103 protein-coding genes and 1 pseudogene (2 of these 104 running past the window's edge) are annotated in these 113,466 nt (G+C 70.3%); 56 read left to right on the forward strand and 48 right to left on the reverse strand.

The window, feature by feature from the left end:
- A protein-coding gene (locus ACIBX3_RS04580) for a hypothetical protein (RefSeq protein ID WP_397113027.1) crosses the window boundary here: on the reverse strand, positions 1–256 show its 5' portion. Its footprint begins 197 nt before the window's first position; the window shows 256 of its 453 coding nt (coding positions 1–256); its start codon is at positions 254–256; its stop codon lies beyond the left edge, outside the window.
- A gap of 16 nt (positions 257–272) precedes the next feature.
- On the opposite strand from ACIBX3_RS04580, the gene ACIBX3_RS04585 reads away from it, so the two are divergent.
- The gene (locus ACIBX3_RS04585; RefSeq protein ID WP_397113029.1) at positions 273–443 is read left to right on the forward strand and encodes a hypothetical protein; all 171 of its coding nucleotides are present in this window, start codon (positions 273–275) and stop codon (positions 441–443) included.
- A gap of 41 nt (positions 444–484) precedes the next feature.
- Here the strand turns inward: ACIBX3_RS04585 and trpS are convergent, their stop codons facing one another.
- Positions 485–1,489: a tryptophan--tRNA ligase gene (gene trpS, locus ACIBX3_RS04590; protein WP_397113031.1), complete on the reverse strand. Its 1,005-nt coding sequence runs from the start codon at positions 1,487–1,489 to the stop codon at positions 485–487.
- A gap of 14 nt (positions 1,490–1,503) precedes the next feature.
- Positions 1,504–2,817 carry a hemolysin family protein gene (locus ACIBX3_RS04595; protein WP_397113033.1) on the reverse strand — a complete coding sequence of 438 codons (1,314 nt, stop codon included), beginning with the start codon at positions 2,815–2,817 and terminating at the stop codon, positions 1,504–1,506.
- 86 nt (positions 2,818–2,903) lie between these two features.
- Here ACIBX3_RS04595 and galE (ACIBX3_RS04600) point away from each other — a divergent pair, with 86 nt between their 5' ends.
- Positions 2,904–3,851: a UDP-glucose 4-epimerase GalE gene (galE, locus tag ACIBX3_RS04600; protein WP_397113035.1), complete on the forward strand. Its 948-nt coding sequence runs from the start codon at positions 2,904–2,906 to the stop codon at positions 3,849–3,851.
- 220 nt (positions 3,852–4,071) lie between these two features.
- On the opposite strand, the gene ACIBX3_RS04605 is transcribed toward galE (ACIBX3_RS04600), so the two are convergent.
- Together ACIBX3_RS04605 and ACIBX3_RS04610 are read right to left on the reverse strand one after the other, a co-directional pair.
- The gene (locus ACIBX3_RS04605) at positions 4,072–5,058 is read right to left on the reverse strand and encodes a malate dehydrogenase (RefSeq protein ID WP_397113037.1); all 987 of its coding nucleotides are present in this window, start codon (positions 5,056–5,058) and stop codon (positions 4,072–4,074) included.
- Positions 5,059–5,114: 56 nt separating this feature from the next.
- Positions 5,115–7,127, reverse strand: a complete 2,013-nt coding sequence (locus ACIBX3_RS04610) for a serine/threonine-protein kinase (protein WP_397113039.1) — start codon at positions 7,125–7,127, stop codon at positions 5,115–5,117.
- A 179-nt stretch (positions 7,128–7,306) separates the two neighbouring features.
- Here ACIBX3_RS04610 and ACIBX3_RS04615 point away from each other — a divergent pair, with 179 nt between their 5' ends.
- Positions 7,307–8,434, forward strand: coding sequence for a saccharopine dehydrogenase family protein (locus ACIBX3_RS04615; protein ID WP_397113041.1), 1,128 nt, complete (start codon positions 7,307–7,309; stop codon positions 8,432–8,434).
- Positions 8,435–8,633: 199 nt separating this feature from the next.
- Here the strand turns inward: ACIBX3_RS04615 and ACIBX3_RS04620 are convergent, their stop codons facing one another.
- The 6 genes from ACIBX3_RS04620 to ACIBX3_RS04645 form a co-directional block, all read right to left on the reverse strand.
- Positions 8,634–9,632: a polysaccharide deacetylase family protein gene (locus tag ACIBX3_RS04620; RefSeq protein ID WP_397113043.1), complete on the reverse strand. Its 999-nt coding sequence runs from the start codon at positions 9,630–9,632 to the stop codon at positions 8,634–8,636.
- Positions 9,633–9,914: 282 nt separating this feature from the next.
- Positions 9,915–10,400: a DUF6461 domain-containing protein gene (locus tag ACIBX3_RS04625; protein ID WP_397113396.1), complete on the reverse strand. Its 486-nt coding sequence runs from the start codon at positions 10,398–10,400 to the stop codon at positions 9,915–9,917.
- Positions 10,401–10,465: 65 nt separating this feature from the next.
- On the reverse strand, positions 10,466–10,786 hold the full coding sequence (locus tag ACIBX3_RS04630; protein ID WP_397113045.1) for a hypothetical protein: 321 nt from the start codon (positions 10,784–10,786) through the stop codon (positions 10,466–10,468).
- Positions 10,787–11,009: 223 nt separating this feature from the next.
- The gene (locus ACIBX3_RS04635) at positions 11,010–12,224 is read right to left on the reverse strand and encodes an NADP-dependent isocitrate dehydrogenase (protein WP_397113047.1); all 1,215 of its coding nucleotides are present in this window, start codon (positions 12,222–12,224) and stop codon (positions 11,010–11,012) included.
- A gap of 53 nt (positions 12,225–12,277) precedes the next feature.
- Complete coding sequence (locus ACIBX3_RS04640) at positions 12,278–12,583, reverse strand: DUF3017 domain-containing protein (protein ID WP_397113049.1); 306 nt, start codon at positions 12,581–12,583, stop codon at positions 12,278–12,280.
- Between the two features lie 10 nt (positions 12,584–12,593).
- The gene (locus ACIBX3_RS04645) at positions 12,594–13,715 is read right to left on the reverse strand and encodes a citrate/2-methylcitrate synthase (protein WP_397113051.1); all 1,122 of its coding nucleotides are present in this window, start codon (positions 13,713–13,715) and stop codon (positions 12,594–12,596) included.
- Positions 13,716–13,896: 181 nt separating this feature from the next.
- On the opposite strand from ACIBX3_RS04645, the gene ACIBX3_RS04650 reads away from it, so the two are divergent.
- The gene (locus ACIBX3_RS04650) at positions 13,897–14,544 is read left to right on the forward strand and encodes an FHA domain-containing protein (protein WP_397113053.1); all 648 of its coding nucleotides are present in this window, start codon (positions 13,897–13,899) and stop codon (positions 14,542–14,544) included.
- 212 nt (positions 14,545–14,756) lie between these two features.
- On the opposite strand, the gene ACIBX3_RS04655 is transcribed toward ACIBX3_RS04650, so the two are convergent.
- Complete coding sequence (locus ACIBX3_RS04655; RefSeq protein ID WP_397113055.1) at positions 14,757–16,295, reverse strand: glycoside hydrolase family 10 protein; 1,539 nt, start codon at positions 16,293–16,295, stop codon at positions 14,757–14,759.
- Between the two features lie 89 nt (positions 16,296–16,384).
- On the opposite strand from ACIBX3_RS04655, the gene ACIBX3_RS04660 reads away from it, so the two are divergent.
- A complete protein-coding gene (locus tag ACIBX3_RS04660; RefSeq protein WP_397113057.1) occupies positions 16,385–17,815 on the forward strand; it encodes a glycoside hydrolase family 3 protein in 1,431 nt (476 codons plus the stop codon).
- Positions 17,812–18,663 carry a MurR/RpiR family transcriptional regulator gene (locus tag ACIBX3_RS04665; RefSeq protein ID WP_397113059.1) on the forward strand — a complete coding sequence of 284 codons (852 nt, stop codon included), beginning with the start codon at positions 17,812–17,814 and terminating at the stop codon, positions 18,661–18,663. Before ACIBX3_RS04660 ends, ACIBX3_RS04665 begins: the two co-directional genes overlap by 4 nt.
- A 55-nt stretch (positions 18,664–18,718) precedes the next feature.
- Here the strand turns inward: ACIBX3_RS04665 and ACIBX3_RS04670 are convergent.
- Positions 18,719–18,913, reverse strand: a pseudogene (locus tag ACIBX3_RS04670) (helix-turn-helix domain-containing protein); the annotation flags it as partial.
- Positions 18,914–18,967: 54 nt separating this feature from the next.
- Between ACIBX3_RS04670 and ACIBX3_RS04675 the strand changes: the two are divergent.
- The gene (locus tag ACIBX3_RS04675; protein WP_397113061.1) at positions 18,968–19,159 is read left to right on the forward strand and encodes a hypothetical protein; all 192 of its coding nucleotides are present in this window, start codon (positions 18,968–18,970) and stop codon (positions 19,157–19,159) included.
- A 4-nt stretch (positions 19,160–19,163) separates the two neighbouring features.
- On the opposite strand, the gene ACIBX3_RS04680 is transcribed toward ACIBX3_RS04675, so the two are convergent.
- Complete coding sequence (locus ACIBX3_RS04680) at positions 19,164–20,021, reverse strand: bifunctional methylenetetrahydrofolate dehydrogenase/methenyltetrahydrofolate cyclohydrolase (protein ID WP_397113062.1); 858 nt, start codon at positions 20,019–20,021, stop codon at positions 19,164–19,166.
- 282 nt (positions 20,022–20,303) lie between these two features.
- Here ACIBX3_RS04680 and ACIBX3_RS04685 point away from each other — a divergent pair, with 282 nt between their 5' ends.
- The 3 genes from ACIBX3_RS04685 to ACIBX3_RS04695 are packed head-to-tail and all read left to right on the forward strand — an operon-like array spanning position 20,304 to position 26,436.
- Positions 20,304–24,467: an NEW3 domain-containing protein gene (locus tag ACIBX3_RS04685; protein WP_397113064.1), complete on the forward strand. Its 4,164-nt coding sequence runs from the start codon at positions 20,304–20,306 to the stop codon at positions 24,465–24,467.
- Entirely contained in the window at positions 24,464–25,426 is a 963-nt protein-coding gene (locus ACIBX3_RS04690; RefSeq protein WP_397113066.1) for a hypothetical protein, read from the forward strand. Before ACIBX3_RS04685 ends, ACIBX3_RS04690 begins: the two co-directional genes overlap by 4 nt.
- Entirely contained in the window at positions 25,426–26,436 is a 1,011-nt protein-coding gene (locus ACIBX3_RS04695) for an ROK family protein (protein WP_397113068.1), read from the forward strand. Before ACIBX3_RS04690 ends, ACIBX3_RS04695 begins: the two co-directional genes overlap by 1 nt.
- 200 nt (positions 26,437–26,636) lie before the next feature.
- On the opposite strand, the gene ACIBX3_RS04700 is transcribed toward ACIBX3_RS04695, so the two are convergent.
- From ACIBX3_RS04700 to purN, 3 genes are all read right to left on the reverse strand, one after another.
- Positions 26,637–26,813 carry a hypothetical protein gene (locus ACIBX3_RS04700; RefSeq protein WP_397113070.1) on the reverse strand — a complete coding sequence of 59 codons (177 nt, stop codon included), beginning with the start codon at positions 26,811–26,813 and terminating at the stop codon, positions 26,637–26,639.
- A 120-nt stretch (positions 26,814–26,933) separates the two neighbouring features.
- The gene (gene purH, locus ACIBX3_RS04705) at positions 26,934–28,472 is read right to left on the reverse strand and encodes a bifunctional phosphoribosylaminoimidazolecarboxamide formyltransferase/IMP cyclohydrolase (RefSeq protein ID WP_397113072.1); all 1,539 of its coding nucleotides are present in this window, start codon (positions 28,470–28,472) and stop codon (positions 26,934–26,936) included.
- A complete protein-coding gene (gene purN, locus ACIBX3_RS04710) occupies positions 28,469–29,098 on the reverse strand; it encodes a phosphoribosylglycinamide formyltransferase (protein WP_397113074.1) in 630 nt (209 codons plus the stop codon). Before purN ends, purH begins: the two co-directional genes overlap by 4 nt.
- 75 nt (positions 29,099–29,173) lie before the next feature.
- Between purN and ACIBX3_RS04715 the strand changes: the two genes are divergently transcribed.
- Complete coding sequence (locus ACIBX3_RS04715) at positions 29,174–29,593, forward strand: hypothetical protein (protein ID WP_397113076.1); 420 nt, start codon at positions 29,174–29,176, stop codon at positions 29,591–29,593.
- 92 nt (positions 29,594–29,685) lie between these two features.
- Here ACIBX3_RS04715 and ACIBX3_RS04720 read toward each other — a convergent pair whose 3' ends face one another.
- The 3 genes from ACIBX3_RS04720 to sucC all read right to left on the reverse strand — a co-directional run bounded on the left by ACIBX3_RS04720 (position 29,686) and on the right by sucC (position 33,598).
- Positions 29,686–31,302, reverse strand: a complete 1,617-nt coding sequence (locus ACIBX3_RS04720) for a DUF6350 family protein (protein ID WP_397113078.1) — start codon at positions 31,300–31,302, stop codon at positions 29,686–29,688.
- 235 nt (positions 31,303–31,537) lie between these two features.
- Entirely contained in the window at positions 31,538–32,413 is an 876-nt protein-coding gene (gene sucD / locus ACIBX3_RS04725; protein WP_397113080.1) for a succinate--CoA ligase subunit alpha, read from the reverse strand.
- Positions 32,414–32,416: 3 nt separating this feature from the next.
- Positions 32,417–33,598, reverse strand: coding sequence for an ADP-forming succinate--CoA ligase subunit beta (sucC, locus tag ACIBX3_RS04730; RefSeq protein WP_397113082.1), 1,182 nt, complete (start codon positions 33,596–33,598; stop codon positions 32,417–32,419).
- 555 nt (positions 33,599–34,153) lie between these two features.
- Between sucC and ACIBX3_RS04735 the strand changes: the two genes are divergently transcribed.
- On the forward strand, positions 34,154–35,020 hold the full coding sequence (locus ACIBX3_RS04735; RefSeq protein WP_397113084.1) for a hypothetical protein: 867 nt from the start codon (positions 34,154–34,156) through the stop codon (positions 35,018–35,020).
- 145 nt (positions 35,021–35,165) lie between these two features.
- Here ACIBX3_RS04735 and galE (ACIBX3_RS04740) read toward each other — a convergent pair whose 3' ends face one another.
- Positions 35,166–36,143, reverse strand: a complete 978-nt coding sequence (gene galE / locus ACIBX3_RS04740) for a UDP-glucose 4-epimerase GalE (protein WP_397113086.1) — start codon at positions 36,141–36,143, stop codon at positions 35,166–35,168.
- Positions 36,144–36,521: 378 nt separating this feature from the next.
- Between galE (ACIBX3_RS04740) and ACIBX3_RS04745 the strand changes: the two genes are divergently transcribed.
- The 6 genes from ACIBX3_RS04745 to ACIBX3_RS04770 all read left to right on the forward strand — a co-directional run bounded on the left by ACIBX3_RS04745 (position 36,522) and on the right by ACIBX3_RS04770 (position 40,840).
- Positions 36,522–37,985: a glutamate--cysteine ligase gene (locus tag ACIBX3_RS04745; RefSeq protein WP_397113088.1), complete on the forward strand. Its 1,464-nt coding sequence runs from the start codon at positions 36,522–36,524 to the stop codon at positions 37,983–37,985.
- Between the two features lie 5 nt (positions 37,986–37,990).
- Entirely contained in the window at positions 37,991–38,629 is a 639-nt protein-coding gene (locus ACIBX3_RS04750; RefSeq protein ID WP_397113090.1) for a neutral zinc metallopeptidase, read from the forward strand.
- An 84-nt stretch (positions 38,630–38,713) separates the two neighbouring features.
- Positions 38,714–38,974, forward strand: a complete 261-nt coding sequence (locus ACIBX3_RS04755; RefSeq protein WP_397113092.1) for a WhiB family transcriptional regulator — start codon at positions 38,714–38,716, stop codon at positions 38,972–38,974.
- A 341-nt stretch (positions 38,975–39,315) separates the two neighbouring features.
- On the forward strand, positions 39,316–39,999 hold the full coding sequence (locus ACIBX3_RS04760; protein ID WP_397113094.1) for a lysostaphin resistance A-like protein: 684 nt from the start codon (positions 39,316–39,318) through the stop codon (positions 39,997–39,999).
- Positions 40,000–40,214: 215 nt separating this feature from the next.
- On the forward strand, positions 40,215–40,415 hold the full coding sequence (locus ACIBX3_RS04765; RefSeq protein ID WP_397113096.1) for a type II toxin-antitoxin system VapB family antitoxin: 201 nt from the start codon (positions 40,215–40,217) through the stop codon (positions 40,413–40,415).
- Positions 40,409–40,840, forward strand: a complete 432-nt coding sequence (locus ACIBX3_RS04770; protein WP_397113098.1) for a PIN domain nuclease — start codon at positions 40,409–40,411, stop codon at positions 40,838–40,840. The genes ACIBX3_RS04765 and ACIBX3_RS04770 overlap by 7 nt, the downstream gene beginning before the upstream one ends.
- 19 nt (positions 40,841–40,859) lie before the next feature.
- Here ACIBX3_RS04770 and ACIBX3_RS04775 read toward each other — a convergent pair whose 3' ends face one another.
- On the reverse strand, positions 40,860–41,579 hold the full coding sequence (locus ACIBX3_RS04775) for a PIG-L deacetylase family protein (protein WP_397113100.1): 720 nt from the start codon (positions 41,577–41,579) through the stop codon (positions 40,860–40,862).
- A gap of 126 nt (positions 41,580–41,705) precedes the next feature.
- Here ACIBX3_RS04775 and pcrA point away from each other — a divergent pair, with 126 nt between their 5' ends.
- Positions 41,706–43,931 carry a DNA helicase PcrA gene (gene pcrA / locus ACIBX3_RS04780; protein ID WP_397113397.1) on the forward strand — a complete coding sequence of 742 codons (2,226 nt, stop codon included), beginning with the start codon at positions 41,706–41,708 and terminating at the stop codon, positions 43,929–43,931.
- A gap of 62 nt (positions 43,932–43,993) precedes the next feature.
- Here the strand turns inward: pcrA and ACIBX3_RS04785 are convergent, their stop codons facing one another.
- From ACIBX3_RS04785 to ACIBX3_RS04795, 3 genes are all read right to left on the reverse strand, one after another.
- On the reverse strand, positions 43,994–44,956 hold the full coding sequence (locus ACIBX3_RS04785) for a L,D-transpeptidase (protein ID WP_397113102.1): 963 nt from the start codon (positions 44,954–44,956) through the stop codon (positions 43,994–43,996).
- Positions 44,957–45,077: 121 nt separating this feature from the next.
- Positions 45,078–45,710 (reverse strand): response regulator, encoded by a 633-nt coding sequence (locus tag ACIBX3_RS04790; protein WP_397113104.1) that lies wholly within the window; start codon positions 45,708–45,710, stop codon positions 45,078–45,080.
- Positions 45,707–46,915, reverse strand: coding sequence for a PspC domain-containing protein (locus ACIBX3_RS04795; RefSeq protein WP_397113106.1), 1,209 nt, complete (start codon positions 46,913–46,915; stop codon positions 45,707–45,709). The genes ACIBX3_RS04790 and ACIBX3_RS04795 overlap by 4 nt, the downstream gene beginning before the upstream one ends.
- 113 nt (positions 46,916–47,028) lie before the next feature.
- Here ACIBX3_RS04795 and ACIBX3_RS04800 point away from each other — a divergent pair, with 113 nt between their 5' ends.
- From ACIBX3_RS04800 to ACIBX3_RS04835, 8 genes are all read left to right on the forward strand, one after another.
- Positions 47,029–48,558 carry a PspC domain-containing protein gene (locus ACIBX3_RS04800; RefSeq protein WP_397113108.1) on the forward strand — a complete coding sequence of 510 codons (1,530 nt, stop codon included), beginning with the start codon at positions 47,029–47,031 and terminating at the stop codon, positions 48,556–48,558.
- Between the two features lie 255 nt (positions 48,559–48,813).
- Complete coding sequence (locus tag ACIBX3_RS04805) at positions 48,814–48,969, forward strand: hypothetical protein (protein WP_397113110.1); 156 nt, start codon at positions 48,814–48,816, stop codon at positions 48,967–48,969.
- 71 nt (positions 48,970–49,040) lie between these two features.
- Positions 49,041–49,523 (forward strand): (2Fe-2S)-binding protein, encoded by a 483-nt coding sequence (locus ACIBX3_RS04810; protein WP_397113112.1) that lies wholly within the window; start codon positions 49,041–49,043, stop codon positions 49,521–49,523.
- Positions 49,520–51,877: a xanthine dehydrogenase family protein molybdopterin-binding subunit gene (locus ACIBX3_RS04815; protein ID WP_397113114.1), complete on the forward strand. Its 2,358-nt coding sequence runs from the start codon at positions 49,520–49,522 to the stop codon at positions 51,875–51,877. Before ACIBX3_RS04810 ends, ACIBX3_RS04815 begins: the two co-directional genes overlap by 4 nt.
- The gene (locus tag ACIBX3_RS04820) at positions 51,874–52,728 is read left to right on the forward strand and encodes an FAD binding domain-containing protein (protein ID WP_397113116.1); all 855 of its coding nucleotides are present in this window, start codon (positions 51,874–51,876) and stop codon (positions 52,726–52,728) included. The genes ACIBX3_RS04815 and ACIBX3_RS04820 overlap by 4 nt, the downstream gene beginning before the upstream one ends.
- Positions 52,729–52,839: 111 nt before the next feature.
- Positions 52,840–53,541, forward strand: coding sequence for an SRPBCC family protein (locus tag ACIBX3_RS04825; RefSeq protein WP_397113118.1), 702 nt, complete (start codon positions 52,840–52,842; stop codon positions 53,539–53,541).
- Between the two features lie 113 nt (positions 53,542–53,654).
- The gene (locus ACIBX3_RS04830) at positions 53,655–56,276 is read left to right on the forward strand and encodes a CDP-glycerol glycerophosphotransferase family protein (protein ID WP_397113120.1); all 2,622 of its coding nucleotides are present in this window, start codon (positions 53,655–53,657) and stop codon (positions 56,274–56,276) included.
- The gene (locus ACIBX3_RS04835; protein ID WP_397113122.1) at positions 56,273–57,328 is read left to right on the forward strand and encodes a glycosyltransferase; all 1,056 of its coding nucleotides are present in this window, start codon (positions 56,273–56,275) and stop codon (positions 57,326–57,328) included. Before ACIBX3_RS04830 ends, ACIBX3_RS04835 begins: the two co-directional genes overlap by 4 nt.
- Here the strand turns inward: ACIBX3_RS04835 and ACIBX3_RS04840 are convergent.
- Genes ACIBX3_RS04840 through ACIBX3_RS04850 form a run of 3 tightly spaced genes read right to left on the reverse strand, consistent with a single transcriptional unit; the run spans position 57,325 to position 60,702 of the window.
- A complete protein-coding gene (locus tag ACIBX3_RS04840) occupies positions 57,325–58,365 on the reverse strand; it encodes a sulfotransferase family protein (RefSeq protein ID WP_397113124.1) in 1,041 nt (346 codons plus the stop codon). The genes ACIBX3_RS04835 and ACIBX3_RS04840 overlap by 4 nt on opposite strands.
- 21 nt (positions 58,366–58,386) lie before the next feature.
- A complete protein-coding gene (locus tag ACIBX3_RS04845; protein WP_397113126.1) occupies positions 58,387–59,220 on the reverse strand; it encodes a CDP-alcohol phosphatidyltransferase family protein in 834 nt (277 codons plus the stop codon).
- 48 nt (positions 59,221–59,268) lie between these two features.
- Positions 59,269–60,702 carry a glycosyltransferase family 2 protein gene (locus ACIBX3_RS04850; RefSeq protein ID WP_397113128.1) on the reverse strand — a complete coding sequence of 478 codons (1,434 nt, stop codon included), beginning with the start codon at positions 60,700–60,702 and terminating at the stop codon, positions 59,269–59,271.
- A gap of 147 nt (positions 60,703–60,849) precedes the next feature.
- On the opposite strand from ACIBX3_RS04850, the gene ACIBX3_RS04855 reads away from it, so the two are divergent.
- Together ACIBX3_RS04855 and pseI are read left to right on the forward strand one after the other, a co-directional pair.
- A complete protein-coding gene (locus ACIBX3_RS04855) occupies positions 60,850–61,341 on the forward strand; it encodes a GNAT family N-acetyltransferase (protein WP_397113130.1) in 492 nt (163 codons plus the stop codon).
- Entirely contained in the window at positions 61,338–62,381 is a 1,044-nt protein-coding gene (gene pseI, locus ACIBX3_RS04860; RefSeq protein WP_397113132.1) for a pseudaminic acid synthase, read from the forward strand. The genes ACIBX3_RS04855 and pseI overlap by 4 nt, the downstream gene beginning before the upstream one ends.
- Here the strand turns inward: pseI and ACIBX3_RS04865 are convergent.
- A complete protein-coding gene (locus ACIBX3_RS04865) occupies positions 62,378–63,346 on the reverse strand; it encodes a PseG/SpsG family protein (RefSeq protein WP_397113134.1) in 969 nt (322 codons plus the stop codon). The two genes, pseI and ACIBX3_RS04865, sit on opposite strands and share 4 nt — an antisense overlap.
- Positions 63,343–64,071, reverse strand: coding sequence for a cytidylyltransferase domain-containing protein (locus ACIBX3_RS04870; protein WP_397113136.1), 729 nt, complete (start codon positions 64,069–64,071; stop codon positions 63,343–63,345). Before ACIBX3_RS04870 ends, ACIBX3_RS04865 begins: the two co-directional genes overlap by 4 nt.
- A gap of 84 nt (positions 64,072–64,155) precedes the next feature.
- On the opposite strand from ACIBX3_RS04870, the gene pseB reads away from it, so the two are divergent.
- Both pseB and ACIBX3_RS04880 read left to right on the forward strand, forming a co-directional pair.
- The gene (pseB, locus tag ACIBX3_RS04875) at positions 64,156–65,133 is read left to right on the forward strand and encodes a UDP-N-acetylglucosamine 4,6-dehydratase (inverting) (protein WP_397113138.1); all 978 of its coding nucleotides are present in this window, start codon (positions 64,156–64,158) and stop codon (positions 65,131–65,133) included.
- Positions 65,133–66,257, forward strand: a complete 1,125-nt coding sequence (locus ACIBX3_RS04880; RefSeq protein ID WP_397113140.1) for a DegT/DnrJ/EryC1/StrS family aminotransferase — start codon at positions 65,133–65,135, stop codon at positions 66,255–66,257. Before pseB ends, ACIBX3_RS04880 begins: the two co-directional genes overlap by 1 nt.
- Here ACIBX3_RS04880 and ACIBX3_RS04885 read toward each other — a convergent pair.
- From ACIBX3_RS04885 to ACIBX3_RS04895, 3 genes are read right to left on the reverse strand one after another with little or no spacing between them, the layout of a single operon-like run.
- Entirely contained in the window at positions 66,254–68,140 is a 1,887-nt protein-coding gene (locus ACIBX3_RS04885; RefSeq protein WP_397113142.1) for a glycosyltransferase family 2 protein, read from the reverse strand. The two genes, ACIBX3_RS04880 and ACIBX3_RS04885, sit on opposite strands and share 4 nt — an antisense overlap.
- 39 nt (positions 68,141–68,179) lie before the next feature.
- The gene (locus ACIBX3_RS04890; RefSeq protein WP_397113144.1) at positions 68,180–69,925 is read right to left on the reverse strand and encodes a hypothetical protein; all 1,746 of its coding nucleotides are present in this window, start codon (positions 69,923–69,925) and stop codon (positions 68,180–68,182) included.
- A 38-nt stretch (positions 69,926–69,963) separates the two neighbouring features.
- A complete protein-coding gene (locus ACIBX3_RS04895) occupies positions 69,964–70,797 on the reverse strand; it encodes a hypothetical protein (RefSeq protein WP_397113146.1) in 834 nt (277 codons plus the stop codon).
- A 168-nt stretch (positions 70,798–70,965) separates the two neighbouring features.
- Here ACIBX3_RS04895 and ACIBX3_RS04900 point away from each other — a divergent pair, with 168 nt between their 5' ends.
- The 14 genes from ACIBX3_RS04900 to ACIBX3_RS04965 all read left to right on the forward strand — a co-directional run bounded on the left by ACIBX3_RS04900 (position 70,966) and on the right by ACIBX3_RS04965 (position 86,642).
- A complete protein-coding gene (locus tag ACIBX3_RS04900; RefSeq protein WP_397113148.1) occupies positions 70,966–71,214 on the forward strand; it encodes an acyl carrier protein in 249 nt (82 codons plus the stop codon).
- Positions 71,189–71,947 carry an SDR family NAD(P)-dependent oxidoreductase gene (locus tag ACIBX3_RS04905; RefSeq protein WP_397113150.1) on the forward strand — a complete coding sequence of 253 codons (759 nt, stop codon included), beginning with the start codon at positions 71,189–71,191 and terminating at the stop codon, positions 71,945–71,947. Before ACIBX3_RS04900 ends, ACIBX3_RS04905 begins: the two co-directional genes overlap by 26 nt.
- Entirely contained in the window at positions 71,944–73,263 is a 1,320-nt protein-coding gene (locus ACIBX3_RS04910; protein ID WP_397113152.1) for an AMP-binding protein, read from the forward strand. Before ACIBX3_RS04905 ends, ACIBX3_RS04910 begins: the two co-directional genes overlap by 4 nt.
- Positions 73,260–74,285: an acyl-protein synthetase gene (locus ACIBX3_RS04915; protein ID WP_397113154.1), complete on the forward strand. Its 1,026-nt coding sequence runs from the start codon at positions 73,260–73,262 to the stop codon at positions 74,283–74,285. Before ACIBX3_RS04910 ends, ACIBX3_RS04915 begins: the two co-directional genes overlap by 4 nt.
- Positions 74,285–75,526 carry an acyl-CoA reductase gene (locus ACIBX3_RS04920; protein WP_397113156.1) on the forward strand — a complete coding sequence of 414 codons (1,242 nt, stop codon included), beginning with the start codon at positions 74,285–74,287 and terminating at the stop codon, positions 75,524–75,526. The genes ACIBX3_RS04915 and ACIBX3_RS04920 overlap by 1 nt, the downstream gene beginning before the upstream one ends.
- A gap of 25 nt (positions 75,527–75,551) precedes the next feature.
- Complete coding sequence (locus ACIBX3_RS04925; protein ID WP_397113158.1) at positions 75,552–77,696, forward strand: hypothetical protein; 2,145 nt, start codon at positions 75,552–75,554, stop codon at positions 77,694–77,696.
- 109 nt (positions 77,697–77,805) lie between these two features.
- Positions 77,806–79,011 carry a glycosyltransferase gene (locus ACIBX3_RS04930; RefSeq protein ID WP_397113160.1) on the forward strand — a complete coding sequence of 402 codons (1,206 nt, stop codon included), beginning with the start codon at positions 77,806–77,808 and terminating at the stop codon, positions 79,009–79,011.
- 8 nt (positions 79,012–79,019) lie between these two features.
- Positions 79,020–79,718 (forward strand): class I SAM-dependent methyltransferase, encoded by a 699-nt coding sequence (locus ACIBX3_RS04935; RefSeq protein WP_397113162.1) that lies wholly within the window; start codon positions 79,020–79,022, stop codon positions 79,716–79,718.
- Positions 79,719–79,767: 49 nt separating this feature from the next.
- Positions 79,768–80,445 (forward strand): polysaccharide deacetylase family protein, encoded by a 678-nt coding sequence (locus ACIBX3_RS04940; protein ID WP_397113164.1) that lies wholly within the window; start codon positions 79,768–79,770, stop codon positions 80,443–80,445.
- A gap of 17 nt (positions 80,446–80,462) precedes the next feature.
- Positions 80,463–82,079, forward strand: coding sequence for a hypothetical protein (locus ACIBX3_RS04945; protein ID WP_397113166.1), 1,617 nt, complete (start codon positions 80,463–80,465; stop codon positions 82,077–82,079).
- Positions 82,080–82,250: 171 nt separating this feature from the next.
- Positions 82,251–82,802, forward strand: coding sequence for an RNA polymerase sigma factor (locus ACIBX3_RS04950; protein WP_397113168.1), 552 nt, complete (start codon positions 82,251–82,253; stop codon positions 82,800–82,802).
- Positions 82,795–83,955, forward strand: coding sequence for a CU044_5270 family protein (locus ACIBX3_RS04955; RefSeq protein ID WP_397113170.1), 1,161 nt, complete (start codon positions 82,795–82,797; stop codon positions 83,953–83,955). The genes ACIBX3_RS04950 and ACIBX3_RS04955 overlap by 8 nt, the downstream gene beginning before the upstream one ends.
- Positions 83,956–84,716: 761 nt before the next feature.
- Positions 84,717–85,835 carry a DUF1996 domain-containing protein gene (locus ACIBX3_RS04960; protein ID WP_397113172.1) on the forward strand — a complete coding sequence of 373 codons (1,119 nt, stop codon included), beginning with the start codon at positions 84,717–84,719 and terminating at the stop codon, positions 85,833–85,835.
- Between the two features lie 285 nt (positions 85,836–86,120).
- The gene (locus tag ACIBX3_RS04965) at positions 86,121–86,642 is read left to right on the forward strand and encodes a hypothetical protein (RefSeq protein ID WP_397113174.1); all 522 of its coding nucleotides are present in this window, start codon (positions 86,121–86,123) and stop codon (positions 86,640–86,642) included.
- Between the two features lie 5 nt (positions 86,643–86,647).
- Here ACIBX3_RS04965 and guaA read toward each other — a convergent pair whose 3' ends face one another.
- Entirely contained in the window at positions 86,648–88,195 is a 1,548-nt protein-coding gene (gene guaA / locus ACIBX3_RS04970) for a glutamine-hydrolyzing GMP synthase (protein WP_397113176.1), read from the reverse strand.
- Positions 88,196–88,292: 97 nt separating this feature from the next.
- Here guaA and ACIBX3_RS04975 point away from each other — a divergent pair, with 97 nt between their 5' ends.
- Positions 88,293–89,315: a hypothetical protein gene (locus ACIBX3_RS04975; protein WP_397113178.1), complete on the forward strand. Its 1,023-nt coding sequence runs from the start codon at positions 88,293–88,295 to the stop codon at positions 89,313–89,315.
- On the opposite strand, the gene ACIBX3_RS04980 is transcribed toward ACIBX3_RS04975, so the two are convergent.
- Both ACIBX3_RS04980 and ACIBX3_RS04985 read right to left on the reverse strand, forming a co-directional pair.
- Positions 89,306–90,127, reverse strand: a complete 822-nt coding sequence (locus ACIBX3_RS04980; protein ID WP_397113180.1) for an SDR family NAD(P)-dependent oxidoreductase — start codon at positions 90,125–90,127, stop codon at positions 89,306–89,308. The genes ACIBX3_RS04975 and ACIBX3_RS04980 overlap by 10 nt on opposite strands.
- A gap of 41 nt (positions 90,128–90,168) precedes the next feature.
- Positions 90,169–91,677 (reverse strand): DUF885 family protein, encoded by a 1,509-nt coding sequence (locus ACIBX3_RS04985; RefSeq protein ID WP_397113182.1) that lies wholly within the window; start codon positions 91,675–91,677, stop codon positions 90,169–90,171.
- A gap of 77 nt (positions 91,678–91,754) precedes the next feature.
- Here ACIBX3_RS04985 and ACIBX3_RS04990 point away from each other — a divergent pair, with 77 nt between their 5' ends.
- Positions 91,755–92,510 (forward strand): N-acetyltransferase, encoded by a 756-nt coding sequence (locus tag ACIBX3_RS04990; protein ID WP_397113184.1) that lies wholly within the window; start codon positions 91,755–91,757, stop codon positions 92,508–92,510.
- A 9-nt stretch (positions 92,511–92,519) separates the two neighbouring features.
- Here the strand turns inward: ACIBX3_RS04990 and ACIBX3_RS04995 are convergent, their stop codons facing one another.
- Positions 92,520–93,578, reverse strand: coding sequence for a PLP-dependent cysteine synthase family protein (locus ACIBX3_RS04995; RefSeq protein WP_397113186.1), 1,059 nt, complete (start codon positions 93,576–93,578; stop codon positions 92,520–92,522).
- A gap of 63 nt (positions 93,579–93,641) precedes the next feature.
- Positions 93,642–95,147, reverse strand: a complete 1,506-nt coding sequence (locus ACIBX3_RS05000; protein ID WP_397113188.1) for a succinic semialdehyde dehydrogenase — start codon at positions 95,145–95,147, stop codon at positions 93,642–93,644.
- Between the two features lie 124 nt (positions 95,148–95,271).
- On the opposite strand from ACIBX3_RS05000, the gene ACIBX3_RS05005 reads away from it, so the two are divergent.
- The 3 genes from ACIBX3_RS05005 (at position 95,272) to ACIBX3_RS05015 (ending at position 100,699) form a co-directional block, all read left to right on the forward strand.
- Positions 95,272–97,368, forward strand: a complete 2,097-nt coding sequence (locus tag ACIBX3_RS05005) for a protein kinase (RefSeq protein ID WP_397113190.1) — start codon at positions 95,272–95,274, stop codon at positions 97,366–97,368.
- A 31-nt stretch (positions 97,369–97,399) separates the two neighbouring features.
- Complete coding sequence (locus tag ACIBX3_RS05010; RefSeq protein WP_397113192.1) at positions 97,400–99,334, forward strand: beta-propeller domain-containing protein; 1,935 nt, start codon at positions 97,400–97,402, stop codon at positions 99,332–99,334.
- A 117-nt stretch (positions 99,335–99,451) separates the two neighbouring features.
- Complete coding sequence (locus tag ACIBX3_RS05015) at positions 99,452–100,699, forward strand: S8 family serine peptidase (protein ID WP_397113194.1); 1,248 nt, start codon at positions 99,452–99,454, stop codon at positions 100,697–100,699.
- Between the two features lie 72 nt (positions 100,700–100,771).
- Here the strand turns inward: ACIBX3_RS05015 and ACIBX3_RS05020 are convergent, their stop codons facing one another.
- Positions 100,772–102,508, reverse strand: coding sequence for a glycerol-3-phosphate dehydrogenase/oxidase (locus tag ACIBX3_RS05020; protein WP_397113196.1), 1,737 nt, complete (start codon positions 102,506–102,508; stop codon positions 100,772–100,774).
- Between the two features lie 58 nt (positions 102,509–102,566).
- The gene (locus ACIBX3_RS05025) at positions 102,567–103,337 is read right to left on the reverse strand and encodes a DeoR/GlpR family DNA-binding transcription regulator (protein ID WP_397113198.1); all 771 of its coding nucleotides are present in this window, start codon (positions 103,335–103,337) and stop codon (positions 102,567–102,569) included.
- Between the two features lie 193 nt (positions 103,338–103,530).
- Between ACIBX3_RS05025 and ACIBX3_RS05030 the strand changes: the two genes are divergently transcribed.
- The 4 genes from ACIBX3_RS05030 to ACIBX3_RS05045 are packed head-to-tail and all read left to right on the forward strand — an operon-like array spanning position 103,531 to position 107,309.
- Positions 103,531–104,403, forward strand: coding sequence for an SIS domain-containing protein (locus ACIBX3_RS05030; protein ID WP_397113200.1), 873 nt, complete (start codon positions 103,531–103,533; stop codon positions 104,401–104,403).
- Complete coding sequence (nagA, locus tag ACIBX3_RS05035) at positions 104,400–105,536, forward strand: N-acetylglucosamine-6-phosphate deacetylase (protein WP_397113202.1); 1,137 nt, start codon at positions 104,400–104,402, stop codon at positions 105,534–105,536. Before ACIBX3_RS05030 ends, nagA begins: the two co-directional genes overlap by 4 nt.
- On the forward strand, positions 105,533–106,474 hold the full coding sequence (locus ACIBX3_RS05040; RefSeq protein WP_397113204.1) for a 1-phosphofructokinase family hexose kinase: 942 nt from the start codon (positions 105,533–105,535) through the stop codon (positions 106,472–106,474). Before nagA ends, ACIBX3_RS05040 begins: the two co-directional genes overlap by 4 nt.
- Before the next feature lie 10 nt (positions 106,475–106,484).
- On the forward strand, positions 106,485–107,309 hold the full coding sequence (locus tag ACIBX3_RS05045; RefSeq protein ID WP_397113206.1) for a ketose-bisphosphate aldolase: 825 nt from the start codon (positions 106,485–106,487) through the stop codon (positions 107,307–107,309).
- Here ACIBX3_RS05045 and ACIBX3_RS05050 read toward each other — a convergent pair.
- Genes ACIBX3_RS05050 through ACIBX3_RS05060 form a run of 3 tightly spaced genes read right to left on the reverse strand, consistent with a single transcriptional unit; the run spans position 107,299 to position 109,088 of the window.
- The gene (locus ACIBX3_RS05050; protein ID WP_397113208.1) at positions 107,299–107,733 is read right to left on the reverse strand and encodes a GNAT family N-acetyltransferase; all 435 of its coding nucleotides are present in this window, start codon (positions 107,731–107,733) and stop codon (positions 107,299–107,301) included. The two genes, ACIBX3_RS05045 and ACIBX3_RS05050, sit on opposite strands and share 11 nt — an antisense overlap.
- Entirely contained in the window at positions 107,730–108,506 is a 777-nt protein-coding gene (locus tag ACIBX3_RS05055; RefSeq protein ID WP_397113209.1) for a phosphotransferase family protein, read from the reverse strand. The genes ACIBX3_RS05050 and ACIBX3_RS05055 overlap by 4 nt, the downstream gene beginning before the upstream one ends.
- Positions 108,507–108,515: 9 nt before the next feature.
- On the reverse strand, positions 108,516–109,088 hold the full coding sequence (locus ACIBX3_RS05060; protein ID WP_397113210.1) for a TetR/AcrR family transcriptional regulator: 573 nt from the start codon (positions 109,086–109,088) through the stop codon (positions 108,516–108,518).
- A 74-nt stretch (positions 109,089–109,162) separates the two neighbouring features.
- Here ACIBX3_RS05060 and ACIBX3_RS05065 point away from each other — a divergent pair, with 74 nt between their 5' ends.
- Positions 109,163–109,729, forward strand: a complete 567-nt coding sequence (locus ACIBX3_RS05065) for a dihydrofolate reductase family protein (protein ID WP_397113211.1) — start codon at positions 109,163–109,165, stop codon at positions 109,727–109,729.
- 5 nt (positions 109,730–109,734) lie between these two features.
- Here ACIBX3_RS05065 and ACIBX3_RS05070 read toward each other — a convergent pair whose 3' ends face one another.
- The 5 genes from ACIBX3_RS05070 to ACIBX3_RS05090 are packed head-to-tail and all read right to left on the reverse strand — an operon-like array spanning position 109,735 to position 112,691.
- Positions 109,735–110,418, reverse strand: coding sequence for an SDR family NAD(P)-dependent oxidoreductase (locus ACIBX3_RS05070; protein WP_397113213.1), 684 nt, complete (start codon positions 110,416–110,418; stop codon positions 109,735–109,737).
- 26 nt (positions 110,419–110,444) lie between these two features.
- On the reverse strand, positions 110,445–111,668 hold the full coding sequence (locus ACIBX3_RS05075) for an RNA polymerase sigma factor (protein WP_397113215.1): 1,224 nt from the start codon (positions 111,666–111,668) through the stop codon (positions 110,445–110,447).
- A gap of 6 nt (positions 111,669–111,674) precedes the next feature.
- A complete protein-coding gene (locus ACIBX3_RS05080) occupies positions 111,675–111,914 on the reverse strand; it encodes a hypothetical protein (protein WP_397113217.1) in 240 nt (79 codons plus the stop codon).
- 10 nt (positions 111,915–111,924) lie between these two features.
- The gene (locus ACIBX3_RS05085) at positions 111,925–112,107 is read right to left on the reverse strand and encodes a hypothetical protein (RefSeq protein ID WP_397113219.1); all 183 of its coding nucleotides are present in this window, start codon (positions 112,105–112,107) and stop codon (positions 111,925–111,927) included.
- Entirely contained in the window at positions 112,104–112,691 is a 588-nt protein-coding gene (locus ACIBX3_RS05090) for a TetR/AcrR family transcriptional regulator (RefSeq protein ID WP_397113221.1), read from the reverse strand. The genes ACIBX3_RS05085 and ACIBX3_RS05090 overlap by 4 nt, the downstream gene beginning before the upstream one ends.
- 159 nt (positions 112,692–112,850) lie before the next feature.
- Here ACIBX3_RS05090 and ACIBX3_RS05095 point away from each other — a divergent pair, with 159 nt between their 5' ends.
- Positions 112,851–113,466, forward strand: the 5' portion of a protein-coding gene (locus ACIBX3_RS05095; RefSeq protein WP_397113223.1) for a Uma2 family endonuclease. It continues 50 nt past the right edge of the window; 616 of the gene's 666 nt are visible here — the first part of the coding sequence; it begins with the start codon at positions 112,851–112,853; its stop codon lies beyond the right edge, outside the window.

Raw genomic sequence — 113,466 nt, forward strand, 5'->3', positions numbered from 1 at the left:
GTTCGGCAAGATCCCGGTGTCCGGGATCCCGCGAATGACCCGGCCGCGGCGCATGCAGGGCGCCGCAGGCGGGTTCATGGTGGTCGACCCCGGAGGGAACTGGCTGCGGATCAGCCGGTACGAGGACGACGCCGACGAACCGGACCCGTCCGAGGGACGGCTGGCCCGGGTGGTGGCCGCGGCCGCCCGCCAGGCCGACTCCCATGGGGACGAGGCCGCCGGGATCCGAGTGCTGGAGAACGGGCTCACCCGGCACGCCGACGCACCGGCGGTTGCCCGCGCTGGTGTACCTGGCCGAGTTGCGGCTGCGTACGGGGGATCGGGACGGTGCGGCGGGGCTGCTGGCCGAGGTGAAGGGGATGGAGCTGACCCCGGCCGAGCGTGACGCGCCGGCCAAGGACCTGGCCACCGCCGCCGAGCTGACCGCCGACCTACGCCCCTGACCCCCCGCCCTGTCCCGGGCCGTGGAATGGCCGGGGACGGGTCAGAGCTTGGGGAGGAAGCCGACGCGGTCCCGGACCTGGGCCATGGTCTGCTTGGCGACCGCAGCCGCCCGCTCCGCCCCGATGGACAGCATCCGGTCCAGCTCCGCCTCGTTGGACAGCAGCTTCTCCGTACGCTCCCTGATCGGCGTGAACGTCTCCACGACGGCCTCCGCCACGTCCTTCTTGAACGTGCCGTACCCCTGCCCGGCATAGCGGGCGACCAGCTCGGGAATGGGCGTGCCGGTCAGCGCGGACTGGATGCGGAGCAGGTTGGAGATGCCGGGCTTGTTTTCCTCGTCGAAGAGGACCTCCGTGCCGGTGTCCGTGACCGCCCGCATGATCTTCTTGCGCAGCGGCCCCGGCTGCTCCAGGACGTCGAGGATCCCGGCCGGGCTGGACGACGACTTGGACATCTTCGCCGTCGGGTCCTGGAGGTCGGTGATCTTCTCGACCTCCTTGAGGATGTACGGCTCCGGCAGCGTGAACGTGTCGCCGAAGCGGTGGTTGAAGCGCTGGCCGAGGTCGCGGGTCAGCTCCAGGTGCTGCTTCTGGTCGGCGCCCACAGGGACCCGGTTGGCCTGGTAGATCAGGATGTCGGCGGCCTGCAGGATCGGGTAGGTGAACAGCCCGACGCTGGCCGCGCTCTCCCCGAACTTGGCGGACTTGTCCTTGAACTGGGTCATCCTGGCCGCCTCGCCCATGCCGGTGAGGCAGATCAGGATCCAGGCGAGCTCGGTGTGCTCGCGTACGTGCGACTGCACGAAGACGGTGGACCGCTCGGGGTCGAGGCCCGCGGCGAAGAGCTGCGCGGCGGCCACGCGGCTGCGGCGGCGCAGGGCGGCGGGCTCGGTCGGCACGGTGATCGCGTGGAGATCGACCACGCAGTAGAGGGCGTCGTGGGTCTCCTGCAGGGCAACCCACTGACGAACCGCACCCAGGTAATTGCCCAGGTGGAAGGAGTCCGCTGTGGGCTGGATGCCGGAGAGAACACGAGGTCTGGCCATAGCAGGCAATTGTGTCAGGAATCCTGCTCGGGCGGCGACTCGGCGACCGGTCGGCGTTTCACCCGCACCCGGGCGATCCTGCGTCCGTCGAGCTCGGTGACGGACAGCTCGAATCCCGGGATCTCCACGCGTTCGCCGATGACGGGCACGTGGCCCAGCATGGCCATGACGAACCCGCCCAGCGTCTCGTAGGGGCCGTCGGGGAGCTTGATGCCGGTCTCGGTGGCGAAGTCGTTGAGGTTCGTCAGGCCGTCGATCTCGATCTCACCGGCCGGCAGGACCACGATGTCCTCCTCGACGTCGTACTCGTCCCTGATGTCCCCGATCAGCTCCTCGACCAGGTCCTCCATGGTGACGATGCCGGCCGTGCCGCCGTACTCGTCCACCACGATGGCCAGGTGCTGGCCCTCGTCGCGCATCTCGTTCAGCGTGCTGAGCAGGCGTTTGGAGGCGGGCACGAACTTGGCGGGGCGGATCGGCACGACCGCGCTCATCGGCTCGGTACGGCCGGCGAGCTCGGGGTCGAGCAGGTCGCGTACGTGGACGAAGCCGACGACCTCGTCGTATGACTCGCGGTAGACGGGGAAGCGGGAGTGCGGGAGCGCGGCGGCCAGCCGGGCCGCCTCGGTGAGCGGCGTGTCGGCCTCCATGAACTCCACCTCGGTACGCGGCAGCATCACCTCCCTGAGCTGCCGCTTCCCGGCGGCGAACACCTCGGCGATCACCTTGCGCTCGTCGGCGGTCAGGTCGGTGTGCCCGACCACCATGTCACGCAGCTCCTCGGTGGTGACCTCCTCCCGGTCGGCCTTCGGGTTGCCGCCGAGCAGCCGGACGATGCCGTCGGTCGACTTCGACAACATCCAGATGATCGGACGCGACAGGGTGGCGATCCAGTCCAGGAACGGCGCCACGAACAGCGACAGCCCTTCGGCCCGCTGCAGGGCGAGGCGCTTGGGGGCGAGCTCGCCGAGCACGAGCGACACGTACGAGATGGCCAGCGTCACCAGCACCAGCGAGAGCACGGGAGCCACGGCCTCCGGCACTCCCCACCCTTTGAGCACGGGGTCGAGCTGCGCGGCCAGCCGGTCGGCGCCGAACGCGGCCGACAGCATGGTGGCCACGGTCACGCCGATCTGCACGGCGGACAGGAAGCGGTTGGGGTCGCGGGCGAGCTTGGCCACGCGCTCGCCCCGGCGGCCCAGGCCGGCGAGCTTGCGTACCTGGCTGTCCCTGAGGGAGACCAGCGCCATCTCGGCCGCGGCGAAGAAGCCCCCGGTCAGGACGAAGAGCAGGACCAGGGCGATGTTGGCCGCGACGGTGTCAAACATGGTGGTTGGCAGCGTACTCGGGGGCTTTCCCGCGTATGCTGAAGAGCAAGCCCTACAAAATCAAACATATTTGAACAGGAGTGCACATGAGGTTGCTGGTCACCGGAGGCGCCGGATACGTCGGCAGCGTCGTCGCGGCGCAGCTCATCGAGGCGGGACACGACGTGACCGTACTCGACGACCTGTCAACCGGACATCAGGACGCCGTGCCGGAGGGCGCCCGCTTTGTCCAATCCGACATCTCCGAAGCGGGCGACGCGCTCGGCGGCGTGGACGCCGTGCTGCACTTCGCGGCCAAGTCGCTGGTGGGCGAGTCGGTGGAGAAGCCGGGGCTCTACTGGGCGAACAACCTCGGCGGCACGCTGGCGCTGCTCGACGCCATGCGGGAGAAGGGCGTCGGCAAGATCGTGTTCTCCTCGACCGCGGCCACGTACGGAGAGCCGGAGCGCTCGCCGATCGAGGAGAGCGACCCGACGCGCCCGACCAACCCCTACGGCGCCTCCAAGCTGGCCGTGGACACCGCGTTGAGCGCATACGCGGGGATCCGCGGGCTGGGCGCGGTGAGCCTGCGCTACTTCAACGTGGCCGGCGCCTACGGCCGCTTCCGCGAGCGCCACACGGTCGAGACCCACCTCATCCCGAATGTGCTGAAGGTCGCGACCGGCGAGCGCGCGTCGGTGAGCGTGTTCGGGACCGACTACCCGACGCCTGACGGGACCTGCGTGCGTGACTACATCCACGTGACGGACCTGTCGCGAGCGCACCTGCTGGCGCTGGAGGCGATCACGCCGGGCGAGCACAAGATCTACAACCTGGGCAGCGGCACCGGGTTCAGCGTGCAGGAGGTCATCTCGGTGTGCCGCGAGGTCACCGGCCACGAGATCCCGGCCGTCGTCGGCGAGCGGCGTCCCGGCGACCCGGCCGTGCTGGTCGCCTCGTCCGCGAAGATCCAGCACGAGCTTGGCTGGAAGGCCGAGCGGCCGGCGCTGCGCGACATCGTCTCCGACGCTTGGGAGGCGCTTTCCGCCAAATGAGTCATACGCGGCAGAAATATATGCTGTGATACCCAAACGTGAGGAGCTTTTCACGAAGGGTCACGAAACCGGTCTTTGGCGTCCTCGTCGTGGTGGGCAGCATCCTCGCCGCCGCCGGCGTGATCTTCGCGACTCCGCACCCGGCCCCGGCCGGGCAGCCGACGCCGTGTGCCACACGCGGAGAACGCCCCCCGCGTGGCGCAGGGGGCGTCCGACCCGGTCAGATGAGGCCCAGCTCCCGCACCGCGGTGCGCTCCTCCTCCAGCTCGCGGACGCTGGCGTCGATCCGCTCGCGGGAGAAGGCGTCGATCTCGAGGCCCTGGATGATCTCGAACTTCCCGTTCGCCGCGCGTACGGGGAACGACGAGATGAGGCCCTCGGGCACGCCGTACGAGCCGTCGGAGACGACCGCGGCCGAGGTCCAGTCGGTGCCGTTGACCCAGTCGTAGACGTGGTCGATCGCGGCGTTGGCGGCCGAGGCGGCCGAGGAGGCGCCGCGGGCCTCGATGATGGCGGCGCCGCGCTTGGCCACCGTCGGGATGAAGGTCTCCTTCAGCCACTCCGAGTCCACCTGCTCGGCCGCGACCTTGCCGCCGACCTCGGCGTGGAACAGGTCAGGGTACTGCGTCGCGGAGTGGTTGCCCCAGATCGTCATCTTCTTGATCTCGGCGACCGGAATCTGCAGCTTGGCCGCGAGCTGCGACAGCGCGCGGTTGTGGTCGAGCCTGGTCATCGCGGTGAAGCGGTCGGCGGGCACGTCGGGCGCGTGCTGCTGGGCGATGAGCGCGTTGGTGTTGGCCGGGTTGCCCACGACCAGGACCTTGATGTCGTCGGCGGCGTGGTCGTTGATCGCCTTGCCCTGCGGGCCGAAGATGCCACCGTTGGCGCCGAGCAGGTCGCCGCGCTCCATGCCGGCCTTGCGCGGCATGGCGCCGACCAGCAGGGCGACGTTGGTGCCGGCGAAGGCGACGTTGGGGTCATCGGTGATCTCGATGCCGGACAACAACGGGAACGCACAGTCGTCCAGCTCCATCGCGGTGCCCTCGGCCGACTTCAGCGCCGGCGCGATCTCCAGCAGGCTGAGCTTGACCGGAACGTCGGCGCCGAGCAGCTGCCCCGACGCGATGCGGAACAGCAGTGCGTAGCCGATCTGGCCGGCGGCTCCGGTGACGGTCACCTTGACGGGCGCAGTGGCTGACGACGCCATGGCCTTCCCCTAACTCGCGGCAGGAATGATTGACAGTTGGGGATGTTACCCGCTCGTCATCCGCAGGTTCCCATCGCGGGTTGTTCTAGCTCAGGCTTGAAGTCGACCTTGTCGAAATATGCGGCCAGGAGTTGCTTGACGGCGCCGCTGCGGTAGAGGTCGGCGATGATGCCGTTGACCGCCTCGCAGGTCCTCTTGTCACCCTCCCTGATGCCGACCGCGTAGCGCTCGTTGCTCAGCTTGGCGCCGAGGACCTTGTAGCGGAGGTGCTCGCGGTTGGCGAACCCGGCCAGGATCAGGTCCTCACCGGCGATGGAGTCCACCTTGCCGGTCCTGAGCATGCTCATGCAGACGGCGAGGTCGCTGGCCGGCACCGGCTTGACCGCCACCCGGTCCTGCACCTCGCCGACGGCCGGGCTGTTGGGCGCACAGATCCTCTTGTCCTCGAGGTCCTTGATCGAGTCGATGCCGCTGCCCGCCCGCACCAGGACGTCGCGGTGCGCCAGGTAGTAGGGGCCGGCGAACTCGGTTTTGCTCCTGTCGACCGCGAAGGTCGCGACGACGAGGTCCAGCCAGCCCTCGGTCAGCCCGGCCACCCGGTCGTCCCGGCTGACCCTGACGAACTTCGTCTCCTTGGCCCCCAGCTCCTTGGCGATGCGTTTGGCGATCTCGATGTCGAAGCCCTGGAAGCCGCCGCCGTCTTCCAGCCCCACGCCGGGCAGGTCGCCCTTGACACCGATCACGATCTTCCCGGTCTGGGCGACCTTGTCCGCCACCGAGGTGAACGAGCGCGCCGGATCTTCCTCCTGAGTCTCCGTCCCCTGCCCCTGGAACGCCGGCGGCGGCCAGCCGTTCATCGCCAGCGCCATCGCCGCGGCGGCGACTAAAACGAGCACGGTGCCGAACGCGATCCACAGCTTCACCCGGCCGCGCCGCGCGGGCCGGGAGGGCTCGGTCCCCGGGTACGGCGCCCGCTCGCCCTCCGGCTGCGCCGTCTGGTCGGACATCACGCTCACGCCGCCCTGCCCGCTCGTCTGGTGTTTCTGCGACGCCGCGGTCCGGTGCTCATGGGAGCCCGTGATGGGGTGCTCATGGGCCCCGGTGGAAGCCTCCTGAGCCGACGATCCGTGCTGGGACGGCACCAGGGAGCCGCTGCCCTTGTCGGTGATCGACCCCGCCGACACCCTGGTGAACGGCGTGGTGTCGTCGCTGGCCACCTGCACGCCCCGGGTGAGCACGGCCGTGGACGCCCCCACCCCGGTGGACTGCCCGAGCAGCCGCAGCAGGATCTGGTCGGCGGAGGGCCGCTCGGCGGCCGCCTTGGCCAGCGCGGAGCCCACCACGCCGCGCAGCGGCTCCGGCATCATGCTGACGTCGACCTCGTGATTGAGTATGCGGTTGAGCACCATCGCGATGGACTTGCCCTCGAAGACGCTCTTCCCGGTGGCCGCGAACGCGATGGTCGCGCCCCAGGAGAACACGTCGGTGTAGGGCCCGATGTCGTCCCCGGCGATCTGCTCGGGCGCCATGTAGGCGGGCGTGCCGATGGCCCGGCTGGTGATCGTGCCGGTCGAGTCGATGATCCGGGCGATCCCGAAGTCCACCACGCGCGGGCCGTCGGCGGCGATCAGCACGTTGTCGGGCTTGAAGTCCCTGTGCACGATGTGCGCGTGGTGGATGGCGGTGAGCGCGGTGGCGGTGCCGATCGCCAGCCGGTCGAGCGCCGTGCCGCTGAGCGGCCCGTCGGACTCCACGATGTCCCTGAGCGACCGGCCGTCGATGTATTCGCTCGCGATGTACGGCGTGTCGCCGTCGAGATCGGCCTCCACCACCCTGGCGGTGCAGAACGACGCCACCCGCTTGGCCGCCTTCAGCTCCCTGGCGAAACGCGACCTGGCGATGGTGTCACCGCTGAACTTCACGTGCAGGAGCTTGATCGCCGCTTGCTCGCCCGCGTCATCGACACCCAGGTAAACGATGCCCTGCCCGCCCTCCCCGATCCTTCCTGACAGCCGGAATGACCCCAGGTGGGTGGGATCGCCGGCCATCAGCGGCGAGATATGCGGCATTCGTCATCCCCACGTCTACTTAACCCCAACGACGCAAACTTTACGACGCTCAGCAACTTCTCAGGGATGTGTTAACCGTTCGTGACGTCACGTTTCGCGTTATTGGTGGTAGAAGTCGGCAATCTCCGAGTCTCTGGAGCCTCTTGCACACATGGACGATCGCGGGGAGGCTCGGGATCATGGATCGCCCCTACGACATCGTACTTTTCGGCGCGAGCGGGTTCACCGGCGCGCTCACCGCCGCCTACCTCGCCGGGGCCGCCGCTCCCGACACCCGATGGGCGCTGGCCGGGCGCGACCGGGCCAAGCTGGAGCGACTCGGGCTCGACGTGCCGATCCTGATCGCCGACGCGACCGACCCGGCCTCGCTGTCCGAGCTCGCCCGGCGGACGCGCGTCCTCGTCACCACGGTGGGACCGTACGTCAGGTACGGCGAGCCACTCGTCGCCGCCTGCGCCGAGGCCGGCACCCACTACCTGGACCTGTGCGGCGAGCCCGAGTTCGTGGACCAGATGTACGTGCGTCACCACGACCAGGCCGCCGGGAACGGCGCCAAGATCCTGCACGCCTGCGGCTTCGACTCCATCCCGTACGACCTCGGCGTCCTCTACACCGTCACCCGGCTCCCCGCGGGCGTCCCGCTCTCGGTCAGCGGCTTCCTGCGGACGAGCATGCGCCCGTCGGGCGGCACGCTGGCCACCGCCCTGACGATCGCCGGCCGGGTCCGCGAGGGGGCGGAGGCGGCCTCCCGGCGCCGTGCCGCCGAGCCGCCTCCCAAGGGGCGCAGGGTGAGCTCGGCACCGGGCGGCGTGCGCTACGTGGGCGGGTGGGCGCTGCCGATGCCGACCGTGGACCCGTACATCGTCGGCTACTCGGCCCGCCTGCTCGACCGCTACGGCCCCGACTTCACCTACCGCCAGCACTACGCCGTCAGGACCCTCCCGCGGGCGCTGGCGACAGTGGCGGGCGCGGGCGCGTTCGCGACGCTCGCGATGATCCCACCGACCCGCGCCTGGCTCCAGGGCCGGCTGCGGCCCGGCGAGGGCCCGTCACCGGAGCGGCGCGCGAGGAGCTGGTTCAAGCTCACGTTCCTGGGCGAGGGCGGGGGCGAACGGGTGGTCACGGAGGTCGCGGGCGGCGACCCGGGGTACGACGAGACCGCCAAGATGCTCGGCGAGTCGGCCCTGTGCCTGGCCTTCGACGAGCTCCCGGACCGGGCGGGCCAGCTCACGCCGGCCTCGGCCATGGGGCAGCCGCTCATCGACCGGCTTCAGCGCGCGGGCATCACCTTCGCCACGAAGTCCTGAAGCCGTCGAGTCCTGAAGCCGTCGAGTCCTGAAGCCGTCGAGTCCTGAAGCGGCGAGTCCTGAGGCCCTGAGGACGTCACTCGCAGACTTCGGAGCTCCACGGCATCCAGGGTGGCTCGGCGTCCTCCACGGCCGCTTCGGCGGTCGTACGTCCCCACCAGTGCTCCACCTCAAGCACGACGGGGACGACCTCCATGCGTCAGTAGGGCAGACCCCACTGGGCGAAGGACTTACGCAAGTAAGGGGACTTGAACTTCGGGTAAGCCACCGTACGCGGGTCCCCGTCGGACGTGTAGCGCATGTCCGGGTTGGCCTTCAACCAGTCGAGCCAGGCGTGCGAGCAGAACTGGGCGCAGTCGCCCTTCTTCTCCATGACCTTGATCCTCGGGATGCCGGCCGGGTCGAACGCCTTGCTGAACGGCGCCGGAGCAGGCGTGTAGCCCGCCAGGAAGGCACCCTGGTGGCGGTAGTGCTTGCCCCGCATGGCCCAGTCCTTCTTGCTCGGCTGGTTGCCGTACGGCAGGGCGATCGTGGTGGGCTTGGTGTAGGACAGGGCGGTGATCTGCTGGGCGATCGTGCCGATCTGCTCCTCGACCTCCTTCTGCGGGCGTCCGCGCAGGTTGAGGTGGTCGCGGGTGTGGTTGCCGATCTCGAAGCCGTTGTCCTTCAGCCAGAGCAGCGCCTGAGCCTGCTCCTCGCGTACGGTCTTGCCGAACATGTCGCGGGTCACGTAGAAGGTGGCGGCCGGCCGGAAGCCCGGGTTCTTGGCGGCGACCTCCTTCAGGATCGCGACGGCGGTGTCCTTCTGGGGCTCGCCCATCTGGTTCAGCGTGAGCTGGGAGGGGGAGGAATCGTCGAAGGTCAGGACCACGGCATGTTTGCCGGCCGGGATGTCGATCTTGCCGGACACCATCTCGGCGGCCGTGATCGGCACGTAGTCCTCCTTGATCAGCCGCTCCAGGTCCGCGCGGAACTGCTGAGGAGACCGGTCGTCGGTGGTCGCCGGCTTGGGCACGATCCGGTGGAACATCAGCACCGGGATCTGGCCCAGTTCGTTCGCCTTGACCCGGGCGGCCGCCTTGACCTTGGCGGCTTTCATCGCCTGTGCCTGCGCGGCGGCGTTGGGCTTGGCGTCCGCCACCTTGGCGGTGTTGGGCTGCGAGTCGCACCCGGTCACGATCACCGTGGTGGCAAGCACCCCCAATCCACTGAGAACACGCAGTCGCATTCGAACCCCCCGAGACGCGTACGACTGTTACGAGGGGGCTCTTACCCAGCTGATCAATTACGCCACGCCGCGGCACTGTCAAGACATGGGAAAGGGCCGCACGCCGGCGGCCCTTCCAGCAGAGGAGGCAGTCAGGCCATCTTCTTCCTGAGGGACTGTCTGACCGCTCCGCCGACGTGGAAGGCAGGCGCCGGGGCACATACCGCCCATAAGCTCGCAGAAATCCCTCTCAATGAAGCGCCGCCGGACCGACTAATCCCAATCCTCCCACCGTAGCCAGCGATGCTTGTCGAAAAACCAGTCGTGGGTCAGGCGGACGCCCGTCATCCGCTCGGCCAGGGCCGGCACAAACGCCTGGAAGTCCGTGGCCCGCTTACCGGAGAAGTCTCCGATGAGATCGTCCAGCAGATGCGGCTGATCACCCTGCCGATAGAAAGGCTCCTCTCCCCACTCTATGAATTGCAGAATGGTCAGCAGCCGCGAATTCATGTAGTACTCAAGGGTGTGGCTGTTGACGCCTGAGTAGACGTTGAGGGCCTTACCCTTCGCGGACAGCCCGCGGAGGATTTCGTTATCGGAGCCGGTGTCGCCGTAATCGGGCTCCATCACGACCACCCAGGAGCCGAGCTGCCCGGCGATCGCGCTGCAGGCGACGCCGTCGAGGGTGAGCCCCTCGCACCAGGTGATGCACAACGTTTCGGAGAAGTAGCCGGCGATGTCCCGGTAGTGCTCTTCCATGTCGTTCAAGGGCATCCCTTGTTCGTGAGAGAGCGCCGACCAGCCGGTCCCGGCTGGTCGGCGCCTCATTGTCCGCCAGGTTGGCCTTGCCACCCGATGAACTTGAACGAGAAGTCCCGCCCGTTGTATCCAGCGCCCTCCACGGTCCGGGCGAACGGGAACTCGTCACATTGCACTTTTTCGCCGGTCGGCCGAGCGGCGCGCTCTGCATCAGTGAACACTGACTGGGATCCGTAGCAATAACGATCCTCGACATCCACGTTGTGGACTCTATTGTCGTCCGGGTCAGCCACCTGTTGCGCGAGTACCGTCTCATCCTCGCCCCCTCTGACTTCACGCCGGAGAGCGGCGACGTGGTGTGCCGCCCAAGCTTCGACAACGTCCACTGGAAGACCGCACTCGTCGAAACGGGAGCCATCCCCGAGCGCAAGCGCGGTGAGCCGTACGCGGGCCGCCCGTGCGCACGGCATGTACGCCCTGCGCCACTTCCACGCGTCGGTGCTCCTGGACGCCGGGCGATCCGAGGCCGTGACGGCCCGCAGCCGGCCCAGGCATGCGAAACGGCCCCTACCTCACGACATAGCCGCAGGTAGAGGCCGTATTCGACAGTCAGGCCATCTTCTTCTTGAGGTTCTCGTCCAGCGCCGCCAGGAAGTCCTGGGTGGTGAGCCACTTGGCGTCGCCGCCGACCAGGAGCGCGAGGTCCTTGGTCATCTGGCCGCTCTCGACGGTCTCGATGCAGACCTGCTCCAGCGTGTCGGCGAAGTCGGTCACAGCGGGGGTGTTGTCGAGCTTGCCGCGGTGGGCCAGGCCACGCGTCCAGGCGAAGATCGAGGCGATGGGGTTGGTGGAGGTGGGGTTGCCCTTCTGGTGCTCGCGGTAGTGGCGGGTCACCGTGCCGTGGGCGGCCTCGGCCTCGACGGTCCTGCCGTCGGGGGTCATGAGCACCGAGGTCATCAGGCCGAGGGAGCCGAAGCCCTGCGCGACCGTGTCCGACTGCACGTCGCCGTCGTAGTTCTTGCACGCCCAGACGTAGCCGCCCTCCCACTTGAGCGCCGCGGCGACCATGTCGTCGATGAGGCGGTGCTCGTAGGTGATCCCGGCCTTCTCGAAGTCGGCCTTGAACTCGGTCTCGAAGACCTCGGCGAAGATGTCCTTGAAGCGGCCGTCGTACGCCTTGAGGATCGTGTTCTTCGTGGAGAGGTAGACCGGGTAGTTGCGGGCCAGGCCGTAGCGCATCGACGCGCGGGCGAAGTCGCGGATCGACTCGTCCAGGTTGTACATCGCCATCGCGACGCCGCCACCGGGGAAGTCGTACACGTCCAGCTCGATCGGCTCGGAGCCGTCCTTGGGGGTGAACGTCAGCGTCAGCGTGCCCTCGCCGGGGATCTTCAGGTCGGTGGCGCGGTACTGGTCGCCGAAGGCGTGACGGCCGACGACGATCGGCTTGGTCCAGCCGGGCACGAGCCGCGGCACGTTGGACATGATGATCGGCTCGCGGAAGATGACACCGCCGAGGATGTTACGGATGGTCCCGTTGGGGGACTTCCACATCTTCTTGAGGCCGAACTCCTCGACCCGCGCCTCGTCCGGGGTGATGGTGGCGCATTTCACACCGACGCCGTACTTCTTGATGGCGTTCGCGGCGTCGATGGTGACTTGGTCGTCCGTGGCGTCACGGTGCTCGATGCCGAGGTCGTAGTACTTCAGGTCGACGTCGAGGTAGGGAAGGATCAGCTGGTCCTTGATGAACTGCCAGATGATCCGGGTCATCTCGTCGCCGTCAAGCTCGACGACCGGACCCTCCACCTTGATCTTGGGCATGCGAATGGTTCCCCTTCAATGAATTGATGCGTTGAGGCTATCGGACCGTCCGGTCAACGGGCGAAAAGGGACAGGATAAGCGCCTTGAGCTCATTGTTCTCCAGCAACAACGAGGTCAGGACCAGCACGAAGCCGAACCCGCCCAGCGTGATCACGTCGGTGCTCTTGCTGCGCACCGCCAGCTGACCGCCGTACCCGGCGAAGCGCAGTGCGGCGGCGATCATGACCATGGCGCCCAGCGCGAACCCGCCCCAGCGCGGCTCCACGAAGAAGATCACGAGCACACCGACGACCGCACCCGCCAGGATCAGCGGGTACGGTCCCCAGCTCTCGCGTTCGGTCCCTTGGTTGTCGCTCAACGGATATCGCTCAACGCTCTTCGATCGGCTTCCACTTCTGGTCGGTCTCGCCGATGTATTCGCTGTCCGGGCGGATCAGGCGGTTGTCGGCGTGCTGCTCGATGACGTGAGCCGTCCAGCCGGACATGCGGCTGATCGAGAAGACCGGTGTGAACAGGTCGGTCGGAATGCCGAGATAGTGATAGACCGAAGCGGCGAAGAAGTCGACGTTCGGGTAGAGGCCCTTCTCCTCGAGAACGACCTCCTCCATCTCCTTGGACATCCGGTAGTACGTGTCGTCGCCGGTGGACTCGGCCAGCTCTGCGGACATCCTGCGCAGGTGCGTGGCGCGCGGGTCCTCGGTCTTGTAGACGCGGTGGCCGAACCCCATGATCTTCTCGTGGGCCGCCAGCTTGGCGCGTACGGCGTCGGCCACGCCGCCCGCGGGGATCGATTCCAGCGTCTTCATGACCTGCTCGTTCGCGCCGCCGTGCAGGGGGCCCTTCAGGGTGCCGATGGCGGCGACGATGGCGGAGTGCATGTCCGACAGGGTCGCGGCGCACACGCGGGCGGCGAACGTGGAGGCGTTCATGGTGTGGTCGGCGTGCAGCACCAGGCACTCGTCGAAGATCTCGACCTCGCGCTGCCCGGGGGTGCGCCCGGTGACCTGGAGCAGGAAGTTCGCCGCGATGCTCAGCGACGGGTCCGGCTCGGGAAGGCTCCCGCCGGTGCGGGCGGCGTGATAGCGGGCGACCAGCAGAGGCTGCTGCGCGACCAGCCGGGCGGCCTTGCGCAGGTTGGCCTCGGGGGCGATGGAGTCCTTGTCCGGATCATCCGCGCCCGACAGCGAGACCAGCGAGCGCAGCGCCTCCATGGGTTTCTGCTTCTCGGCGATCTCGGCGATGTTCGCCGAGACGAGGGCGCCGAGCTCCCGGCCCCGCGCCAGCTCCTCGCCGAAGGCGTCCAGCTCGGAGCGGGTGGGCAGCTTGCCGCGTTGGAGCAGGTGTGCGGTCTCTTCGAACGTCGCGCGGCCGGCCAGGTCGTGGATGTCGTATCCGCGATAGAACAGCCGACCGGCCTTTCCGTCGATGTCGCTCAGCGCTGTGGACGCGGCGACGACATCGGCCAGACCTTTCGTGGGCTTGTCCGCCATGAGTGCTTCCTCCGCTTATCTTCCTCCGAAGTCTACCTGTGAGCAGGTAAAACCGTCCGCGAAGGTCCAGACCAATTTCACGTCGGATTCTCCTTTCGGCAAAGGAGATTCCGCATCCCCTCGGTTGGGTAAGCCGGAGCTGTAGTAATAGTTACGGCGGGCTACCTGGGGAGGAACTGCCGTGGAGGGGCCGTTCATACGCATCGAGGACACCGGCGAGGTGATCCCGTTGCGCCCCGAGATCACGACGGTCGGAAGAGGCCGGGGTGTGGACATCCGGCTCACCGATCCCAGTGTGTCTCGACTCCATGCCGAGTTCGTCAGACGAGGACCCTACCTGTACGTCGTGGACCTGGGACTGTCCAGGAACGGCACGCGGGTGAACGGGAGGCCGATCGCCCGGAGGGTCCTTGACGACGGCGACGTCGTTTCCTTCGGCGCGGCGCGGGGTCGGATCGGTGGAGTCCCCCGTGAGGACTTCACCCCCGAGGTCGAGCTGCGCAGGGCCGCGGCGCCCGAGCTGACCAGGCGCGAGGTCGACGTGCTGACCTCGCTCTGCCGGCCGGCGCTGTCGGACGAGGCATTCGTCGCACCGGCGACCGCACGCGAGATCGCCGACGACCTGGTCGTGACCGAGGCCGCGGTCAAGCAGCATCTGCTGCGGCTCTACCAGAAGTTCAGGATTCCCGAGGGCACCAACCGGCGCACGCGGCTCGCCAACGAGGTCGTCGCGCTCGGTCTGGTGCGCCCGACCCCTGTGGTGCCACCGCAGCGGGCATCGGGAGCCACGGCCGAGCAGCCATCGGCGGCCGGGCGCAGGGCTTCGTAGGAGCGCTTCTCAGGAATCGGATCGCGACCGGGGCTTCGGCGAGGGGTTCCGGCAGCGTCGGGGCCTAACCATCACCGTGTTCGAAAAGCACGGATCAGAGCTGTGGCGGGTAGCCGTGCGCCCATTTTCCGGCGCACGGCGACCCCGTCGGGCTGTCGCGCGTACCGCGACGTTCGTAAGCGAAGCTTGCTCACGAACGCGCGGCCGGCGGATCAGATGACCCGGAATCCGTTGCTGGGCCGGCTGGTCCTGTTGGCCCGGTCCACCGCGACGACGTAGTAGTGGTGACCGCGCCTGCCGTCCGGGTCCGTCCAGCGGACCTGCCGGTCGCCGGGCACGACCGCGACCAGGTTGCGGGCGTCGGCGAAGGCGCCGGACGAGGCATGCCGGTCGAAGCGGAAGATCGCGAACAGGAACGGCTCGTCCCTGCCCGTGGCCACGGCCCGCACCTCGACGCCACCCGGACGGCGCAGCGCGTACGCCAGCACCGGCCGCCGGGGTGGGTCCCCCTTCGCGAGCCTGGGCAGCACGGGTGCGAGCGAGGGCCGCTGGTAGTGCTCGTTGACCGCGGTCGTGATGGAGCCGATCCTGTCGACCTTGACGTCGTTGGCGTTGTACCAGATGTCGCCGCTGATCTCGGGATGGTTCCTGTTGAGCGTCAGGTGATCGGACAGCTCGGCCGGGTTCTTCCACTCGGGCGCGGGCTGGGCGGGGTCGCCGGCCTTGTACGCGGGCTGCCCGATCCACAGCAGGGTGCCGGTGCCCTTGGCCACGTCCGACCACCAGGGCACGAGCTTGGAGTAGTCGGCCGGCGGCTGCCCGATGTACCAGTAGAGCTGCGGCGCGATGTAGTCGAGCCAGCCCTTCTTGACCCAGCCGCGGGTGTCGGCGTGCAGGTTGTCGTACGACTGCCCGCCGCTGGTGTCGGAGCCGAGCGGGTCACTGGCCTTGTTCCGCCAGATGCCCGACGGGCTGATGCCCCACGCGATGCCCGGCTTGGCCTGCAGCACGCGCTGCTGCATCTCCTGGACCATGAGGTCGACGTTGTTGCGCCGCCAGGAGGCCAGGTCGGGGAAGCCGGAGCCGTGCTGGGCGAACGCGGCACTGTCGTCGAAGGCCGTGGAGTTGACCGGGTAGAAGTAGTCATCGAAGTGCAGGCCGTCGATGTCGTAGCGGGAGACCGCGTCCATCATCGCGTCCTGGCAGAACTTCCGCACTTCCGGCATGCCCGGGTTGTAGTAGAGCTTGCCGCCGAACGGCACGATCCAGTCCGGGTGCTTGCGGCCCGGGTGGTCGGGGTGCAGCTTGGCCGGGTCGGCCTGCATCGACACGCGGTACGGGTTGAACCAGGCGTGGAAGGCCAGCCCGCGCTTGTGCGTCTCTTCCACGGCGAATCCGAGCGGGTCGTAGCCGGGGTCCTGCCCCTGCGTACCGGTCAGGTATTGGGACCAAGGCTCGTACGGCGACGGCCAGAACGCGTCAGCCGTCGGTCTGATCTGCACGAACACCGAATTGAGCCGGCGCTGCACGGCCACGTCGAGCCAGGCCAGGTATTCGGCCTTCTGCTCCTCGGCCGATAACCCGGGCTTGGACGGCCAGTTGATGTTGACCACTGAAGCGATCCACATGCCGCGCATCTGGTGCAGCGGCGGGACGTACTCGGCCGCGGCCTGGGCGAAGGCCGGCAGCGGCACAGCCGAGGCTGCGGCCGCGAGGGCGAGACCCTTGAGGAGAGTCCTTCTGCTGGGCATGGGGGGTGTGCCTCTCGGAATGTGGTTGTATCGAGGGCGACGATGACAGAAAATTACCTTCAGATCAATAAGCATGAAGGAAAATGCCGATGAGCGGTGACCTGTACAGACTCGCGATGACGGTGCTGCATCCAGGGTTCGAGGGGACCTCGGCCCCTGACTGGCTGCGCCGCGCGCTGGGAGAGGGTCTCGGCGGGGTCGTGCTGTTCGCCCGCAACGCCGTCGACGCGCCGCTCGTCCGGCGTCTCCGGGCGGAGAATCCGGCCACCGTGGTCGCCATCGACGAGGAAGGCGGCACGGTCACCCGGCTCGAAGTCCAGTCCGGCAGTTCCTTTCCGGGCAACCGGGCGCTGGGCGTGGCCGACGACGTGGATCTCACCGAGCGGGTGGGCCGCCAGATCGGCAGAATGCTCGCCGAGCTGGACATCTCACTGAACTACGCGCCGTCGGCCGACGTCAACGCCAACCCGGACAATCCGGTGATCGGCGTCCGCTCGTTCGGCCCGTCCGCCGGTCTCGTGTCCCGCCACACCGTCGCGTACGTCAACGGGGTGCAGGGCGCGGGCGTGGCCGCCTGCGCCAAGCACTTTCCCGGCCACGGCGACACCGTCACCGACTCCCACCTGGCACTGCCCGCCGTGCACGCCTCGCGCGAGGTGCTCTCCGAGCGCGACCTCCCGCCGTTCGTGGCCGCGATCGGCGCAGGGGTACGTGCGATCATGACCGGCCACCTGCTGGTTCCCGCTCTCGATCCGGCGACGCCGGCGACGTTGAGCCGGGCCGTCCTCACCGAGCTCCTCAGGGACGAGCTCGGTTTCGACGGCATGGTCGTCACCGACGCGATCGAGATGCGGGCGGTGGCCGCCATGTTCTCCCCCGGCGAGATCGCGGCGCGGGCGCTGGCCGCCGGCGCCGACGCGATCTGCGTGGGGCTCGCCACCGAGGAGAGTCTGCACGCGATGCGCGACGCGATCGTGACCGCCGTCCGCGCGGGGATCCTGCCCGAGGAACGGCTGGCCGAGGCCGCCGGGCGGGTGCTCGCGCTCTCCGGCTGGTACGCCGCCAGGACCGCGCTCCGTGAGAAGGCCCGCGCCGATGTCGACACAGGCGTCGGACTGGAGGCCGCGAGAGCGGCGCTGACCACGACCGGGGCCGCCACGCTCGACCGCGGACCGCTCGTCGTCGAGGTCAACACCCGCCACAGCCAGGCCGTGGACCCGGCCACGCCGACCGGCATCACCACGGCGCTCACCGCGCTGCTGCCGAACACCACCATGATCCGCATGAGCCCCGAGGGCGACCTGCCGCCCTTCGGCGACCGCCCGGTCGTGCTGGTCGTGCACGACGCCGCCCGGCACGCGTGGGTCCGCGACCTCGTGGCCAAGGCCGTGGCGGCGCGGCCTGACGCGATCGTGGTCGACACCGGCATACCGGGCCCGCCCGCCGGCGCCGCCCACGTCGCCACCCACGGGATCTCACGCGTGTCCGCGCAGGCCGCGGCGGAATGGCTGACCCAGTGAGCACCAACCCCGTAGCGGCGGTGCGGGCGGTGCTGCCGTCCCTCACCCCGGCGGCGCAGTCCATCGCCCGCATCATCCTGGACGACCCCGGGCTCGTCGTCCGGAGCACGATCACCGAGTTCAGCGCCGTGTCCGGCACCAGCGAGGCCACGATCGTGCGGACGGCGCGGGCGCTCGGCTTCGGCGGGTACTCACAGATGCGCTTCGCGCTGGCGGCGGCCGTGGCCAAGCAGCCCGAGCGGCTGGTGCCCGGCGACCTCGCGCCCGACGACCCTTTGACGGACGTGATCGCCAAGGTGGCGCGGGCCGAGTCGGAGGCACTGGCCGACACGGCCGCCCAGCTCGACCCGGATCAGCTCGGCGACGTGGTGTCGGCGATCGCGGTGGCGCGGCGGGTGGACGTGTACGGCGTGGCGGCGTCGGGGCTGGTCGCGGCCGACATGTCGCAGAAGCTGCTGCGGATCGGGCTGTCCAGCCATCCGTTCAGCGACGCCCACCTGGCCCTGACCAGCGCGGCGCTGCTGCGGCAAGGGGACGTGGCGGTGGCCATCAGCTGCAGCGGGGAGACGCCCGACGTGCTGGTGCCCGCCCGGACCGCGGGCGAGGCGGGGGCGCTGGTCGTGGGGATCACCAACAATCCGCGGTCCTCACTGGCCTCACTGGCCGATCACACGCTGGTGTCGGCCGGGCGGGAGACGGCCTTCCGCCCCGGTGCGCTTGCCAGCCGGATCAGCCAGTTGCTGATCGTGGACTGCATCTTCGTGGGGCTGGCGCAGCGCACGTACGACATGGCGGACGCGGCCATCCGCGCCACCCGGGAAGCCACGGACCGCTACCGGAACCGGTGACGTGTTCGGCCCGCGGCGCCGCCGGCAGCACGATCGTGTCAGACGTCAGCCGCCGTAACTCGGTCCGCTCCAGGTAGGCGTATCCGAGCTCCAGCACGCGAGGCGTGAGTGAGAACAGCCGCCCGTCGCTGCGCACGTACCCGAGGTCGGCGAGCGTGAGGAGGAACCGCCTGGCCGCGGCCCGGCTGAGCCCCGTCGAGCGGGTCACCTGGCTGAGCGTGAGCTCGGGCTCGGCGGCGCCGAAGGCCCGCCTCGCTGGAGCAGGCGGCGGCGGCGGCCGGTGCGTCCGAGTACGGCCTGGCGCGTGGCGCCGTTCGGCGGGCGCGGGGCGTCGGGGACCGGGACGAGGTTCGGCGGAGGCGGGACGGGGGCGAACATCGACGCGTTCATCGAGACGCAGTGGGTGACCATGCAGGGGGACGTGGCGGCGTACCCGTTCCAGCGGCGGGGAGTGCGGGGCGCCGCGGTGCGCGGCGCCCCGCGGGCGTCCTCCTGAAGGTTCACCGACCGCTGATCCGGCGTTCGGCGGCTTCCACCACGTTCGAGAGCAGGAGCGCCCTCGTCATGGGGCCGACGCCGCCCGGGTTGGGCGTGAGGAACCCCGCGACCTCTTCGACGTCCAGCGCCACGTCACCGGCGATCTTGCCGTCCACCCGGGAGACCCCCACGTCGAGCACGGCCGCGCCGGGCTTGACCATGTCGCGTTTGATGAGCCCGGGCACCCCGGCCGCCGCCACCACGATGTCGGCCATGCGCACGTGCGCGGCCAGGTCCTGGGTGCCGGTGTGGCACAGGGTCACCGTCGCGTTCTCGCTGCGGCGGGTCAGCAGGAGGCCCAGCGAGCGGCCCACCGTGATGCCGCGGCCCACGACGGCCACCTCCGCGCCCTTGATCGGGACGCCGTACTCCTGCAGGAGCAGGACGATGCCGTGCGGGGTGCAGGGGAGCGGCGCGTCGACCATGTGGACGAGGCGGCCGAGGTTGACCGGGTGGAGCCCGTCGGCGTCCTTGTCCGGGTCCATGCGCTCCAGCAGGGCCATCGTGTCCAGGTGCTTGGGCAGGGGGAGCTGGACGATGTAGCCGGTGCACTCAGGGGAGGCGTTGAGCTCGTCGATGGCCGCCTCGACCTCGGCCTGCGTGGCGGTCGCCGGCAGGTCGACGCGGATGGAGGCGATGCCGACCTCGGCGCAGTCGCGGTGCTTTCCCGCCACATAGATCTGGCTGCCCGGATCGTCGCCCACGAGCACGGTGCCCAGGCCGGGGCTGATGCCGCGTTCCTTGAGCGCGGCCACTCGGGTGGTGAGGTCTGCCTTGATCTTGGCGGCGGTCGCCTTGCCGTCGAGTTTCACTGCGCTCATGCGGCAATCCTTCCATGCCTCCTCCTGCCCTCCGCACACCCGCTCCCCCGTACCCCCGCGGGCCGTCCTCGCCTCCCTCCTCCCAGAGGACGATCACCATCACACGGGTCGGCGAGGTCGTGGCAATGCGAGTGGCATGCGAGCCGAACTCAAGAGTTATCCACAGAGGCCAGGCAGCCAGGCGCGAGTTATCCACAGGCGATCTTTGACATCGTTGTCATTGATCTTGGAAGGGCTTAGTGTTACGGGCGCCGGCACCATGCTGCTCACGGAGGTCCCCCCTTGCCATTCCGCCTGTTGTCCGCCGAGTCGACCGACCTGTTCATAGGCTCGCAAGACGAGCCGCACCAGGTGCTCCGCGTCACCGTCGCCCAGGGCGAGCACGACACCGCCCTGGAGTTGCGCGGCGAGGGCGCGCGACTGGCCGAGCCGGTGACCGTGCCCGCGACCGCCTCCGGCGTCCTGGAGGTCCCCCTGAGCCTGTCGGCGCCGCCCGGCGCCACCGTCCCCTGCGTGCTGACCCTGGGCGAGGAGTCTCTGGAGGTCGCGGTCACGGCCGAGGAGCCGGGCTGGACGATGCACATGGTCTCCCACTTCCACTACGACCCCGTGTGGTGGAACACCCAGGCCGCCTACACCAGCCCCTGGGAGCTGCTCTCCGGCGACGCCAGCACCAGACCCCTGTGGGAGCGCAACGCGTTCGCGCTGGTCGAGGCGCACATCGAGCTGGCGCTGCGCGATCCCGACTACCGTTTCGTGCTGGCCGAGGTCGACTACCTCAAGCCGTTCTTCGACACCCACCCCGAGCGGCGGGCCGACCTGCGCGCGCTCATGGCCGAGGGCCGGGCGGAGCTGATCGGCGGCACGTACAACGAGCCCAACACCAACCTGACCGGCGCCGAGACCACCATCCGCAACCTCGTCTACGGCATCGGCTACCAGCGTGACATCCTGGGCGGCGATCCGCGCACGGCGTGGCAGCTCGACGTGTTCGGGCACGACCCGCAGTTCCCCGGCTATCTGGCGGCGGCCGGGCTGACCGGCAGCGCGTGGGCGCGCGGGCCGTTCCACCAGTGGGGCCCGATCCACAAGAACTTCGTGCAGGCCAAGAACGACGCGGCCCTGATGCAGTTCCCGAGCGAGTTCGAGTGGATCTCACCGTCCGGGCAGGGCGTGCTCACCCACTACATGCCCGCGCACTACTCGGCGGGCTGGCGGATGGATTCCGCGCCCACGCTGGAGGACGCCTGCCAGGCGGTCCACGACCTCTACCGCTCGCTCAAGCCCGTGGCCGCGACCAGAAACATCCTGCTGCCCGTCGGCACGGACTACACCCCGCCCAACAAGTGGGTCACCGACGTCCACCGCACGTGGGCGGCCCGCTACGTGTGGCCGCGGTTCGTCTGCGCCACGCCCAGGGACTTCCTCAACGCCGTCCGCGCCGACATGTCGCACTTCAGCCCCCAAACGCGCGACATGAACCCCATCTACACCGGCAAGGACGTCTCCTACATCGACACCAAGCAGGCCCAGCGCGCCGCCGAGGTGGCCGCGCTCGACGCCGAGCGCCTGTCGGCGTTCGCGGCCGTGCTCGGACTCGGCCGCTATCCGCACACGGCGCTCGACAAGGTGTGGCGGCAGCTGGCGTACGGCGCGCATCACGACGCGATCACCGGCTCGGAGTCCGACCAGGTCTACATCGACCTGCTGACCGGCTGGCGGGAGGCATACGACCTGGCCACGACCGCCAGGGACACCGCCCTGGACGCCCTGACCGGGCAGATCGCGGTGGACGATCCGAGCGTCGTGGTGACCAACACGCTGCCCTTCGCCCGTGACGGCCTGGTCCGCGTGCGCCTGCCCGAAGGCCGGACGCTGGCCGACCCGTCGGGCGCCGAACTGCCCGCCGTCGTGGACAACGGCACGCTGACGTTCCTGGCCCGCGACGTTCCGTCGCTGGGGTGGCGTACATACCGGGTGGTCCAGGGCTCGCCCGCGCCCTGGGACCCATCGCCGTCGCAGGCCGTCACCATCGAGAACGACCGCTGGCGGGTCACCGCCGACCCCGCCCACGGCGGCGCCCTGACCTCGATCCTCGACCGGGCCTCGGGCCGGGAGCTGCTCTCCGGGCTCGGTAACGAGCTGCGTCTTTACCACGAATACCCCACGCACCCGGACATGGGAGAGGGCCCCTGGCACCTCATCCCCACAGGCCACGCCGTGGGCTCCGCCGAGACCCAGGCGCTGAGCGCCCGCACGGAGACGAGCGCGATCGGTCAACGCCTGATCGTCACGGGACAGGTGGGCGAGATCTCGTACGAGCAGACCGTCACCCTGCTGACCGGCTCGGACCGGGTCGGCTTCACCACTCGCGTACTCGACCACACGGGCGCCGACCGTCTCCTCCGCGTGCGCTTCCCGGCTCACGTCGAGGGCGCGCTGCCGGTGTCGGACGTGTCGGGCGCCGTGGTGGGCCGCGGCTTCGCGCTCCCCGACGTGGACACGGCCGAGCACCCGTGGACGCTCGACAACCCCGCCAACACGTGGTTCGGCCTGTCCGCCACCGCCAGGGTCGACCTCGGCGAGGCGGGCGCGCGGGCGCTCGGCGTGGCCGAGGTCGTCGTGCCGGCGCTCGCCGACGCCCCTCAGGCCCGCGACCTGGTGGTGGCGCTGGCCCGCGCGGGCGTGACCGCCACCACGTCCTCCGCCGCCGGCACCAGGTACGGCTGGCTGGACGTCGACTCCAACCTTCCCGACGTCCGCATCGTCCTCGGCGGCCCCGACGCCAACCCGCTGGCCGCCGAGCTGCTCTCCCGGGCCGACCCGGCCTACCTGGACGCGCTCAAGTCGGGCGCCCCACGCGTGTGGATCCCGGCCGAGCGCCCGCTGTCCGAGGTCTGGCAGCCGAGCGCCGACCTGCGCGACCTCCGCGCCCTGCCCGCCCTGATCGTCGCCGGCCCGGTCGAGGACCTGGTGGCCGACCTGGCCGACGCCACGATCGAGGCCGTGTGCCCGCTGGGTGCCGAGCGCCTCGACCGCCGGACGGTCGCCCTGCTCGCGTACGGGCTGCCCGGTTTCGCCGTGGACCCGTCGGGGGCCCTGCACCTTTCGCTGATGCGTTCCTGCACGGGTTGGCCGTCGGGCATCTGGCTGGACCCGCCCCGCCGTACGACTCCTGACGGCTCGGGGTTCCAGCTCCAGCACTGGACGCACGAGTTCTCGTACTCACTGGTCGCCGGCGAGGGCGACTGGCGATCACTGCAGCTCCCCGCCGCGGCCCAGGAACACATCACCCCGCTCCTCCCCCGCGCGCTGGACCCTCAGAAGGGCCCCCTGCCCCCGGCCCACTCCCTCCTCACCCTGTCTCCCGCCCGCGACGTGCTCCTGAGCACCATCAAGGCCACCGGCAACCCCCACGCCCACGGCCTCGCGACCCAGGAGTCCGGCAACCAGGGCCTGACGATCCGCCTGATCGAATCCACCGGCCTGGGCTCCCTGGCCGAGATCAGCTCCCCGGTCCTCCCGCTGGACGACCTCACCCACTCAGACCTGCTCGAACACCCCGGAGCTCCGGCCTCCGACCTCAACCTGGCCGGCTTCGAGGTCGCCACCTACCTGGCGCCCGCCCCGCCCCCGCCGGCCGAACCCGAGCTCGGCCCCACGACCGAGCCGGCCCAGCCCGTCTACAGCCGCTACTGGCTGCACAACAAGGGCCCGGCGCCGCTCGGCTACCTGCCGATCTCCATCGCCGTCACCCCCGGCCTGGTCAGCTCGCCGGAGGGTCCCTTCGACGTGGACGTCGTGGTCTCCTCCCACCTGACCGACGACCCCCATGAGGGCGTGGTGGACCTGCGCGTCCCGGACGGCTGGACCGCCGCACCCGCCCAACGCCCCTTCCGCCTGCCTCCCGGCGGCCACGTACGCTTCCCCGTCACCGTGACGCCGCCCACCACACCGGCCGCGGGCCTGCACTTCGTCTCCGCCCGCACCATCGCCGGCGGCCAGCTCATCGAGGACGTCACGACCGTGGCGGTAGGCGACGACCTCCCCGAGCTCCCGGTCGCAGGCCCGCCCCCCGCCTCGGGCACCGCCGTCAAGGGCACCGCGTCGGCTGAGGCCCGCCCCACCGGCCTCTCGATCACCCCCGTCGCGGACGCCCTCTCCCTCCGCCCCGGCGACCGCACCGCTCTGGTCGTGCGCCTGGCCAACACCACCGCCGACGAGATCCGCGGCGAGGCCCAGCTCGCCTCCCCCTGGGGGACGTGGAATCTGCTCCCCCAGGTCATTCAGGGCTTCACGGTGGCGGCAGGCGAGACGGCGGAGGTGTCGTTCCCGGTGGAGGTGCCCGAGGACGCGGCGACCGGCCACGCCTGGGCCCTGGCCAAGGTCATGTGGTACGGCCGCTGCCAGTACGCTCCGGCCATCCGGCTGGAGGTGTCCCGATGAGCGGCCGCGTCCATCGCCACGCCGCGGAATCGGCGGCTCCCGGCGGCCTTCGCCCTCCCGCCACCGGAGCGGCCACCGCACCAGGGCTCGGCGAGGTGATCGGCTGGGTCGACGACCGCCCGGTTCCGCGTGCGCACCTCGACCGGCGCATCGCCGAGCTACGCGACGGCCCGCTCAGCGCGACGCTGCCCGTCCCGGGAACCTCCGAGGACCGTCAGCTGGCCAGATGGCTGACCCAGGTCATCCTCACCGAAGTCCTCTGCGAGACCATCGCCAGAGCCTTGGGCCTGACCCCGCTGGAAGGCCCACCGCTCGACCGCCTCGCCGCCGTCGAGCTCGGCTCCATCAACGCCGCCGCGTACAACGGCAGCCCATGGGTGCGCGCCGTGTTCCAGCACGTCACCGCCCGGACGGAGATTCCACCGCAGTGGCGCCCCCGCACATCCCCCGAACGCTCCCCCGGGCACCTCATCCGATACCGCCTGTTCGCCGACCGAAGGAGTGCGGACCAGGCCGGCCCCGGCGATCTGGAATCCCTCGGCCGCGTAGAGCTCGGCTCGCTGCCGACCGCCCTCGCGGAGGCGATCCAGGTCCAGCCCTACGGCACGCTCGTGGGGCCGGTGAGGGACGCCCTGGGCTGGCACCTGGCCATCGCCACCCCGGCCGAGCCCGCGCCGTCGAGCCGAGCGGCATCGTCCAATGCCCCGGTGGACGGACGGACCGCCACGTCGACAGACCGCCCGATCACCACCTCGTCCATAGGAGGAGCCGTCCCTTCGCCAGAGGAAGACCTCATTCGACCCTCCGAGCCCGCCGCCTGGACACCCTTGCTGGAGGCCGCGCGGCGAAGGGCCTTCGCGCGCCGGCTCGATGAGATGCGTGCCGAGAAGGTCGAACTAGTGCCCGGACTGGAACACCCTGGCGATCCCCGCCAGCCCGACAACAACCACAAACACTGATGACCTGCGTACTTGCCATTGACATCGGAGGGACCAAGCTCGCCGCCGCGCTGGTGGACGAGGAAGGTTCCGTGTTGCGCTCCGCTACCCGGCCCACGCCGCGTACGGACGTCATGTCCGCCCTGGCGGCCGTCGTCGCGGAGGTGACCGAGGGCGGCCCGCCACCGGTGGCCGCCGGGATCGGCTGCGCCGGCCCGCTGGACCTCGCCACCGGCACCGTGAGCCCGGTCAACATAGCCGACTGGCGCGGGTTCCCGCTGCGTGAGGAGGTTCAGAAGCTGACGGGACTGCCCACCGTGCTGGCCGGGGACGCGCAGTGCTTCGCGCTGGGCGAGCACTGGCTGGGCGCGGGGCGCGGCAGCACATCACTGCTCGGGATCGTCGTGTCCACGGGAATCGGCGGCGGCCTCGTGATCGACGGCGCGCCGCTCCTGGGGCCGACCGGCAACGCCGGACATGTCGGGCACATGAGCATCGACCCGTACGGCGAACGTTGCGAATGCGGCGGCCGGGGATGCGTGGAGCGCTACTCCAGCGGCCCCAATCTCGCCCGCTGGGCCCTGGAGAACGGCTGGTCACCTGGCTCCGTGGGCAAAGCCGGCGAAGCCGCTGCACTCGCCGGGCAGACGCCCGTCCTCTCAGAGCGAATCCCCGGCCACGCCGATCGGACGGCGGCTCGGATCGGTGAGAAGGCGGACGCGAGGGCGCTTGCGGAGGATGCGGCTGCGGGGCATCCGGTCGCGCTCGCCGCGTTCGAGCGTGGGGCCAGGGCGCTGGCCGGCATGATCGCATCCACGGCGGCCGCGGTCGAGGTCACCACCGTGGTCGTCGGAGGCGGCGTGTCAGCTGCGGGCAAGGTCTTGTTCGAGCCCTTGGAGCAGGCGTTGGACGACGTGGCGGGGCTGGCCTTTGTGCGGGCGGTCCAGGTCAAGCAGAGCACCCTCGGCGTACGCGCGTCCCTGGCCGGGGCGGCCAACCTGGCCTGGCAGACGCTCCGGCCGACGAGCTGAGCCGGCCGGGCCGGCGATTCGGCAGGCCGTCCGGCTGAGTCACAACATCGTCCGGACGGTGTCCAGAACGCCATGGCAGTCCTCAGCACCGTCCGGGAGTCCGCTTCGCGCCGATGTTCATGAGGCGCGCGGCCGACACGGTGCGCGGCGGACACGGTGCGCGGGCCGGTTTTGAGGTGATGTTCTCGAGTGCCCGAGTGTCAGTCGCGTTCGGCGGCCTGGGCTTCGCGGCGCTCGATGATCCGGCGGGTGAACGGGATGACCTCAACGACGCGGCTGCCCAGGTAGGCGCCGATGAAAGCGAGCACCAGCAGCACGATGGGGCTGGTGGCGAAGCCGTTCATGGTGAGGAAGGCCTGCAGGATCAACTCGAGCAAGGGGGACTCCGGGAAATCGGCTCAGCGGGGAGGCACATAGGCTAGCCGCACAGGACCGATGCTCGCCCCCAAAACGCCTAAAGGGCGACATGATCGGTCATGTCGCCCTCTAGCGGACGATCAGTGGAAGAAGTGGCGGGTGCCGGTGAAGTAGAGAGTGATGCCGGCCTTCTCGGCGGCCTCCACGACCAGGTCGTCCCGGATGGAGCCGCCGGGCTCGACGATCGCCTTCACTCCGCCCTCGACCAGGACCTCCAGCCCATCCGGGAACGGGAAGAAGGCATCCGAGGCGGCGACCGAGCCGGGCGCGCGCTCCCCGGCCCTGGCGACCGCCAGGCGGCACGAGTCGACCCGGTTGACCTGCCCCATGCCCACGCCCACGGTCGCTCCGTCGCTGGCGAGCAGGATGGCGTTGGACTTCACCGAGCGGCAGGCGCGCCAGGCGAACTCCAGGTCCGCCAGCACCTCGGGCGAGGCGGGCTCGCCGGTCTTGAGCTCCCATCGCGAGGCCGCGTCGCCGGGCGCGTCCACGCGGTCGACGGTCTGCACGAGGAGCCCGCCGTCGATCTTGCGGAACTCCGTCGGCTGCGAAGGCCCCTCCGGGCAGACCAGCAGGCGCAGGTTCTTCTTCTCCCGCAGCACCTCCAGCGCCTCGGCGTCGAAGGCGGGCGCGATGACGACCTCGGTGAACACGTCGAAGATCTGCCTGGCCAGCTCGACCGTGACCGCGCGGTTGACGGCGATCACCCCGCCGTACGCCGACACCGGGTCGCAGGCGTGTGCCTTGCGGTGCGCGTCGGCCACGTCGGAGCCGATCGCGATGCCGCACGGGTTCTGGTGCTTGATGATGGCCACGCACGGGTCGGAGAAATCCCAGGCGGCCCGCCAGGCGGCGTCGGCGTCGAGGTAGTTGTTGTAGGACATCTCCTTGCCGTGCAACTGCTCGGCGTTGGCCAGCCCGCCGGTGCCGGCCGTGTAGAGGGCGGCGCGCTGGTGCGGGTTCTCGCCGTACCGGAGCGTCGCCTTGCGGTCGTACGCGGACCCCGTGAACGCCGGGAACTCGTCCTCCTCGTACGTCGCCCCGAACCAGTTGGCCACCGCCACGTCGTACGAGGCCGTGTGGGCGTACGCGATGCCCGCCAGCCGCCGCCGCTCGGTCAGCGTGAAGCCGCCCTCGGCCAGCGCGGTGAGCACGTCGCCGTAGAAACCGGGGTCGACCACGACGGCGCAGGTGTTGTGGTTCTTGGCGGCGCCGCGGATCATGGCGGGCCCGCCGATGTCGATCTGCTCGACGCACTCCTCGTCGGACGCGCCGGAGGCCACCGTCTCCTGGAACGGATAGAGATTGACCACGACCAGCTGGAACGGGTCGATCTCCAGCTCCTCCAGCTGGGTCACATGGTGCGGCTTGGTGACGTCGGCCAGCAGCCCGGCATGCACACGCGGGTGCAGCGTCTTGACCCGCCCGTCGAGGCATTCAGGAAACCCGGTCAGCTGCTCGACCTTCGTCACCGGGATCCCGAACGACGAGATCGCGGCAGCCGTGCCCCCGGTCGAGACGATCTCCACACCGGCGCCGTCGAGGGCCCTGGCCAGCTCCTCGAGCCCGGACTTGTCGTAAACGGCGATCAGCGCGCGCCGGATGGCGATGCGAGTCACGTGGATTCCCCTCCTGATTGGTTGCCGATTCGGACGATACGTCCGCTGGCCGTCCAGCCCTCGCGGGCCATCCGGCCGACGATCTCGACGAGCAGGCGGCGCTCGACGGTCTTGATGCGCTCGTGCAGGGTCGCCTCGTCGTCGTCCGGGAGCACGGGCACGGCCTCCTGGGCGACGATGGGCCCGGTGTCGACCCCCTCGTCGGCGAGCATCACCGTACAGCCGGTGACCTTGACCCCGTGGGCCAGGGCGTCGCGCACGCCGTGCGCGCCGGGGAACGACGGCAGCAGCGCCGGGTGGGTGTTGAGCACGGGGAAGGCGTCGAGTGTCGGCTTCCCCAAAATCTTCATGAAGCCTGCCGACACGACGAGGTCGGGTTCGTACGATGCGATCTTGGCCGCGATTGCCGCGTCCCAATCCGCCCGTGTCGCATAATCGCCCAGTTTTTCGACAAAAGTCGGGATGCCTGCTCTGGTAGCCCTCGCCAGCCCCTCGATCCCTTCCCTGTCGGCGCCGACCGCGACCACGCGAGCGCCGTACGACGGGTCGGCAGAAGCGTCCAGAAGGGCCTGTAGGTTGGTTCCAGAGCCGGAGACGAGGACGACGAGCCGCCCAGCCTTAGACACGCACACTCTCCAAGAGGAAACAGGGTGGGGGTGCCAGGGTATCTGTTCCTTGCCCGGCGACGCAGAGGAGGTCAGGTGTCGACACCGGTGCAGGCACCGGCAGGCCAGCAGCCCGCCGAATCGGCGGGCCGCCGAGCGATCTGGTTGTCCATCGCAGCGCTGGCCATGACGTTCATGTTGCCGTTGGCCGGCCTGGTCATGGCGCTGTTCGCGCTAGTGGCCGGGATCCGGGCGCTCCCGCGGCTGAGGGCCGAGGGCAAGCCCACGGGCGTGGCCTTTGGCGGCATCACCGTCTCCTGGATCGCGCTGGTGCTGTCCGCCGTGGCCACGGCGATGCAGCTGTACCTGATGGACGAGTATTCGGCCTACCAGGAGTGCCTGAAGGGCGCGGGCACGGTGTCCTCGCAGGGTGAGTGCTTCACCCAGTTCAGGGACGCGGCCCAGCGCAAACTCCCACCCGACGTGCTCGAACTGCTGGGCGCGATGCAGCCCTGAGGACTCCCCGCTCGGCGCCGGCGCAGTCGACTCCTGACCAGGCGGCGGGCATGCGTGAGCGACCCCTCGAAACACCCTCGTGAGCCACCGGCCTAGTCGCGGTCCCACGCGTACGGGTCGAGGTAGATCACATGACCGCCGCGGTCGTCCGACTCGTCCACGATGTCCTTGCGCGGCGGTCGCGCCGGGTCAGGCTCCGACGGGCGCGGGCGGGCCTGGGCCCGTGTCTCGGCCTCCGCCGACGCGTGCTCGTCCTGCCAGTCGTCCCTGATGACCGGAATCTCCTGGGTGTCGGCCTCGGTGGCGTCCATCCAGTGGCCGGGCAGCGGACGCGGGTCCGACTCGGCCAGGCCGACCTTGCTCGCCGCCTTGGCGATCGCGGCCCCCGCCTTGCGTACCGGGGCGGCCGCCCTGTCGAGCGGCGTGCGGGCGCGCTTGTTGAGCAGCAGCAGGTTGGTCACGCCCGCGGAGATGCCCGCGGCCACGCCGACCTCGAGCGCGACCGACAGCGCCACCTCCCAGGGCGAGGGCCCGACCGTCGCCAGCCGGCCACCGCCGATGGGACCGCCGGACAACGCCGCCAGCGTCCCCGCGACGACGCCGGTGGAGACCCCGGTGAGGAACCCCCAGAGGGGCGCGGCCTCGTACGACGGCGACGGCGAGATCCTGGCCACCACCACCCCCGCCACTGCCCCCGCCGCGAACGGCAGCGCGATCACCGCCATCATCCACGCCGGCACCGGCCCGCTCTCTGGCAACGCTCCCAGCAGCGGCAGGCTCGGCACCGTACCGAGCTGCACCCCTGTCGGCGCGACCAGCGTGTCCGCGCCGACGGCGAACCCCGGTCCCGCGATGTACGAGAACGCCCAGACGACGGCGTTGAGCAGGTAGAGGAGCTGCAGCAGGATCAGCAGCACCCCGCCCACGAACCCCGGCGACAGGACGCTGGACAGATCCCTGACCTGGTCGAAGTTGAGCACGACGGCCACCAGCACCAGCGCCAGCCCGGCCACCACCAGCAGCGCGGTGGCCACCGCCGTGCCGACGGTGAGCGCGCGCACCCGCTCGGGCAGCAGCTTGAGCATCACCCGCCAGGGCCCGATCATCCGCGCGGTGGCCAGCGCCCCCGCCAGGAACGCCAGCACGAAGTGGCTGAACAGCGCCTCGCCGATGAACGGCTGCGTGATCTCGTTGCTCGCGACGAGCGCGATCAGGCCGGCCAGCAGCGCGTACGGGGCCGCCAGCGACACCCCCGCCTGGGCCACCAGGACGAGCTGCGCCCGGCGGCGGGCCTGGGCCTGCTCGCGCGGGCTGTTCTTGGGCAGCCGCGCGGGCAGCCGCAGCCGCAGGTCGGCGTCGCGCGCCATCCACCGCCCGGCCCGGTAGAGCAGCACAGCAGGCAGGAAGATCAGCCCGATCGGCAGCAGGCCGACCCGCCCGCCGGGGATCGCGAACCCGGCGTGGTGCGCGGCCAGCCAGATCTGCGCCGCCGTACGGAACACTCCCGGCAGCCCGGCGCCCAGCGTGCCGCGCGGGGCGGCAATCCACCCGACCAGCGTGAGCGTGGTGAGCGCGGCCAGGCCGACCCCCAGTGTGCAGGCCGCAGCCAGCATTCCCGACACGGGCAGGGGCCGCCTCGTCTCGTCGTCCGCCCCCGGGAGCTTGCTGAGCATTGACCCGGTGCGCAGTTGGTCGAGGATCGCCGTCACAGTGCGATTTTCTCAACCTTTCCCAACCAACCCTTGGTTGACGCGCCGGGAGATTTCATTTACATCTTTTAAGCTGCGACGGTTGGCTCCGTGGTCAATTCGGGGCGGGCCACCCCCCGCGACCGTCAGCCGGCCTCGTGACGCTCCCGCGCCGACCGCCTCACGGCCCCTCGGCCGGCTCCACACGTGGGAAGGCCCCGCACGACGCGTACCGTGCGGGGCCTTCGGTGAAGCGTCAGCGGGACTGCATGATCTCGCGCATCAGCCGCGCCGTCTCCGACGGAGTCTTGCCGACGCGGACGCCGACCTTCTCCAGGGCTTCCTTCTTGGCCTGGGCGGTGCCGGCCGAGCCGGACACGATGGCGCCCGCGTGGCCCATGGTCTTGCCCTCGGGCGCGGTGAAGCCGGCCACGTAGGCCACCACCGGCTTGGTGACGTGCTGCTCGATGTAGGCCGCGGCCCGCTCCTCGGCGTCGCCGCCGATCTCACCGATCATCACGATGGCGTCCGTGCCCGGGTCCTCCTGGAACGCCTGCAGCGCGTCGATGTGCGTGGTCCCGATGACCGGGTCGCCGCCGATGCCCACCGCGGTCGAGAAACCGAAGTCGCGCAGCTCGTACATGAGCTGATAGGTCAGCGTGCCGGACTTCGAGACCAGGCCGATGCGGCCGGCGGTGGTGATGTCGGCGGGGATGATGCCCGCGTTGGATGCACCGGGAGAGGCGATGCCGGGGCAGTTGGGACCGATGATGCGGGTCTTGCCGCCCTTGGCCACCGCGTACGCCCAGAACTCGGTCGAGTCGTGCACCGGCACGCCCTCGGTGATCACCACGACGAGCGGGATCTCGGCGTCGATGGCCTCCTTGACGGCGTCCTTGGTGAACGCCGGCGGCACGAACACGACCGACACGTCCGCGCGGGTCTTCTCCATGGCCTCCTTGACCGTGCCGAACACGGGCAGGCCCTCGTGCGTGGTGCCGGCCTTGCGGGCGTTGACACCACCGACGACGCGGGCGCCGGAGGCGAGCATGCGGCGGGTGTGCTTGGTGCCCTCACCGCCGGTCATGCCCTGAACAATGATCTTGCTGTTTTCCGTCAACCAGATGGCCATGAGTTACGCACCTACCGCAGCGAGCTCGGCGGCCCGCTTGGCCGCGTCATCCATCGTGTCCACCAGCTCGACCCGCGGGAGCGCGGCGTCGGCCAGGATCTGCCGCCCGAGGAGGGCGTTGTTGCCGTCGAGACGGACCACCAGCGGGTGGGTCACGGCCTCGCCACGGCTCTCCAGCAGCTTGAACGCCGAGACGATGCCGTTGGCGACGGCGTCGCAGGCGGTGATGCCGCCGAAGACGTTCACGAAAATCGACTTCACGTCGGGGTCGGAGAGGATGATCTCCAGGCCCGCGGCCATCACCTCGGCCGAGGCGCCGCCGCCGATGTCCAGGAAGTTGGCGGGGGACGGCTTGCCCGGGAACGCCTCGCCTGCGTAGGCGACGACGTCGAGGGTGGACATGACCAGGCCCGCGCCGTTGCCGATGATGCCGACGCTGCCGTCGAGCTTGACGTAGTTGAGGTCCTTCTCCTTGGCCTTGGCCTCGAGGGGGTCCTCGGCGGCCTTGTCGGCCAGGGCCTCGTGGTCCTGCTGGCGGAAGGAGGCGTTGTCGTCGAGCGTGACCTTGCCGTCGAGTGCCTTCACCTGGCCGTCGGCCGACAGGATCATGGGGTTGACCTCGACGAGCGTGGCGTCCTCGTCCACGAAGCAGCACCAGAGCTTCTCGATGAGCTCTGCGGCTCCGTCGAGGGCCTTCTCCGGCAGGCCGCCGGCGACCGCGATCTCGCGTGCCCTGGCGCGGTCGATGCCGGTCAGCGCCGAGACCGGCACCTTGGCGACCTTCTCGGGTGCGCTGTGGGCGACCTCTTCGATGTCCATGCCGCCGGCGGCGGAGCAGATCGCGAGGAAAGTGCGGTTCGCACGGTCGAGCAGGAAGGAGAAGTAGTATTCCTCCGCGATCGCGCTGGCCTCCTCCACCAGCACCTTGTGGACCGTGTGGCCCTTGATGTCCATGCCCAGGATGGCGGTGGCCTTATCGACGGCGTCGGCGGCGTCGTCGGCCACCTTCACGCCCCCGGCCTTGCCCCGGCCACCGGTCTTGACCTGGGCCTTGACGACGACGCGGCCGGTCAACTGCTCGGCGGCCGCTCGCGCCTCCTCCACGGTGTGGGCGACGATGCCGCGCGGCACCGGGATGCCGTAGTCAGCGAAGAGCTCCTTCGCCTGATGTTCGAACAGGTCCACGAGGGTCCGTCCTTGCTTGTCCGACTGATGTTCGACGGCCCGGGCAACTGCGCTGACGGTCGCGTCCGCTTCGCCGCTCGTTGCTTCGTTCTCTCACGGCGAGCTCCTACGCTCAGGGGTGCGTGCCGGGCGTTTCCGCCAGTGAAGCCTAGCCCGAAGCTTGACCTGACCTGGTCATCGGGTCACGGTTCTGCCGCTATGTGACGGTCATCTCACTTCTCGAAGGCCCCACTGCACGAAGAATGCACCAATTCCTCGCAGAACAGTACGCCACCCGATATGCGGCCGTGATCTCTCATTGGCAGGCTTCTGCCGCTCCTCGCAAAGCCATCGTCCTGGCGGAGAAATCGTACGCGGCGGATTCTCCCGTGATCGCTGTGGAACGTTACGTAGCTGCAGAGAAAGCGCTCGGCGTGGTGTCGGCCGGAGCGCTAAGATCACGATCGAGGCTCCGCCGGTCGGTGAGATGGCGGAGCTTTTACTCGCCTCGCTTCACCCCGGGGCAAAAAGCCTCGACGGGAAGCACCGGTAACCCCCCTCAACAAAGGAATCTTCATGAAGCGAATGCTCGCCGGCGTGGTGTTAGCAGCCACCACCGCCACCCTGGTCGCCGCGACACCCGCGATGGCCGCCGCGCCGAAGAACCCCGTCGTCGCGATCAAGAAGCAGCTTGCTCCCGGCAAGGGAGTGAAGTTCACCGAGCGGACCATCATCGACTCGGACGGGAAGCGCGAGGTGTTCGTCCGGCGCAGCGGCACCCTGCAGTTCAGCAGGTCCGGCATCGCGGCCTCGGACATCACGGGCAAGTTCAACATCTCGCTGAAGGACCTGGGCTCGGACACGGAGGAGGTCCCGGATCTGCTCAAGGGACTGGCCGCGCAGGAGCGCACGATCAGGGTCGGCACCACGTCCTACATGTCCGGAGGCATGTGGGGGACCATGCTGCCCGAGGACAAGACCTGGTTCAAGTACCCCAAGGGCCCGACCGGCGGCCTCACCGGCACCTACGGCCAGCCGCTGAACCTGGCCGAGTCCGCCACCCTCAAGACCCTGTTCAAGGGCGCCAAGCCCGCGAGCGGCGGCTACGCGGGCAAGATCACGGTGGGCGACCTGTGGAAGGTGTCCCCGTGGTACCGGGCCACTGTGCTCTCGAAGCCCGCCAAGAAGGCGCTGAAGGGCACCATCAGCTGGCGGGTCACCCTGAACTCGGCCGGCCTGCCGACCCGGCTCGTGTCGACCTTCCCGGTATCCGCCGTGACCGGCGCCGGGAAGGGCACCGTGAACGTGGACACCGGCTTCTCCGGCTGGGGCGCCGCAGTGGCGATCAAGGCGCCGCCGGCGGACGAGGTCGCCACCGAGTTCAAGAACGGCGAGGACGACGGGTCCATGGTCTGGGACTCGCTCGGCAGCTTCGGCGGCTGATGTAGCCGGCTCAACCCTCTCCCGCCGCCAGGCGGGAGAGGTGCGGTTGCTCGGCGTACCCACTCCGACGAGGATGTCGTCAACGGCACCGGCCTCGGGTGGCATGCGAAACGTACAGGGCCGGGGCGGCGGCACCCCAGACCCTCTAGCCCAGCCGGGAGTCCCGCAGGCGGGCCCATTCGAGCGAGTGCCTGATCCCGTCCTCGATCGAATAGCCGGCCCGCCAGTCCAGCAGACGGTGGGCCCGGTCGCTGCGGGTGTAGGCGCCGGCCACGTCGCCCGGGCGCGCCGGGGCTTCGACGACCTCGATCGGGCGGTCGACGACGCGGTTGAACGCCTCGGCCAGCTCCCGGACGGTGGTGCCCGCGCCGGTGCCCAGGTTGATCACATCCACCGCCAGCTCGTCGAACCTCCGCAGGGCCGCCACATGCGCGGTGGCCAGGTCCCAGACGTGGACGTAGTCGCGGATGCCGGTGCCGTCGCTGGTCGGGTAGTCGGTGCCGGTGATCTGGAAGGGCACGCGGTCCTCGTACGCCTCGATCATCTTGCCCAGGGCGTGGCTGGGGCGCCGCAACTGCAGACCGGTGCGCATCTGGGGGTCGGCGCCGATCGGGTTGAAGTAACGCAGGGAGAGGATCTTGATGGGCCGGGTGGCGGCGATGTCGGCGAACATGGCCTCGCACACCGCCTTGGTGCGCGCGTACGGGCTCATCGGGGCCAGCGGGGAGTCCTCGGTCACCGTGTGGTCCTCGGCCACGCCGTAGATCGACGCGGACGAACTGAAGATCATCCGGGTGCGGCCGTTGCGGATCAGGTGATCGGCGAACTCGAGGCTCTTGGCGACGTTCGCGCGGTAGTAACCGATGGGGTCGGCTACGGAGTCGGGCACGACGATGAGGGCCGCGCAGTGGATCACTGCCTCAATATCTGAATTTTCGGCAAATATCTTGTCAATCAGCGGGCCGTCGCTGATATCCCCCTCATAGAACACCCGCCCGTCGGCGAACTCCCTCCGCCCGGTCACGAGGCTGTCGAGAATGACGGGCGAGATCCCGGCATCCAGACACGCCGACGCGACCGTGCTGCCGATATAACCCGCCCCACCGGTAATCAAGACACGCATCCCAGCACCCTACTTCCGCGCGAGCGCCCGTCCCGCCGCGGCAAATGGCTGGAGCCCCGTCCTGTGTCCTCCCGCCGCCGGCAGCTCCCGCCCTACCGACCCCATCTCGTACGGCTCCGCCAAGTGGGCCGCCACCCGCCGCACTTCGGCTGAGGACCCTCCAGGAACACGGCCTCTGACCCCTTCAGTGGCGGGCCGCCGTTACGGAGCGCCCAGTGAGCCGGCGCCGTGGACACATGTGGGCCGACGCCGTGGACACACCCGGGCAGACGCCGTGGACACACCCGGGCCCGACGCCGCGGCACATCTGGGGCGGGCGAAGGCGGAAAGGGGGGACTGGCCTGGTGTTTGGCGCGTTGACGTGCGACATTTCCAGATATGGGCAGAGACGTACCGGTCGTGGTGTTCAGCCGCGAAGATCGCCGGAAATATCGCGAAAAGGTGCGACGATGTCTTGACGTCTTCGCCCAGATGTTGCGGGAGTCGCGCTTCGAGCTCGAACGCCCGCTCGCCGGTCTGGAGATCGAGCTCAACATCGTGGACGCGAACGGCGAGGCCTGCATGCGCAACGCCGAGGTGCTCGCCGCCATCGAGCAGCCGGACTGGGCCACGGAGCTGGGCCAGTTCAACATCGAGATCAACATCGAGCCCCAGGAGCTGAGCGGCGACGGCCCGCTCCGCCTGGAGAACGACGTACGGGCCAGGCTCAACCACGCCGACGAGCGCGCCCGCTCCCAGGACGGGCACCTGGTGCTGGTCGGCATCCTGCCCACGCTGCGCGAGCAGGACATCGGCGAGGGCACACTGTCGGCGAACCCCCGCTACCGCCTGCTCAACGAGCAGATCTTCGCCGCCCGCGGCGAAGATCTGCACCTGTGCATCGAGGGCGTCGAACGCCTCGACACGCACGCCGACAGCGTCGCGCCCGAAGCCGCCTGCACGAGCGTCCAGCTTCACCTGCAGGTCAGCCCCGAGGCGTTCGCCGCGAACTGGAACGCCGCCCAGGCCATCGCGGGAGCGCAGGTCGCGGTGGCGGCGAACTCCCCGTACCTGTTCGGCAAGGAGCTGCACCGCGAGACCAGGATCACGCTGTTCGAGCAGGCCACGGACACGCGGCCGGCGGAGCTGAAGGCCCAGGGCGTGCGGCCGCGCGTCTGGTTCGGCGAGCGGTGGATCACCAGCGTCTTCGACCTGTTCGAGGAGAACGTCAGCTATTACCCGGCCCTGCTGCCCCTCTGCGAGGACGAGGACCCGCGTGCCGAGCTGGAAGAGGGCCGCATCCCGGAGCTCCACGAGCTGACCCTGCACAACGGCACGATCTACCGCTGGAACCGGCCCGTCTACGCGGTCGTGAACGGCATGCCGCACCTGCGCGTGGAGAACCGCGTCCTGCCCGCCGGACCCTCCGTGGCCGACATCGCCGCGAACGCCGCCTTCTACTACGGCCTGATGCGCGTGCTGCCGTACGCCGAGCGGCCGATCTGGAGCCAGATGTCGTTCCAGGCGGCGGAGGACAACCTCGGCGCCGCGGCCCGGAACGGGCTGGAGTCGCGGCTGTACTGGCCGGGTATGGGCGAGGTGCCCGCGGCCGAGCTGATCCTGCGCCGCCTGCTGCCCATGGCGTACGAGGGGCTGGCCGAATGGGGCGTCGACCGGCCCGTCGCCGACCGGCTGCTCGGCATCATCGAGGGCCGCTGCCTGACGGGGCGGACGGGGGCGAGCTGGCAGGTGGACCGCGTACGCGCCCACGGCGGGGACCGGCACGAGGCGCTGCGGGCGATGACCCTCGACTACATCGAGCACATGCACACGAATGAGCCGGTGCACACCTGGGAAGTCTGAAGCCCATGACCCTCCGCCCGCTGGTCATCCTCCTCGCCCTGACGCTCGCCGCCTGCGGCATCGCCCGCCCGCCGTCCATGGATCCGGCGGAGGACGACACGTTCGAGGGAGACGTCCGTACGGCGCGGACGCTGACGGAGGAGTTCTGGAAGCAGCAGTTCGACCGGCTGGGCGAGACCTACCGGCCCATCGCCGACTTCGTCCCCTACTCCGGGACCTCCGGGCCGAGCTGCGGCGGCGAGCCGCCCGTGCCGAACAACGCCTTCTACTGCCCCGCCGGCCACTTCATCGCCTACGACCAGGACTGGATGGAGGCGTTGTGGAACGAGATGGGCGACGGGTCGGTCTATTTGATCATTCCGCATGAGTTCGGGCACTCCATCCAGAACCAGCTCGGCACCGGCTTCGGGCTGAACGTGCAGATGGAGCTGCAGGCCGACTGCTACGCGGGCGGCACCCTGTCGGCCCTGGTCAACTCGGGCGCGCTGACGACGGAGGCGGGTGACGAGGACGAGCTGTTGCTGAGTCTGGCGGCCGCCGGCGACCCGACGGACGACTGGCTGAACCCGGCCGCCCACGGCACGGCCGAGCAACGGCAGTCGGCGTTCGCCAAGGGGTACAGGGGCGGCGTGGGTGCCTGCTGACGTCGGGCATTAGCTCGCGGATGTACGCCTCGATCAACCTAGAGGATGATGTGGTCGATCATGACCACGCCGTACCGTGGACGCATGCCACTGGAGGAGATCGGCTGGCTGCGCAGGGGGGCGTGCAGATCCAGCGACCCGGACCTCTTCTTTCCCCTCGCCCCCTCACCCCTGCAGGAAGCACGGGCCAAGGCGGTCTGCGCCGGGTGCCAGGTGCTGGAGGAGTGCCGGGCGTACGCATTACGAGCGGGCGAGTCGGAGGGCATCTGGGGCGGCCTCACCCCGGAGGAACGCCGCCGCACCCGCTTCCCGGCGGGCTGGCGCAACTCGGCCGCCGCCTCCTGACGGACCCTCCGCCCGGCGGTACGGACGTCCTGCCCGAAGCGGCGGCCCAGCCGCTACGGCAGCCGCCTTAGGCCGGTTCGATGTGGGCGAGATCGCGACGTAGCGTCTTCGGTTCTCTGTGTTCACCTATGGAGAACGGACATCGGCGTAGTCTCGTCGCACGCCGGCCGAGGCTGGGGCGCGATCCGACGGAAGCCGAAGCCGCGTCCGTCCGGCAGGGCCGGGCGGACCGTGGCTGAGAACCGCGTTGCCGGGGCCTGACTCCGCACTCCTGGGGGGAGTGCGGCTGGTAATCACCGGCTCGCATGGCGGGTGCCGGCAACTACTCATACCCTGCAAGGGTGCTCCTCCGCTCGATCGCCATCCTCGCCGCCGCCAACATCATGAACAACAAGGTCGCCCCCCGCCTGGGACCTCTGACCTCCGCTGCCGCGACGGCCGCCCTGGTGGCGATGGCCCGCAGGTCGGGCCTGTCGTGGGAGGAGCTCGGCTTCGAGCACGGCCGCCGCGGCGCGCTCGCCGGCGGCGCCCTGGCGGCGGCGGTGGCCACCGCCTACACGATCGGCATCTCGCACCCGCGCACCAGGCCGCTGTTCCGCGACGAGCGCGCCCTGTCGCTGTCGCGTGCCCGCGTCCTGGAGGAGGCCCTCATTCAGGTCCCGCTGGGCACGGTCCTGCTCGAGGAGGTGGGATTCAGGGGCGCCCTGTACGCCATGCTCCGCCAGCGGCACGGCACGGTCGCCGCCACGGCGGTCTCCTCGGCCCTGTTCGGCCTCTGGCACATCCTCCCGGCCATCGACATGGCCCGCGCCAACCCGGCACTCGGCGCGCTGACGGCCGGCGAGTCGCCCAAACATTTGGACACCGCCCGGGTGGTGGCAGGGAGCGTGGTGTCGACGGCGGCGGCCGGGGTGTTGTTCTGCGAGCTACGCCGCCACCGCGGCCTGCTGACGCCGGTCATGCTGCATCTGGCGACCAACTCCTTGGGCTACCTTTTCGCCAGGATCGCCGCAAAGCAGAAGTAAGCCGCCGTGCGGCGGGCTGCGATCACCCCCGCGAATGAGGATTCTTCACCTTGGAATGAAGATCCTGCACCGCCTCTTGGAGCGTTCCATACGCGTCTGACCTTGATGCTTTACGGTCTTCGGGACGCTCTTCCCGGGGCCGGTGCCGCCTTGGGGAGTGCGTATATCAAGATCACAAGTTCTGATATACGCTGGAGGTACGGAGGTGGTGTTGCATGCGTACGGTGATCGACATCGACAAGGAGCTCCTGGAAGTCGCTCAGCACGAGCTGGGGACGTCGACCATGAAGGAGACCGTCAACATGGCCCTGCAGGAAGTCGCCGAAAGGGCAAAGCGTCGCGAGGCCTTCGAGTACTGGCGTACCCGGGACAATACCGATCTTCTGGATCAGGAGATCATGAAGCATGCGTGGTAGCCACGGGCGTGGTCTACCTCATCGACAAAAGCGCGTTGGCACGCATGCCGCACCCGGCCGTCCACCGAGCACTCGAGCCGCTCATGCTCGACAAGATGCTGGCCGTCTGCGAGGTCACGCAGATGGAGGTCCTCTACAGCGCGCGTGACCCGGAGGGCTACGAGCAGGACGCCTATCACCTGCGTGAGGACTTCCTGCTCCTCTCGATCACCGAGAAGGAGGTGCCGGCGCGCGCGCTGGACGTCCAGGCCATGCTCGCGCGGAAATCGCACCACAGGGCTGTCGGGACGAACGATCTGCTGATCGCCGCCTGCGCCGAGGTGCACGGCGCGACGGTCCTGCACTACGACCGAGACTTCGACGTCATCTCCGAGGTCACCGGGCAGCCCGCGCTCTGGGTCGTGCCGCCCGGTTCGATCCCCTGAGGCCGACCCCCCGTAAGACCTACGCGGTGGACACCACCTGGAAGCCCTCCGCGTAGCGGCCTTCACCGAAGCCGGCCTGCTCGGCCCAGGCGGCGAAGCGGCTCTTGACGAACTCGGCGAACCCTTCCACATGCGACACCTGGCTCACATGCGACTGCAAGGCCGCGAGCTTGCGGTCCATGACGTCGGTGATGTCCACCCAGTGGTTCGGCGTCGAGCCGCCGTTCAGCCAGACCTCTCGGACCGTCCACGCCTCCAGGCCCTCGTCCTTGACCAGCTCGGGGAAGGCATAAGGATTGCGCGCGTCCGGGTAGACGGCGTCCAAGGCGGCGCCGCCGACCGCGCGGTGGTCGGGGTGGCTGGGAGCGACGAACAGGTAGTTGCGATCGGGGTGATGGGTGATGACGAGGTCCGGTCTGACCTGGCGGATCACGCGGGCGATGTCGCGGCGGAGCTCCAGGGACGGCACCACCTGCCCGTCCGGATACCCGAGGAATCGCAGGTCCGTCACGCCGACGGCCTTGGCCGCGGCGCGCTGCTCGCCTCTGCGGAGCTCGGCCATGCCCGAGTTGTCCAATGTACGCTCGTTGCCGCCCGCGTCACCGTCCGTGACCAGCAGGTAGCTGACCTCCACACCCCTGTCGGCGAAGAGCGCCACGCTCCCCGCGGAAGCGAAATCGGCGTCGTCGGGATGCGCGGTCACGACGAGGACCCGGTTGATCTCGGCTTCCGGCAGCATGATTCCCCTTTCTTGGTCTTCCCTTGAAGGACAACCGGAGCCCGGCCGATCGCATTCCGGGCGCCGTTTGTCGGTGGAGCGGCTTAACCTAGGTGCGTGCCGACCCAAGTCTCTGTTGACCACCCCTTGCTCGACGGTCTCAACCCGCAGCAGCGCGAGGCCGTGATCCATCACGGCAGTCCGCTGCTCATCGTGGCGGGGGCGGGGTCGGGGAAGACGCGGGTGCTCACCCATCGCATCGCCTATCTGCTGGCCGAGCGCAAGGTGCATCCGGGCGAGATCCTGGCGATCACGTTCACCAACAAGGCCGCCAAGGAGATGAAGGAGCGCATCGACAAGCTGGTCGGGGCGCGGTCCAAGGCCATGTGGGTGATGACGTTCCACAGCGCCTGCATGCGGATCCTGCGGCGGGAGGCCAAGCGGCTCGGGTTCCCGTCCAGCTTCTCGATCTACGACCAGGCCGACTCGCAGCGGCTCATGGCGATGGTCTGCAGGGAGATGGAGCTCGATCCGAAGCGCTACCCGCCGCGCTCGTTCTCGGCGCAGGTCAGCAACTTCAAGAACGAGCTGATCGACTACGAGACGGCGCTCGACAAGGCGGGCTCGCACCTGGAGAAGACACTCGCGCAGGCGTACAAGTCCTATCAGCTCAAGCTCACCGAGGCCGGGGCGATGGACTTCGACGACATCATCATGAACACGGTGACGTTGTTCCAGCTCTTCCCCGAGGTGGCCGAGCACTACCGGATGCGGTTCAGGCACGTGCTGGTGGACGAATACCAGGACACCAACCACGCCCAATACATCCTGATCAGGGAGCTGGTCGGGCATCCCGAGCTGCGGACGGCAGACGGCGATCTCGTCCGGGCCGGGGCCGACCAGTCCGAGCTGTGCGTGGTGGGCGACGCCGACCAGTCCATTTACGCCTTCCGCGGCGCGACGATCCGCAACATCCTGGAGTTCGAGCGGGACTATCCGGACGCGCGGACCATCCTGCTGGAGCAGAACTACCGGTCGACACAGAACATCCTGGCCGCGGCCAACGCCGTCATCGCGCGCAACGAGTCGCGCAAGCCCAAGAACCTCTGGTCCGACCAGGGCGACGGCCCCAAGATCGTCGGTTACGTCGCCGACAACGAGCACGACGAGGCCATGTTCGTGGCCCAGGAGGTCGACCGGCTCTCCGACGAGGAAGGCGTGAAGCCGAGCGAGGTCGCCGTCTTCTACCGGACCAATGCCGCGTCCCGGGTGTTCGAGGAGATCTTCATCCGCACCGGGCTGCCGTACAAGGTGGTCGGGGGCGTGCGCTTCTACGAGCGCAAAGAGGTCAAGGACCTGCTGGCCTACCTGCGCGTGCTGGCCAACCCGGCCGACGTGGTGTCGATGCGGCGCATTCTCAACGTGCCCAAGCGGGGCATCGGCGAGCGGGCCGAGGCGATGATCGAGGCGCTGTCGTCCCGCGAGCGCATCTCGTTCTGGGACGCGCTGCGCCGGGCCGACGAGGCGTACGGCATGGCGACGCGCTCGCTCAACGCCGTGCGGGAGTTCGTCGCCATGCTCGACGAGCTCATCGCCAAGGCGGAGGGCGTGCCGCCGTCGGCCCTGGCCGAGGAGGTGCTGGTGGCCACCGGCTACCGCGCCGAGCTGGAGGCGTCCGAGGATCCTCAGGACGAGTCGCGGCTGGAGAACCTCAACGAGCTCATCTCCGTGGCCTCGGAGTTCGAGGAGGCCAATCCGGAGGGGTCGCTGGTGGAGTTCCTGGAGCAGGTGTCGCTGGTGGCCGACGCCGACCAGATCCCCGACGCGGACGGCGGGCAGGGGGTCGTCACGCTGATGACCCTGCACACCGCCAAGGGGCTGGAGTTCCCCGTGGTCTTCCTGACGGCCATGGAGGACGGGGTCTTCCCGCACATCCGGTCGCTGGGCGAGCCGAAGGAGCTGGAGGAGGAGCGGCGGCTGGCGTACGTCGGGATCACCCGGGCGCAGAAGCGGCTCTACCTCACGCGGGCGGCCGTACGCAGCTCGTGGGGGGCGCCGTCGTTCAATCCCGCCTCGCGCTTCGTCAGCGAGGTGCCGGGCAAGCTCATCGAGTGGCGTACGGATCCGGAGAAGTCGGCCTGGAGCGCGGCCACCCGGCGGGAGCCTGCCGCGCGGCCGGCCCCCGCGAAGAGTGGGGGCGGGCGTAAGGTGCCGTCGCTGACGCCCGGGGACCGGGTGTCGCACGACGCGTTCGGGCTGGGCACGGTGGTGTCCGTGGACGGGGTCGCCGAGAAGACCAAGGTGAAGATCGACTTTGGTAGCGGCGGCGAGAAGACGTTGCTGCTGGCGTACGCGCCGCTGGAGAAGTTGTGACCTGAAGCGCCGGCTGACGCCCCCGGAAGGTGGCGTCAGCCCTGCAGCCCCTGAAGGTGGCGTCAGCCCTTCAGCGCGCTGCCCTTCTGCCACTGCGTCCAGTTGAGCTGCCAGTAGCTCCAGCCGTTGTTCCACTGCAGCTTGCGCTTCGTGCCGGTGATCTTCACGACGTCACCGCGCTGGGCGATCGTGTAGAACCACTTGGCCCCGGCCGGGGTGGCGCGGACGCAGCCGTGGCTCTGGTTGGAGCGGCCGAGGAAGTGGTAGTAGCCGGCGCTCTGGTGGACGTACTCGCCGCTGTCGGAGATGCGCACCGCCCACGGGATCTCCTCCTTGTAGTAGCGCGGGTCCTTCGGATCCGTCACACCCATCCAGGAGGAGGTCATGGTCTCGACGGCCTTCTTGCCCATCGTGAGGTGGACGCCGCTGGTGGTCAGGTAGACGTCCACGCCGTTCCTGATCAGACCGCCCCTGCCGGCGCTGATCGGGATCTTCTTGGCGAGCTTGCCGTTGCGGTAGACCTTCATCGTGTGCTTGCGGGTGTCGACCACGGAGATGTGCTTCGCGCCGACGGCGAAGCGGCGGGAGACGTCCTTGGCCCCGGTGTTGCCGGGCAGCCCGGACAGCTGCGCCGTGAAGAGCACCTTCTGGTACGGCTTCCAGTACGTCTTGGTCCGGTAGATGATCTTACGTGCCGACACCCAGCGCCAGGCACCCTCGACCGGCTTCTCCGCCTCCACCAGGAGCAGCGCCTCGACGGCCGCCCTGTCCTTGGGCTTCACGTCGCGGTCGAACGTGACGATGATCGGGAAGCCGACGCCTACCTTCTCGGTCTTCTCCCCCATGGGGGTGATGTCGGCGATGCCGAGCTTGACCTTCTTCGCCGGGGCGGCGACGGCGGCGGCCGCGGGAACCTGAACAGCGGGGGCGGTCTGGGCACGGGAGGCGGGGATGGTATCCGCCGCGCAGGCCGTCGCGGCGACCAGTGCCACCAAGGCCGGAAGCATCCGGATGACGCGCTTCAAAGGGGTACTCCTGGGCTAAGTGCTTAGATCTACCTCCTTGTGTGACAACTGAGACGGGTGTTTCGTATGCAGACTGGCAATAACTTTCCTGTAACGGTCCAAAAACGGCCATAACGGCCGCTCAGACCAGGCGGCGGGCGGTGGCCCAGCGGGACAGCTCGTGGCGGTTGGAGAGCTGGAGTTTGCGCAGCACGGACGAGACGTGGGTCTCCACGGTCTTGACCGAGATGAACAGCTCCTTGGCGATCTCCTTGTACGCGTACCCACGCGCGATCAGCCGCAGCACCTCGCGCTCGCGCTGCGTCAGCGAGTCGAGCTCCGGGTCGATCGACGGCGCCTCCGAGTTGGCGAACGCGTCCAGCACGAACCCGGCCAGCCGCGGCGAGAACACCGCGTCGCCCTCGGCCACCCTGCGGATGGCGTCGGTGAGCTCCTTGCCGCTGATGTTCTTGGTGACGTAGCCACGCGCGCCACCCCTGATCACGCCGATGACGTCCTCGGCGGCGTCGGACACCGACAGCGCGAGGAAGCGGACCTGGGAGCCGGAGCCCAGGACCCGGCGCAGGACCTCCTGGCCGCCGCCTCCGGGCATGTGCACGTCCAGGAGGACCACGTCGGGCTGGAGCTCGGCGATCGCCTTGACGGCGGTCTCGACGTCCTCGGCCTCGCCCACGACCTCGATCGAGTCGCCGAGCTCCGCACGTACGCCGGAGCGGAACAGCCGGTGATCGTCGACGATCAACACGCGCGTCATGCTTTCTCCACCTTCATCGTCAACATCACTTCCGTGCCCTCGCCGAGCTCGGTGCGTACCCTGGCCGCGCCCCCGTGACGTTCCATTCGCCCGATGATGGATTCCCTGATCCCCATCCGGTCGAGCGGCACCGCCTCGAGGTCGAACCCCTTGCCCCGATCCTTCACGAAAATCGTGACCTCTTCACCCTCTACTTCCGCATAGACGGAAATAGAGGCACTTTCAGAGTATTTCGCCGCGTTGACCATCGCCTGCCTGGCCGCCTTCAGCATGGCCGCCAGCCGGCCTCCCGAGTCCAGCTCGATGTCGCCGACGCAGACCACCTCGATGGGCAGGCCGTGGGCGTCCTCCTCCTCGGCCGCGATCCGGCGTACGGCCGCCGCCACCGTGGCGTCGGCGTCCTGGGCGGGCTGGTAGAGCCAGTTGCGCAGCTCGCGTTCCTGGGAGCGGGCCAGCCGGGTCACCTCGCGCGGATCGTGGGCGACGCGCTGGATCAGCGTGAGCGTGTGCAGCACCGAGTCGTGCACCATGGCGGCCACCTCGGCCCGCTCTTCCTGCCTGATGCGCTCCCGCCGTTCCAGCTGCAGCTCTTTCCACAGGCCCGCGAGCCAGGGCGTGGCCAGGACCGCCAGGCCGCCGACCACCACCACGGTGAACAGCAGGCTGTCTCTGATCTGGGGCAGCTCGCCCTCGGCGGCCAGGAAGCCGGCCGCGCCCATGACGACGAGCACCACGCCGACCACCGTGCGCACGCGGTTCTTCCTGATGCTGAGCGACGCCCCGCTCACCCAGCTCCGGCGGCGTTCGGGGTCGGCCTGCTGCCACAGGATCAGCGCGCCGATGCCGCCCACGGCGAACGGCAGCATGCCGATCCCGCCCTGGGAGGCTCCCGTGAGCCAGCCGAACGCGAACAGCGCCGTCCCGATCGCGCTGAAGGCCGCGAGCTGGCTCCAGTCCCGCTGCGGCGGCGGCCCCTCGTGCGGCTGCCGCGGCGTGACCATCCACAACACCGCGTACGCGATCGTGCCGATCCCGCCCACGATGCTGAGCAGCACGAACATCAGCCTGATGACCACGGGATCGAGCGACAGCTGCTTCGCCAGCCCCTGGGCGACGCCGCCGAGCAGGCGGCCTTCCATGGGGCGCATCATGCGCCGGTAGGGCGCGTCGCCGGCAGGCTCGGCGAGAGTCTTCTGGTCAGCCATAACATGGCCATCGTCACATGTCGGGGACGTCCTGGGCATCAGGGAACAACCCCCGGGTGGGGTCAGGGGTGTCCCGGATGCGGGCACACCGCACATAGGTCCACCATGGTTCCATGACAGAAGGTCCGCCCAGGGAACCGGCCGCTCCCCCCAAGGTACTGCGACGCAGTAGCGAGGGACGCATCTTCATGGGAGTGTGCGCGGGCCTCGGGCGGCACACCGGCATCGACCCCGTGGTCTTCCGCGTGACCTTCGCCGTCCTGCTGCTGGGTTCGGGCGTGGGGCTGTTCATGTACCTGGCGGCGTTCCTGCTGATGAAGGAGCCGAACGGCGGGCCGGGGATCATCGAGCAGTGGACGCGCAGGGACTTCGACGCCGAGGCCGTGATGGCACTGCTGACGGCGGTGCTCGCGTGCGGGCTCGGGATCAACCTGGCCACGATCTGGCTGGACACGGGCACGCTGGTGGTCGGCGTACTCCTGGCGGTGTCACTGCTGGCGGCGCACTCCAACGGGGTGGATCTGCTGGGGCTGGCCCGGTCGATGCCGGAGCGGCTCAGCCGCAGGCGGGCGCAGGAGCAGGGCGCGCCGTCCTACACCAGCCCGGCGCCCACTGCCCCGGTGCGTCCGGCGCCCGCCACTCGCCCTGAGCCCTCTTCCCGGGCGGAGGAGGGCGTGCCTGTCCCGGAGGCGACGGCCGCCGCGAGCCCCGCCGAGGGGACGCCGGCCCCCGCCGAGGAGACCGCGGCCCGCGGCGACGCGACGACGGCCTACGGCAGCGTCGGGGACGAGGAGCAGGCGGAGCGGTCCGCGGGTGACGCGGCGACCGCGCAGCGCCCCCTCCCGCCGTACCCATCGCCCGCTTACCGCCCCCAGCCCAAGACCGCCGTGGACTTCAGCGGCTACGGCGAGCCCTTCGCCCCCAAGGGCCCCTACCGCCCTCTGGATCCGGCCAAGCGGGCAGGCGGCCACTCGCCGTACGACCCCACCCTGTACGGCCGCCCCGTCCCCAGACCGGAGCGCAGGCCCCGGCCGAAGTCGTTCATCGGCGTCATCACCATCCTGCTGGCAATCATCATTGGAGGGATCGTCGTGGCGGTCCAAGCCCGGTCGGCCGCCGGAGTGAGCCCGACCATCGTCGGCGGCGCGATGCTCATCACGATCGGCGCCGGCCTGCTGATCGCGGCCTGGTGGGGCCGCGGCGCCGGGCTGGTGGCCGCGGGAACCATGGTGGCGTTGATCGTGAGCGTGGGCCTGACCCTGGGAGGCCTGCCGAGGAACATCGGCCCGTCCGAGTGGTCCCCGACCACGGTCGCCGAACTGGACGCCCTGTACGACGTCGGCGTCGGCGACGGCCGCCTGGACCTGTCCGAGCTGGAGTTGGCGCCGGGGACGACGGCGATGGTCAACGCCGCGGTCTCGATGGGTGAGCTGGAAGTGATCGTGCCGTCGACGGTCAGGCTGGAGGTGCACGCCACCAACAAGGTCGGCGACATCACGGTCGACCAGTCGATCAGGGGCGGCGTGGACATACGGCTGGACAAGGTGCTGGAGCCGGAGACGAAGCCCGGCGGCAAGGTCTCGACGATCGTGCTCAACCTGAAGGGCGGGCTCGGCGACATGGAGGTGCGGCGTGCCGCGTGAGGTCGAGCGGCCCCGGCACCGGCGAGGGAGTGCCGTCGTCTGGAGGAGCGGCGGGAGCGTAGCGACCAGAGCGGGGGCCGCGAGGGAGTGCCGTCGCCTGGAGGAGCGTCGGGAGCGCAGCGACCAGAGCGGGGGAAGGCGGCGGCGTATGGCGACCGAGCCGCCTCACGGAGTGAGGCCATGGGAAGGCGGCGGCATATGGCGACCGAGCCCGCCTCACGGAGTGAGGCCATGAAAACGCATAGGACCGATTGGATGGCCCTGCTCAGCGGCGTGCTCTTCGTCGTTCTGGGAATTTTGATCGTGACACGCGCGGTGACGGATCCGCTGGTCCTGATCGGGGTCACGATGCTGGGACTGGCGTTCGCGGGGCTCGTGGCGATCATCGCGAGGGTAGTGCGCGGTAAGTAACCCTTGACCGGGATAAACACCGGCGTAGGTTCGGGTGTGTCCGCCTTTCCCCTGCTCCTGAGGGAGGACGTATGCCCCGAATCGCCGTCACTGTCGACGGGATCAAGTACGAAGAGGACGTCGAGCCGCGACTCCTGCTCGTTCACCTGCTAAGAGAACGGCTGGGCAAGACCGGCACCCCTGTCGGCTGCGACACCAGCAACTGCGGCGCCTGCACGGTCATGCTGGACGGCAAGAGCGTCAAGAGCTGCTCGGTGCTCGCAGTCCAGGCCGACGGCTGCGACGTCGTCACGATCGAGGGCCTGGGCGTCAACGGGTCCATGCACCCGATGCAGCAGGCCTTCCACGAAGAGCACGCGCTGCAGTGCGGCTACTGCACGCCCGGCATGGTCATGGCCGCGATAGACCTCCTCAGGGAGGATCCCGACCCCTCGGAGGAGACGATCAGGCAGGGCCTGGAGGGCAACCTCTGCCGCTGCACGGGTTACTGCAACATCGTCCGCGCCGTACGCAGGGGCGCTCAGGAGATGGGGCAGGCGGTGAACACGCCATGACGATCCAGGAGACCGGCCAGGAAGCCGGCCAGGAAGTCGGCAGGCCCAGGAAGCGCAAGGAGGACGCCAGGCTGCTGACGGGGCGCACGCGGTGGACGGACAACCTCTCGCGTCCGGGCGTGCTCCACGTGATGTTCCTGCGCAGCCCGATGGCGCACGCCAGGATCACCAGGGTCGACGTGTCGGGGGCGCGCGAGTTCCCCGGGGTCGTGGCGGCGTTCAGCGGCGAGGACTTCGCCGCCGAGCAGGGCAGCCTGCCGTGCGCGTGGCCGGTGACCGAGGACGTGGTCATCCCCGACCACCCGCCGATGGCGGTGTCGGAGGTGCGGTACGTCGGCGAGGCCGTGGCCTGCGTGATCGCGACCGACCGCTACCGCGCGGCCGACGCGCTTGAGGCCATTGAGATCGACTACGAGCCGCTGCCCGCGGTGCTCGACATGAACGAGGCGCTGACCGCCGACAGCCCGAAGGTGCACGAGGCGGGCAACCAGGCGTTCACGTTCACGATGACCTCGGGTGACATCGAGGCCGCGTTCACGGACGCTCCCGTCCTCATCGACCGGACCTACCGGCAGCAGCGGCTCATCCCGTGCGCGATGGAGCCGCGGGCGGTGCTGGCCGACACCGACGGCGACACCTTCACGATGTGGACGTCCACCCAGATCCCGCACGTCCTGCGGGTGATGCTGGCCGTGGTCACCGGCATCCCCGAGCACCAGATCCGTGTGGTCGCGCCCGACGTGGGCGGCGGGTTCGGCTCGAAGTTGCAGGTCACCGCCGAGGAGGTGCTCTGCCTGCTGCTGGCTCGCAAGCTCGGCAAGCCGGTCAAGTGGGCCGAGTCCCGTTCCGAGGGCAACCTGACCGTGCACCACGGCCGCGACCAGATCCAGCACATCCGGCTGGCGGCCGACGCCGACGGGCGCATCCGGGGCCTGCAGGTGAACCTGCTGGCCGACATGGGCGCGTACCTGATGCTGGTCACGCCGGGCATCCCTCTGCTGGGCGCGCAGATGTTCAACGCCATCTACAAGATGGACGCCTACGAGTTCGGCTGCACCGGCGTGTTCACCACCAAGATGCCCACCGACGCCTACCGCGGCGCGGGCCGCCCGGAGGCGACGTTCGCCATTGAGCGGGTGATGGACGAGCTGGCCGCCGAGCTGCGCATGGACCCGGTGGAGGTACGCAGGCGCAACTGGATCAAGCATGAGGAGTTCCCGTACACCACGATCTCGGGGCTGACCTACGACTCGGGCAACTACGAGGCGGCGACGGACAAGGCGACCGCGATGTTCGGCTACGACAAGTTGCGGGCCGAACAGGCCGACCGGCGGGACAGGGGCGACCCCGTGCAGCTGGGGATCGGCGTCAGCACGTACACCGAGATGTGCGGCCTGGCGCCGTCCAGGATGCTCGGCGAGGCCAACTACGCCGCCGGCGGCTGGGAGCACGCCTCGGTGCGCATGCTGCCCACCGGCAAGGTCGAGGTCATCACCGGCACCTCCCCGCACGGGCAGGGGCACGTGACGTCGTGGAGCCAGATCGCGGCCGACGCGCTCGGCGTGCCGTTCGAGGACGTCGCCGTGATCCACGGCGACACGGCGATCGCGCACAAGGGCATGGACACCTACGGCTCGCGCTCGCTGGTCATCGGCGGCGTCGCGGTGCTGAAGGCGTGCGAGAAGGTCAGGGACAAGGCCCGCAAGCTGGCCGCGCACGTGCTCGAATGCTCGCCCGACGACCTGGAGTTCGAGGCCGGGGCCTTCAAGGTGCGGGGCACGGACACACAGAAGACGATCCAGGAGCTGGCGTTCGCCGCGTTCACCGCGCATTCCCTGCCCGAAGGGGGCGAGGCGCGGCTGGACTCCGACGCCACGTTCGACCCGGACAACTACTCCTTCCCGCACGGCACCCACCTGTGCGCGGTGGAGGTGGACACCGAGACGGGCATGGTGAAGATCCGCTCGTACGTGGCGGTGGACGACATCGGCAAGGTCGTGAACCCGCTGATCGTCGAGGGCCAGGTGCACGGCGGCATCGCGCAGGGCATCGGGCAGGCGCTGTTCGAGGAGGCCGTGTACGACGCCGACGGCAACCTGCTGACCACGACGCTGGCCGACTACCTGCTGCCGTCGGCGGCGGACCTGCCGATGTTCGGCCTCGACCGGACCGAGTCGCCGGCGACCAGCAACCCCCTCGGGGTCAAGGGCGTGGGCGAGGCCGGGACGATCGCCTCCACCCCGGCCGTCGTGAACGCCGTCGTGGATGCCCTGCGCCGGTTCGGCATCCACGACATCGAGATGCCGTGCACGCCCGAGCGTGTCTGGCGGGCACTGGAAGGAGTGCGGCAATGATCCCCGCGCAGTTCGACTACGTGCGCCCGGACTCGCTCTCCGAGGCGTCGCAGGCCCTCGCGTCCGACGAGGACGCGAAGGTACTGGCCGGCGGGCAGTCGCTGCTGCCGCTGCTGCGGCTGCGGCTGGCGTACCCGTCGAAGCTGGTGGACGTCGGCCGGCTGTCCGAGCTGAAGGGCGTGCACGACCGCGGCGACCACGTGTTCATCGGCGCGATGGCCACGCACGACGAGGTCATGCGCTCCGGCGTGGTGCGGGACGGCTGCCCCCTGGTGGCCATGGCCGCCGCGCAGGTGGCGGACCCGGCGATCAGGCACCGGGGCACGTTCGGCGGCTCGCTGGCCCACGCGGACCCGGCGGGCGACATGCCGGCCGTGGTGCTGGCGCTCGACGGCGTGTTCGTGGCCAGGTCAGGACAGGGCGAGCGGGAGATCCCGGCCGGCGAGTTCTTCGTCGACTACCTGGAGTCGTCGCTCGGACCCGGCGAGATCCTGGCCGGGGTCAAGATCCCGAAGCTGGGTGCGGGCTGGGGCTTCCAGTACGAGAAGTTCCACCGGACCGCGCAGGCGTGGGCCATCGTCGGCGTGGCGGCGGCCGTCAAGCGCTCCAACGGCGCGATCACGGAGGCCAGGATCGGGCTGACGAACATGGGCCCGACGCCGGTGCGCGCCCGCGCGACCGAGACCGCTCTGCAGGGCATGGAGCTCGGCGACCAGTTGCGGCAGGCGTGCGAGGAGGCGGCGGCGGAGACCGCGCCGCCGGCGGATCTGCACGCCCAGCCGGACTACCGCCGGCACCTGGCCAGGGTCCTGACCCACCGAGCGGTACGCACCGCCGCGGGCGCGCCCTGACCACCAACGAGGCGCCTCCTCGGAGCGCGCCCAGCCACCCTTGGGGGCGCCTCTTCCAGGGGCGCCCCCGCCGCGCGTAGTGTCGCAACCATCGGCAGAAGGAGCGGATCGATGGCGATGCGGTTCGAGCACGAGTTCACTGTTCCAGTTCCGATCGAGCAGGCCTGGGCCGTCCTGCTCGACGTAGAGCGGGTCGCGCCCTGCCTGCCCGGGGCGACACTCGACATATACGAGGGCGACGAGTTCACCGGCAGGATGAAGGTCAAGGTCGGCCCGATCACGGTGACCTATCGCGGCTCGGCCATGTTCGAGGACGTGGACAAGGACTCCCACACGCTCTCCATCAAGGCGTCGGGCAAGGAGGCCCGAGGATCCGGCACGGCCTCGGCGACGGTCAAGGCGCGCATGGCGCCGCGCGAGGGGGCCACGGCGGTGACCGTGGAGACGACGTTCAACGTGACCGGGCGGCCCGCGCAGTTCGGGCGGGGCGTCATGGCCGAGGTGGGCGCGAAGATCATCGACAAGTTCGCGGAGAACCTGGCCGAGCTGCTCTCCGAGCCGACCGTGGAGCCCGCCGCCGCGCAGCCGCCCCAGGAGCCTCAGGAGGAGGAGCGGCATCTGAGCGCGGTGCCCGCGCCGGAGCAGGACGCCCATCCGGCGGGCACGCTGCGCACGTCGCGGACGCCCGACGAGGAGGCGCTCGACCTGCTGGAGATCGCCGGGCAGCCGCTGCTGAAGCGGCTGGCGCCCATCGCGGGCGCGATCGCGGGACTGCTGCTCATCATCTGGGTGATTCGTCGCCTTAGGCGATAATTTTCGGCAAATACTGCGATTCTGGGCAAACACTCCATCAAGTCCGGACACTTCCCCCGGCCCGGGGGAAGTGCCATCCCCGCAGGCAGTTGGACCAGCGGGGGGACTTGGGGATGCCGGACTGCACTGTTGTCGTGATCACCTATAACGACGCGGCCCGCCTGCCCAGGGCCGTACGCTCCGTGCTCCGCCAGTCGTTGCGCGATCTCGAAGTGATCATCGCTGACGACGCCAGCACGGACGGCACGCCGGAGGTGGCGGCCCGGCTGGCGGACGGCGATCCCCGGGTGCGCTACCTGCGCAGAGAGGCCAACAGCGGGGGCTGCGGGGCGCCGCGCAACGACGGCATCGACGCCGCGGCGGCGCCGTACATCATGTTCCTCGACAGCGACGACGAGCTGCCCAGGCACGCGTGCAAGAGCCTGCTCACCGAGATCGAGCGGACCGGGGCCGACTTCGTGTCGGGGCAGATCTCGCGGCTGTTCGAGTCGAGCGGGCGGCTGCACCCGTACTATCCGTCGCTGTTCGCCAGGCGGCGGGTGGTCGGGGGGATCCGCGAGGATCCCCAGCTGTTCCTGGACTCCTTCACCACCAACAAGCTCTACGACGTGGGCCGGCTGCGGCACCGGGGGCTGCGCTTCCCCGAGGACATCCACTACGAGGACCACGTCTTCGCCGCCGGGTTGTACGCGGTGTCGCACAGGTTCGCGGTCGTGCCGTGGGTGGTCTACCACTGGCACCGGGCGCCGGTGAACACCTCGATCTCCTTGAGCATCGACGACATGGAGAACGTGCGCCAGCGGGTCATCGCCGCCCGGATGAGCGACGACGTCCTGCGCGCGCACGGGGCCGGCGACCTGGTGCCGCACCGGCAGCGCCGGTTCGTGCGGCAGGACCTGCGGGTCTATCTCCATCCGCTGCCGGCGCGGGACCTGGTGTGGGTCAAGGAGTTCGCCTCGATCGTCCGGCCGTACCTGGAGGAGATCCCCGCCGAGGTGCTGGACTCGGCCGAGCCGCTGGAGCGGGTCTGCTGCCGGCTCATCCTCGACGACCGGATCGAGGACCTGCGGATCGCGGCGGGCTCGCTCACCGGGCCGCGGGCCGCGCCCCGGGCGGCCGTGCAGCTCGACGGGCGCACGTACTGGGGCACCACGGTCTCGCCGGGGCTGGACATCACCCGGCTGCGGCTGGCCGAGTTGCCGTTCTCGGACTCCCGGCTGCGGCACGAGGCGACGGAGATCGCGGGCGACGGCGAGCGGGTGCGGATGACCGTGCGGACGTACGACCCGTTCGGCGTGTTGCCGGTGGACTGGACGGCCTTTCTCCAGCTTGGCAGGCAAAAAATCCCGATAAATCCGCAGCCGTCCGGGGGCGGGAGCTACGTCAGCGAGGTCGTGTTCGCCCCCACCGGCAAGTGCACCCCGCGCATCGGCTTCACCAGGGACTCCGACGGGCACACCACGACGGACCGGATCATCGCCGACCCGCACACCGGGCCGATCGAGCTGCCGGGGTGCCGGGTGCAGGTCGAGGGCTACGCCGCGTACCTGTGCGTACGACCGGAGCCCGCCGCGCGGTCGGCCTTGCGGCGGGCCAGGCGGGCGCTGCTGAAGAGGGTCGGCACTCCGCGGAACAAGCTGCGCGCCTACAAGATCATGATCAAGGTGCTGCCGCGGCGCAAGAACCTCGCGCTGTTCGAGTCCGACGTCGGCAAGAGCTGCGGCGGCAGCCCGCGGGCGATCTACGAGGAGCTGCGGCGGCGCCGGCTGCCGATCGAGGTCGTCTGGTCGGTGGCCGGGAGCCGCTCGAACTTCCCCTCCGGCGTGCGGCTCGTGCGACGCGGGAGCTGGCGCTACGTCTGGACGATGGCGCGGGCGGGGATCTGGGTGGACAGCCACGGGTTCCCGCTGGATTACCCGAAGCCGCGCGGCACCCGTTACCTGCAGACGTGGCACGGGCAGGGCATCAAGTCGATCGGCTTCGACGCGCCCGACCTGCGGTCCGACTTCGACGGGCCGCGGGCCCAGTGGCGGGCGGCGGTGGCGCGGTGGGACGCGCTGGTGTCGCCGAGCGCGGAGTTCTCGCGGATCTTCGTGCCGTCCAACGGCTACACCGGCACGGTCTACCGGTACGGGACGCCGCGCTGCGACGCGCTGGTCAGGGGCGAGGTGACCGGCGACGTGCGGGCGCGGCTGGAGATCCCGCGCGGGCGGAAGATCCTGCTTTATGCGCCTACGTACAGGGATCGGGCGAAGGGCAGCGGCAAGTCCGTACGCGTCGATCTGGAGCTGATGGCCGACGAGCTGGCCGGCGACTGGGTGGTGGTCCTGCGTACGCATCCTGTCGAGCGCTACAGCCCACCCGAGCACCTGAAGCACTTCGTCCGGTCCGCCGGCTCCTATCCCGAGATCAACGACCTCATGCTGGCCTCGGACGCGCTGCTGACGGACTACTCCTCGGTCATGTGCGACTACGCGATCACCGGCAAGCCCATGGTGTTCTTCGTCGACGACTGGGACGACTACCGGCTGTCGGAGCGTGGCGTGTACCACGACCTGCCCGCCATCGCGCCCGGCCCGTGCGTCACCACGACCGAGGAGCTGGTGGACGTGATCAGGCGGCTGCCCGGCGTCCACGCGGCCTTCGCCGAACGGTACGCCGCCTTCCGCGACCTGTGGTGCGCCGACGAGCGCGGCGACGCGGCCGCCCGCGTGGTAGAGGACTTCTTCAAGTGAACGAGCGCAGCGAGGGAACCGATGAACACGGCAGCGTCGTCTTCGCCTGCCTGGACGCCGACACCCTCGGCGGCGTCCAGCAGGTGACCCACACCCTGGCCCAGGGCCTGGCCGGGCGCGGCCACGAGGTGCACGTGATCGGGCTGCGGCGGTCCCCTTCGCCGTTCCGCTACGTGGACCGGCCGCTCTACCACCGCCATGTGATCACGGCTGATCGGCGGCTGAGGCGGCTGCTCCGCGCCATCAGGCCGGGATACGCCGTCATGACCTCGCCGTCCGTGGTGATCAGGATGGCCGGGTTGCTGCCCGAGGGGTTCCGGCCGATCGGGCAGTACCACGGCTCGTACGACCACGCCCGCGGCTGCTGGCACCTCGGCTCGATCAGGAAGCATTACCCCGAGCTCGACCAGGCGGTGTTCCTCAGCGAGGACGACGCCTGGCGCTTCTCCGAGCACGCCCTGCTGCCCAATGCCTGGACACTGCCGAACCCACTGGCCGCCTGGCCCGCGCAGACGTCCTCGCTCGGCTCCCCCCGCGTGCTGGGCGCGGGCCGGCTGGAGGGGGTCAAGCGGTTCGACCGGCTGATCAGCGCGTTCGCCCGCTCGGGCGCACCACCGCCGTGGGAGCTGCACCTGATCGGCGACGGCGCCGAACGGGAGCGGCTGCGCGCGCACGCCGGCAGGGAGGGCGTCGGCGACCGGGTGGTCTTCAGAGGCCTGGTGCCGGCCGCCCGCATGCCGGACGAATACCTGAACGCCGCCGTCCTCGGGCTGACCAGCGAGCACGAGGGCCTGCCGATCGTGCTGCTGGAGTCAGGCGCGCACGGGGTGCCTTCGGTGGTGTTCGACGTGTCGGGCGGCGTGCGGTCCGCAGGTTCGGTCCTGGTGCCGCCGGGGGACGTGGACGCGTTCGCGGCCGAGCTGCGGCGGCTGGTGAACTCGGTGGAGGAGAGGCGGCGCCTGGGGGCCGAGGCCCGGGCACGGGCCGAGGCCTTCCGCCTCGGCCACGTGCTGGACCGCTGGGAGCTGCTCTTCGCACACCTCGAGCGCTAGACCGCGGGCTCGCTGACCTCCGAGCGCCGGGGCGGGACGCCGGCCAGCGAGCGCTGGCGCGAGGTGAGCATCGCGGCCACCGGGCTCGGCTCGCGCAGCCGGTTGAAGCGGTCGCGCATGTGCTTGCGCATGCGGCTGGCCCGGCGCTTGGCCATCGTCTTCTGGCAGGCCGTGATGTGCTCCTTGGCCGGCTTGGGCGCGCCGGTCAGCTCGTATCCCATGGACTCCAGGCGGTCGCCGAGCATGTGCTCGCACAGGGCGATCTCCCAGTCGTCGAGGCGCTTGGCCCAGCTGCCCACGCGGGTGCGGATGACCTCGCCGTGCGTGTTGCTGTGCCAGACCTTGTGCTGCGGAACCGCCACGCTGGCCGCCTCGCGCGGGGAGATCATCGACGGGGCGAAGTCCTCCTCGAGGAAGTGGCAGAGCTTCTTCAACTCGGTCGCGGGGTCGTCGGTGAGGTCCTCGTAACGCAGCTCGTAGTACGTGTCCTCGGGCAGCGTCCGCTTCAGCTTGCCGCCCGCGTCGATGGCCTCCGCCCAGGTGGAGACGGCGTGGAAGGAGTCCAGCGTGTACCAGGGCATCTCCTTCAGCGAGGACACGCAGTCGCGGCCGTCCCTGATGAGGTGGATGAACTGGGCGTCGGGGAACAGCCGCAGGAGCATGTCCACCTGCTTGACGTAGCTGGGCCGCTTGTCGCCCCAGCGGGCCTTGTCGAAGCGGTCGGCGTACATGCGGAAGGCCGTGCCGATCACCGAGCCGAGCGAGCCGGGACCGGCCACGGCCTGCCTGACGAACTCCTCCTTGTCGATCTTGAGCTCGCGGAACTTCGTGCTGCGGTCGGTCGCGATCCACTGCGCCAGGGCGCGGCGGCGGCTGGTGATCCGCAGGTCGCCCCACGTGCGGCGGCGGTAATAAGCGGGAACGAGGAAGCGCGTCTCCGGCGGCACCGCCATGCGCGGGTGCGAATGCAGCATGAGCTGGAGCATCGTGGTGCCGGAACGCGGACATCCGATGACGAATACTGGCCTGTCGGACATTTCGTACTAACCCCCGAAAAATTAGACGAGAACGTGCTCTCGGCTCTCCCGAGAGGAGGCGACGGCGTGCCTGCGCGTGAAGCGCCACATCCGGTAGACAAGGAAGACCTCGTTGGCCAGCAGCAGGGCCCCGGCCAGCGCGGCGAGCGGGATCAGCGCCCATGCCCCCGCGAGGGGCGCGACCACGAACACCGCCGCGTGGAACTCGATGCCGCTGATCAGGTGCGAGCGGACCCGGTGACGGGCCAGGAACCTGTTGAGCCGCCGGGGGAAGCTGCGTCCCCGCGGCGCCCGATCCAGCGGGATGCGCTCCAGTGGGGTGCGCTCCAGCTGCTCGGTGTCGTCCTCCGGCTCCGGCTCCGGCTCGGCCCGCTCCTCCCTGACGGCCTCGCGCACGCGCTTCATCTGCGGCGCGTTGACGTACCTGAACAGATCCAGGACGGCCACCGCCGCGCCGAGGACCACATAGCGCACATCCCCGGTCAGCGTGTATTGCCCGAATGCCAGCCCCCCGGCACACAGGACCACTCTGACCCGGTCCCCCACGTAGTCCAGCCAGAGGCCGAAAGGCGTCCCCGTGCCCTTGAGCCTGGCTATTTTGCCGTCCACGCAGTCGATCATGAAGCTGAGATAGAAGACCACGGCGCCCGGTACGAGCTGGTTCATCGCGAAACAGGCGGCCGACACCATGCCGAGGACCAGCGAGAGCACAGTGAGGCCGTTGGGCGTCAGCTGGGTGCGGTTGGCGACGGGAAGGGCGACCCGGCAGGCGACCGGGTCCACGAGATACACGGTCCACCAGGAGTCTCTCCGCTTGCGTGTCTCATAGACGTCATCGAGCGAATAGGTCCTCATGGAGACCAGCATGAACACGACACGCGCTCGCGCGATTACTGTCTGGAACTACTGGGTGATGTCCATGCCGGTTCTTGACCAACCCGGCACCGAAAACCGCCACGCGGAGTTGGCCGCTCCGTCCCTGAACCAGCCCTTGAGCACCAGTCCGCGGGTCTCCGTACGCGCCTGCAGCCGCCAGCTCGGGCCGCCGCCCTCCAGCCGCGCCGGGTCGATGGCGGTGACGATCCCGTGGCGGCCTTTACGCCGCACGTCCAGCGGGATCTTGCGGTGGCCGTCGCTGAGCCACAGGTTGAGCCGGCCGACACGGCGATCGACGCGGTGGATGGCGACCTGCCCGCGCACCTGGTACTCGGTGCCCGTCCACTGGCACTCCTCGACCCTGGCGACGAGTTTGAGCTCGTCGCGGGCGTCGTACACGTCGTCAGGGATCTTGAGGCGGCGGTCACGGAAGAACGGGTAGTCGCCGTACCAGCGGGTGTGGCGCCAGCCGCGCGGCACAACGCGGCTGACGTCCTCCCGGGAGCGCCGGAACTCGCGGATGGCCCGCAGCTCCGCCACCAAGCCGCGGGCGAGCAGGTGCAGCTCCAGGCGGCGCAGCGACGGTGCGGTGGCCAGCGCCTGCCGGCCCAGCTCGGCCACCCAGGACTGGGCCAGGCCGAGGAGTTGCTCCGGTTCCTCGCTCGCCTCCAGAGCCTGGAACAGGAAGATGATGTCCTTCTCCAGCACCAGCGCGTCGAAGCCGTCGAGCAGCTCGGGCGCCCGCTCGTCGAAGAAGGCGCGCACCGCGCGGATGGCGGCCAGCCGCTCCTGGAGGTTGGACAGCTCGTTCCGGCACTGCGTGATGGACGACTCGCGCCTGCGCCAGTGATAGACCACATCACCCAGCATGTCCACGCTGGTGGCCAGCACGTGCGCCTGCATGGCGACCGGGACGTCCTCGTAGATGCCCGCGGGGAACTCCAGCCCGGCGCGCTCCCAGAAGTCGCGCCGGTAGACCTTGTTCCAGACGGTGCGGTCCCTGACCAGCACCTGCTTGTCGGTGATGTGGGTGCACAGCTCGGGCCGCCTGAACACCTTCTCGTGCAGGACGGACTCCTCCAGCACGCCGTCCACGAGCCGCCCCACCGCGCCGCACGCGAGGTCGGAGCCGGTCTCGGCCAGCTTGGCGATCAGCCGCTCGTACGCCTCCGGCGGCACGACGTCGTCGGCGTCGGCGAAGGCGAGGTACATGCCCCGGGCATGCTCGACCCCCTTGTTGCGGGCAGGCCCCGGCCCCAGGTTGCGCTGCTCGACGAGGGCGAAGCGGGCATCCCCGGCGACGAAGTCCTCGGCGATCCGCCTGCTGCCGTCGCAGGAGCCGTCGTCGACCATGATGACCTCGAGGTCGTCCAGCGTCTGGACGGCCAGCGACTTCAGGCACTCGGTGAGGTACGGCTCCACGTTGTAGAAGGGGACGACGACGCTCAGCAGGGGGATCATGCCGATCTGCTCCTTGGCTGTCGGGATGGGATCGAGGGCAGCATGCCTCGGAGTCGGCGCCCGAGACCTGAGCCTGATGAGCTCTTTGCCGGACGCATAATCCGCTACGTTGTGCAAGTGGATGAACACGAATAGTAGGGGGCCACGATGCTGAGAGGCGTCAGTGACGACGATCTGCCTGCCATGCGGCGCTGGCGCAACCACCCGCGCGTACGCGCCGCCAGCTTCACCACGCACGAGATCGGCGCGGCCGAGCACGCCCGCTGGTGGGCGGCCACGCGCGCCGACGCGACCAGGCGCGTGCTGATCTACGACCACGAGGGGACCGCCGCAGGCGTGGTCGCCTACTCGAACCTGTCGCCGGAGAGCGCCTCCTGGGGCTTCTACCTGGATCTCGATGGGCTGGAGCGGGCGGGGACGCTGCTGCGGGCATGGGTCGGCCTGGAGCGGGCGGCCATCGACCACGCCTTCGGGCCGCTCGGGGTGACGGCGCTGCGCGGCGAGGTGCTGGCCCGCAACGAGCAGGTCAGGTTCCTGCACCGGCGGTTCGGGTTCGCCGAGGTCGGGACCTACCAGCGGGACGTGGACGGGGTGCCGCACGACGTCGTGGCCGTCGAGCTGAGGAAGGAACACACATGATCTCCATCGCGGGGCGGGCGATCGGGCCCGGCCATCCGCCGTTCGTCGTGGCCGAGCTGTCCGGCAACCACAACGGGAGCCTGGAGCGGGCGCTGGCCATCGTGGACGCGGTGGCCGAGGCCGGGGCGCACGCGCTGAAGCTGCAGACGTACCGGCCCGACACGCTCACCATCGACGCCGGCGGCCCCGCGTTCCGCTTGGGCGACGGGCACTCGTTGTGGGGCGGGGAGAGCCTCTACCGGCTCTTCGAGCGCGCCCACACGCCGTGGGAGTGGCACGAGCCGCTGTTCGAGCGGGCGCGGGAGCGCGGGCTCGTCGCCTTCTCCTCGCCGTTCGACCCGACGGCCGTCGAGCTGCTGGAGAAGCTGGACGTGCCGGCGTACAAGATCGCTTCCTCGGAGATCGTGGACCTGCCGCTGATCAGGCTCGCCGCCGCCACCGGCAAGCCGCTGATCATCTCCACGGGAATGGCGTCCATCGGGGAGGTCCACGCGGCCGTGGCCGCCGCGCGGGAGGCCGGATGCGCCCAGCTCGCCGTGCTGGCGTGCACGGCCTCCTACCCCGCCCCGCCGTCCGAGAGCAACCTGCGGGCGCTGCCGCTGCTGGCCGCGCTCACCGGCGAGGTGGTCGGGGTCTCAGACCACACGCCCGGAATCGGGGTCCCGCTGGCCGCCGTGGCGCTGGGGGCCTGCCTGATCGAGAAGCACGTGACCGCGTCGCGGGCCGACGGCGGGGTGGACGCCGCGTTCTCGCTGGAGCCGGACGAGCTGGCGGCGCTGGTGGAGGAGAGCCGTCGGGCCTGGGAGGCACTGGGGACCGCGGTGATCGGGCCGCGGGCGTCGGAGCAGGAGGGGCTGCGGTTCCGGCGGTCGCTCTACGTCGTGCGGGACGTGCGCGGCGGCGACGTGGTGAGCGAGGAGAACGTGCGGTCGATCCGTCCCGCCGGAGGGCTTCCTCCGGACGCGGCGCGGGACGTGATGGGACGGCGCTTCGTCCGGGACGTCCCGATGGGCACGCCGTTGAGCTGGGACCTCATCTAGAGAAGGGCGAGGAGGGCGTCGGCCACGCGTTCCCTGCCCTTGCCGTCCACCAGGCCGCGGCCCTTCCGCCCGTGCTCCTCGCGGGCGGAAGGGTCGGCGAGCAGGCGGGCCAGCGCGGCGACGGCCGCCGCGTCGGGGGCTCGGCCCAGGCCGGCCGCGACGCCCCTGCCCACGAGCTCCCGGTAGCCGATGAGCTGGTTGCCGGCCACCCAGCTCAGCGCCGTGGGCACGCCGAGGTGGAGCAGCTCCCAGATGGCCGAGCCGGCCGCGGTGACCACGAGGTCGGCCTCGGCCATGAGCTCGGGCAGCCGGTCCGTCGGCGGGATGACGGTGATCGGACCGCCTGCCGCGAACGGCGCCGGGCTGATCGCGGTTCCCTCGAACGGCACGCCGGTGGCCCGTAGCGCGTCCGCCCACGCCGGGACGACGCCGGCGCTGTCGGTGCCGCCGAAGAAGCACAGCACGCGCGGCAGCGCCCCGTCGCGCCGCGGCGCCCGGCTGCGCCGCCGGACGCTGTCGCGCAGCAGCACGTAACGCGCCCCGGCCAGCCGCTCGCCCGCTATGGGCGGGGGGAAGGGGCGGCTCTCCGCGCCGAGGTTCTGGTCGAGGTACAGGTCGGCCTCCTGGCCCAGCGGGTCGCCGTCGACGATCGCCAGCACCGCCAGGCCCGCGTCCCGGAGCGCGGCGCCCGTCTCCTCGGGCAGGTCGTAGGAGTCGAGGACCACCGCGTCCAGCCGCAGCTCCCTGGCCAGGGCCGCAAGCCGCGCCGGCGTCCGGGGGGCGGCGACCAACGGCAGGTCGCGCTCGCGGAGCTGTGCCCGCGCCCACTCCGACCCGCGTACCGCACCGAGGAAGACCACGCCCACCCCGCGCGATCGCAGCTCCTCGGCCAGCGCTGCACAGCGCACCAGATGCCCGACGCCGCTCATGATCCCGGCGTCGCAGCGGAAGCCGACCCTGGTCATGCGTCCTGGAGCGCCTTCTGCCGGACGTGGGCGTTGAGCCCGCACACCTCCGGCCGGTCGCGCAGCCAGCCCACCAGCGTCCTGACCGGCACGCACCCGTCGCCCAACTCGCCCACCACGCGGGAGATGAGCCGCCAGTCGTCCTCGGTGTCGAGCGTGACCCGCAGGTCGTCGGCGACCGGCTGGTAGGCGAGCCCGAGCAGCCGCGCGTCGCCGGGGTGCTCATAGACGTAGGAGGTCACGTGGGTGCGGTGGTAGGCGACGGCCTCCCGGTCTGCCCGCTCCAGCGCGGCCAGGCTCGAGATCTCCACGTCGAGCCCGCGCGGCAGCGTACGGGCCAGGCTCGTGCTGAGGTAGTCGAGCCCGGGCACGGCACGGTAGACGAGCGCCGCCTCCCTGATCACGGTGGGGTCGAGCAGCGGGCAGTCCGCCGTGAACCGCATCACGGCCTCCGCCTCGCGCCCCTCCAACGCCTGCACGAACCGGGTCAGCACGTCGTCCACCGGCCCTCGGTGGCATTCCACGCCGAGCCGCCGGCACTCGGCGACCACCACGTCGTCCTCCGCCAGCGTCGTGGTGGCGACCACGAGATCGTCGAGCGCGTGCGACTCGCGGGCGGCGCGGACCACCCACCCCAGGACAGAACGCCCGCCCAGCTCCCGCAGCACCTTCCCCGGCAGCCGCGTGGACCCCATACGAGCCTGAATGATTCCGACAATACGCACAGCAGCCCCATTCCCCCGTGTGACAGTGCGTCATTGGTCGATCGCGCTATGCTACCGCCCGGCACGCGACTTCAGGGGGGCCACGTGAGCATTCTCAGTGGATCGTCGATTTTGATAACCGGGGGGACGGGGTCGTTCGGCAAGGCGTTCATCCGCCACGCGCTCGACTCCCTCGGGGTCCGGCGCCTGGTGGTCTTCTCCCGCGACGAGCTCAAGCAGTACGAAACCCGGCAGCTCTTCGGCGACGACGAGCGGCTGCGCTGGTTCATCGGCGACGTCAGGGACCGTGACCGCCTGACCCGCGCCATGCACGGCGTCGACCACGTCGTCCACGCGGCCGCGCTCAAGCAGGTGGACACGGCCGAGTACAACCCGTTCGAGTACGTCCGCACCAACGTCGGCGGATCGCAGAACGTCGTGGAGGCCGCCATCGACTGCGGCGTGCGCAAGGTGGTCGCGCTCTCCACCGACAAGGCGTCCAGCCCGATCAACCTGTACGGCGCCACGAAGCTGGTGGCGGACAAGCTGTTCGTCTCGGCCAACCACTACGCCGCCGCGCACGAGACCCGCTTCGCCGTGGTCCGCTACGGCAACGTCGTCGGCAGCAGGGGCTCGGTGGTGCCGCTGTTCCTGCGCCTGGCCGCGCAGGGCGACAGCCTGCCGATCACCGACAAGCGCATGACCAGGTTCTGGATCACGCTCGACCAGGCGGTGCGGTTCGTGGTCGACTCGTTCGACCTGATGCGGGGCGGCGAGCTGTACGTGCCGCGCATCCCCAGCATGCGCATCACCGACCTGGCCGAGGCCCTGGCGCCACGGAGCTCGATCTACGAGATCGGCGTCCGGCCGGGAGAGAAGCTGCACGAGGAGATGATCGGCCCCGACGACGGCCGCAGGACACTGCGGCTGGCCGACCGCTTCGTGGTCCAGCCCACGATCGCGACCTGGGGCTATGCGCCGCCGCAGACCGGCGAGTTGCTGCCGGAGGGCTTCTCCTACCGCTCCGACACCAACGACCAGTGGTTGTCGGTGGACGACCTGCGTGGCATGGTGGCCGGCTGATGCTCCCCTACGGGCGGCAGTCGATCGCCGAGTCCGACGTCGAGGCGGTGGCCGAGGTGCTGCGCGGCGACTGGCTGACCACCGGACCGGCGGTGGCCGCGTTCGAGGCGGAGCTGGCCCGCTGGACGGGCGGCGTCCCGTGCGTGTCGGTCACGTCGGGCACGGCGGCGCTGCACGTCGCCTACGTCGCGGCCGGGGTGGGCGCGGGCGACGAGGTGATCACGTCGCCGCTGACGTTCGTGGCGACGGCGGCCACGGCCGCGCTGCTCGGGGCGCGGGTGGTCTTCGCCGACGTGCAGCCCGACACCGGCAACCTCGACCCCGACGCCGTGGCCTCGCTGGCCGGCTGCCGCACCAGGGCGATCACGGCGGTGGACTACGCGGGCCATCCCGCCGACTACGACGAGCTGCGGGCGGCCGCCGGCCGGGCCGGCGCCGTGCTGATAGGGGACGCGGCGCATTCGATCGGGGCCGCGTACAAGGACCGGCCCGTGGGGGCGCTCGCGGACCTGACGACGTTCTCGTTCTTCCCGACCAAGACCGTGACCACCGCCGAGGGCGGCGCGGTGGCCGCGGCCGGCCCGGAGCTGCATCTGCGGGCGGCCCGTTTCAGGAACCACGGCCTGGTCAGGGACCCCGCCGAGCAGCGCGAGCCGGACGTGGGCGGCTGGCACCAGGAGGTGCACGAGTTCGGGCTCAACTACCGCCTGCCCGACGTGCTGTGCGCGCTCGGCCTCAGCCAGCTGCGCCGGCTGGCCTGCTTCCGGGCGCGCAGGTGGGAGTTGGTGGCCCGCTACAACGCGCTGCTGGGCGGCGTGCCCGGGCTGACGCTTCCGGCGCAGCGGGCGTACGTGTCCCCGAGCTGGCACCTCTATCCGGTGCGGATACGCGACGGGCGGCGGCGCGAGGTCTACGAGCGCATGCGCGCGGCGGGCATCGGCGTGCAGGTCAACTACCTTCCGGCGTACCGGCATCCGGTGTTCGAGGACCTCGGCTACCGGCGCGGGCTCTGCCCGCTGGCGGAGGCGTACTACGCCGAGGAGCTGTCGCTGCCGCTGTTCCCCGACCTCACCGACGCCCAGCAGGACCGGGTCGTCGAGACGCTGGCGGGGATCCTGGCCTAGCGTTCGGCCAGGAGCAGGCAGCCGTCCTCGCCCCGGTCCACCAGGAAACGCCGGTCGGCGACCGTCGCGACGGCGCACTGGCGGGCGCGCACCAGCGGCCGCAGCGCCCTGCCCTGATCGATGACGACCTCCCACAACGACTCGTCGCCGACGCTCTCGTCGATGCCGGCCAGCGGCACCCGGGCGTGGAACTCCCGGCCCGCCAGCGTCACGGGGAAGTACATCTCCTCGCCGTCGCTCCTGCGTCGCAGCCGCAGCACCGGCTCGCCGTCGCCGACGTCGGACATCTCTCCGGAGAACACCAGGTCACCGCCGTCCATCCGGCACGCCCCGATGATCGCCTCCGCCGTACGCAGCCGCAGGCCCCAGGCGCCCTTGGGCCTGCGTACCGGAACCAGCCACACGCCCGACCTGCGGCGCGGCGCCGGGATCGGCGGCGGCAGCCACCGCGGCCCGCCCACCTTGCCGTCCAGCCGCAGCCCCTGGCCCCGAAGCTGGAGCCGCAGGTCCCAGTGGCCGCGCCTGGCGAGCTGGGCGGGCGACAACATCGCCGGGTCGAACGCGAACGCGAACGGGAACACGTGCTGGGGCAGCCGGGTGCCGTCCTCCTCCTCCACGCTCTCCCAGGCGGGCGCGGACTCCTCGTCGGACAGCTGCACGGTCTCGCCGGTCCCGCGTTCCGCCAGCCAGACGCGTACGCGGGCGCGGCGCAGCGCGCTGACGTCGAAGCCGCCGACGCCCACCCGACCGGCGCCGGCGAGCACGCCGTCACGCCAGCCGAGATCCACCAGCCGGGCCGACAGCTCCAGCTCGGCCGAGACGTCGGACAGGTGCCCCGGCAGCCCCGGATGCCTGCCGTACCAGCGCCTGCGCAGGAACCCGGCCGGGCTCACGCGGGGCCGCAGCCGGCCGTCGCGGGCCCGGGCGTGGACGTCGGCCAACTCGGCCAGGCGGCGCCCGTGCAGCAGGTGCACCTGGAGCCGATGCGCGAACGGGACACTCAGCCACGCCTCGCGCGACACGCCGTCGAGATAGCGGACGATCAGATCGATCAGCCCCGGATCCGCCGACTCGCCCAGCGCCGCAACGGCCTCCACCGCGACGCTCATGTCGATGTCCATCGTTTCGCGGTCGAAGTCCGGTTTGAGACGCGGCGCGCGGCAGGCGAACAGGTCCGCCGTCTCCAGGACCGACAGGAGGCGGTCGCGCAGGTTGCCCGGCTCCAGTCTGCGCTGGGTGATCGAGGCGCCCGGCTCGTCGCGCTGGCGCCAGTGGTAGACGATCCTGGCCAGCACGTCCACCGAGCGCGCCCCGACGTGGGCGGCCATGGCGACGGGCTGGTCCTCGTACATGCGCTCGGGGAAGCTCAGGCCGAGGCCGTCCCAGAAGGAGCGGCGGTAGACCTTGTTCCACAACATGCGGTCGCGGATCAGCAACGGATGGCGGGTGATGTGGGTGCCCTTGATCGGCTTGGCGAACGCCTCCCGGTGCGCCCACGACCGGATCAGCAGGTTCCGATGCAGGCGCATGACGTTTCCGCAGGCCAGGTCGGAGCCCGAGGCTTCGAGTGAGGACACCAGCCGGGCGAACGCGTCCGGCGGCACCGTGTCGTCTCCGTCCACGAAGGCCAGGTAGCGTCCGCGGGCGCGGCGTACGCCGACGTTGCGGGCGCATCCCACGCCCTGGTTGTCCTGTCTGATGAGGACGATCCGGCTGTCGTCCTCCTGCCTGGAGCGGACGACGGCCGGGCCGCCGTCGTCGCTTCCGTCGTCCACGCAGATCACCTCCAGATCCTTCAGGGTCTGGGCGGAGACGGAGTCCAGGCAGGGTCCGATGTACTTCTCGACGTTGTGGAACGGGACGATCACCGAAAGAACCGGCACAGGTGCTCCTCTTCATCGGCCGGGCAGCGAGCGGATTCGTCAGCCGGACAGCAGGCGGAAGACCTTGCGGGCGACCTTGCCCGGGCGGACCAGGCGGCGCGAGAGCCGGTACCCGAGCGTCCTGCGGAAGGCGGTGGCCTTGCGCTGCGTCCTGCGCAGCTTCGCCGTCGCCCGGACCAGCTCGCGCTCCCGGTAGGTGAGCTTCGTCTCCAGGCGCGCGATGCGTGCCAGGGCCGCGGTGAGCTGGTCGGCGAGGCGGTCGCGGGCGCCCAGCAGGTCGCGGTACGTCGGCGCCTGCTCGCCCGGCTCGGCCGGTCGGCCCAGCTCGGCGTCCAGCTTGCGGGCCAGGTCGAGGTCGCCGGGGTCACAGGGGCGGCCGGCCATGCCGCACAGAGTCAGCGTGAGCTGGTCCGCCTCCAGCGGCCACGGCCACGGGTGGTGGTGACCTGCCGCCTGCAGCCGTACCGCGAACCGCCACAGGATCCTGCACAGGACGATCCGGGGGCCGGGGGACGTGAACGTCGCCGCGGCCGGCGGGGTGACGGCGGTGAACCGCTCGCCGTCGTACACCAGGCCGTCGGTGGCGGCCGTGGGGTCGCCGCCCTCCTCCAGCCAGGCGGCCAGGTCGGAGAGCAGGTCGCGGACGGTCTTCACGTCCTCGCGGGCACACGCCTCGACGAGGATCTCCTCGACGACCCGGCCGGTGGGGACCGGGCGTTCCGCGCCGTCGGGGAGCTGTTTGAGCCCGGCGCGGGTGAGCTCGTACACGGTGGGGCCCTCCTCGATGAGGCCCAACGGCAGTTCCCCTCCGTTGGCCGGGCACGTCGCCTCCGCCGGCTCATCCGCCCCCGCCCCGGTCGTCTCGCCTGGCACCCGCTCCGCCGCCGGCGTGACCCCGTCCGCGTCCTCGTCGTGCGGCGGGATCGCGGCGGTGGGCTGGTCGTGGGCCGTGGCGGCGTCCGCGTGCTCGTCCGTCGGCGCCGGGTTCGGGGTCTTCGTGAGCAGCGGCGGGCGGGTGGCCACGGCGAGCCACAAGGGGGCGAGTTCCTCGCCCAGGCGGTGCCGGAACACCGAGCGCGTCAGGTGGAGCGGGTCGGCCACCAGCATGCGGTCGCCGTCCCCGGCGCTCAGCGGGAACGTGAGCGCGTCCGGCAGGTCGAAGGCCAGGGCCTCGCGGGCGAGCAACGCCCGGGGCGCCTGCCGGCCAGGATAGGCCGCGTAGCACCGCTGCACCATCAGCCCGGCCGACTCCAGCCCGGCGTCCAGCGCCCCGGGTCCGCCGGGGTAACTGGGGTCGAAGCCGTGCGGCGCCCACTGGTCGTCGCCGCCGTCCCGGTCGGCGGGCCGGGCCTCGAGGAAGCGGTCCACACCCAGGTCGTTGTGTACGCCGAGGACGAGCCGCCCGCCGGGCGCGACGAGGGCGGCCAGGGCGTCGAGCGACTCGATCCAGGCAGCGGCGGGCGCCTCGGCGGAGTGCGTGCGCCGCAACCCGTCCAGCGCCAGCACCAGGTCGTACGGCTCATCGGCCGCGAACACCTCCAGCCGCCCGCAGTGGACGTCCAGCCCCGGGTGGCGTTCGCCGAGGGCGCAGGCATCCGGGTAGGAGCGCAGCAGCACGGCCGCCGAAGGGGCGTGGGCGGCCACCTCGTCCACCACCGCCTGCGGATGCGGCCCGGCCAGCAGCACCCTGCCGCTCGCCGGCAGCATCCGCCTGATCAGCTCCAGCGCCGCGCCCCGCCAGTCCGTGATGCCCCCCATGTTGGACATGTCCGACCACAGCAGCATTTCGCCGCCAATCAACCGGACATTCCCGGGTGCCTCATTCACAGGTCCCGCACCCTCTTCCATCCGAACATTCGCCGTAGCTCCTCCGGTGTCGCCTGATACTCGAATCCCAGCTCGCGCCGCGCCACCTCGGCCGCCACCTCGGGATCGACGCGCGTGCCGTGCAGCTCGGGCCAGAGCCGCATCCGGCGCGCCGTGCCGCCGTACTCGGGGCGCTCGTCCTCGAACTGCATCGGGTCCCCGTACACGGCGACCTCGCACCCCACCGAGGCGCCGTAGAACACCGCGCTGCCGAGCCGGTTGGAGGCCACCCTGCGGTGACGCCGTAGCTGGATCAGCTGCTTGCGCAGGAAGTCGCGCCCCTTGCCGTCCCAGCGGGATCCGCGATCGCCATGGCAGATGACCCGGAATCCCCTCGATTCGTACGCCCGCCGAATGTCCGGATTCGCGAATTCCAGCCAATAGAGGCAGACGGTGACCGGACCAGTCTCGACATTTCGGATTTCGTCGGCCAGCCGCGCGTGGTCCCCGTTGACGGAATGCTTCTCCCACCCATGAAAGGGATACCAGATCGTACCTTCGCGTTTCGCCGTCACACCCAGTTCCGGCTCCAGGGAAAGGAGATAAATCCAGGGCGCGCCGATGAGATAGTGTCCTCTGCGGCTCATCGACCAGCCCCGGCGGCGCAGCACGTCAGACCAGACAAAACGGGGATAACCGGGACTGCACCAGTGGTCGTTCGGGGGAAATCCGTGGAGATAGTTCCATCCATGCTGGAGGAAGCCCTGGATTCGCTTCGGCACCTCCTCCGGCATCCCGCAGTATGCGCCGAGAATGCGGGAGTGCCCGTACCAGTGATTGGATTCGTCCATCATTCCCCCTGTAGCGGTTGCCGCGCCCCATCCGACATTCCCAGCCCCGAACATGCCTCACTCGCCGTTATACGGTTCCATTACTCACGGCGGGGGCTGGGTTTCTCCTGGCTCGCCAAATGCCGCTACAATCGGTTCCTGATTGAGGACAGAGAGTGAGTGATCGCCATGAGTCATCTCGATCGACTGCGGGCCGTCTTCCGCAGGACGCTCAACCTTCCCGCCGACACCGACGTCGACGGCCTCGAATACCGCGCCGTCCCGCAGTGGGACTCGCTGGCGCACATGGCGTTGATCGCCGCGATGGAGGACGAGTTCTCCATCATGATCGACACTGACGAGATGATCGACATGAGCTCGTTCGCGAAGGCGGCCGAGCTGCTGGAGAAGCATGGCATCGGCGCCGCCGCCGTCTGAGTCCCGCGTCGTCCTCGTCACCGGGTCGACGGCGGGCATCGGGAGGGCGGTCGCGGTGCGGCTGGCCGCGGCCGGGCATGTCGTCGTGGTCCACGGCCGCGACGAGGAGCGTGCCGCGAAGGCCGCCGCCGAGGTGACGGCGCAGACCGGCGGGCCGGCCGACTCCGTCCACGGCGACGTGGCGGATCCCGCTCTCGTCTCGGCCATGATGCGGCAGATCTACCAGCGGCACGGCCGGCTCGACGCGCTCGTGATCAATGCGGGCATCCACGCCGCGGGCCTGCTCGGCATGGTCCGTCACGAGACGATCAGCCGGCTGTTCGAGGTCAACGCGGTGGGCGCGACGCACACCCTGCAGGCCGCGCTCAGGCTGCTGCGCCGGGGCACGCATCCGGCCGTGGTGCTCGTCTCCTCGATCATGGGCCGCGCCGGCGGGCCAGGCCAGACGGTCTACTCCGCGACCAAGGCGTCGGTCATCGGACTCACCCTGGCCGCCGCCAAGGAGCTGGGCCCCGCCGGGATCAGGGTCAACGCCGTGGCCCCCGGCTACATCGAGACGGACCTGCTCGCCACGCTCGACGACGAGGCCCGCGCCGCCACGATCGCGGGAACCCCGCTCGGCCGCCTCGGCAGGCCCGATGACGTGGCGGCCGCCATCGGGTTCCTGCTCTCGCCTGACGCGGGCTTCATCACCGGCCAGGTCCTCGGTGTGGACGGCGGGCTGGTCCCATGATCTTCCCGCACCCACAGGCCCGGCTCGTCGTCGCCGGAGAATCGACGGGCCTCGGCGGCGACGAGCTGGCCGGCCGCGTCGCGCGCACGGCGGAGGCCATGGCCCGGCTGCGGCCTGGGCCGCTGTTCTGCGGCATGCGCAGCAATCTGGCGTCCGTGCTGCGCTACCTCGCCGCCTGGCAGTCCGGCCGGCCGATCGCGCTGCTCGACCCCGACCTGCCGGCCGGGACGCTGGCGAACCTGACGGGCAGGTTCCGGCCGGCCGCGCTGCTCGGATTCACGCACGCCACCGACGGCTCGCCGCCGCCGCGTCGCGACACGCCCGACCCGCATCCCGACCTGGCCGTCCTGCTCGCCACGTCCGGCTCGACCGGCAACCCCAAGCTCGTCCGCCTGTCGCGCCGGGCCGTCCTGGCCAACGCCGCGGCCATCGCCTCGGCGCTGTCGATCACTCCCGGCGAGATCGCGCCCACCAGCCTGCCGCTGCACTACAGCTACGGCCTGTCGGTGCTCAACAGCCACCTGGCGGCGGGCGCGACCGTGGTGCTGACGGAGGCGGGGCTGCTGGAGCGGTCGTTCTGGACGCATCTGGACGCGCACCGGTGCACGTCGCTGGCCGCCGTCCCCTACCAGTACGCAATGCTGCGCCGCCTGCGTTACGACCGGGCCGAGCATCCCACGATCGCCACGCTCACCCAGGCCGGCGGGCGGCTCAGCCCGGAGCTCGTCACGGAGTTCTCGGCGAAGGCGGACCGGTTCTTCGTCATGTACGGCCAGACGGAGGCCACCGCGCGCATCGCCGTCCTGCCCCCGGACCGGCTCGCCGACAAGCCGGGCTCGGCGGGGGTGGCCGTTCCCGGGGGGCGGCTGGACGTCGAGGACGGCGAGGTCGTCTACCACGGGCCCAACGTCATGCTGGGATACGCGGAGACGGCCGCGGACCTGGCCCGGGGGGACGATCTGGGCGGGGTGCTGCGTACCGGGGATCTCGGGCGGCTGGATTCCGAGGGATTCCTGTACATCACGGGACGCCTCAAACGGATCGCCAAGATCTTCGGCGTTCGGGTGAACCTGGACGACGTGGAGCGCCTGCTGCGCGGCTCCGGACCTGTGGCGGCCACCAGCGGGGACGACCGGGTGACGGTGTGGGCCGAGGGGCTGGACGCGGCCGGGTGCGCGGGGCTGGCGCGGCGGCTGGGGGCCGAGCTGCGGGTGCACTGGAGCGGTTTCGACGTCCGCGGCATCGACCGGCTGCCGCTGCTGGCCACCGGCAAGGTCGACTACCGGGCTCTGGAAGCACGCGGAGGCGTCGGGTGAGCGTGTTCACGCTGGGTGCGGCCGAGCGGGAGGCGGAGCTGGTTCCCGAGCTGGCCGCGTTGACCGAGCGGCATCGGGCGGCGTGCCTCCCGTACCAGCGCATTCTCGACGCGACCGGGGCGGCGCCGCCCTACCGGCGGCTGACGGATCTGCCATGGCTGCCGGTGCGGCTGTTCAAGACGCACGAGCTGCGCAGCGTGCCGCAGGAACAGGTGTTCCGGGTGCTGACCTCCAGCGGGACCACCGGGCAGCGGCCCAGCAGGATCTACCTCGATCGGGAGGCGGCCGCGGCGCAGACCCGCATGCTGGCGGCGACGCTCAGGGTGGTGCTGGGCGAACGGCGGCTGCCGATGCTGGTCGTGGACAGCCGCTCCGTGGTACGCGACCCGGCCTTGAGCGCTCGTGGAGCGGGCGTGCTCGGGATGATGAACTTCGGCAGGGATCACACGTTCGTGCTGGACGAGCAGGGGCGGGTGGACGCGGAGGCGGTCAAGGGTTTCCTGGCGCGGCACGGAGGCGAGCGGTTCCTGATCTTCGGGTTCACGTTCATGGTCTGGCTCTGCCTGCGGGAGCTGGGCGCGGATCTGTCGCAGGGGGTGCTGATCCACTCCGGCGGCTGGAAGCGGCTGGCCGAGCAGGCGGTGGACAACGCCGAGTTCCGGCGGCGGCTGGCGGACGAGTGCGGGCTGGCCGAGATCCACAACTTCTACGGGATGGTCGAGCAGATCGGGACGGTCTTTCTGGAGGGCCCCGACGGGGATGGGCTCTACTGCCCGGATTTCGCCGACGTCGTGATCCGGGATCCGGAGACCTGGCAGGAGGCGCCGCACGGCGTGCCGGGGCTGATCGAGGTGGTCAGCACGCTGCCCACGTCATATCCCGGCCATGTGCTGCTGACCGAGGATCTGGGCGTGGTGCGCGGCGTCGACGACGGGGCCTGGCCGGGGAAGCGGTTCGAGGTCCTCGGCAGGCTGCCGCGGGCGGAGGCACGGGGCTGTAGCGACACCATGGGGCAGGGCTGATGCCGGACGAGGCGATCTCTTCGGCCGCCGCGGTGCGGGTGCGGTTTCCCGCCGCGGGCGCCACGTCTGCCGAAGCGCTGCTGGCGCAGGTGCGGGGCGACTCACTGGAGGTCGGGGACGAGCGGGTGCGCGCGTTCCTCGCGGCGTTCGGGAAGCGGCTGCTGCGGCCGGCACTGGCGCGGCGGCATCCCGAGCTCGGATCGCTCGGTTTCTTCCTGCGTCCCAGCGAGCTGGCCCGCACGGTGGACGGGCTGGCCGGCGAGCACGTACGCGTCCCGCGCGGCCTGGTCTTCCACCTCCCGCCCGCGAACGTGGACACGGTCTTCGTCTACTCCTGGGCGTTGTCGGCCCTGGTGGGCAACCGCAACGTCGTACGCCTCTCGGCGCGTTCCGGCCCGGTCGCCGAGGTGATCGTGGAGACGCTGCACGAGGCGCTCGCCGACGCCGATCCCGTCGTCGGTGAGACTCAGCGGATCGTCTCCTACGACCGCTCCGACGACGCCGTCACCGCCGCGCTCTCCGCGGCCTGCGATCTGCGGGTGATCTGGGGTGGGGACGGCACGGTGCGGGACATCCGGCGGCACCCGCTCTCACCGCACGCCCGTGACCTGGTCTTCCCCGATCGTTCCTCGTTCGCCGTCGTGTGCGCGGCGGCCTGGCTGTGCGCGCCGCGGGCGGCGCGGGCGACCGTGGCGGAGGGGTTCGTCAACGACACCTACTGGTTCGACCAGGCGGCGTGCTCATCGCCGCGGACCGTGTTCTGGGTGGGCGCGGCGGGTGACTGCGACGCGGCGCGGGCCGACTTCACCGATCACGTGTCCCGGGTGGTGACCGTGCGCGGGTGGGGCGTCGACGCGGCGATGGCCGTGGAGAAGCGGGTCTCCACGTACGGGCTGGCCGCTGACGGGGTGGCGCAGCGCGTGGAGTTCCGGGGGAACGCGCTGGCCGACGTGACGCTGGCGGCCGCGGCCGCCGCACCGAGGCGCTGGCTGGGCGCCGGGACGTTCGCGCACGCCAGGCTCGGGTCGCTCGCGGAGCTGGCGCCGCTGATCGAGCGGCGGGATCAGACGATGACGCATTTCGGGTTCGGGCGCTCCGAGCTGGAAGAGCTGGCCAGGGAGCTGGCGGGGCGGGGGGTGGATCGGATGGTCCCGGTGGGCAGCGCGTTGAGCTTCCATCGGGTGTGGGACGGGGTCGATCTTCCGGCCGAGTTCACGCGCCTGGTGACCGTGATCCGATGACATCGCTCTCCCTGACCCCCGCCCGATGACGATCGCCTCCGCGGAGCACACATGCGTCCATCCGGAGCGGTCTCCTGGCCGGCGGATCGGCCTGGGGTGGCTGCCCGCCGCGACGGTGGGCGTGGCCGCGGTGGTCGTGTTCCTGTGGTGCGGGGTCTCGCCGCGTGATCTGGCCGCCTTCGCGGCGTACGCCGGGGTCGGGGTGGCGCTGCCCGGGACACTGCTGTGGCGGGCGCTGACCGGGGGTGGCAGGTCGGTGGCCGAGGACGTCGCGGCGGGGCTGGCGCTCGGGTACGCGGTCGAGGTCCTGGCCTACATCCCCGCCAGGGCGGCAGGGCTGCCGCTGCTGGTGCTCGTCCCGCCCCTCGTCGTGATCGGCGCGTTCGCGGGCGTGCCGGGGCTGCGGCGGCACTGGCGGGGCGCGGCCGTCAAGGAGCGGATGCCCGGGTGGTGTGCCTGGGTGCTCGCCGGAGTGGTCGGATACCTGATCACGTGGAGCGCGCTCTTCCTGTACCGGGTGCCGATCGCGAGCGCGTACGTGGACATGCCGTACCACCTGGCGCTGGTCGGCGAGGTCAAGCACCACATGCCGCCGACGCTGCCGTCCGTGCTGGGCGAGCCGCTCTCCTACCACTGGTTCGTCTACGCCGACATGGCCGCCACGAGCTGGGTCACCGGGATCGAGCCGGTGACGCTGGTCTACCGGCTGTCCACGCTGCCGATGACGGCCGCCCTGGTCGTGCTGGTGGCGGTGCTGGGGCGGCGGATCGGCGGGCGCTGGGGGACGGGGGCGGCGGCGGTCGGGGTGACGTACTTCCTGTTCAGCCCGGTTCTGCAGGAGGGCGTGATCTTCACGTCGCGGTCGATGTTCACCGCGTGGGCGAGTCCCACGCAGACGTTCGGGGCGGTGCTGTTCGCGCCCGTGGTGCTGCTGCTCGTCGGCCGGTCTCGGGGATGGGTGGCGCTGGTCGTGCTGCTGCTGGCGCTCACCGGGGGGAAGGCCACGTTCCTGCCGTTGCTGCTGGCGGGGCTGCTGGTCGTGGTGGCCGTGCGGTGGGTCGTGGAGCGGCGGCCTCCGGACAGGTGGCCGGCCGCCGCCGGGGTCACGCTGGCGTGCTTGCTGATCGCGCAGTTCGTGGTGTTCGGTCGGGGCGCCCAGGGGACGGCCGTCGCGCCGTTCGCGACGATGCGGGCTGTTTGGGGCCAGGTGGCCGGCATCCGGATGCCGGAGCTGGCCACCGCGTCCCTTGCCCCGGTGATCGTCCTGGCCCTCGTGCACCTGTTCTGCCTGCTCTGCGTGTGGGGTGGAGTGGCCGGGCTCGGGTGGCGGCGGATACTGGAGCCGCCGATGCTCCTGCTGCTCGGCATAGGGGTCGCGGGGGTCGGCGCGGCCGTGGTGCTTGGGCATCCGTCCGAATCGCAGCTCTACTTCCTGGAGGGTGCCCGGCCCTACCTGTCGATCGCGGCCGTGTGCGGGGTCATGGGGCGGCGGGTGCCGTGGGCCTGGACGGCGGTGGGGGCGGGGGCGGCCGTGGTGGCCGCCCAGGCCGAGGTGTCCGGGGGCGCCCTGGAGCGGGTCGTGCTGCCGTACCTGGTGCTCGGGGTCGTGGCGGCGGTGCTGTGGTGGCGCGGGACCGTGCTGGCGGTGGTGGCGCTGCTGGCCGGGTACGCGGTCCCGGCTTCCGTCCGCGACGTGGTCGCGCACGCCACGCCGGAGCAGCCCGAGCAGCAGGGAGGCGAAAGGCTGATCCCCGACGGCGCGCTGGAGGCCGGAAGGTGGCTGCGCGACCATTCGTCGCCCGGCGACGTGGTGGCCACCGATCTCCACTGCCGCCTCCGCACGCCGCGCAAGTGCGACAGCAGGCACTACTGGGTGTCCGGGTTCACCGAGCGGCGGGTGCTGGTCGAGGGATGGGCGTACGCCGAGAGCACGCTGTCGCGGGCGGAGCTGTTCACGATGTCGTACCTCGAGGTGCCGTTCGCGGATCCCGCGCGGCTGGCGGCGAACGACGCGGTGTTCGCGGCGCCGACGGCGGAGAACGTCCAGAGCCTCGCCCGGAAATACCGCGTCAAATGGCTCTTCACCGGGCCGAACCAGGAGCTGGAGAAATTCGCCACGCTCCGGTTCCGTAACACCACCTCTTCCGTTTACGAGCTCGCCCCGAAGTAAAAGTATCGCCCGCTCATGGAATGGCGAGGAAAAACAGCACGCGCCCTGCTGGACGGCCCCAGCAACATTTCCCTGGACGTACGGCCACAGGCAAAGGATCAGGGAATCTATGGACACGCGTGCCGCCATGGAGCCGGCCCCCCGCGTCCTCGGCACGGCGAGTGTCGACATCGTCATCCCGGTGCTCAACGAGGAGCGCGCGCTGCCCGGCTGTGTGCGTACGCTGGCCGACTTCCTCGACGGCGGCTTCCCGCTGCCGTGGCGCATCACGATCGTGGACAACGGCAGCACCGACGCCACCTGGCCGGTCGCCACCGCGCTGGCCGGGGAGTTCGACCGTGTGCACGCCCGCAGGATCGACGTGCGCGGGCGGGGCGCGGCGCTGCGCGCGGCCTGGCGGGACAGCCCCGCCGAGATCGTCGCGTACATGGACGTCGACCTGTCGACCGACCTCGACGCCCTGTTCCCGCTGGTCGCGGCGGTGGCCAGCGGCCACTCGGAGATCGCCATCGGCACCCGGCTGGCGCACAGCGCGCGCACCCGTCGTTCACTGCGCCGCGAAGTGGTGTCGCGGGCCTACAACGTCCTGCTCAGGTACGGCTTCGGCGCCGGGTTCAGCGACGCCCAGTGCGGCTTCAAGGCGGCCAGGACCGACGTGGTGCGGCCGCTCATGGACAAGATCGAGGACGACGGCTGGTTCTTCGACACCGAGCTGCTCCTGCTGGCCGAGCACAACGGGCTGCGGGTGCACGAGGTGCCGGTCGACTGGATCGAGGACGTTGACTCGCGCGTACGCGTGGTCAGGACCGCGATCGACGACCTGAAGGGCCTGGCCAGGGTCGCCTGGTCGATGTCGACGTGCCGGGCCGGGGTCGCGGTGACGCGGTCGGAGCCCACCCCGCGGCACCCGGACGCGGTCGTGGCCAGGCCGCGGGCGGTGACGCTGGCGAAATTCGCCTCGTTCGCCGCGATAGGCGTTCTCCCCGTCGTCCTGTACACAGTCGTCTATTTCCCGCTGCGTGAATTCTGGGCGCCGGCGACGGCGAATCTGGGCGCGCTCGTCATCGCCGGAATCATCAATACCGAAGCGAATCACCGGTGGACGTTCGGCCGGGTCCGGCGGACCACCGTGCATTTCCGCGCGGCGGTGCTCTTCGTCGCGAACTATGTGCTGACCACCATGGCCGTCCTCACGGTGCCGCCGGGCGGCGGGCGCCTGGCCGAGGTGGGCGCCGTCGTGACCACGTACTGCCTGCTCACGGTGATCCGCTTCACCGCACTGGACCGCTGGGTCTTCTCCCGCACAAGGAACTGATACACGCCATGGAAACCACAGAGATCCGCCGCCTCGTCACGCTTGAGGACACCCACTGGTGGTACCGCGAGCGCCGGGCCATCCTGCGCAGGGAGCTGCGCGCGCTCGGCCGTCCCGGCCGGGCTCTGGACATCGGCGCCGCCGGCGGCGGGAACACCCGGGTGCTGACCGAGGCGGGCTGGGACGCGACGGCGACGGACACCAGCGAGACGGCCGTCGAGCTGGCCAGGCAGCGCGGCGTCAACGCCGTCCAGGCGGACGCGCGGGCGCTGCCGTTCGAGTCCGGCAGCGTCGACCTGGTGACCGCGTTCGACGTGCTGGAGCACATCCGCGAGGACTACCTGGTCGCCGAGGAGATCGCCAGGGTGCTGGCGCCGGGCGGGCACACGTTGATCGCGGTGCCGTGCGACATGTCACTCTGGTCGCCCCATGACGACGCCGTCGGCCACGTCCGCCGCTACTACCGTGATTCCCTCACCGAGGTCGTCGAGAAGGCCGGGCTGCGGGTCGACCGGATCTGGAGCTGGAACGTCCTCCTTCGGCCTCTCGTGGTGTGGCACCGGCGCCGCTCCAAGGGGAGCGACCTGCGCAAGCTGCCCGCCCTGATCAACGTGGGACTGTCGGCGGTCGTCCTGGCCGAGCGGTATCTGCCGGTCACATCGCTCAAAGGCGTCACCTTGTTCCTTCACGCGCGGTTGGGGAAGTGAGCCCGGCCCGCGACATCGGCCGCCCGCTCTTGGCCCTAGGCTGTCGTTTGTGGTGATTCAAGCCTTACTCGCGGCCTCGCTGGCCCTGACCCCCATACCCGCGACCACCGTACAAGCGAAGATCGACTGCTCCCGGGTGAAATGCCTGGCGCTGACGTTCGACGACGGCCCGGGGGCCACCACGCCCGCCCTGCTCAAGACGCTGAAGCGGGCCGGGGCGAAGGCGACCTTCTTCCTGGTGGGCAAACGGGTGGAGCAGCGTCCCGAAATCGCCGCGCAGGCGGTGGCGGAGGGGCATGCGATCGGAAACCACACGTACTCGCACGCCTCGCTGCCGACTCTCCTCGAGGACGAGATCGTCGAAGAGATCAGGACCACCCAGGAGATCATCCAGCAGGCCACAGGGCAGCAGCCGACCATGTTCCGGCCGCCCTACGGCCACACCAGCGACCGGGTGCTGGCGGTGGCCGACCAGAACGAGCTCGCGCAGGTGCTGTGGACGGGCACCACGCTCGACTGGCAGTTGCGTGACGCCAAGAAGATCAAGGCGGCCGTTCTCAGGCTCGCCAAGCGCGACGGCGTGATCCTCATGCACGACACGGTCCCGGCGACCGTGAAGGCCATGCCCGCTATCGTCAAAGAGCTCAAGAAGCGCGGCTATCACCTCGTCACAGTGCCGACACTGCTCGGCGGCAAAGGGCCGAAGCCCGGGGTGAGCTACTTCTAGACGGTCTGATTGGAGATATGGGGAGCGACAGGAAGCCCAGGCCGTGGGTCGCGCTGGCGACTTTCCTGATCATCCAGGCGGTGCTCGGGTGCTGGTGGGCGGCCTTCTACCCTGGGCTGTTCAGCCGCGACTCGGTCCTCTACCTGAGCCACACCGTCGTCGGCCCCTGGGTGAGCGATCACTCGGTGCTCTACGACGCGCTGTTGTGGCTGAGCTTCACCAAGACCGGTGATCTGGGCGCCGTCACGTTCGCGCAGACCACGGCCATGGCGGGAGCGCTGACATTTCTGGCGCAGTCGCTCAAAGCGCTCGGCGCCCCGCGCAAGCTCACCACGGCGGTGGCGGTGCTGCTGCCGCTGGCCCCTCCCGTGGGGGCGTTCTCGGTCACGTTGTGGAAGGACGTGCCGTTCACGATCTGCGTGGTGGCGGTCGCCGGGGTGTGCGCGCGGTTCGCGGCCAGACGCCGGGTGACGGGGCCCGGGCTGGCCGGGTTCGGGACACTGCTGCTGGCGCTCGGGCTGTTCCGCGCGAACGGCTTCCTCGTCGCGGGCGTGGCCGTGGTCGCGCTGGTACTGATCGTCAAGACCATGCGGGTACGCCTGCTGCTCGTCGGCACGTTCGTGGCGGCCCTGCCGCTCGCGCTCACGAACCTGGTGCTCCCCCAGGCCGGCATCGCCGCCCCGTCGAAGACGTACGTCTACCACACGGCGTTCGGGGACATCGCGGTGGCGTTCCGGGACCGTCCCGACCTGTTCAGCGACCGGGACAAGGCGCTCATGGCGTCGGTGGCGCCGCTGACCCGGTGGTGGTGGGGCGGGACCTGCTACACGATCAACCCGCTGATCTGGCGCAGCGACTTCAGCTGGCAGCAGGCCGACGCGCACGCCGGCGAGCTGCTCGACCTGTGGAAACGGCTGCTGGTCGAGCAGCCGCGGCTGATCGTCGACGCCCGGCTCTGCCGGGGGGCGATCGCCTGGAAGCCCGTGCAGGACCCGCTGATGACGGGCGGGGCGACGTACCGCTTCTCGCGCCGGCCGACCGCGGACAGCTATGTCGGCCCGGACGCGGTGCCCGACTTCCCCGGGCGGTGGGTGTACTCCCTGCGACCGCTGTCGCTGGAGCTGAACCAGGTGGCCGATCCGTGGCTGACGGCGGCGCTGGCTCCCGAGTACGACTGGGTGTTGTGGCGGGGGGCGTCGTGGGCGTACCTGTCGTACCTGGCCGTGGCGCTGGGGGCGCTGGCGCGGCGGAACCGGTACGTGATCGGGGTGGCGGCCGTGGTCGCCGGGCAGCAACTGGCGATCATGGCCAACATCTCGGCGCAGGACTTCCGGTACATGGCCTCGCCGATCTTCATCGGGGCGTTGCTGGTGCCGTTGCTCCTGGCGAGTGCGGGGGTTCTCGTGGTGCGGCTCGTACGGCGGGGCTGGCACCTGGTACGACCGCCGCGGCCGGAACCCGCACCCGAGCCCACGCCCCCGCCCGAATCCGCACCAGAACCCGAGCCCGCGACTGAGCCGGCCGAACCCGAGCCCGTCCATGAGCCTGCCGAGCCCGAACCAGAGCCCGTCCCTGAGCCGGCCGAGCCAGAGCCAGAGCCCGTGACTGAGCCGGTCGAGCGCAAGGAGCAGTAGGGCCCTCGGCCTGCCCGACGTCTTTCACCTGCGGCGACTGCGCACGGGCAGGTGGCGGCGCGAACCGTCTCTCCCGGCGCCGCGCCGGGAATCGGGCTCCGCGTGAAAGCATCGCGGGGCTGCGGGCAAGAAGGGGCGTCCACCGTTCATCCACCCAGCGGAGTTGCCCGCATGGCCGCACCATCCGACCTGGTCGACCCGCCCGATCTTCGGGCCGGCTTCGAGCAGATCTTCAACGCGTACTTCGCCGAGATCCACCGCTACATCGCCAGGCGGTTGTCCGACGACGTCGCCGACGACCTGGCCGCCGAGGTGTTCCTGGCCGCGTACCGGGGCGGCTATGACGCCTCGCGTGGCCAGGTGCGGCCGTGGCTCTACGGCATCGCCACGCATCTCGTCGCCCGCCACCGCCGTACCGAGATCCGCAGATGGAAAGCGCTCAGCCGGACGGCTGAGCGCCCTGAGCACAGTCACGAGGACGCCGCGCTGACCAGGGTGACCGCGGGCGAGCTGACCGGCAGGCTGGCGGGGGCGCTGGCCGTGCTCAGCCGCGGGGACCGGGACGTCGTCCTGCTGAGCGCGCTGGGCGGCCTCAGCCACGCCGAGGTCGCCGCCGCGCTGAAGATCCCAGCAGGCACGGTCGCCTCCCGCCTCAACCGCGCCCGCAAGCAGCTCCGCAAGGCACTCGGCGACGTCAACCCCCTGGAGGAGAACCATGGATGAGCTGAAGCTCCTGGCGAGCTCCCTGCCCGACGCGCCGCCGCCCTCGGAAAAGGTGGTCGAGCGGGCCCGCGCCCGGCTTTCCACGGCCATGGACCGGCCCGTACGGCGCCGCGCCCGCCCCGGCAGGAGACTCCGGGGCTGGACGGTGGGCGCCGCCGTGGCCACGATCGCCGTCGTCACCGCCGTCATCACCCTGGTGTCGAACCTGGCCGCCGTGCCGCCGACCGTGCTCGTCCCTCCCCACGGCAAGGACACCCTGCTCCGGCTCGCCGACGACGTCGCGCGACTGCCGGACGAAAGCGGCGCGTACTGGCACAGGCCGCTGCTCAACGCCGGCCTCGTACGGGTCCGTGCCGGGGACGAGACCTTCAACCTGCTGTCCGCCTCGCGGGTCGACCTCTGGCAACCGCGCGATCCGCAGGACCCCGTCCAGGTGCGGAGCCGGAAGGAGTATGCCCGTCCCGCGACGCCCGCCGACGAACGAGCCTGGCGCGCGGCCGGTTCCCCATCCGTGGTCCAGCGGGTGTGCACCCCCGGCACGCCGGCGAAGAGCTGCGAGAAGGTACGGGTGCGTACCGAGCCGTCGGAGTGCGTGTACACGCGTGCTGTCGAGCCGCGCGGCGTGTTCGGCGACCGCCGGCTGGCTGAGCTTACCCTCGCCGAGTTGGCGGCGCTGCCTGCCGACGCCGGCCAGTTGCGCGAGCGGCTGCGGGCGTACTGGAAGGCGGACCCGGGCCGCGAGAGCTTCGAGGAGTTCCTGTCCGGCGCATCGTCCCTGCTGGAGATGCCGGTCAGGCCCGCGGCCCGGGCGGCCGCGCTCCGGGTCCTGGCCGAGTTGCCGACGACCGACGTGGGCGGCCCGATCATCGACCCGCTGGGGCGGCCGGGCCTCGCGGTCGCGTTCGTGAAGAGCGAAGGGTTCTCCGCCCAATTCGGCGCCGACGACGAAGTGGCCGAGCGGTACACCACGATTCTCGACTCACGGACCGGCACCGTCCTGGTCGCCGATGCGTCGACCGCGGCGGAGAGCACGGAAGGGCTCGCCGAGGGGACGTTCCTGCACTACACGGCCTGGGCGCGGGAGGCCGGCTGGACCGATGACCGGCCTGCTCGCCCGCGCGGCTGCCGGGTCAGCGACCGCCCGATCCCGTAAATCGGTCGGCGTCATTTGCGATAGCGGTCTGAACCGTTCCATGAACACTCCCGTACCTCTCGAAGATCGGACTTTCCCACCCAGGGTCATAAGACCGGAAGGAGAAGCGGATGCGGAACCTGTTCGGGGGAAAGCGATTGAGACCATGGAAAGGAGCGGTTTCCCTAGGGGGGAGCATCGCCATCGCGCTCGCGGTCGCGCCGATGTCCGCCGAGGCGAGCACAGCGGCGGCGGAGACCATCGTCTGCCCCAGCGTGAAAGACCAGCTTCCCGAGATCCCGGCCGACGCACAGGCCGAAGTCGACCGCAACATCGCTCAGATGGAGACACAGCTCCAGGAGGCGAACGACAAGCTGCTCCGATCATCCGATCAAGGAGGTACTGATTTCGTCCAGAACGCCATCCTCGGGCCTCTCGCCTCCAAACGAGGCGCCGCCATCGACCGCATCGCGATAGCCATCGGCCGAGTCGCCGAACGCCCCACCGGGCTGGACTCCTTGGCTACGTGTTCCCTCAGCGGCTCGGCCGACCCAGCTGCCACAGCCGGCACCGGTTCGCCATCACCATCCAGCACGGGAACCGGCACCGCCTCCCCATCTCCATCCGCCACCGGAACCGGCACGGCCTCAGCCTCACCATCCGGCACCGCCACCCCGGCAGCCTCGGGAGGCGCGCAAACCATCGAGTGCCCGAGCGTGAAGGACAAACTCTCTGAGGTCCCAGCCGACGCACAGGCCGAAGTCGACCGCAACATCGCTCAGATGGAGACACAACTCAAGGAAGCGAACGACAAGCTGCTCCGATCATCGGACCAAGGAGGCGATTTCGTCCAGAACTCCATCCTCAAGCCACTGGCCGACAAACGAACCGCCGCCATCGACCGCATCGCGATAGCCATCGAGCGGGTCGCCGAACGCCCGACCGGCCTGGACAACCTGGCCGCGTGCACCCTCGGCAACGGGGGCAACGGAAATAACGGCAACAACAAGGACAACGGGAACAAGGGTGAGCTGTCAGCCGCCGACTTCCTCAAGATCGTGGACGTTCCGGTCGCGAAGAAGCCGAAGGCAACTGCGAACGGCTCGACAGGCACGTATGTCTCCAGGTGCGGGACGAGCAGTGACGAGCACAGCAACGCCGACAACATCCTCACGGCGCCGGGCGTGTCCAACGGTGCCCAGTCCCAGTACGACTACGTCGGCAACATGTCCACCAACGCCCTGTCCACCAACGAGAGCCTGGTCGAGGCGGACACCACCTGCCAGCTCCAGGCGGACCGGTCCGCCTACTTCTGGCCGACCATGCGCGTGCTCGGGGACGACTCCGCCATCGGCGCGCCGGGCGACAATGCCGGACTGCCTGTAGAGCCGTCGTCGGTGCGGCTGGAGTACCGCGGCAACGCCACCTCCGAGGTCACGACGCCGCCGCAGTTCCTCAGGATGCTGTCCGGCGACCCCAGAGCGGCGACCAAGGGGAGTGCGAAGGCCCGCGCGTCGTTCTCCTGCACCGGCTCCACCGACCGCGTGACCAGCAAGTATCCGATCTGCCCAGCCGGCAGCGACCTGGTCCGCATCTTCGACATGCCGAGCTGCTGGGACGGCGAGAACATCGACAGCGCCGACCGCTCGCACCTCGTCTTCCCCGACGAGAGCGGCGCCTGCCCGAGCGGCACTGAGGCCGTGCCGCAGCTGCGGATCACGCTGGCCTATGACGACGTGCCCAACACGGCACCTGAGGGCACGAAGGTGCCCTTCGCGATCGACAGTCTCGCCAGCGAGCGGAACAAGCCGAGCACCGACCACGCCGGCTCCATCCTCGTGATGTCGAAGCAGCTCATGAACCAGGTAGTTCAGTGCATCAACAGCGACAGGAGGTGCTGATGACGTAGCCACACACCCGCCGACGGCCGAACACCGCCCTGCCCTCGTGGTGTCCGGCCGTTGTGGCGTTTCCGGGCCTCCCCGAGCACCCCGTCCACCCTGGGACGGGGTACTCGGGCGCGCACGTCGCCGCCAACCCGGAACCCTGGGTCGGAAGCCCACAAAGCCGGCCTGACACCCATCGCGGGCCTATATCAGCACGCCATCAGCCAGGGATCAGCGGTCGCGGACATCGTCTTGCTCATCGAGAACCAGCCAAGAGCACCGATGAGGAGAGACCCCTCCATGATGACGTTCGCCGCCGCACTGCAGTTGCTCATCGCCCTGGCCTTCGTGAGCATCCCCCTGGTACGCCACCGCTACGGCCGCGGCGCACAGGCGGCCGCCGAGGCGGAGCTGGAGCGTCAGGGCGTACCCGCCACCGTGCTACGCGACAACAAGATCAACTTTGACGCCAGTGGCCATGAGACCTACGCCCCCGTCTCGATCGCACTCGTCCTGACCGCGCTGGCCGTTCTCAACGTGTCCGGCAACGACTGGGGACAGACGCTGTCATGGGTCTTCCAGCCGCTCGTCCTCGCCGGGAACCTGCTGATCCTGTACAGCCAGCTGACCGCCGTCAAGTCCGTACAGGCCGCCTTTGCCCGCAAGGGTGACCCGATGCTTCAGCGCATCGACGTACCGGCGATGATCCGCGCGGCCGGAACCGGCTTTCCCCACTGGGTGATGCCCGGGCTCCAGAACGTCAGGCACGCCGTGGTGATGGGCGGCTCGATCCTGGTCCTCGCGGCACTCGTCCTGGCCTGATGACGTCACTCCCACTCGATGGTGCCCGGGGGCTTGCTCGTCACGTCGACCACCACGCGGTTGATCTCCCGGACCTCGTTCGTGATCCGGGTCGAGATGCGCGACAGCACGTCGTACGGCACCCGCGCCCAGTCCGCCGTCATCGCGTCCTCCGACGTGACCGGCCGCAGGACCACCGGGTGGCCGTACGTACGTCCGTCCCCCTGCACCCCCACCGACCGCACGTCGGCCAGCAGCACCACCGGGCACTGCCAGATCTGCCGGTCGAGGCCGGCGCGCGAGAGCTCCTCGCGGGCGATCGCGTCGGCCTCCCGCAGCAGCTCCAGGCGCTCGCGGGTCACCTCGCCGACGATGCGGATGCCGAGGCCGGGACCGGGGAACGGCTGCCGCCAGACCATGGCGGCGGGCAGGCCGAGCTCCTCGCCCGCGCGCCGCACCTCGTCCTTGAACAGCGCGCGCAGCGGCTCCACCAGCTTGAACTGCAGATCCTCCGGCAGGCCGCCGACGTTGTGGTGGGACTTGATGTTGGCGGTGCCGGTGCCGCCACCCGACTCGACCACGTCGGGGTAGAGCGTGCCCTGGACCAGGAACTCCACGGGGCCGTCGGCCATGATGGCGCGCTGCTCGTCCTCGAAGACGCGGATGAACTCGCGGCCGATGATCTTGCGCTTCTCCTCCGGGTCGGTGACGCCGTCCAGCGCCTTCAGGAAGCGGTCGGAGGCGTCGACCACGCGCAGCTTCACGCCCGTGGCGGCCACGAAGTCACGCTCGACCTGCTCGGCCTCGCCCTTGCGCAGCAGGCCGTGGTCGACGAAGACGCAGGTCAGGCGGTCGCCGATGGCACGCTGGACGATCGCGGCGGCCACCGCGGAGTCGACGCCGCCGGACAGGGCGCAGATGGCCCTGCCGTCGCCGACCTGGCGGCGTACGGTCTCGACGGACTCCTCCACGATGTTGAGCATGGTCCAGGTCGGGCGGCAGCCGGCCGCGTCGAGGAAGTGCTTGAGCACCGTCTGGCCGTGCTCGGAGTGCAGGACCTCCGGGTGGAACTGCACACCGTAGAGCCCGCGCTCGACGTGCTCGAAGGCGGCGACCGGCGTCTCGCGGGTCGAGGCGGTCACCGTGAAGCCCTCGGGCGCGGCGGCGACGCTGTCGCCGTGCGACATCCAGACCTTCTGGGCGGTGGGCAGGCCGGCGAAGATGACGCCCTCGTCGAGCACTTCGAGCGCGGTGCCGCCGTATTCGGCGACGCCCGTGCGGGCCACCTTGCCGCCCAGCGCCTGGGCCATGGCCTGGAAGCCGTAGCAGATGCCGAACGTGGGCACGCCCGTCGAGAACAGCCCCTGCGGCACAGGCGGCGCGCCCTCGGCGTAGACCGAGGAGGGGCCGCCGGACAGGATGATCGCCTTGGGATTCTTGGCCATCATCTCGTCGACCGGCATCGTCGACGGCACGATCTCGGAGTAGACGTGGCACTCGCGCACCCGCCTGGCGATGAGCTGCGCATACTGCGCGCCGAAGTCGACCACCAGAACTGTGTCGAATTCAGACACCGTGAGAACCCCCCAAAGGCGAAATGCGGTGCCCTCAGTCTATCGGTCCCGGATATTACGCCTGGCCTGGCACGGGGACTCGTGCTAACACAGAACAATGGATCTTGTCTGGCCGGTGGCCGTGTGGGCTCTGTGGATCGCCACGCTGGCCGCAGCCTTCGAGGTGTCCAGCCGCGAGCGGCCACCGAAGACGGCTCCCGCGCAGGACGCGCCCCAGCCTGTGGTCGACCTCCTGCGTGGCATGCGGGCGCAGGAGGTGTTCCATTCGGCGCTGTTAGAGCTGGCCGGGCGCGGGTGGGCGAAGGTCGAGGGCGACCGCCTGTCCCTCCGGAGCGCAGGAGCTCGCGACGAGAGAGCGAGGGACGCGCCGGCGAGGAGCGACGCGGGCGCGACCATGAGCACGCCGCCACGCGCGGATCCGCTGCTGCCGTACGAGCGGTGGGTGCTGGAACGGGTGGCCGCCCGGATGGCGGGGGCATCGTACGCGCCGGTCATCGCCCTCATGCCGGAGGGCGCCGACCTCGAGAGCGAGTTCATGCCACTGGTCCGGCAGTGCGCCATCGATCTCGGCCTGGCGCGGCGGCGCTGGTCCACCATGATCGTGCCGGTGCTCCTGGCGGCCGCGCTCGTCATCCCCTGGTACGCCACCGTCTCCCGGGCCGGCGCGTCGTGGGCCGGGGGGATCGCGTCGCTGGTCGCGTTCGTGGCGGGGGTGAGCCTGCTCATGGGCGGCCGGGGGTTCCTGCTGACCGCCCGCGGCCGGGAACTCGCCGGGCCGGAGGCCGCGCCGATGAACCCGCGCCAGGAGTGGATCTTCACGGGCAGCGGCTGGCGCGGCGTGGAGGTCGAGCCCGCCGGGGCCGGGCCTGGCGGTCCCAAACGGCAGGAGGTCACCGGGCACGTGGTGAAACGGTGGTACGACATCGAGTCGAGCGGCGAGACCGGGTCACGGCGCCTCTACTACATCGCGCTGCACGACGGCAGCTCGGAGAAGGCCACGGCGTTCCGCGTGGAGCAGGGGCTCTACACGGACGTGCTGCCGGGCGACGCGGTACGGCTGCTGGTCAAACCGCGCAGCGGCGCCGTGGTCAGGGTCCTGGCCCACGAGCGTCACTGGTAGGACGGCAGGTCCCCGGTCAGCAGGGTCTCGGTCTGCAGGCGCAGGCGGGTGGCGTACTTGGGGTCGGTCAGCACCAGGAACCGCTCCTCGCGGATGGCGTCCACGACCAGGTCGGCCACCTCGGACGGCTCGATCCCGGACTCGGCCAGCCTGCTGACCTGGTCGAGCGAGTCCACCTCGTCCTGGCTGGGGGTGGTGAGCAGGCCGGGAGGGCGTACGCGGGCCGAGTCGGCGATCCGCGTCCTGACCGCGCCCGGGCAGAGCGCGGTCACGCGGAGCTTGGCGCCCGCGGCGGCCAGGTCCTGGGCGAGCGCCAGGGAGGTGGCCAGCGCGGCGTGCTTGCTGACCGTGTACGCGCCCGACCCCGGCGCGGCGAACAGCCCCGCCACCGACACCGTGTTGACGACGTGCCCTTCGGTGTCCTGCTCGATCATGCGCGGCACGAACGTGTGGATCCCGTGCAGCACGCCCCACAGGTTGACCCCCAGCACCCAGGCGAAGTCCGCCTCGCTGCGGGTCCACATGTGGCCGCCCTGGTAGACGCCGGCGTTGTTGCACAGCACGTGCACGGCGCCGAGCTCGCCGAAGCAGCGGTTGGCCAGGTGGGCGACGGCCGACGCGTCGGACACGTCGGTGATCTGCGTGAGCACCTTGCCGTCGCCGGCGAGCGCGGCCGTCTCCGCGAGCCCGCCGTAGTCGACGTCGGCGACCATCAACGTCATGCCCTCGGCCGCGAACCGCAGGGCCATGGCCCGGCCGATGCCGCTGGCCGCGCCCGTCACCACCGCCACCTTGTCAGCGAGCTCGCGCACGTGATCGACGCTACAGGATCTCGCTGATCAGTCCCAGTGGCCTACAGGATCGCGTTGATCAGTCCCAGGGGCGGCGAACCGAGATCGAGCAGCGCCGTGTGAAAGCGCCGCAGGGTGAAGCCCGCAGAGGGCCTCCTTGCCCGTCCCCACTCCTTGCGCGCCCGCTCACGCAGGTCGAGGATGAGCAGCTTGCCCCAGGTGTAGCGGCCGTACGTCGGGTCGAACGTGGCCCGCCGCGCCTCCGACAGCGCCGCCGGGCCCGCCAGATGCGTGTCGGACTCGAAGCGCCTGGCACCGTCCTCGACCGTCAGCTGCCCGGTGTGCACGCCGATCGCGCAGGCCAGCCGGGTGACGCGGATCAGCGCCTCCACCCACACGCCGATCTCGAAGCGCGGGTCCCCGGGCTCGAATCCCTCCTCGACGCACAGCTCCTCGGCGTAGTGCGCCCACCCCTCGATGAACGCCATCGACTGCAGCAGCCGCCGCACGTCCGACGGCGCCCGGCGCAGCGCGCGGGCATGCGAGAAGTGCCCGGGGGCGACCTCGTGAACGTTGATCGCCGGCAGCGTCGTGTAGCTGAAGACCTCCAGCCACTCCTCCTGGTCCTGCTCGGGCCAGGAAGGGTCGGGCGGCGTGATGTGGTACCAGGACGGGCCTTCTGGTTCGCCGGGCGAGTTCCACGCCATCATGGCCATCGCCCAGCGGCGGGACTCGGGCGCCAGGCCGACCAGGCACTCACCGTCGTGGTACGGGACGAGGTCCTTCTCGCGGGTGAAGGCGATGGCCTTCTCGGTCCCGGCCCGGGCCGCCTCGATCACGCCGTCCGCGCTGGGGTGGTCCCTGACCAGCTCCCGTACGACGTCCAGCGGCGGCCCGGAGCGCCCCAGCTTGGCGCAGGACTCGGCGAGCAGTGTCATGAGCCGGTCGCGCTCGGCGTCGGCCCGCTCGGCCAGCCGCCCCAGGTCCACCGGCAGTCCCTCGGCCGTGCCCATGAGCGCGGCCAGCGCGTCGCCGCCGAGCGCGGCGTCGGGCTCGCCCTCGGCCGCGGCTCGTTCGAGATGGGAGACGAGCCTGGCGTGCGCCTGCAGCGCGGGTTCGTCCTCGATCCCGGCCGCCAGGCCCTTCGCCGCGCCGATCAGCGACTTCGCGACGGGCGCGCTGACCTGGTCGAGCGAGGCGATCGAGGCGTCCACGGCGTCCGGCCAGAGCGCGAGGTGGGCCGCCTTGGCCGCGGCGCGCTCTTCCTCGGGGCCGTAGTCGCGGTCGTAGCAGGCGAGATCGAGGTTGGACAGGTGGACCATCGGGTTCTTGCGGTGCAGCTCCAGCTCCCCGAACTGGAAGCGCAAGGTCTGCTCGAACACCCGCAGGTGCTCGGCGTCGTGCGGGTCTGCCGGCGCGGCCCCCTCTCCGAGCCGCGCCAGCCCGGCACGCACACCGTCGGGTGACAAGTCCTGGATCTGGCCGTCGTACTCGTGCCTGCCGCCGCCCTCGCGTGCCTCGGCCACGATGAGGTCGGCGACCGCACGCAGCCTGGGGTCAAGTTCCGTCATGCCGCCGACGCTAGCGCACGGCTTTGCACCGATAAATCTTGCGCTTCCCGGCAAATCATGATGTGAGAATGCTCGGCATGGCCCTCCAGATCACGACCCTCGCCGAGCGCCCGGAACTCGGATCGGTGCTGTGGAACATGGACCACACGTGGCCCCAGTTCATGCTCAACGACCCGATCGCCGACCTCTTCTACGCGATCGCCGACACGATCTACCCCGAGTACGTGCTGGTGGCCGACGACGACGGCGAGCCCGGGCGGCTGGTGGCCCGGGCCTGCATGATCCCGTACCGGGCGGACGGCGCCGAGCTGCCCGACGACGGATGGGACGGCGTGATCCGGCGGGGCTGGCTGGCGCGCGAACGCGGCGAGCGGCCCGACGCCGTCTCGGCCCTGGAGATCAGCGTCCGCCGCGACCTGCAGGGCAAAGGTCTCTCGTCCATCATGCTGGGGGCGATGCGGGACCATGCCGCCCGCCTCGGCTTCGACGAGCTCGTCGCACCCGTCCGGCCCAACAGGAAACATCTCGAACCGCGCACCCCCATGACCGAGTACGCCTACCGCACCCGCGAAGACGGCCTGCCCCACGACGCGTGGCTGCGGGTGCACGTACGGGCGGGCGGGAAGATCGTCAAGGTGGCGCCGCGGTCCATGGTGGTCGCGGGGACGCCGGCGGAGTGGCGGAAGTGGACCGGCCTGCCGTTCGACCGCACGGGGGTCGTCGAGGTGCCCGGCGCGCTCAGCCCGGTGCACTGCCACGTGGAGCACGACTACGCCGTGTACGTGGAGCCGAACGTCTGGGTCAGCCACCCGTTGAGGCCGCTCCCGGCGTGACGCCCCTGCTCAAACGCTGGTCCGGCGGCGCAGCTCGTCCGCGTGCCGCCCGACGTCCAGGCCTTTGCCGGCCGCCCACACGTCGTCGTGGTACGTCTTCAGATGCCGGTCGGCCGCGTCGCCGATCAGCGAGACCACGGTGCCCGTCTCTCCCTTGGCCCGCATGCGCTCGACCAGCTCCAGCGCCGCCCAGAGCGCGGTGCCCGATGAGCCGCCCACCGGCAGGCCGGTGACCTCCCTGATGTGCCGGGCCGCCGCCACACCGGCCGCGTCCGGCACGGGGATGACCAGGTCGACGAGGTCGGGGTGGAAACCAGGCTCGATGCGCGGCCGTCCGATGCCCTCGATCCGGGAGGGCATGCCGGTCGCGTAGTCAGGGGTGTCGAGTGTCCAACCCGGGAAATACGCCGAATTATCAGGATCCGCCACCGCCACCCGACACCGCCACTCCCCACCGCCCGCCACCACCCGCCCGTGCGCAGCCGCCGCCGGCCCTCGGGCAACGCCCGAAGCGGGGCGGCCGTCAGCGGCATGGGAGCGTAGCCACTGGCCGAGGGTGGCGGAGGTGGCGCCTGTGGCGGCCCCCGTCACCACCCAGTCGGGCCGTACCTGCGCAAACAGCTCCTCCGCCAGGTCGTGATGGGCCGCGCGCCCGAACTGGTCGAGGAAGTGCCCGTCGATCCGGCGAGCCGCGTCGTAGATCGCCGGCGGCGGCGTCACGAACCTGCACTCCCCGCCCAGCTCCTCCACCGCCCGCGCCCGCGCCTCGCTGCGCTCCCCCGGCATGACCACGATGTACGGCAACCCGAGCCGTCGCGCGAACCACGCCTGTGCCACGGCCGCGTTGCCCCCGGTGGCCTCCACCACGGTCGTGCCCTCCGTGACCAGCCCGTCCAGGATGGCCTGGCGGAACAGCGCCCTGGCGTGCCGATGCCGCAGGCTCCCGGTCGGCTGCGCGGACTCGTCCTTCAGCAGCAGCCGGATGCCGGGACCCGGCACCGGGAAGTCGATCAGCGGGGTCGGCGGCCCCGCCGCCAGCACGTCCAGCGCTCGCGCGTTCCAGCTCACCGCACCACCCTGCCAGGCGCGGGGCAGGAAGGCCGCACCCGTTCGCCACGGGCGAGCAGCAGCTCATTTCAGCCGCAGCCGCCGCATCGTCTTCAGCGTGCCGACCAGCACGTCCGCCCACTTCTCGTACGGCAGCCCGGACGGCGGCTCGAAGCCCAGCCAACTCGCCTGCGTGGCCACGGTCTTGGCCTCGGTGTAGCGCAGCAGACCCTCCGCGCCGTGCCGGCGGCCGAGGCCGGAGGCCTTCATGCCGCCCATGGGCGCGTCGTAGGAGGCGTACGCGGAGCCGTACCCCTCGTTGATGTTGACGGTGCCGGCCTTGACGCGGACGGCGAGCGCGCGGCCGCGCGCGAGGCTGGAGGTCCAGATGGAGGCGTTGAGCCCGTAGATCGTGTCGTTGGCCAGCTCCACCACCTCGTCCTCGGCGGCGAACGGGTAGAGCGCCACCACCGGCCCGAAGGTCTCGTTGCGGCACAGCTCCATGTCGTCGGTGACACCGGTGAGCACGGTCGGCTCGTAGAAGAGCGGGCCGAGGTCGGGCCTGGTCTTGCCACCGGCCAGCAACGTGGCCCCCTTGGCGAGGGCGTCCTCGACGTGCGCGGCGACCGCGTCGAGCTGGCGCTGCGAGGTGAGCGAGCCCATCTGGACCGACCAGTCGTGGCCGGGGCCGAGCTTGAGGTTCTTGACCTGTTTGACGAAGCGGCGGGCGAAGTCGTCGAAGACCGACTCGTGCACGTACAGCCGCTCGATCGACAGGCAGAGCTGGCCGGCGTTGGTGAAGCAGGCGCGCAGCGCGCCCTGTACGGCCAGGTCCAGGTCGGCGTCGTCGAGCACCACCATCGGGTTCTTGCCGCCGAGCTCCAGCGAGCAGCCGATGAGCCGTTTGGCCGCCTCCTCGGCGATCTTCCTGCCGCCGCGCGTGGAGCCGGTGAAGGCCACGTAGTCGGCGTGGTCGAGCAGCGCGTCGCCGATGTCGGCGGGCTCACCCAGCACGACCTGCCAGATCTCGCGCGGCATGCCCAGCTCGGCCAGCAGATCGATGGTCCACAGCGTGGACATGGCGGTCTGCGTGTCCGGCTTGTGCACGATCGCGTTGCCGGCCAGCAGCGCGGGCACCGCGTCGGTGACACCGAGCGAGAGCGGGTAGTTCCACGGGGAGATCAGCGCGACCACGCCCTTGGGCTGGCGCAGCTCGGCCACGCGGGTGGCGAAGGGGAAGATGCCCTTGCGTCCGCGCGGGGCGAGCAGGCCGGGCGCGCGGCGGGCGTAGTAGAGGCTGCAGCCCGCGACGTCCAGCACCTCTTCGAGGGCGTGCTTGCGGGCCTTGCCGGTCTCGTCCTGGACGATGTCCAGGATCTCGTCCCGCCGGTCGAGTATCGCGTCGTGCAGCAGAAGGAACGGTTCGGCTCGCGCCGCGGCGGGTCTCGCCGCCCACGCGATCTGGGCGGCCCTCGCCTTCTCGTACGCCCGACGTACGTCGTCTACGTCGGAAATGGGCAGCTCGGCCATGGTTTCACCGGTGAAGGGGGCAATGATGCCCTGTGTCCTGCCGCTGGACGTCACGTGCATGGCAGAAGGATATTCCGCTTGGCTACCGGCGGGTAGTTTTTGCGGATTCGCCCCATAGCGACAGAATCCCTTCATGGCATCCTTCGCTCCGCTACGACCCGGAGATCCACAGCGACTGGGGGGCATGGATCTCCTCGGCCGGCTCGGCGAGGGCGGCCAGGGCGTCGTCTACCTTGCCAAAGATCGGGCGGGAGCACAGGTCGCGATCAAGTGGCTGCGGCCCGACCTGTCGGGCGACCAGGTGAGCGTCGAACGGTTCCTGCGCGAGGTCCAGGTGGCCCAGCAGGTGGCGCCGTTCTGCACCGCCGCGGTCCTGGGCACGGGCGTCGAGCAGGACCGGCCGTACATCATCAGCGAGTACATCGAGGGGCCCTCGCTACAGCGGGTCGTGCAGGAGGAGGGTCCGCGCACGGGGACCGTCCTGCACCGGCTGGCCATCGGCACCGCCACCGCGCTGGCCGCCATCCACCAGGCCGGGATCGTGCACCGCGACTTCAAGCCGGCCAACGTGATCATCGGCGCGGACGGGCCGCGAGTGATCGACTTCGGCATCGCCCGGGCGTTGAACGCCACCTCGACGATCAGCAGCATGGTCGTGGGGACGCCGTCGTACATGCCGCCCGAGCAGATCATGGGGCATGCCGTCGGGCCGGCCGCGGACATGTTCGCGTGGGCGAGCGCGATGGTGTTCGCCGCGTCGGGGCGGGCGCCGTTCGGCAGCGACACGATGCCCGCGGTGATCAACCGGGTGCTCAACCAGCAGCCGGACATCGGCGTCCTGGATGGGACGCTGCGTGAGGTGGTGGCCGCCTGTCTCAACAAGGATCCGGCGCAACGGCCCACCGCCGAGCAGGTGATCATGCGCCTGCTGCAGCACCCGGCGCCGAACACCGGCATCCTGGCGCAGGCCGCCGCCGAGGCGGCCCCGCAGCCGCCGTTCGCGCCGCCGTCCGGCCCGTATCCGGGCCCGCAGTCCGGCCCGGTCCACCATTCCGGGCCTGTTCCTCACGCCGCTCCGGTCGCGCACTCGGGGCAGGTCCCGCCGCCCCCACCGCAGCAGTGGCAGCAGCCGCCCCCGCCGTACGGGCAGCCCACGTACCCCAGCATGTACGGGCAGCAGCCGAAGAAGAGCAAGGCCCCGCTGATCGCCGGCATCGCGGTGGCGGTCGCGTTGCTCATGCTGGCCGGGGTGGTCGTGATCATACAGCTCGACAGGTCGGCGGTCGTGACGCAGCCGACGCTCACGCCGGGGAGGACCCGCACCGACACCAGGCCCAGCCCGTCCGCGACCCAGGCGGCCGTGCCGAGGACGGGCACCAAGAAGACGCTTCCCGGCGGGGGCATCTCGCTGTACGAGAACCCCTCCGACGCCATCGTCCTGACCTCCTACGAGATCTACAACAAGGCCAAGGACGACTGGATCGACTACGCCAGAGGCTCGCTGCGCGGCGCGTTCACCAAGTACGCCGGCAACTGGGAGTCCGTGGTCTCGCCCGACGGCCGCCATCTGGCCAGCAGGGGCAGGAAATACAGCCAGGACAACTACGACTTCATCGTCCTCACCGACCGGGAGTCCGGCGACCGTACGACGATCAAGACCGTCAAGGAGCCGCTGATCAGCAGCATCAGGGCGTGGTCGAAGGACGGCTCGAAGATCCTGCTCAACATCGAGCGGAAGGTGAGCGGCGACAAGTGGGTCTATCTGGGCTTCGTCATCATCGACGTGGCCGCGAAGGAGGCCACCACGGTCAACGTGAGCGACTCCTCCGTCCGCGACACGCCCTTCGGCTTCGACGGCGAGGACGAGGGCACGGTCAACATCTACGGTGACGAGAAGAACCGCGGCCTGCGCTTCTTCGACACCCAGGGCAAGGCCACGCGCTCGGCGAACAAGATCGGCACGCTGTCCGCCGGCACGCAGGACATCTTCTCGCCCTCCGGCAAGACGTTCGTCACCAACTGTCCCAACGGCGGCGACGGCGACCATTGCATCTGGGACTCCGCCTCCGGCGACCGCGTGCGCAGGTTCTCCTCCGACTGCGACAAGGTGCTCGGCTTCTACGACGAGAACCACCTCTACTGCTGGGAACAGGACAACGGCGTCAACGACGAGATCCAGGTGGCCGACTTCTCCGGCAAGCTGGTGCGCAAGCTGGTGGAGTCGCCGGACAGCGTGGGCTTCAGTCCCGCTTTCACCGTCAACCCGCAACGGGGCTCCTGAACCAACCGGCCCGGGCAGCCGTGTTGAGGTCATGAAGACGCTGATCCGTACAGCCGTGACCGCCGCCGCGCTGGCGACGGTGACGGCCGCCTGCACCGCCACCGTGGAGGACCCGGCGCCGCCCCCCAAGAAGGCCCCGCTCGGCGCCGTACGCCTGGTGTCCTACACCGGTTGCGACGATCTGCTGGCGGGACTGCGCGAGCAGGCCGCGAAGAACGTCACCGCGTACGGATTCGGCCACGCGACGCCGATGGCCCGGACGGTGGAAGACTCGGCGTCGATGACCCCGAACGCCAAGGCGGACACGCCCGAGCACTCCACGACCAACGTGCACGAGGCCGGCGTGGACGAGCCGGACCTGGTCAAGACCGACGGCAACCGGGTGATCACGGTCACCGGCGGCACCCTCCGGGTCATCGACACCGCGACGCGGAAGGTCACCTCCACGCTCAAGCTGGCCGAGGGCGACGAGCGTGTCTTCGCCCCCGCCGACCTGCTGCTGTCCGGCAATCGGGCGCTGGTGTTGTTCCGCGGCTACGGCGACGTGATGTACAAGACCATCGCGCCCCCGGGCGACACCAGGTACGTGCTGGTCGACCTGGCCGGCGAGCCCAAGGTCCTGGGCACGGTCAAGCCCCAGGGCACGTACGTGGACGCCAGGATGGTCGGCTCCACGGTCAGGATCGTGACGCGCAACCAGCCGGAGATCACGTTCCCGCAACCCAAGGAAGGCGCCTCCGAGGCCGAGCAGATCAAGTCGAACCAGGCGACGGTGCGCAAGGCGCCGGTCGACGCCTGGCTGCCCAAGATCGAGATCACCGACGCGGCCGGCTCGGTCAGGAAGGACGCGCTCAAGTGCGAGCGGGTGAGCCACCCCGCCGACTACACCGGCACCTCGCTCCTGACCGTCCACACCCTCGACCTCGCGCAGGGCCTCACCACAGCGGGCACCGACCCGATCGCTCTCGCGGCCGACGGCGACATCGTGTACGGCACCGGCGCCAGCCTGTACGTGGCCAGCAACCCGCGCTGGTGGTGGCCCATGCCGATGCCGATCGAGGACACACCGGACGTCCCGCCGGCCGATGACCCGACCCCCGACGAGCCCAGGCCCACCCCCACGATCCCGCCGGAGGAGACCGAGATCCACCGGTTCGACGTCGCCAAGCCGGGACCGCCCGCCTACGTGGCCTCGGGCAAGGTCAACGGGCGGCTGCTGAACCAGTACTCGTTGTCGGAGCACGACGGCCACCTCCGCGTCGCCACCACGCTCAGCTCCGCCGACGGCAGGAGCAGCTCCAGCACCGTCCACGTGCTCAAGGCCGACACCATGGCGAAGACCGGCGAGGTCGGCGGCCTGGGCCAGGGCGAGCGCATCTACTCGGTGCGCTTCATCGGCCCGATCGGCTACTGCGTGACGTTCAAGCAGGTCGACCCGCTCTACACGCTCGACCTGCGCGACCCGGCGGCGCCCAAGGTGACCGGCGAGCTGAAGATCACCGGCTATTCGGCGTACCTGCACCCCGGCGGCGAGGGCCGGCTGATCGGGATCGGCCAGGAGGCCAGCGAGAAAGGCAGGACGCTCGGCACCCAGGTCTCGTTGTTCGACGTCAGCGACCCCGCCAGCCCGCGGCGGCTGTCGCAGCTGTTCCAGAAGGACTCGGGGTCGGAGGCCGAGTGGGACCCGCACGCGTTCCTCTACTGGCCGAAGACCGGGCTGTCGGTGATCCCGCTGACCCAGCAGAACAAGTCGGGCGCGATGGTGCTCAAGATCGATGACTCGGGCGTGTCGAAGCTGGGCATGATCAAGCATCCGACGCAGAAGCAGCCGGGCGACTACGTGTACCAGCCCGGCATCCAGCGCTCGATCCTCATCGGGGACTCGATCTGGACGCTCTCCCAGGAAGGCGTCCAGGTCAACGATGCCGCGACGCTCGCCTCACAAGCCTGGATCCCACTCCGTTAACCCGCCCTCCCGCCCTGGAGAGCGCCGCTTCGTAGCGGAGCGGCGCTCTCGTTTGTGGACTTTTCCCGACATTTGATGAAAGCTTTACTGACAGCTTCATGTCGAGAAAGGGCCTTCATGCGGTCATTCACCCCCCTGCTCGCATTGCTCGCCGGCGTGCTGGCATTACCCATGACGCCACTGCCCGTCACCGCCGCCGCACCGGACGGCACGTACATCGTCCAGCTCAACCCGTCGATGCGCGCGCCCCGCGGCGCGGCCCAGGACCAGGTGTCCCAGCACGGCGGCGAGCTCGTCGGCGTGTACGAGCACGCCTTCAAGGGCTACACCGCCCGCCTGAGCGCGGCCGCCGCCGAGCAGCTCAAGAAGAACCCCAACGTGCTCAGCGTGGAGCCCGACGCCGAGGTCACCGCCTTCCCGCAGACCACGCCCACCGGCGTCCGGCGGATCTTCGGCCCCGACAACCCGAACCTGGACATCGACGGCGCCGACGACGTACGCGTCGACGTGGACGTCGCGGTCGTTGACACCGGCGTCGACCAGACCCACCCCGATCTGAACGTGGTCGCGCGGGCCAACTGCCTGACCGGCGCCTGCCTGAACAACTCCGGCACCGACGACAACGGCCACGGCTCCCACGTCGCGGGCACCGTCGGCGCGCTCGACAACGCCATCGGCCCGGTCGGCGTCGCGCCCGGCGCCCGCATCCTCGGCGTGAAGGTGCTCAACGCGGCGGGCTCGGGCACCCTGTCCGGCATCGCCGCCGGGATCAACTGGGTGGTGCAGCGCGCCTCCACCATCGAGGTCATCAACCTGAGCCTGGGCTGCAACGGCTGCTCCAGCAGCGCGATCAGCACCGCGATCACGAACGCGACCAACGCCGGCATCGTGGTCGTCGTGGCCGCGGGCAACAGCCACGTGAACACCTCGACGTTCTTCCCCGCCAACCACCCCGATGTAGTCACCGTCTCGGCGCTGACCGACAACGACGGCCTGCCCGGCGGCGCCGGCGGCAGCACGCTGTCGTGCCGCAGCGAGAGCGACCAGGACGACACCTCGGCGTTCTACTCGAACTTCGGCGCCACCGTGGAGATCACCGCACCGGGGACCTGCATCTACTCGACGTGGCGGAACGGCGGCTACAACACCATCAGCGGCACCTCGATGGCCGCCCCGCACGTGGCCGGCGCGGCCGGCATCCTCACCTCGGGCACCGGCAAGCCGACGACCAGGGCGGGCGCGCTGGCCGTGCGGAGCACGCTGATCGCGACCGGCAACGCCAACTGGACCGACGACTCTGGCGACGGCGTCAAGGAGCCGCTGCTCGACGTGCACGACGCCACGCAGTACCCGCCTGCGCGGTGACCGTCGGCGGGCGGCCTCCGGGCCGCCCGCCGGCTCGCGGGCGACGCCGGGACGTCTGCCGCGACGGTTCACTCATGTGCGATCCGGTACGACGACCGGGACGATCTCCGGCGCGCCCAGCCTGATCGCATCCGCCTCCTGGTCGGAGTCCTGCTCCTGGGAGCGGCGCTCGGCCTCCACGCGCTTGGTGAAGTATTCGACCTCCCTCTTGACCTGCTCGCCGTCCCAGTCGAGCGGCCCGGCCAGCAACTCGGCGGCCTCCTGCGCCACGGCCAGGCCGCGGTGGAAGGTCTCGATGGAGATGTGCGTACGCCGGGTCAGCACGTCGTTGAGGTGCCGGGCGCCCTCGTGGGTGGCGGCGTAGACGATCTCGGCGCGCAGGTAGTCGTCGGCCCCGGTCAGCGGCCTGGCCAGCGACGGGTCGCGCTCGATCAGCCCCAGCACCTCGTCGATCAGCGTGCCGTAGCGCTGGAGCAGGTGTTCGATCCTGGCCACGTGAAGGGACGAGCTCCGCGCGAGCCGGTGCCTGGAGTTCCACAGCGCCTGGTAGCCCTCGGCGCCGACGAGCGGGACGCGGTCGGTGCACGAGGGCGGCACCCGCTGGTCCAGCCCGTGCACCACGGCGTCCACGGCGTCGCGCGCCATGACCCGGTAGGTTGTGTACTTCCCTCCGGCGATCATCACCAGGCCCGGCACCGGGTGCGCCACCACGTGTTCCCTGGACAGCTTGGAGGTCTCGTCGGACTCGCCCGACAGCAGCGGCCGCAGCCCCGCGTAGACGCCCTCGACGTCGTCGCGCGTCAGGGGCACCGACAGCACGGCGTTGACGTGGTCGAGCAGGTAGTCGATGTCCACCCGGGAGGCGGCGGGGTGGGACTTGTCGAGCGTCCACTCGGTGTCGGTGGTGCCGATGATCCAGTGGCGGCCCCAGGGGATCACGAACAGCACCGACTTCTCGGTACGCAGAATGATCCCGGTCAGCGAGTGGATCCGGTCACGCGGCACGACCAGGTGGATGCCCTTGGAGGCGCGTACGTGGATCTGCCCGCGGCCGCCCACCAGCTCCTGGATGTCGTCGGTCCACACGCCGGTGGCGTTGACCACCTGCCGGGCGCGCACCTCCAGCTCGTCGCCGCACTCCAGGTCGCGCACCCGTACGCCGGTGACCCGCTCGCCCTCCCGCAGGAACCCGACGACCTGCGACCGCGGCGCGATGTGGGCGCCGTACGTGGCGGCCGTGCGCAGCGTGGTCATCACGTAGCGGGCGTCGTCCACCTGGGCGTCCCAGTATTGGACGGCGCCGGTGAAGGCGGTCTTCTTCAGTGCCGGGGCCAGCCGCAGCGCCCGCGCCCTGGACAGGTGCCGATGGCCCGGCACGCCGCGGGTGACGCCGGAGGCGAAGCCGAGCGTGTCGTAGAGCGCGACCCCGGCGCCCACGTACGGCCGCTCCCAGCCGTAGTGCGTCATCGGGAAGAGGAACGGCACCGGCCTGACCAGATGCGGCGCGATGCGCTGCAGCAGCAGGGAGCGCTCCTGCAGCGCCTCGCGCACCAGCTCGAAGTTGAGCTGCTCCAGATAGCGCAGGCCGCCGTGGATGAGCTTGGAGGAGCGGGAGGACGTGCCTGAGGCGAAGTCCCTGGCCTCGACCAGGGCGACGTCGAGGCCGCGGGTCACGGCGTCGAGCGCGATCCCCGCCCCGACGACGCCGCCGCCGACCACCACCACGTCGAGCTCCCGGGCGGCCATGCTCTCCAGTGCCGCGGCACGCTCCGCGGGCCCGAGCCGGGCCACGCTCCTTCCCGACGTCATAGCTCCCCCTGGGATGGCCCTATCGTCTGCGTTTCATTACGTACCCACGTCAACGCCGTCAGGCGCGTATGACCTTGATCCCCACGTCGCTCAACTGCCCGGCGAGGGCGTCGGAGAGCTGGGAGTCGGTGACCAGCGTATCGATCTCGGCGATGGGACAGATGCGGGAGAACGCCCGCTTGCCGATCTTGGAGGAGTCGGCCACCACGACCACCTGCGCGGCGCGGCTGATCAGCAGGTGGTTGACGCTGGCCTCGCCCTCGTGGTGCGCCGACGCGCCCAGCTCCACGTCCAGCCCGTCCACGCCCAGGAACGCCACGTCGAGCGTCACCTGCTCCAGCACGCCGGACGCCAACGGCCCGATGAGCTCGTACGACTGCTGCCTGGCCACCCCGCCGGTCACCACGATCTTGACGTGCCGGCGGACGGTGAGCTCGGCGGCGATGTTGAGCGCGTTCGTGACGATCGTGAAGCCGCTCTCCAGCGTGGCCAGCGTGGCCAGCGTGCGGGCCAGCTCTGAGGTGGTCGTGCCGCCGTTGAGTCCCACCACGGCGCCCGGCGTGACCAGGCCGGCGGCCGCGGCGGCGATGCGGTGCTTCTCGTCGGCGTGCCTGGCCGTCTTGTAACGCAGTGGCAGGTCGTAGCTCACGCTCTGCGCGACCGCGCCACCCCGCGTCCGCATGAGCATCTGCTGCTGGGCCAGCTGGTCGAAGTCCCGCCGGATCGTCGCGGTGGAGACGTCGAGCGCCTGGGCGGCCTCCTCGACCGTCAGCCTGCCCTCCTGGCTCAGCAGCTCGAGGATGGCGTTCCAGCGGTCGTAGCGGGACACGAAGGCCTCCCAGCGGATGTAGTCGGAACAGTGTCCAATTGCCGAGCTCCGCTCAGAAGGCTGCGATGGATGTCCTCGCTTCGCTGCGGATCCAACACAGAGTGGCACACCAGTGAGACTAGAGCCACAACTGCACAATGCTGCGCCGTTGTGGTATGAAAACAACAGAAACAATCAATCATGGGAGGCATGGGTGACCACCCACACCGAGGACGAGATCGCGTCCCAGCCCGCGTGCTGGCGGCGGGCCGTCGAGAGCGTCCCCACCGGCTCGCTGCCGCGCGAGGGCGAGCGGGTCGCCGTCGTCGGGTGCGGCACGTCGTGGTTCATCGCGATGGCGTACGCGGCCCTGCGCGAGCGGGCCGGGCATGGCGAGACCGACGCCTTCGCCGCCTCCGAGTTCCCCGCCGGCCGCCGCTACGACCGCGTGCTGGCGCTCAGCCGCTCCGGCACCACCACCGAGGTGCTGGAGCTGCTGTCCAGGATCACCACGAAGAGCACGGCCATCACCGCCGACCCCAAGACCCCGATCATGACGGCCGCCGGCGAGGTCATCGTGCTCGACTACGCCGACGAGCGGTCGGTCGTGCAGACCAGGTTCGCCACCACGCAGCTCGCCATGCTGCGCGCCGGCCTCGGCGAGGACCTCACCCGGGCCATCGCGGACGCCGAGGAGGCAGTGGCCGCGCCGCTGCCCCGCAAGCTGGTCGAGGCCGAGCAGTTCAGCTTCCTCGGCACCGGCTGGTCGGTGGGCCTGGCGCAGGAGGCGGCGCTGAAGATGCGCGAGGCGTCCCGGTCGTGGACGGAGGCCTACCCGGCGATGGAATACCGCCACGGTCCGATCAGCATCGCCGCCCCCGGCCGCGTCACCTGGATGCTCGGCGCCGCGCCCGACGGCTTGCGGACGCAGGTCGAGGAGACCGGCGCGACGTTCCACGAGACCGGGCTCGACCCCATGGCCGAGCTGATCCGCGCCCAGCGGGTGGCCGTCGCCCGGGCCTTCGCCCGAGGGTTGAACCCCGATGAGCCCGTTCACCTCACGCGATCTGTGATTCTTTCTTCATGAGCCTTACTCTCGCCGACGCCAGGATCGTGACTCCCGAGGGAGTGCACCAGGGGTGGCTGACCATAGAAGACGGCCGCATCACGCATGTCGGCCAGGGATCCGCTCCCGGCGCGGGCCACAGCGTGGGCGGGCGGCACGTCGTCCCCGGCTTCGTCGACATCCACAACCACGGCGGCGCGGGCGGCTCCTTCCCCACCGGCGAGCAGGACCGCGCCCGCGACGCGGTGGCGCTGCACCGGCGCCACGGCACCACGACCACCATGGCCAGCCTGGTCACCGACTCGCTCGACGGGCTGACCCGCGCCGCGTCCGCGCTGGCGGAGCTCTGCGACGAGGGGCTCCTGGCGGGGATCCACTTCGAGGGCCCGTACATCGCGCGCAGCCGGTGCGGCGCGCACGACCCCACGATGTTGCGCGAGCCGTCGCCGGCGGAGTTCGCGGGGCTGCTGAAGGCCGGGCACGGGCACGTGCGCATGCTCACCATCGCGGCCGAGCTACCCGGCGCGCTCGACACGATCCGCCTGGCCGTGGCGGAGGGCGTGATCGCCGCCATCGGGCACAGCGACGCCGACTACGACCAGACGATCGCCGCGATCGAGGCGGGTGCCAGCGTGGCCACGCACCTCTACAACGCGATGCCGCCGCTCGGGCACCGGGCGCCCGGACCCGTGGCCGCGCTGCTGGACGACGAGCGGGTGACGGTCGAGCTGATCAACGACGGGGTGCACGTGCATCCGGCCATGCTGCGGCTGGCGTACGAGGTGGCGGGTCCGGGCAGGACCGTGCTGATCAGCGACGCGATGTCGGCCGCGGGGCTGGGCGACGGCGACTACGTGCTCGGCCCCATGCGCGTACGCGTGGACGACGGCGTGGCCCGGCTGGTCGAGGGCGGCTCCATCGCCGGCTCCACGCTGACCATGGACGTCGCCTTCCGCCGCGCCGTCCAGGAGGTCGGCATGTCGTTGCCCGACGCCGTCCAGGTCGCCTCGCTGACGCCCGCGCGGGTGCTGGGCCTGGCCGACCGGATCGGCTCGATCGCCGTCGGCAAGGCGGCCGACCTGGTGGTGCTCTCCGACTCCCTGGAGGTGGACGGGGTCATGAAGGACGGCGTCTGGGTCACGGAGCCCCGATGATCCTCACCGTGACGCTCAACCTGGCGCTCGACGTGACCTACGAGGTGCCCGCCGTCGACTGGGACGGGGTCAACCGGGTCGGCGCCGTGCACCGGCGCGCGGGCGGCAAGGGCGTCAACGTGGCCCGCGTGCTGGCCGCGCTCGGGCAGGAGGTGCTGGTCACCGGCCTGGCTGGCGGGCCGACCGGGCGGGCGATCGAGGAGGACCTGCGGGCGGCGGGCCTGCCGGCCGCCCTGTGCGCCATCGCCGCCGACTCCCGCACCACCCTGGCCGTCTGCGAAACCGGGGACACCCGTGCGACGCCGGGGCCCCAAGAGACACCAGCCCCGCGCGGTACGGCCGGGATCCGGCGCACGGCGCTGTTCAACGAGCCCGGCCCGCAGGTGACGCCCGACGAGCTGGCGGACTTCGTCCGGCGCTACACAGCCCTGGCGTCCGGCGCCGACGTCGTGGTCCTCTCGGGCAGCCTGCCGCGCGGCGTACCCGCCGACATCTACGCCACCCTCGCGGACCTGGCCGGCGCACCCGTGATCGTGGACGCCGACGGCGACCCGCTGCGCCACGCCCCCAAGGGCCGCCCCACGGTCGTCAAGCCCAACGCGGAGGAGCTGGCCAGAGCGTTCCCTGGCGGCGAGGGAGCGGAGGCGCTGCGCAGCCGGGGCGCCGAGGCCGTGGTCGTGTCCATGGGCGCCGACGGGCTGCTGGCCGTCACCGGAGAGGGGACGTTCCGGGCGCGGATGCCGTACACCATCCAGGGCAACCCGACGGGCGCGGGCGACGCGCTCGTCGCGGGCCTGGCGCTGGACCTGGCGCGGCCGTGGCCCGAGCGGCTCAGAAGGGCGGCGGCGCTGGGCGCCGCGGCCGTGGCCGCGCCGGTGGCCGGCGAATTCGACCGCGACGTCTACGCCGCCGTCCATCCGCAGATCGTCATCACGTAAGGAGCAGATCATGCCCCTCGCCGCCATCGGCGACATCGTCCGCCAGTCGCCCGCGGGGGTGGGCGCGTTCAACGTGATCCAGCTGGAGCACGCCAGTGCCATCGTGGCCGGCGCCGAGGCGCTCGGCCTGCCGGTGGTGCTCCAGATCAGCGAAAACTGCGTGCGTTACCACGGCGCGCTGGAGCCGGTCGCGCTGGCGGCGCTCGCCGTCGCCAGGCGGGCCGAGGTGCCGGTCGCCGTCCACCTCGACCACGCCACCGACCGCGCGCTCGTGGAGGAGGCGGTGGAGCTGGGGCTCGGCTCGGTCATGTACGACGCCTCGGCCCTGCCCGACGAGGAGAACGTCCGCGCGACCGCCGAGGTGGCGGCCTGGTGCCACGAGCGCGGCGTGTGGGTCGAGGCCGAGCTGGGCGAGGTCGGCGGCAAGGACGGCGTGCACGCGCCTGGGGCCCGCACCAAGCCGCGTGAGGCGGTCGACTACGTGGCCAGGACCGGCGTGGACGCGCTGGCCGTGGCCGTGGGCACCTCACACGCCATGACCACCAAGGACGCGGTGCTCGACCTGGACCTCATCGCCGAGCTGCGGGCCGCGGTGCCGGTGCCGCTGGTGCTGCACGGCTCGTCGGGGGTGCCTGACGACGTGCTGCGCGAGGCCGTACGGCACGGCATGAAGAAGATCAACATCGCGACGCACCTGAACAAGGCGTTCACCGGCGCCGTGCGCGACTACCTGGACCACGACCAGCGCGTCGTCGACCCCCGCAAGTACGTCAAGGCCGGCCGCGACGCGGTGGCCCGCGAGGTCACGCACCTCCTGGGAGTGCTCACGGGCTGAGCTCCTTGCGCATCATCACGGCGGACCGGCCATGGACCCCCTCCCGGCCGGTCTCGACGTAGCCGAGCGAGGTGTAGAGGGCGATGTTGGAGGCCATCTTGACGTTCGTGTACAGGCGCAACGCGGGCAGCCCCAGCCGGCGTGCCTCCTCCTCGGCGTACGCCATCAGCCCCCGCCCGATCCCCTTGCCATGGCTCTCCGGCCGCACCGCGACGTTGTCCACCAGCAGGACGCCGTCCTCCGGCACGAGCACGATCAGCCCCTGCAGGTCGTCGGTGACGTGCACCCGTCCGGCCGCGATGAGCGCGCCGTAGTCGGCCTCCAGGGGCAACGGCCGCATGCCGATGACCTCGATCCATGGCTCGTAGGCGTCGTGGACCAACCGCTCCACGGCCGACCTGTCCTCGGCTCGCGCCAGTCTCATGCGCCCAATCTTGCCAGCACCCGCTCCACCTGTCGCTCGAAGGTCCCGGGCGGATTGCGGGGGCCCTCGTGCGAGAGCAGGAAGAACCAGATCAGCGTGTGCGCCTTGCGGCACTCGGCCAGCCGCCGCTTCTCGGGCGGGCTCAGCTCGAACCGGTCCGCGATCTCCACCTCGCCCTCCACCCACATCGACACGTGCTCGGCCATCTCCGCCAGCTCGAAGGCCAGGTCGCTGCGCCCAGAGTCCTCGAAGTCGACCCTGCGAACCCGGGCGCCGTCCCACAGGAAGTTCGCCAGGTTGCCGTCGCCGGCCCCGAACACCGGCCGCACCCCCGACTCGCCCGGCGTCCAGTTCTTCAGCCAGCGCAGACCCTCTTTCACGGCCCGGTCCGCCAGCGGGTTTCGCGGCTGCCAGGCCTCGCACCGCTGGAGCACCCAGTCGCAGACCGCCTCGCGCTGCCACGGGCGCACCGGGATGGTCTGGACAACCGGCTGCGGCACCGCCGTGAGGAGTTCGCCGATCGCCTCGGTCAGGGCCGCGGCGTGGGCGGCTCCTACTGACCGCCCGCGCAAGGACACTCCGTCGATCCTGGTCATCGACACCACGCCCGCCTCGAACGCGATCGGCTCCGGCGCCAACCCTGGGGCGTGCTCGGCCAGCAGGTGTAACGCCCGCCATTCGCGCTCCGCGCCGCCCTGTTTGCCGTCCACATACCGTTTGGTGACGATGTCACCGCGGTAGGTCACCTCATGGGTGTGCTGAAGATCGGTCACCAGCGCATGCTAGGGCAGCAGGCGCTCGACGGCGCTGGCCACGAGTTCGTGGATCTCCCCTTCGCCGAACACGTCCGGCAGCGTGAGCCGTTCGACGATCAGCCAGTTCATCGCCAGGTAGAGCAGCACCACGGTGGTGGCGTCGCCGGGGAGGCCCGACTCGAGGTGGTAGCGCACGTTCGCGTCGACGTCGGCGCGGATCCGCTCGGTCAGCACGGCCCGCAGGCCGGGCCGTCTGGTCGCCTCCAGCCGCAGCTCCAGCAGCGCGAGGTAGCCCGAACTGAACGACGAGATCCGATCGACCAGCTCCTTCATGAGCTGCGTGACCCGGTCGCGGTCGCGCGGCCCGGACAGGCTGGCCGCGATCGTGGCGGCGTCCGGCTGCAGCCGCTCGTAGATCCGCCCGCCGGCCTGCGTGAGCAGCTCGTCGCGGCTGGCGAAGTAGTTGGAGGCCGTTCCGGTCGGCACGCCGGCCTGCGCGTCCACGGCCCGGAACGTCAGCCCGCGGGCCCCCTCCGTGGCCAGCACCTCGATCGCGGCATCGACCAGCGCCGCCCGCCTGGCGACATTCTGCCTGACCATTCTTGACACCACTCCATCTGTAGTACTACCTTCGAATCACTCCAGTCATAGTACTTCAAAGGGAGTTGATCAGTATGCGAGAGCTCGTCTACTACGTCGCCATCTCCCTCGACGGCTACATCGCGGGCCCGAACGGTGAGTTCGACTTCTACCCGCTGGGCGACGACATGGCGGCGTACATGAACACCGAATACCCGGAGACCGTCCCCACGTCCGTGCGCGACCGGATCGGCTTCGACGCCCCCAACAAGCGCTTCGACACCGTGATCATGGGCCGCGGCACCTACGAGCCCGGCCTGGCCGACGGCTACACCAGCCCGTACGCCCACCTACGGCAGTACGTCGTCTCCAACACCATCAAGAGCATCGACGACCCGGCCGTGGAGCTGGTGCCGGAGGATCCCCTCGGCCTGGTGCGCCGGCTCAAACAGGAGAACGGCCTGGACATCTACCTGTGCGGCGGCGGCAATCTGGCCGCCCAGCTCCTGCCGGAGATCGACGAAATGGTGATCAAGCTCTACCCCGTGGTGGCCGGAGAGGGCATCTCGGCCTTCTACGGCCAGTTCAGCCCGACGGTCTTCACCCTGACCGGCAGCCGCACGTTCAGCAACGGCGCTCTCATGCTGACCTACACCCGCTAGAACCGTCACCAGGGGACGGGCCGCCCGTCGCGGAAGAAACCGCCGGTCGGCCCGTCGTCCGGCAGGTCCACCGCCCACAGGACGCTCCTCGCCCCCTCGGCGACCGGCCGCCCGCCGGGCCCGCCCATGTCGGTCGCCACCCAGCCGGGGCAGACGGCGTTCACCAGGATCCGGTCGCGACGCAGCTCGGCGGCCAGCATCCTGGTCAGCGCGTTGAGCGCGGCCTTCGACACCCCGTACGCGGGCGTGCCCGCCCCCATGGACGCCAGCGACCCGGCCTCGCTGGAGACGTTCACCACCCGCCCGTGCCGCCCGGCCCGCAGCAGGGGCAGCAGTGCCAGCGTCAGCCGCCACGCCCCCAGCAGGTTGGTCTCCAGGGCCTCCCGGACCACGCCCAGGTCGGCGTCCGAGGCCCGCTGCCAGGTGTCGTAATGGATGGCCGCGTTGTTGATCAGCACGTCCACCCGCTCATGAGAGACGCCTCGGGCGAACGCGTCGACGGACTCCCGATCCGCGACGTCCAGCTGCCGGGGCTCCACCGTCCCGCCCAGCCCGTGGGCCGCCTTCTCCGCCTTGGCCAGGTCCCTGGCGGTCAGCAGCACGGTGTCGCCGGCCCGCGCGAGCTGCCGGGCGACCTCCAGACCGATTCCCCGGTTGGCCCCGGTGACCACGCACACCCGGCCCGCCATCGGCTGCTCCTCACGTATTGATGGCCTCACTGCGTGCGGCGGGCAAGCGGCACTCCCTCGCGTCTGCGCAGGAGAAAGTCCCGTTCGACCTCGTTGCCCGCCTGGGCGATCGCCGCGTCGTACGTCTCGGCGGCCTCCGCGTGCCGCCCCAGCCGCCGCAGCAGGTCGGCGCGTACGGCGTGGAACAGGTGGTAGCCCGCCACGTCGAGCCCGTCGACCATCGCCAGCGCCTTCTCCGGCCCTTCCACCTCGGCGACCGCCACGGCCCGGTGCAACGCCACCACCGGGCTCGGGTCGAACGTCAACAGCAGATCGTACAGCTCGACGATCTGCCCCCAGTCCGTGTCCGCCTCGGCCGGCGCGTCACTGTGCACCGCGTTGATCGCGGCCTGGATCTGGTAAGGGCCGGGCCGTTCGAGCCGCAGGCACCACCGTACGAGGGCCTGCCCCTCCTCGATCAGCCCGCGATCCCACAACCCCCGGTCCTGCTCCGCAAGCGGCACCAGCTCGCCCGCCGGCCCCGTACGAGCGGCCCGCCGCGACTCGATGAGCAGCATGAGCGCGAGCAACCCCATGACCTCGGGCTCGCCGGGCATCAGCGCGGCCAGCAGCCGCCCGAGCCTGATGGCCTCCGCGCAGAGCTCCTCCCGGACGAGCCGATCGCCCGAGCTGGCCGTGTACCCCTCGTTGAAGATCAGATAGATCACGGCCAGTACGGCTCGCGAACGATCGGGCAGATCCTGTTCGGACGGCACCCGGTACGGGATCCGCGCCGCGCGGATCTTGTTCTTGGCCCGGACCAGCCGCTGCGCCATGGTCGGCTCGGGCATCAGGAACGCCCGCGCGATCTCCGCCGTGGACAGCCCTCCGAGCAGCCGCAACGTCAGAGCGACCTGGACATGGACGGCGAGCGCGGGATGACAGCAGGTGAAGATCAGCCGCAGCCGATCGTCGGGAACGGGCCCCTCCTCCTTCGCCGGAGGCTCCTGGGCACGCAGCAGGGCGGCCTGCGCGTGCTTGTCCTGCCGCGCCGACTCCCTGCGCAGCCGGTCGACGGCCCGGTTGCGAGCGGTCGTGATGATCCACCCCGCCGGGCTCGGCGGCGTCCCTTCCTCAGGCCACCGCCGCACCGCGACCGCGAACGCCTCCTGCACCGCCTCCTCGGCGAGGTCGATGTCCCCGAAGGCACGCACGAGCACGGCCACGGCCCGGCCGTACTCCTCGCGGAACACCCTCTCGATGTCTGGCATGGAAACCTAGCGCTGGTTACGCGCCATCGCCTCCACCGTGTTCTTGGCCACCAGCAGCGAGGACCCGGTGACCTCCCGGTAGATCTTGATGGCGTGGATCATCTTGCCTTTCCGCAGCGCCTCATAGAAGGCCGGCGGCAGGAACGGGCCGTCGGCGTCCACGAGGGCGGGGTCGATGCCGAGATGCCGATGCAGGTTCGCGACCTGCCTCTCAAGGCGGGCGATTCGCTCCTCTACGGATTCCATGGCGGAAACACTACGCGTTCGGATCAAGGAGCACGATGCCGCCGTCGCTCCCGCCGAAGACGTACGCGCTCCCGTCGCCGCCCAGGTCCTCGATCAGCCGGGCGGCATCATCGCTCCACATCCCCCCGCTGGTCCTCGGGTTCCCGGCTGTCGAGGCGGCGGCCCCCACCACCCGCAACGTTCCGCTCTTCATCGTGACTTCTCACTCGCCCTGGGCCAGTTCTCCAGCAGCACGTGCAAGGCGTCGATGGCCTTTTCCCAGGACGCGTCCACGTCTCGGGGATGCGCGAAGGCGCCCTGGGCCTCCAGACTGGTGTATCCGTGGAAGGTGCTGCGCAGCAGCCGGACGGCATCCGTCAGGTCCGGCTCCTCCAGGTCGTAGCCGCGCAACATCCCGTACGTCAGCTCACCCGTGCGCCGGAAGACTGTGGTGTCGACGACCTGCGCCAGGTCCACCTTGCTCTGCGTGGCCGCGTAGCGGCCGGGATGGCGCAGTGCGTACTCGCGGTACGCGCCCGCGAACGCGGCCAGCGCGTCTTTCCCCGCCCGTCCCGCGACCGCCTCGGCGATGAGGTCCACCATCTCCCCGGCGGCCAGGAGGGCGACCCTGGTGCGCAGGTCCTGGAGATTCTTGACGTGCGAATACAGGCTCGCGTCCTTGACACCGAACCTCCGCGCGAGCGCCGACACGGTGACGCTGTCGAACCCGACCTCGTCGGCCAATTCGGCTGCGGCCCGCGTAACCCTCTCAGCCGTCAACCCCGCACGCGCAGCCATCCGCCATCTCCCATTACCTAGATACCCTAGGTCTTACCTTAGAGCTATAAGCAATGACAAATAAGGGATAAATGAAACGGTCTGCAGCATCTCAAGTACAGTGAGTGACGGGAGCATTTAGGATGACGGGAGCTGATCGTGAGGGAGGAATCACAGGAAGTGACCGCTGTCGCTAGATTGCCAGAGGAGCTTCGCTTCATTCTGCCCAGCTCGCCATATCAGATGTGGGTTGACGGCGAGCTTCAGGACTATCTCCACATCCCATACGACGGCACCCGAGTCGAAATCATCGATGGAGAGATCGTGGTGTCCCCCGCCCCTCGCTTCCGCCACAACGGCGTCATCGGGCTGATCGCCGACAAGCTGGCGATTCGCCGACATGTCGATCCGGCCTATCGTTGGCGATACATCGCCGGCAACGGGCTGAACTTCGTCGCCGAGGAGAACGGATACATCCCGGATCTCATGATCCTGGACGCCGAGATCTGGCAAGAGGCATGGCACCTCAATCCCCTGCATCTGGTCACCGACCAGGCTGAAATGGTCGTCGAAGTGACATCTCCCTCAACGGCGGAGCGGGATCGGCCCCCCACCGGCAAGCCGGCAAGCAAGGGCAAGTGGTGTGGATACGCGCGTGCCGAGATCCCCTACTACCTGCTCATCGATCTCGACCCGGCCGTCTCGAGGATCACCCTTTACTCGATCCCTGACCAATCCTCCAGCGCATACCTCCACGAGGAGAGCTGGGGCCTCGGCGAGACGATCATCTTGCCCG

This window comes from Nonomuraea sp. NPDC049480 (genome assembly GCF_044465905.1).
Taxonomy (GTDB): Bacteria; Actinomycetota; Actinomycetes; order Streptosporangiales; family Streptosporangiaceae; genus Nonomuraea.

Excerpts from the sequence above, each read along its gene's own strand:
- ACIBX3_RS04795 (WP_397113106.1), bottom strand. The coding sequence starts at position 46,915 with ATGGCTGACCAGAAGACTCTCGCCGAGCCTGCCGGCGACGCGCCCTAC.
- ACIBX3_RS04645 (WP_397113051.1), bottom strand. The coding sequence starts at position 13,715 with ATGGCGGACAAGCCCACGAAAGGTCTGGCCGATGTCGTCGCCGCGTCC.
- ACIBX3_RS04825 (WP_397113118.1), top strand. The coding sequence starts at position 52,840 with ATGGCGATGCGGTTCGAGCACGAGTTCACTGTTCCAGTTCCGATCGAG.
- ACIBX3_RS04910 (WP_397113152.1), top strand. The coding sequence starts at position 71,944 with ATGATCTTCCCGCACCCACAGGCCCGGCTCGTCGTCGCCGGAGAATCG.
- ACIBX3_RS04690 (WP_397113066.1), top strand. The coding sequence starts at position 24,464 with ATGAGCGGCCGCGTCCATCGCCACGCCGCGGAATCGGCGGCTCCCGGC.
- ACIBX3_RS04765 (WP_397113096.1), top strand. The coding sequence starts at position 40,215 with ATGCGTACGGTGATCGACATCGACAAGGAGCTCCTGGAAGTCGCTCAG.
- ACIBX3_RS04925 (WP_397113158.1), top strand. The coding sequence starts at position 75,552 with ATGACGATCGCCTCCGCGGAGCACACATGCGTCCATCCGGAGCGGTCT.
- ACIBX3_RS05080 (WP_397113217.1), bottom strand. The coding sequence starts at position 111,914 with ATGGAATCCGTAGAGGAGCGAATCGCCCGCCTTGAGAGGCAGGTCGCG.
- ACIBX3_RS04900 (WP_397113148.1), top strand. The coding sequence starts at position 70,966 with ATGAGTCATCTCGATCGACTGCGGGCCGTCTTCCGCAGGACGCTCAAC.
- ACIBX3_RS04990 (WP_397113184.1), top strand. The coding sequence starts at position 91,755 with ATGGCCCTCCAGATCACGACCCTCGCCGAGCGCCCGGAACTCGGATCG.
- ACIBX3_RS04905 (WP_397113150.1), top strand. The coding sequence starts at position 71,189 with ATGGCATCGGCGCCGCCGCCGTCTGAGTCCCGCGTCGTCCTCGTCACC.
- ACIBX3_RS04680 (WP_397113062.1), bottom strand. The coding sequence starts at position 20,021 with ATGAGCGCAGTGAAACTCGACGGCAAGGCGACCGCCGCCAAGATCAAG.
- ACIBX3_RS04850 (WP_397113128.1), bottom strand. The coding sequence starts at position 60,702 with ATGATCCCCCTGCTGAGCGTCGTCGTCCCCTTCTACAACGTGGAGCCG.
- trpS (WP_397113031.1), bottom strand. The coding sequence starts at position 1,489 with ATGGCCAGACCTCGTGTTCTCTCCGGCATCCAGCCCACAGCGGACTCC.
- ACIBX3_RS04985 (WP_397113182.1), bottom strand. The coding sequence starts at position 91,677 with ATGACGGAACTTGACCCCAGGCTGCGTGCGGTCGCCGACCTCATCGTG.
- ACIBX3_RS04920 (WP_397113156.1), top strand. The coding sequence starts at position 74,285 with ATGCCGGACGAGGCGATCTCTTCGGCCGCCGCGGTGCGGGTGCGGTTT.
- ACIBX3_RS04820 (WP_397113116.1), top strand. The coding sequence starts at position 51,874 with ATGATCCCCGCGCAGTTCGACTACGTGCGCCCGGACTCGCTCTCCGAG.
- ACIBX3_RS05045 (WP_397113206.1), top strand. The coding sequence starts at position 106,485 with ATGCCCCTCGCCGCCATCGGCGACATCGTCCGCCAGTCGCCCGCGGGG.
- ACIBX3_RS05090 (WP_397113221.1), bottom strand. The coding sequence starts at position 112,691 with ATGGCTGCGCGTGCGGGGTTGACGGCTGAGAGGGTTACGCGGGCCGCA.
- ACIBX3_RS05015 (WP_397113194.1), top strand. The coding sequence starts at position 99,452 with ATGCGGTCATTCACCCCCCTGCTCGCATTGCTCGCCGGCGTGCTGGCA.
- ACIBX3_RS04935 (WP_397113162.1), top strand. The coding sequence starts at position 79,020 with ATGGAAACCACAGAGATCCGCCGCCTCGTCACGCTTGAGGACACCCAC.
- ACIBX3_RS05020 (WP_397113196.1), bottom strand. The coding sequence starts at position 102,508 with ATGACGTCGGGAAGGAGCGTGGCCCGGCTCGGGCCCGCGGAGCGTGCC.
- ACIBX3_RS04615 (WP_397113041.1), top strand. The coding sequence starts at position 7,307 with ATGGATCGCCCCTACGACATCGTACTTTTCGGCGCGAGCGGGTTCACC.
- ACIBX3_RS04655 (WP_397113055.1), bottom strand. The coding sequence starts at position 16,295 with ATGCCCAGCAGAAGGACTCTCCTCAAGGGTCTCGCCCTCGCGGCCGCA.
- ACIBX3_RS05005 (WP_397113190.1), top strand. The coding sequence starts at position 95,272 with ATGGATCTCCTCGGCCGGCTCGGCGAGGGCGGCCAGGGCGTCGTCTAC.
- ACIBX3_RS04865 (WP_397113134.1), bottom strand. The coding sequence starts at position 63,346 with ATGACCAGGGTCGGCTTCCGCTGCGACGCCGGGATCATGAGCGGCGTC.
- ACIBX3_RS05010 (WP_397113192.1), top strand. The coding sequence starts at position 97,400 with ATGAAGACGCTGATCCGTACAGCCGTGACCGCCGCCGCGCTGGCGACG.
- ACIBX3_RS04890 (WP_397113144.1), bottom strand. The coding sequence starts at position 69,925 with ATGCTGCTGTGGTCGGACATGTCCAACATGGGGGGCATCACGGACTGG.
- pseI (WP_397113132.1), top strand. The coding sequence starts at position 61,338 with ATGATCTCCATCGCGGGGCGGGCGATCGGGCCCGGCCATCCGCCGTTC.
- ACIBX3_RS04895 (WP_397113146.1), bottom strand. The coding sequence starts at position 70,797 with ATGGACGAATCCAATCACTGGTACGGGCACTCCCGCATTCTCGGCGCA.
- ACIBX3_RS04855 (WP_397113130.1), top strand. The coding sequence starts at position 60,850 with ATGCTGAGAGGCGTCAGTGACGACGATCTGCCTGCCATGCGGCGCTGG.
- ACIBX3_RS04635 (WP_397113047.1), bottom strand. The coding sequence starts at position 12,224 with ATGCCCAAGATCAAGGTGGAGGGTCCGGTCGTCGAGCTTGACGGCGAC.
- ACIBX3_RS05065 (WP_397113211.1), top strand. The coding sequence starts at position 109,163 with ATGCGAGAGCTCGTCTACTACGTCGCCATCTCCCTCGACGGCTACATC.
- ACIBX3_RS04955 (WP_397113170.1), top strand. The coding sequence starts at position 82,795 with ATGGATGAGCTGAAGCTCCTGGCGAGCTCCCTGCCCGACGCGCCGCCG.
- ACIBX3_RS04745 (WP_397113088.1), top strand. The coding sequence starts at position 36,522 with ATGGGCAGAGACGTACCGGTCGTGGTGTTCAGCCGCGAAGATCGCCGG.
- ACIBX3_RS04800 (WP_397113108.1), top strand. The coding sequence starts at position 47,029 with ATGACAGAAGGTCCGCCCAGGGAACCGGCCGCTCCCCCCAAGGTACTG.
- ACIBX3_RS04965 (WP_397113174.1), top strand. The coding sequence starts at position 86,121 with ATGATGACGTTCGCCGCCGCACTGCAGTTGCTCATCGCCCTGGCCTTC.
- sucD (WP_397113080.1), bottom strand. The coding sequence starts at position 32,413 with ATGGCCATCTGGTTGACGGAAAACAGCAAGATCATTGTTCAGGGCATG.
- ACIBX3_RS05050 (WP_397113208.1), bottom strand. The coding sequence starts at position 107,733 with ATGAGACTGGCGCGAGCCGAGGACAGGTCGGCCGTGGAGCGGTTGGTC.
- ACIBX3_RS04815 (WP_397113114.1), top strand. The coding sequence starts at position 49,520 with ATGACGATCCAGGAGACCGGCCAGGAAGCCGGCCAGGAAGTCGGCAGG.
- nagA (WP_397113202.1), top strand. The coding sequence starts at position 104,400 with ATGAGCCTTACTCTCGCCGACGCCAGGATCGTGACTCCCGAGGGAGTG.
- ACIBX3_RS04755 (WP_397113092.1), top strand. The coding sequence starts at position 38,714 with ATGCCACTGGAGGAGATCGGCTGGCTGCGCAGGGGGGCGTGCAGATCC.
- ACIBX3_RS05060 (WP_397113210.1), bottom strand. The coding sequence starts at position 109,088 with ATGGTCAGGCAGAATGTCGCCAGGCGGGCGGCGCTGGTCGATGCCGCG.
- ACIBX3_RS04695 (WP_397113068.1), top strand. The coding sequence starts at position 25,426 with ATGACCTGCGTACTTGCCATTGACATCGGAGGGACCAAGCTCGCCGCC.
- ACIBX3_RS04880 (WP_397113140.1), top strand. The coding sequence starts at position 65,133 with ATGCTCCCCTACGGGCGGCAGTCGATCGCCGAGTCCGACGTCGAGGCG.
- ACIBX3_RS05000 (WP_397113188.1), bottom strand. The coding sequence starts at position 95,147 with ATGCACGTGACGTCCAGCGGCAGGACACAGGGCATCATTGCCCCCTTC.
- ACIBX3_RS05075 (WP_397113215.1), bottom strand. The coding sequence starts at position 111,668 with ATGCCAGACATCGAGAGGGTGTTCCGCGAGGAGTACGGCCGGGCCGTG.
- ACIBX3_RS04960 (WP_397113172.1), top strand. The coding sequence starts at position 84,717 with ATGGAGACACAACTCAAGGAAGCGAACGACAAGCTGCTCCGATCATCG.
- ACIBX3_RS04775 (WP_397113100.1), bottom strand. The coding sequence starts at position 41,579 with ATGCTGCCGGAAGCCGAGATCAACCGGGTCCTCGTCGTGACCGCGCAT.
- ACIBX3_RS04605 (WP_397113037.1), bottom strand. The coding sequence starts at position 5,058 with ATGGCGTCGTCAGCCACTGCGCCCGTCAAGGTGACCGTCACCGGAGCC.
- galE (WP_397113035.1), top strand. The coding sequence starts at position 2,904 with ATGAGGTTGCTGGTCACCGGAGGCGCCGGATACGTCGGCAGCGTCGTC.
- ACIBX3_RS04610 (WP_397113039.1), bottom strand. The coding sequence starts at position 7,127 with ATGCCGCATATCTCGCCGCTGATGGCCGGCGATCCCACCCACCTGGGG.
- ACIBX3_RS04930 (WP_397113160.1), top strand. The coding sequence starts at position 77,806 with ATGGACACGCGTGCCGCCATGGAGCCGGCCCCCCGCGTCCTCGGCACG.
- ACIBX3_RS05070 (WP_397113213.1), bottom strand. The coding sequence starts at position 110,418 with ATGGCGGGCCGGGTGTGCGTGGTCACCGGGGCCAACCGGGGAATCGGT.
- ACIBX3_RS04790 (WP_397113104.1), bottom strand. The coding sequence starts at position 45,710 with ATGACGCGCGTGTTGATCGTCGACGATCACCGGCTGTTCCGCTCCGGC.
- galE (WP_397113086.1), bottom strand. The coding sequence starts at position 36,143 with ATGCGTGTCTTGATTACCGGTGGGGCGGGTTATATCGGCAGCACGGTC.
- ACIBX3_RS04945 (WP_397113166.1), top strand. The coding sequence starts at position 80,463 with ATGGGGAGCGACAGGAAGCCCAGGCCGTGGGTCGCGCTGGCGACTTTC.
- ACIBX3_RS04975 (WP_397113178.1), top strand. The coding sequence starts at position 88,293 with ATGGATCTTGTCTGGCCGGTGGCCGTGTGGGCTCTGTGGATCGCCACG.
- ACIBX3_RS05040 (WP_397113204.1), top strand. The coding sequence starts at position 105,533 with ATGATCCTCACCGTGACGCTCAACCTGGCGCTCGACGTGACCTACGAG.
- ACIBX3_RS04660 (WP_397113057.1), top strand. The coding sequence starts at position 16,385 with ATGAGCGGTGACCTGTACAGACTCGCGATGACGGTGCTGCATCCAGGG.
- ACIBX3_RS04830 (WP_397113120.1), top strand. The coding sequence starts at position 53,655 with ATGCCGGACTGCACTGTTGTCGTGATCACCTATAACGACGCGGCCCGC.
- ACIBX3_RS04625 (WP_397113396.1), bottom strand. The coding sequence starts at position 10,400 with ATGGAAGAGCACTACCGGGACATCGCCGGCTACTTCTCCGAAACGTTG.
- ACIBX3_RS05085 (WP_397113219.1), bottom strand. The coding sequence starts at position 112,107 with ATGAAGAGCGGAACGTTGCGGGTGGTGGGGGCCGCCGCCTCGACAGCC.
- ACIBX3_RS04735 (WP_397113084.1), top strand. The coding sequence starts at position 34,154 with ATGAAGCGAATGCTCGCCGGCGTGGTGTTAGCAGCCACCACCGCCACC.
- ACIBX3_RS04845 (WP_397113126.1), bottom strand. The coding sequence starts at position 59,220 with ATGAGGACCTATTCGCTCGATGACGTCTATGAGACACGCAAGCGGAGA.
- ACIBX3_RS04750 (WP_397113090.1), top strand. The coding sequence starts at position 37,991 with ATGACCCTCCGCCCGCTGGTCATCCTCCTCGCCCTGACGCTCGCCGCC.
- ACIBX3_RS04810 (WP_397113112.1), top strand. The coding sequence starts at position 49,041 with ATGCCCCGAATCGCCGTCACTGTCGACGGGATCAAGTACGAAGAGGAC.
- ACIBX3_RS04805 (WP_397113110.1), top strand. The coding sequence starts at position 48,814 with ATGGCCCTGCTCAGCGGCGTGCTCTTCGTCGTTCTGGGAATTTTGATC.
- ACIBX3_RS04595 (WP_397113033.1), bottom strand. The coding sequence starts at position 2,817 with ATGTTTGACACCGTCGCGGCCAACATCGCCCTGGTCCTGCTCTTCGTC.
- ACIBX3_RS04950 (WP_397113168.1), top strand. The coding sequence starts at position 82,251 with ATGGCCGCACCATCCGACCTGGTCGACCCGCCCGATCTTCGGGCCGGC.
- ACIBX3_RS04840 (WP_397113124.1), bottom strand. The coding sequence starts at position 58,365 with ATGTCCGACAGGCCAGTATTCGTCATCGGATGTCCGCGTTCCGGCACC.